Raw genomic sequence first — 115343 nt, forward strand, 5'->3', positions numbered from 1 at the left:
CGGGGAGGGGGGGGGGGGGGGGGGGATAGAAAGATTATCCCCAAATGAAACACACTGGGGATAATTAAGTACAGGAAACTGATTGAACTTGCACGCTTATTGCTCCAGCGCGCTCACCGCCTCGATTCGTTGATTCAGGTCCGGGTGGCTTTGTAGCCATTCCGGCAGTTCGCTGTCGCTGCCATGCTCCATAAAGCGATGAAACATCGCGGCCATCGGCTCGGTCGTGCCATATTGCTTGAGCATCTGCTCCGCAGCAAAACTGTCGGCTTCACGCTCAGCGTCCCGTGAATAACCAGAAGAAGCAATAAAGACCCCGGCACCGGTCAGGTTATCTGCCAGTCCGGAATTTTCACCGGTCAACAAAGCCACCGAAACGGATAACAGCGCCGACTGTACCACAGCCTCCATCACATGCTGGTGATAAAGATGGCCGACTTCATGCAGCAGCACACTCTCCAGCTCAGCCGGTGTTGTGGCCAGTGCCACCAGCGAGTCCGTCACCACGATAGTCCCGTCACTCAAAGCAAAAGCATTCGGCCCTTTTTGCCAGGAACGGAAAACAATTTTCGGTTCAAACGGCAGGGGGGGCCAATTATCCTGAAGCAAAGCAAACCTGTCCCGAATCTGCCATTGCTCCTGCTCGTCCAACTGCGACGGAGCGAACAGATACTCATCCAGCGTCTCCAGCACCGTTTCACCGATATACTCCGGAACCGCCTGGGGTAACATCCGAGCCAGTATGTGACTGGCCGCCGGAATACCATAACGATAAGTCCCTGCCCCCAGCACGATCAAAAAGACCAGACTGGCGACAATCGCCAGCCAATGACGTTCCAGTCGGTAGATCCATAAGCTTCGCTTCGTTCCGTGCGCCTGAATCCAATCCGCCAACATCTGATTTTCAGCGGCTTTAAATAACCAGCCATCCGGAAATGTGATCTGAGCCGGCAGGCTACCCAGCGGCTCCGAAAACGTCAGCGCATCCATGGCCCACTCGCCAGTATGCTCACCACAACGCAGCGTCACGCTGCCATCGGGTATCAATTCCAGCTCAGCCACCAGCCGCTCAGCGCTGAGCGGCGGATGACAGGTGCCCTGAATGATCATCCGAGACCCATTTCAACATCAAAGGCGGCCGCCACTTCATCGGCAATAGCAGCGCCATCATCGGCCACTTCCCCTTTGGCTTTCAGCAGCGCCAAATCACCAATCACGGCTGTATTGTCAGCCAGATAGCGTGACGTTCGCACCATGACCCAAGGGCGAGCCAGACCCAGCGTCACAACCTGAGCAAAAAAGTTCGTCACAATCAGCCAGACAAAGGCAGCGGTACGTAATGTGGAAGCAAAACCATATTCTAGTTCACCGTCTGTTTTCAGCTGCGCAAAAGTGTAATTTCGGACCCGGGCTTTCATAAAAGCAGAGACGATCACCATCATCAGAAACAGCCCCAGATACAAGATAATGACAGTAAAAAACGGCCACAGCGCACCATTGTGCCCATCGAGCTGACCTGTCGCAAAACTCGTCAGTGCCCCGGCACCGGCAACCACGACGACCAGCCCGACCATGGCAGCCAGGATGCCCAGACCTAACAACGAGGCCAGCAAGGTCGTTTTGATGAAAAACCGAGTGCGGATCTCAGCGCTCAACAGACGATCACCATACTGGTAGCCATTGGCGAAATAACGAGTAATTGTGGCGGTGACATTGGCAAACATGAAGAAATAACCCGCAACCGACAGCACGATAAAGACAATGCCGGCAGCCAGCGACTTATCAATCACTGAAGCCGCAGCAACCATCAGAATGACCAGTGGAATCATTGAGAAGAAACCACATCCCAGCATTGCCCAGTAAGCCCCTTTCAGGGAACCGTTGAAGTTAAAACGCACATTGCGGTAACTGGTCATCCGGGCATCAAAACGGGCATTGTTACGTGCCAGCAGTGGATAGATCGCCACAAATGCCAGCATCAGCAGCGAAGCAAAAGTTGGCATGAAGTTACTGGCAATCGCCCAAATCAGCACACAGACAAAGGCAATCAAGCGGCCAATCAGAATCTGTTTCGGCGTCGCATGGTAATCGAAGCGATCGCCAGCCAGTTCAAGGTTGCCGTAAAAATATTTTTTAGTCCGCACTTTCGCCCAGGCCGAGTAAATCCCCAGAGTCACGAAACTGAGCAAAATATTGACAATCCAGATGCCGAAGAACTCGCCACCCCTGCCATGAAAGATAACCTTATTATTCATTATGAGTTGTCCTAATGGTTTGCAAGCGTTGATAAAAATCAGTTGACCAAGTGCGTCGATACTGTGAAAAAATATCAGTCAATATACCTCAGCACCATGCACTCAGCAGCATAAAGTTTTCCCTGTATTTCTTTGAATAAGGCGACACTGGACGCTCATTCGTGTCGACGCGCAACAATGAATAGCTTTTAGCTATTGATAGGATAGAATCAAACGTTTTTACTGATTAATAATGGTATCCCATACTGTCCTTATCAACGAGGATCACAGTATGAAAAAAACGATCAGCTTTGCCATGATTCACTTTACCGTCGCGTTTACCGTCGCCTATCTGCTGACCGGCGACATAATTCTGGGGAGCCTGATTGCCCTCATCGAACCCTTGGTCAACACCGTGGCATTCTACTTTCATGAAAGAATCTGGCAATGGCCGTCACTGAAGCATTCACGTTTTGGCAAACCCGCCAACAAAACCATCAGCTTTGCGGCAGTCCATTTCAGTGTTGCTTTCACGGTCGCTTACCTGCTTAGCGGGAGCTGGATGGTCGGCGGTATCATGGCACTGATCGAGCCCGCCATAAATACGCTGGCCTATCTTGCACATGAAACAGTCTGGCAACGCAGAGAAAAACATCAGGCAAGCAGCCACTCTCATTGCCGGCATCATTCGATCACACCATCGATCACCCATTGACATTGTTGTGAACCGCAATTAAATTTGATTGCACACCACAACAACATGGAATCCGATGGATGGATGCTCAAACCTTGCGCCAGCGTTCCCGACAACTGGTTCGCCAGCTCGGGATGCTCGATAGCCAATGTGGCAACATGGCGCTGACCCCCGTTCAGGCGCATACTCTGATCGAACTCGAAGCCCAACCCTGCACGGTCAATGACATGGCCGCCCGGCTCAACGTAGACAAATCAAACGCCAGCCGTACTCTGGCTGTACTCAGTAACGCTGGGTTGGTCACCACTCATCCGCATCCGGATGACAAACGCAGCCAGATTGCCACGCTGACTCCCGAAGGCGCAGCCAGGCTGGCTGAACTGCATCAAAGACTGAACACCCAGGTGGATGGTTTTCTGGCCCAAATGGATCTGGATGAAATCGAGCAATTAGACCAAAGCCTGCAACGCTACCATAAAGCCATGGTGATGGCGGACAGACAGCAAGGCTATGCCATCCGGTCATTGACACCACTGGACAATGCGGCGATTGCTGCCGTCATTCGACGCGTTTCTGCAGAATATGATCTCACCGCAGACAAAGGGTATGGTGTCGCCGATCCAACCCTCGACAGCATGAGTGAGGTTTACCAGCCCGCACGCCATGCTTACTGGGTGATTGAACACCATCACCGGGTACTGGGTGGTGGTGGCATTGCAGCACTGGCCGGAGAAGAAAACGTGTGTGAGTTACAGAAAATGTATTTTCTGCCTGAGCTGCGAGGACGTGGCCTGGCACGAAAGCTGGCGGTAAAAGCGCTGCGATATGCCCGTGAACAAGACTATCGCGCCTGTTATCTGGAAACGACGGCCAACTTAGTTGAGGCCATTGCGCTGTATGAATCATTGGGATTTCAACATCTCGACGGCCCGATGGGGAACACTGGCCACGATGCCTGTGAGATTCGAATGGTGAAGTGGCTGTAAGCGAAAGAACATCATGAAAAAAGCTGGCGATGCCAGCTTTTTTCAGTCACGGATAGGATCAGTCTTCGTCGTCTTCGCCCGACTCGAAGTAAGTGCCCCAACCGTCGTAATCAATATTGTACTTCTGCGCCAGTTCCACCAGCTTCAGCACCTGCTCGTCGATCAGTTCAGCATCCAGTGCAGACTCCATCACGGCATCGAAACACACCACTTTACCGCCACCGTCTTCCGGGTCCAGTTCAAGCTCTTCAGCATCCATGACTTCGAAGCCCATTTTGAATGCTTCTGCAGCCGCACCTTCCAGTTGCGCAAAAGTATCCGCGGAGAAATGGTGCTCAATCGAATACAGCGCATCCGGATCACTGCCATCTTCCAGCAGGGACTCAATAATCTCGCGAGTCTCTTCCTTCTGCTCTTCAATCAATTCTGCGTAAGACATAGGGTCTCTCCAAATAGGGTCTGCCGACCAGAGTATGTACGAAATCGGCCGCCAATATGGCACGGATCCCTATGAATTTCCATCTTCTCCCCGCCCTTTTCTTTACCGGAAAGACTCCTCGTCACCAGCCCACGCATTTTTCATGTCAGCCGGCTGACTTTTACAATTGACACACGCATATATAATTTCATATTTTATGGGTAATTATTCACAAATAACGTATTTTCATACATAACGCAGCGATCAGTGTTCGCTGATGTCATGAACACGAGGACGAGATATGGCATTTAATCTGCGCAACCGGAACTTTCTCAAGCTGCTGGATTTCACCCCACGCGAAATCGGGCACCTGCTGACGCTTTCCGCAGAACTGAAAAAAGCCAAATATGCGGGGCACGAACAACCGCGTCTGAGCGGCAAAAACATTGCCCTGATTTTTGAAAAGTCCTCCACCCGTACCCGATGCGCCTTTGAAGTCGCCGCGTTTGATCAGGGTGCCCGCGTGTCCTATCTTGGCCCGTCCGGCAGCCAGATCGGCCATAAAGAATCGATGAAAGACACGGCACGCGTGCTGGGCCGGATGTATGACGGCATTCAGTACCGGGGGTTCGGTCAGGACATCGTGGAAGAACTGGGCAAATACGCGGGGGTTCCGGTCTGGAACGGCCTGACCGATGAATTCCACCCGACACAAATTCTGGCGGACTTTCTCACCATGCAAGAGCACAACCCGGATAAACCCTTGCAGGACATCAGGTTTGCCTATCTGGGCGATGCGCGCAATAACATGGGTAATTCTCTGATGGTGGGCGCTGCGAAAATGGGCATGGATATCCGTCTGGTTGCCCCTGAAGCGTACTGGCCGGAAGATACACTGGTGAAACAGTGCCTTGAAATTGCTCAGGAAACCGGTGCCCGGATCACGCTGACCGAATCGGTTGAAGAAGGCGTCCACGGATGTGACTATCTCTACACGGATGTGTGGGTCTCGATGGGAGAAGCACCGTCCGCCTGGGATGAGCGGGTGAAATCGCTGCTGCCTTATCAGGTCAATTCATCCACGCTCAAAGCGACCGGTAATCCCAGCGTCAAATTTATGCACTGCCTGCCTGCGTTTCATAATGATGAAACCACCGTGGGTAAGGAAGTGGCTGAAAAGTACGGCTTATCCGGCCTGGAAGTGACTGAATCCGTCTTTGAGTCGGAACATTCAATCGTCTTTGATCAGGCTGAAAACCGGATGCACACCATCAAAGCCGTGATGGTGGCAACGCTGGGTAGCTAACGAACATCCAACCGGGCAAACGCTTGCGCCCCAGAAAAATGGCGGTATAATCCTCCGCAATTTGTCTGGAGAGAGCAAAAAATGGCCCTGATCGCAATGCAAAATCTGCAGCGACGCCGCCGGTTCACGGCGAGCCGTGCCGTTTTTGTTTCTCCGAAACCGAATCCACAAGCCTCCTGATCTCAGGGGGCTTTTTTTTACCTGTAACTCCGGACCAGACAGAGCTGAAGCAACGTGTTCCAGACCAAAGAGGGAAGCGCCATGGCGAATTCGCTATACCATAAGCACATTATTTCTATCCCCGAGCTTAACCGCAGCGAACTTGAGCTGATCGTTGAAACCGCTGCACAGCTGAAGAAAGAGCCGAATCCTGAGCTGCTGAAGCATAAGGTGGTCGCCAGCTGTTTCTTCGAGCCATCCACCCGCACCCGCCTGTCTTTCGAAACTGCAATTCAGCGTCTGGGCGGCAGTGTGATTGGCTTTGACAGTGGCGGCAATACCTCACTGGCCAAGAAAGGCGAAACCCTGATTGACTCGGTGCAGGTGATTACCTCTTATGTCGATGCCTTCGTGATGCGCCATCCTCAGGAAGGTGCAGCGCGTCTGGCGTCGGAGTTTTCCGGCAAGGTTCCGGTGATTAACGCCGGTGACGGGGCGAACCAGCATCCAACCCAAACTTTGCTGGATCTGTTCAGCATTGCCGAAACTCAGGGCCGTCTGGACAACCTCAATGTCGCTTTCGTGGGCGATCTGAAATACGGCCGTACCGTGCATTCCCTGACGCAGGCCCTGTCGAAGTTCAACAACATCCGCTTCTTCTTTATCGCGCCGGAAGCGCTGGCAATGCCAGACTACATTTGCGAAGAACTGGATGAAGCCGGCATTCAGTACAGCCTGCACACCCAAATGGAAGAAGTGATCCCTGAGCTGGACATCCTCTACATGACCCGGGTACAAAAAGAGCGCTTCGATGAGTCGGAATATGCCCATATGAAAGCGGCTTATATCCTGAATGCCGACATGCTGACCAACGCGCGGGAAAACCTCAAAGTGCTGCACCCACTGCCACGCGTGGATGAGATCACCACGGATGTGGACACCACCCCGCACGCTTATTATTTCCAGCAGGCAGAAAATGGTGTCTATGCCCGCCAGGCACTGCTGGCACTGGTGCTAAACCCAAATCTTTAAGCAGGAGAGTCCATCATGACAAAAGACACCCAACTTCAGGTTGAAGCGATCAAAAACGGCACTGTCATCGACCATATTCCTGCCAACATCGGCATCAAGGTTTTGCGCCTGTTTCAACTGCATGAAGCGAAAGAAAAAGTCACCATTGGCCTGAATCTGCCATCTTCCGTTCAGGGCACCAAGGATCTGATCAAAATTGAAAATGTCTTCCTGAATGAAGAGCTGGCCAATCAGTTGGCGCTGTATGCCCCTAAAGCCACGGTCAACCAGATTGAAGACTATCAGGTCGTAAAGAAACTGACCCTGTCGCTGCCGGCGCAGATTAACGCAATCTTCAAATGCCCGAACTCGAACTGTATCACCCACAACGAGCCGGTCGACAGCAGTTTCAACGTTCTGACCAAGCATGAAGAAGTACGTCTGAAGTGCAAATACTGCGAAAAAGTCTTTGCCCGCGATATCGTCACCGATTACCACTGATACCGTGCCCTCAATGACAAAACTGAGAAAGCCGGCTCACCTCTGAGCCGGCTTTACTGTTTTTATACCTTTTCATACATCAACCCTCACCTGTCTCAGTTCAACAACATAGTCTCATCAGGCCGCTCCCTAGACTCAGGGAAAACGTCATCGCCCGATTCCCTGATTCACCCAGGTGATCGGCTGCGTTTCTTCAGGGGCATCATGCTTTCGCCCTGTGTCACAGGCGCTGAATCAGGGACATCAAATGAACAGAAATGGACAGTATTGTCATCTTTTACTGAAACAATGGGCTGAAAAACTGTTTACTGGATTGCTGGCTCTGGGATTGGTCAGCTGCATCATGACCAATGGAGACGTTTCTCAGGCCCCGGCACATGCAGCCAACCAACAAGTGGTCATCGGCGTCCCTATCCTGCTCGGCGGATTCGGCTCGGCAGTCCCCATCACGCCGCATCTGCAAGTCACCGCCAAACATGTCGCCCGTTACTCCTGGAACCGGGATGTGATTTATCATCCGCTCTGTGATCTGGCACTGATCCGGACCGACTCCACCACCGTACCAACCTGGGGACTGATTTATCCGGATCAGCCGGTCACCCATCTCGGACATTCCCTGCTGGGGAACAGCATTCAGGGTCAGGGCAAATACCTGCAAGATGTCATGGATACCAACAGTCAGTGTCTTTATTCACTCAGCGATGCCCCCGTCATGTCTGGCATGAGCGGTGGCCCAGTGCTCAATGACGCCGGTGAGATTGTGGGGATCACCGTCGCGATTGTGAATAATCCGGAAGATCTCAGAAACCTGCGTCCGGCACTCCGTTACAGCCAGTTTATTCCGGCAACCCTAATCTTCGACTGGCTGGCCGAACTTGGGATCACGCCAACATCAGCCAGTCATGACCTCGCCAGTATTGAGGTCTCTCCCTATGTCCGACGTCTCAACCGCAACACCGAGGTACCAGACTCACTGAATGCCCCTCACGACCCGGAAACCGCGGCAATTCGGCCGGCGTCCCCCCCTGTGTCCGAGTCCCGTCCGACGCCCTCGCCGCTCAGCAGTTTCCAGACGCAGGTAACAGGCACCTTCCCTGCGACCACAAATGACAGTAAAGATGTCGCCCTGAAAGCTGACTCACCGGCTATTTATCAGACGAACGATGCCGATGCTGGCAAATCTTCTCCCGAAACGATTCAGAACGCTGGTGAAGAGGCTGCGTTTCAGGAGTAAATCTTTTGACCTGCCAGACAAGGCGTTGCACACTAGTTCCTTTCCATTGAAGCAATAAGGAACAACGATGACTCAAGTACTGCACACAGACAAAGCGCCTGCGGCGATCGGCCCATATGTTCAGGGCGTGGATCTGGGCAACATGGTTCTGACTTCCGGCCAGATTCCAGTAAATCCAGCGACCGGTGAAGTACCAGAAGATATCGCAGCTCAAGCGCGTCAGTCACTGGAAAACGTCAAAGCTGTTGTTGAATCTTCAGGTCTGAAAGTGTCAGATATCGTGAAAATGACAGTGTTTGTGAAAGATCTGAACGACTTCGGCACCGTCAACGAAGTGTACGGGAACTTCTTCGATGAAAACCATGCCCCTTATCCGGCACGTTCTTGCGTTGAGGTTGCTCGTCTGCCAAAAGATGTGAAAATCGAAATCGAAGCGATTGCGGTGCGTAAAGCCTGATCCGGCAAATGTCTGCGATACGATGATGAAATAAAGACGAAATAAAAAGACGGGCGCACCAGCCCGTCTTTTTAATGTGTGTTTGAATGTGCGCTTTTAGGTATATAGCAGTTATCGCGAGAGGGACGCCAGTGTCTGACGGTAGACCTCACTGAACCAGGCCGTAAACGTTTCAGGAGATTGCGCCAGATGCGCCGAAAGTTCCGCTTCCGGCCACCAGCGATAGGCCATCACTTCTTCCGGATTCGGAGCAACCGCCAGTGCCGGCACTTCCGCCACCAGCACCGCATCCAGTTCATGCTCAACTAAATCGTTATCCAGCGCTGCGCGGTACACAAAACGGGCCACTTCATCGACATGTACCACGTCGTTGATCCCCATTTCTTCGCCCAAACGCCGGGTTGCTGCCTGTTGCAGGCTCTCGCCCTCACGGGGATGAGAACAACAGGTATTCGTCCACAAACCACCGCTGTGATACTTTTCCAGCGCCCGTTGCTGTAACAGGAATTCTCTGCCTGTCTGTGTTTCACGGTACAACAGCACCGAAAAAGCAAGGTGCAACAGCCCATCCCGGTGAGCCTGCATTTTTTCGGCCAGTCCCTGATGCTCACCGGCCTGATTCACCAATATCACGAATTCCTGGCGCATGACTTACCTTTTCTGACGACAAAAACAAAGACAGGCCCAAATGGCCTGTCTTCCTGACAATACAAAATGCGTGAAGCGATTATTTGGCGGAACGGGCCGCAGCTTCAGCATTCAGCTCATCCAGTTTCGCAACCATGAGATCACGGCAACGCCCTGACAGCTCACGAATGTCTTCTTTGGTCATGCCTTCGGTGGAGACCGGTGGCATCACTTCAACAATCACCACACCATTGTTCCAGCGGTTAAACTTAACATGGTCTGTGGTGCTGCACACAATCGGCACCACTGGCACACCCGCGCCGATCGCCGCATGGAAGGCACCGGTTTTAAATGGCAGCAGACCTCGGCCGCGAGAACGCGTACCTTCCGGGAACATCCAGACTGAGACATTCCGTTCTTTAATTTTTTCCACCACCTGACCGATCGTGCCCATCGCTTTGCTTCGGTTCGCACGGTCAATCAAAATGTTACCGGTCAGCCAGTACAACTGGCCAAACAAAGGCATCCACAGCAGGCTCTTTTTGCCGACCGTCACGGTACGCGGCAACACCGCACCGGCAATGGTAAACAAATCATAATTATTCTGGTGGTTACCGATATGCACGCTCGGGCCGACTTCTTTGGCTGCATCTGCCACACGTAATTCCAGCCGAATCCCAAGGATACGGGACATTTTAGCGAATAAACGGGCAAACGTGTGAACATGTTTCGGATTTCGTGGGCTGAGCAGGCAATAACCGCAGCCAAACACAAACATGACGATGGCAAACAGCGCAAGTGCCAACAGTCGAAATACAGCAATCATCAAATTCTCCTCAGCGTACAAGCGTGCGCTAGTATACCCAGTCAAAGGGAAATTACATCCATAAAACGGCTTTTTTGTCGGATTCTGACACCAGTTCAAATGCCTCCAGCGAAACAAAACAGGCCTCGGAATGAGGCCTGTTTCATACTATGTTATGCGCCAGAACGATCAGCTTTGCTCATCGCCCTGATCGGGTACAGCGATTTCATAACTGGTGACCCGCTGCAAGCCACGTGGCAACATCGCCCCGCGACGTCCGCGCTCACCGATAAAGTTCTCCAGATCAGCAGTTTTCAGTCCCAGCTTCCGCTTACCTGCGTACAGGGTCAGCTCGCTGCCTGCCGGCAGTACCAGCAGGTGAGACAAGAACTCTTCGCGGGCTTTGGCACGGGCCGCAGGAATATTGATGATTTTATTCCCTTTCCCTTTGCCCAGCTGCGGCAGATCCTGAAGCGGGAAGACCAGCATCCGGCCTTCGTTGGTGATCGCCAGCACCTGATCTGATTTCAGATCTGAAATTGGTTGCGGCGGCATCACCTCACACTCGGCAGGCACACTCAGCAACGCCTTACCATTCCGGTTCTTGGAGATCATGTCGCTGCCCTTACAGACAAAACCATAACCGGCATCAGACGCCATCAGCCAGTACTGCTCATCATCCGGCATCAAAACCTGACGCACGCTACTGCCTGCGGTAATGTTCAGACGGCCGGTAATCGGCTCACCCTGACTGCGCGCAGACGGCAGGGAATGAGACTCCAGCGCATAACTGCGGCCATCGCTGCCGATAAAGACCGCTGGCTGGTTGCTCTTGCCGCGGGCGTGGCTGAGATAGCTGTCACCCGACTTGTAATTCAGTGTGCTCGGATCAACCTCATGCCCCTTGGCATGACGGACCCAGCCCTTATCCGACAGCACCACCGTAATCGCTTCACTCGGCAGCAGATCGCGCTCGGTCATTGCTTTGGCTTCTGCCCGCTCGACCAGTGGAGAACGGCGGTCATCACCGTACTTCTCGGCATCGGCCAGCAACTCTTTTTTCAGCAGGGTATTCATACGGCGTTCAGAGCCCAGCAGCTGTTCCAGCTTCTCGCGCTCTTTATTCAGTTCATCCTGCTCGCCACGGATCTTGATCTCTTCCAGTTTGGCTAACTGGCGTAATTTAATCTCAAGAATCGCTTCTGCCTGCGTCGCACTCAGCCCAAAACGGCTCATCAGTTCTGCTTTCGGATCATCTTCGGTGCGGATGATCTCGATCACTTCATCGATGTTGAGATATGCAGCCAGCAAACCTTCCAGAATGTGCAGGCGGGCCAGCACTTTGTCCAGACGATATTGCAGACGGCGACGCACGGTTTCACGGCGGAAGGTCAGCCATTCAGACAGAATCGTGACCAGACCTTTCACCTGAGGACGTCCGTCCAGACCCAGCATGTTCAGGTTGACCCGGAAACTTTTCTCCAGATCCGTTGATGCAAACAAGTGTTCCATCAGTTGTTCGCTGTCCACACGGTTTGAGCGCGGTACGATCACAATCCGAGTCGGGTTCTCATGGTCTGACTCATCACGTAAGTCTTCCACCAGCGGCAACTTCTTCGCCCGCATCATTCCGGCAATCTGCTCCAGCAGTTTGGAGCCGGAGACCTGGTGTGGCAGTGCGGTAATGATGATTTCACCATTATCTTTGCTCCACACGGCACGCATTTTCACGCTGCCTTTCCCGGTGCGGTAAATCTTTTTCAGATCTTCTTTCGAAGACGTAATTTCTGCTTCCGTCGGATAATCCGGGCCTTTGACAAACGTCATCAGCTCGTCCAGATCCGCCTTCGGATTTTCGATCAGATGCACCACGGCATTGGCGACTTCACGGGCATTATGCGGCGGAATATCGGTTGCCATACCCACGGCAATCCCCGTGACACCATTGAGCAGGATGTGCGGCAGACGGGCCGGCAGCATCAAAGGTTCTTTCATGGTGCCGTCAAAGTTCGGGCCCCACTCGACCGTGCCCTGACCCAGTTCACTGAGCAGCACTTCAGAAAAACGTGACAGGCGCGATTCGGTATAACGCATGGCCGCGAACGATTTCGGGTCATCCGGAGCACCCCAGTTCCCCTGACCGTCAACCAGCGGATAACGATAAGAGAACGGCTGTGCCATCAGGACCATAGCTTCGTAGCAGGCTGAATCCCCATGCGGGTGATACTTACCCAGTACATCACCCACGGTCCGGGCAGATTTTTTGTATTTCGCTGTGGCACTCAGGCCCAGCTCAGACATTGCGTAAATAATCCGGCGCTGTACCGGTTTCAGGCCGTCACCGATAAACGGCAGGGCCCGGTCCATGATTACGTACATGGAGTAATTCAGATAGGCATCTTCAGTAAACTTTCGCAGCGGAAGCTGCTCGATACCTTCCATTGAGACATCAGTCATGGTGCTAAATCCGTGTTGTCCTCATTCCTGCCGGTCTGCCCGGCAGGAGGAAATCAGTCATGGGGTCGTCGGCTTACACGTCGACTTCGGCCAGATCGCCTTTGGTTTGCAGCCAGCTTCGGCGGTCTTCAGAACGCTTCTTACACAGCAGCATATCCATCATCTGGTTGGTCTGTTCATCGTCATCAATGGTCAGTTGCACCAGACGACGGGTATTTGGATCCATCGTGGTTTCACGCAGCTGCATTGGGTTCATTTCACCCAGACCTTTAAAGCGCTGGACATTGACCTTGCCGCGCTTGCCGCTCAAGCGGTCAAGAATGCCTTCTTTTTCGGCTTCATCCAGGGCGTAGTAAACCTCTTTGCCCAGATCGAGCCGGTACAGTGGCGGCATCGCAATATAAACGTGACCGGCACGCACCAGTGCCTCAAAGTGTTTCATAAACAGGGCGCACAACAGGGTTGCGATGTGCAGACCATCCGAGTCAGCATCCGCCAGAACGCAGATTTTACCGTAGCGCAGGCCGCTCAGATCGTCACTGTCGGGGTCGATTCCCAGTGCGACGGAAATATCATGAACTTCCTGAGAAGCCAGCACCTGATCGGCAGAAACTTCCCAGGTATTCAGAATCTTACCGCGCAGCGGCATGATGGCCTGATATTCACGGTCACGGGCCTGCTTGGCTGAACCGCCGGCCGAGTCACCCTCCACCAGGAACAGCTCAGTTCGGCTGAGATCCTGCTGGGAACAGTCGGCCAGTTTCCCCGGTAGCGCCGGACCACTGGTGACTTTCTTCCGCACCACCTTCTTGCTGGCACGCATCCGGCGGTGAGCGTTAGCAATACAGATTTCCGCTAACTGTTCTGCGATTTGCGGACGCTCGTTCAGCCACAGGCTGAAAGCATCTTTCACGACGCCAGAGACAAACGCCGCACACTGGCGGGAAGACAGGCGCTCTTTGGTCTGACCGGCAAACTGCGGATCCTGCATCTTCACCGAGAGGACGTAAGCACAGCGATCCCAGATATCTTCCGCAGTCAGCTTCACGCCACGCGGCAGCAGGTTACGGAATTCACAGAATTCACGCATCGCATCCAGCAAGCCCTGACGAAGCCCGTTCACATGGGTGCCCCCCTGAGCCGTCGGGATCAGGTTCACGTAGCTCTCCGTCAGCAATTCACCGCCTTCCGGCAACCAAACCACGGCCCAGTCGGCGGCCTCGTTCTGGCCGGAGAACACACCGGTAAACGGTGCTTCAGGCACTAGCGGATATTCTTTGACGGCTTCAATCAGATAATCGTTCAGACCATCTTCATAACACCAGCGCAGGGTTTCATTAGTGTTCTTGTCGGTAAAGACGATTTCAAGGCCAGGGCACAGCACAGCCTTGGCTTTCAGCACACTCTTGAGGCGGCTGACTGAGAATTTCGGGCTGTCGAAATATTTGGCATCCGGCCAGAAATGAACCCGGGTGCCTTTGGCGCGGCGGCCACAGGTATCAATCACTTCCAGTTCGCTGGCTTTGTCACCGTTCTCAAACGCGATCTGGTAGACCTGACCGTCACGTTTCACCGTGACTTCCACTCGCGTGGACAGGGCGTTCACCACAGAGATACCAACCCCGTGCAGGCCACCGGAGAACTGGTAGTTTTTATTGGAAAATTTACCACCGGCATGGAGTTTACACAGGATCAACTCGACCCCGGACACCCCTTCCTCAGGGTGAATATCCACCGGCATCCCACGACCGTCGTCAATGACTTCGAGCGACTGATCGTCGTGCAGGATCACTTCGACTTTCCTGGCATGGCCAGCCAGTGCCTCGTCGACACTGTTGTCGATTACTTCCTGACCCAGGTGGTTCGGCCGCGCCGTATCAGTGTACATGCCGGGACGGCGGCGAACCGGCTCTAGGCCGTTCAGAACCTCAATGGCTCCGGCGTTATAGCTTTGGTCTGTCATAGATTCGGAAAGTTACGAGAAAATGTTGCCACAATAGTCAGTAACCTCAGCCTTGATGTCAAGCTGAGGCTGGCTGAGACCAGATGAATCACGCATGCCCAGAGCACGCCGCGAAACAGTTATAAACCTAAAAAGCGGACGATATCGGCAGGATAGCGATTAAATCCGATGAAACTGTGATCCCCTTCCGGTTCTACCGTCTGACGACAGGCTGCGTATTTTTCCACCGCCTGACGGTAATCCAGCACTTCGTCCCCTTCCTGCTGCAATAACCACAACAGTTCGGGATGACTCAGTTGCCCGATCTCCAGCGCTTTCAGCTCATCCATATGCTGCGGCACCAGCGAATACACTTCGTCAGTATAAGGGTTCTTCTGCTCACCCAGGTAATCCATCAACAGTTCAAAAGGCTTCACCGCAGGATTGACCAGCACCGCCGGTAAACCATGTCGCTGGCTCAGCCAGGTGGCCAGATAGCCCCCCAGAGAACTGCCCACCAATCCAATCCGGTATGTCGGCTTCAAATGAGTAACTAATGTATCAATAAACTGGGCTGCCTGACTTGGGTAGCAGGGCAGTTGTGGGATCTCGACCCGGATGTCAGGGCGCTCAGCCCGGCAGTATGCCGCCATTTGCTGAGCTTTCATCGATTGAGGGGAGCTATTAAAACCGTGAAGATAAAGCAGCAATGTGTCCATCAGTAACCCGCCGCATCAAACTGTGGCGAGAAAGAACGCTTACGTACCCGCTCGACCTGCGTGTCGATTTCCCCGGTTGGCCTCAGTGCCAGCCAACGCCAGCCCGGATTCGACTGATCCAGCGCGAAATCATGAGAATCTGGCATGAACTGAATGCAGGTTGATGGCGTTGCCAGCACGCGGACGCCCTGATGCAGCACATCCAGTTCCTGATGAATATGCCCACACAGCACGGCCTTCACTTGCGGATATCGGGAAATCACCTGCCAGAAAGCATCATTGTTTTTCAACTGATGCTGATCCAGCCAGCGGCTGCCCGCAGGAAGTGGATGATGGTGCAGTAAAACCAGCGCATGCCGATCCGGTTCACCAGCCAGCGCTTTATCCAGCATTTCCAGCTGCACCGGACTCAGTTCACCATGCGGCACACCGACAACCTGACTGTCGAGCAAAATGACCTGCCAGTGCTCTCCCGCCAGTACCTGATCACAGGCTTTAATCTGCGGGGAAGGCAGCACACTCTTCATGCTCGGCTGATAATCATGATTACCGGGCAACCAAAAGCACGGCTGCGCCCAGCGTTCAATACCATGGGCAAAACGCTGGTAAGATTCCGGGGTATGATCCTGAGAGATATCGCCGGTCGCGATAATGGCATCAAACGGACGTGACTGTGCCGCCACTTCATCGAGCACGGCGTGAAAACTGTCTTTTGTTGCGACACCGAGCAGACTGCCGGCCTCATCCGCAAATAGGTGGGTATCGGTCAGTTGCAGCAACAGTACACTATCTGAATTTTTCTGCGGCAGAGAATAGGTCTGCAAAACGTCAAAACCTTGTTGAATAAAGTCGTTAATAAACCGATTGCTTACTCAGGCCATTCCTGAGGCAGTAAGCCAGCCAATCTCCCAAGAAGCGATTGACCTGATGTTTCTCATCTTTCTGGTGCATCCGCAAATTAGGGTAATCATACCTTGGCTTCAAACGCGAAATCTGCTGAATGGAACACACTTCTGCCACCCTGGCATCGTGGTATAAACGGACGGTAAAGGTCGGGATCAGGTAATCCGGCAAACCACTGTCAGTTTCCATTTTCAACTGGATCAGCGTCGTGTAGCGGGTTGATTCCAGAATACGCAGCTTATAATCATGACTGCCAACCTGATAGGCACACTCCTCCCCCACCACCTCACTTTTTGGCAGCAATGGAAGCAGCTTCGCATAATTGGTTTCATATAACCGCATGATGCCTGCAAGATCGACGGTGTACCTTTTGTGACTCACTGCCCTTCCTTCACCCATTCGGCCTGTAACTGCTGATAGTGTAGTTGCAACCATTGTAGCGCAATGATGCTGGCTGCATTTTCTATTTTACCAGACGAAACCCAGTCATAAGCTTGCTGGCGGCTCATCACGTGAACACGGATGTCCTCACCTTCATCTTCCAGCCCGTGGATTCCCTGAGCCAACCGACTATCAACACAACCTGCATACACACTCAGGGTTTCTGAGCAGCCACCAGAACTGGATAAATAGCGAGTGATATAGGCCATCTGGCTGACCGCCAGACCGGCTTCTTCAACCGCTTCACGGCGAACCACCGCTTCTTCGCTTTCACCCGGCTCAATCATGCCCGCGACAATTTCCAGTTGCCAGGGCTGACACTCACCGGCCAGGGCACCAATCCGAAACTGTTCAATCAGCACCACCTGATCGCGGATCGGATCATAAGGTAACAGCGCTGCGGCATGGCCCCGATCCAGCATTTCCCGAGTCAGGGGCTGGCTCCAGCCACCCGCAAACAGACGGTGACGAAAATGGAAAGCTTTTAACCGGAAAAAGCCCTGATAACGAACTTCTTCTTTCGTGATTTCCACATCCGTCTGGCCCAGCGTCCCTGGATCATCGGTCAATTGCTCCGGCATTGCATTCTCCTTCAGCGCTACGCGTTCACCGTTCGGTCACCAGACAGGTTCACATTCGGCCAAAACGCCATTTTTTCATTCATCCCCGTGATGAGGCAATGGGTAAACTCAACTTTTTTGATAATTGTTGCAGATTTTTTTAACCTGATGTGAAATTGAGCCATGCTCAAGGATGAGACGGAAGATGGTCTGCCATATGACCAATCGTGTCATACTGATGAAAACTGGCACATCCATCATAAAAATTTTCACTATCATTGCGACATCTAATCAAAAAGATTGCAATTACAATCAAGTAAAAGCGTGTTCTATGGTTAGAATTGCGCAAAAAAATCACAATTGATCAGTTTCAAGCAAGGTATCATCAGGTAAACTGAGCGTTGCACATAATTTGTCAGGACTTCAGGAAAAGCATTCATGAAAAAATTGCTTCCGCTTTATCTCGGCCTCGCACTGGGTGGACTCAGCCCTTTCGCAATGGCAGACGATCTTGCCGATATCTACGAACAAGCCAAACAGAACGACCCTCAGCTGCTCCGGGCCGCGGCTGATAAAGATACCGCTTTCGAAGCGATTAATTCATCCCGCAGTGCACTGTTGCCACAAATCAATCTGACGGCCGGGGTGCGAGTCACCCGTCTGGATTCCGAAGATGAAGGATTTAACGGCGGCCTGAGTCTGAGCCAAGCCCTGTATAACCGTGCAAGCTGGGTCAGCCTGGACATCAGCGAGAAACAGGCCCGTCAGAAAGATGCCAGCTATGCAGCAACCCAGCAAAGCCTCATTCTTCGTGTATCCACCGCTTATTTCTCTGTCCTGAGAGCCATGGATGATCTGGAATTCGTCCGTGCAGAAAAAGCAGCCGTCGGCCGCCAGCTGGAACAAACCAAACAACGCTTTGAAGTGGGGCTTTCAGCCATCACCGACGTGCACGATGCTCAGGCTCAATATGACAGCGTCCTGGCTGATGAAATCCTGAAAGAAAATGCGCTGACCAACAGTTATGAAGATCTGCGTGAAATCACAGGTCAGGCGCACAAAAACCTGCTGGTGCTGGATACACAGCGTTTTTCAGCCAGTCGCCCGAAAAATGCAGTCACCACTCTGCTGACCAATGCCGAGAGTCAAAACCTGAATCTGCTGAATGCCCGTATCGCACAGGATATTGCCCGGGATCAGATTTCGCTGGCAGAATCAGGTCACTTGCCGACCCTGAGCTTTGATGCGGGTTACAGCTACGACGAAATGCAGCAGGGCGGGAATATTGATCAGGGCATTCTGAGTGCCGGGATTAACCTGTCACTGCCGGTTTACACTGGCGGCCGGGTTACTTCTGAAGTGAAACAGGCGCAGTACACCTATGTTTCCTCCAGTGAATTTCTGGAAGAAACTTATCGTGGCGTCGTCAAAAACGTACGCGCTTTCTACAACAACATCAATGCATCCATTGGTGCCCTGAAAGCCTATGAACAGTCAGTTATTTCAGCCCGCTCAGCGCTGGAAGCAACAGAAGCCGGTTTTGACGTGGGTACACGGACCATTGTTGACGTGCTGGATGCCACCCGTCGTCTGTACGATGCCAATCGACAGCTCTCTAATGCCCGTTACGATTACATCCTCAGCCAGCTTCAACTGAAACAGGCAGTCGGCTCTCTGAACGAGCAGGATATTCTGGATGTCAACCAGGGCCTGATCCCAGCCAAGAAGAAATAAAACAGCAAGACCTGATCCATTCGAGAACGGGTCCAACACATACAAAAAAGCGCCTTCATGGCGCTTTTTTTATGCATTTCACAACGGGTTGGAACCGTTAGCCTTTGCCACCACGGATTGCTTCAATGATTTCCGTGGTCGAGCAGCCGTCCTCAAAATTGAGCACACGGACTTCACCACCATTGGCAATCACTTCTCTGCCACCGGCAATTTGCTCTGGCTGGTAGTCACCGCCTTTCACCAGCAGATCCGGCAGGACTTCACTGATCAGACGCTGCGGTGTTTCCTCGGTAAAAGGTACCACCCAGTCGACTGCCGCCAGACCCGCCAATACAGCCATCCGACGATCTTCCGGGTTGACCGGACGTCCCGGGCCTTTCAGCGCACGGACAGAACTGTCAGCATTCACCGCGACAATCAGCCGATCGCCCAGTTTGGCCGCTTCATTCAGATAAGCCACATGACCGGCATGGAGGATATCGAAACAGCCGTTCGTCATCACCACTTTTTCACCGCGTGCTTTCGCAGCATTCACCGCCAGCTTGAGCTGACTTTCGGTCATCACACCAAAACCACTATCCTGACTGCCATGAATCGCATTGGTCAGTTCAATGGTCGACAGTGTTGAAGTGCCCAGTTTACCCACCACGACACCCGCCGCTGCATTCGCCAGCTTACAGGCATCCGACAGAGATTTACCCGCCGCCAGTGAAGCCGCCAGCACCGAAATCACGGTATCACCGGCACCGGTCACATCGTACACTTCTTTTGCCTGTGTCGGCATGTGCAGCGGTTCCTGACCTTTTTGCAGCAAAGTCATACCATGCTCGCTGCGCGTCACCAGCAATGCCTCAAGCTCATACTGGTCGATCAGGGCAAAGCCTTTTTCCACCAGCGCTTCATCTGTACTTGCCTTACCGGCAACGGCTTCAAATTCAGACAGATTTGGCGTCAGCATGGTTGCACCACGGTAACGCTCAAAATCCGTGCCTTTCGGGTCAATCAGCACAGGCACACCACTGCGGCGACCTAATTCAATCATGGCACGGACATGCTCCAGTGCACCCTTGGCATAGTCAGACAGGATCATCGCTTTCACATTGGGGAGCGATTGTTCCAGACGCGGCAGGATCAGATCTGCATCTACATCGTGGAAACCTTCTTCAAAATCAAGACGAATCAGTTGCTGACCCCGGCTCATCACCCGCAGTTTTGTAATCGTCGGGTAATCCGGCAGGGAGACAAAATCACAACGGACTTTCAGCGAGGACAGCTTTTCGTTCAGCGCACGCGCAGCATCATCAATCCCGGTCAGACCCACCAGACGGGCTTTGCCACCCAGCGCCGCGATATTCATCGCCACGTTAGCTGCACCGCCCGGGCGTTCTTCTATCTGGTCAACTTTCACAACCGGCACAGGCGCTTCAGGCGAAATTCGTCCTGTTGGGCCAGTCCAGTAGCGATCGAGCATCACATCACCCACAACCAGCACACTGGCTTGGTCATAATCAGGCAGTGTCAGTTTCATTCTTCTCTCCGGAACGGTAAAAACGGCAAAATACTATCATAAAAGCCAGTCTGGCATACACTGGGGGGATACCGCTGGCATCAGGTTAACACTGCATTCAGACCTCAAAGATCTGTTGCCACATCCGGGTGACAACCTGGCGCTCTTCAATAAACTCGCTGTCATCGACATAAGCATCCTGGCCCAGCAGGTTCAGGCGATGGATTTCATCCCGCAATGTACAGTAAGCCTGAATCAGTAACTGCGCCTGTTCGGGTGCCATCACACCTTTGGCCGCCATGGTTTCAAACAGCCGGATATTGTCAGACCAGCGGGTCAGTGTGGGCTGATCGGCACAATGACACAGCACCAGATACTGCGTGATGAATTCAATGTCGGTGATCCCGCCCGGATCCTGTTTCAGACCAAACTGGCCCGCTTTCTTTTGCCCGAGATGCTGGCGCATTTTCTCACGCATTTCCACCACGGCCTGACGCAGCGTCGCAGCATCCCGCGGTTGAGAAAGGATCTCTGCCCGCACCTGATCAAAGCCGGGTCTGAGCACATCATCTCCGTACACCATTCGGGCACGCACCAGCGCCTGATGCTCCCAGGTCCAGGCTTCATTGGCCTGGTAATCGGCAAATGCATCCAGCGGGCTGACCAGCAGCCCGGAAGCACCGGACGGACGCAACCGGATATCCACCTCATACAACACACCAGAAGCTGTCCGGGTTGAAAACAGGTGAACGATCCGCTGGGTCAGGCGCAAATAGTACTGACGACCATCAATGGCTTTATCACCGGTGGTATACACATCCGCCGGGCAGTCATGCAGAAACACCAGATCCAGATCAGATCCATAACCCAGCTCAATGCCGCCGAGCTTGCCATAACCAATCACACCGAATCCCGTGCCGCGGCGCTCTGCCAGATGTGACGGCTCGCCATATTTCGCAACCATCTGTAACCAGGCCTGTTTCACCACAGCGCCGATGATCGCTTCAGCCAGATAAGTCAGGTGATCGCTCACTTTCATCAACGGCAGCACCCCGGCAATATCCGCCGCTGCAATGCGCAGCAACTGCGCCTGCTTGAACTGGCGGATCGCTTCCATCTGCTGCTCCATATCTTCTTCCGGGATCCGTGCCAGATATTCCTGAAGCTCCGCCTGATACTGATCCAACGGCACCGGATGATAGAGATGCTGCGGATCCAGCAGCTCATCCAGCAGGATCGGATATTGGGCAAGCTGCTCAGCAACCATCGAGCTGGCCGCACAGAGGCGAACCAGATGATCCAAGGCGCCCGGATGTTCGCTCAGCAGCTCCAGATAGGTGGTCCGGGTGGCGATCCGAACAATCAACTGGCTAATCCGTGACAAGACCAGCGCAGCATCGTCCCGGGTCACAATACGAGCGAAGACTTCCGGCATCAGGCGGGCGAGCACCTCTCGACCACGCGGCCCAATCGTCCGTTTCGCCAGTTCTTCTTTGAAACGGCTCAACACCGCAACCTGTTGTTCGGCATCCGGCGCTGTGACATCACTCAATACAGCAGCGAGCATTTCTTCATCTTCAATCAGGCTCCAAAGCTCGTGATAAGGCTGCGCTGCCGCATCATGACTGTCTTCCTCATCCGTCCCGACAATGTCTTCAAACACCTGATGAATCGCAGCCATATGCTGATGAATAGCCGCCGCCAGTGCTGTCCAGTCGGCATAACCCATCGCCGCTGCCAGCCGAGCCTGATCCAGTTCGGTATCCGGCAGCGTCTGGGTCTGCTTGTCGTGAATTGCCTGCAACAGGTTTTCCAGACGACGCAAAAACGCATACCCCTGCGTCAATTGCTCTACCTGCGTTTCAGGCAGTAGTGCCAGTGCATTCACCGCCGTCAGTGTTTCTCTCAGTCCACGCTGTCGCAGACTCGGCTCTCGTCCCCCTCGAATCAACTGAAACGACTGCGCGATAAACTCCACTTCCCGGATCCCGCCTGGCCCGAGCTTAATATTATTGTTTAGCCCGCGACGGCGGACTTCCGAACTGATCATGGATTTCATCCGCCGCAGCGACTGAATCGCGCTGAAATCAATATAGCGACGGAACACAAAAGGCCGCAGCATCTGGCGAAGCGTCTGATAATGTTCGGCACTTTCATCGCCCATCACTTTGGCTTTGATCATGGCGTAGCGTTCCCAGTCCCGCCCCTGTTCCTGATAGTAATCTTCCAGCGCGGCGTAGCTCATGACCAGAGGGCCGCTGTCGCCAAAAGGGCGCAGTCGCATGTCGACCCGGTAACAGAAACCGTCAACCGTCTGCTGATCCAACGCCTTGATCAATCGCTGCCCTAAACGGGTAAAGAACTGGGCATTCGCCAGACTGCGCCGTCCGCCCTGCGTTTCGCCGTTTTCCGGATAAGTGAAGATCAGATCGATATCAGACGAAAAATTCAGCTCACCACCACCTAATTTTCCCATCCCCAGAATCAACATAGGCTGCGGCACGCCCTCTGCATTACACGGCGTGCCGAATTCCCGGCAGCACTGGGCATAGAGCCAGTGATAAGCTTCCATGATCAGGGCTTCCGCCAGTCGGGAAAGATGCGCCAGACTCTGATCGAGTGTTGCCCGCTGCGTGAAATCCCGCCAGGCAATCCAGACCATTTCACGACGCCGGAAACCACGCAGCACCCGCAATAAAGCCGCTTCATCCGCCACAGACGACAACAGATCCCGCAACGTCTCGCGATAACCGTCGGCACGTTCCGCCTGCGCCAGCTGTTCAGCCAGCCAGGGCAGCAGCGTGGCATCCTGAATGAGCGACGCCTGAATGAAATCGCTCAGTCCCAGCACCTGATGCAATTCGTTCTGCCATTGCGAGGGCCATTGGGCCAGAGACTCAGGGTGCGCTTGCTGTAGCTTTTCCAGTGCCCGTTCGGCGGCATGTTGAAGGCGTGCGTGTGTCATATTCATTCCTTGGCAATTGATCTGGGCTGTCCACCCAATGGCGCAGTGTTTGAGGTAACACAACTAAGATAACGGATCAGGACAACGATGCCCATCAAAGCTATGCCTATCAAAAGAACGCCCACCAAATTGGCGGGCGCTGTCAGTTCAGTCAAAAAGAGGAAGCAAATCAGATCTGGAAGGCCTGAATTTTCTGCTCCAGATCTGCCGAGTGTCCTTTCATCGTCTCTGCAGTTTCCGACAATTCGGTAACGACAACCACAGAAGCTTCAACCAGCTCCCTGACATTATTCAGATTCTGGTTCATTTCTTCCGCGACCGCGCTCTGCTGTTCAGATGCAGATGCAATCTGGAAATTCATATCGTTAATGCGCTGAACCTGCTCGACAATCTTATCCAATTCACCGCCGGCACTGGTCACCAGATCGACTCCTTCTGCCGCCTCAACCACACTTTGCTCCATCAGGCCCACAGCCTGTTTGGCGCTGTCCTGCAACTGGCCAATCATCTCCTGAATTTCCACCGTCGCAGTTTGGGTTCGCTGTGCCAGGTTCCGGACTTCATCTGCCACGACAGCAAAGCCACGTCCGGCATCACCGGCACGGGCCGCCTCAATCGCAGCGTTGAGTGCCAGCAGGTTGGTCTGCTCTGAAATTCCCTGAATGGTGACAATCACAGTGCCAATTTGCTCAACCCGGGTTTCCACCTGGCTGACCGCTTCAGCCGAAGCCCGGATATCCGTCGATAGCTGGTCAATTGTGGTGATAGTTTTCGCGACAAACTGCTGTCCCTGATTGGCCTGAGTCGCCGTACCTTCCGTCGCCCCTGAAGCTTCCCGTGCATTTTCAGCAACCGTCTGGACTGTGGAAGTCATCTCACTCATCGCGGAAGCCAGTTGATCAATTTCATGGAACTCTTCCTGCGCAGACTCTTTGGTTTCCTGCATACTGAGTGACATGATATCGGCCAGCTCAGTCAACTCCGTGGACGCTGTACGCTGATTTCGGATCACCTCACGAAGCTGGTTCCGGGTCCGCTCCAGCTCACGGGCCAGATCGCCGTATTCATCCCGGCAGTCCATCACCACTGGCTGAGAAAAGTCCCGGTTTGCCATGCGTTTGATCGCGTCGGCCAGATAACCGGTCTGGCGCAGCATCAGGCTGGCTGCCCCCAGCAAGAGCACCATGAAAGCCACTATCATTGCAGCAGTCTGCCAGGCAATCTGTACCATGTAGGCGCTGTAATAACTGTCGGCTTCTGCACCGGATTGCGACGCCACAATCAGCCAGCGGGTGCCGGCCACAGGCACGGCGTATTCAAAACGCTGACCATCCCCGAGCGTGATTGCCTGCGCTGCTGTCAGTCGGGCCAGTTGCGTACCAAGTGCCTGCCCATCGTCCGTCTTCGCGGTTAAGCCGTTTAACTGTTTCGTTGCCGGATGCCCGCTCACCTGACCCTTTGTGGTATTGACCAAGTACGTATAAGCGCCGTCCTGCCCATTCTGCGCTTCGACCACAGACACCGCCTGTTGCTGGCCCGGTTCACCCTGAGCAAATAACACCGACAGCATCGCGGCCTGATTCAGAGCCTGCTCTCTGGCTTGTTCTTTCTGAATCTCAACAACCGACTGATAAAATGTCCGGGCATCCCACAATTGTTTCCCGATGAGTAAAACGGTACTGAACACCATGAGTAAAACTAATTTGGGGACGAGTCTGATATTGCTGATACCCTTTTCCCAGGGTTTGAAAACCATTTCAACCATAATGGATGGATCTCCTTTGTCTTAGCCAGCAGTTCGATCCTCGAACGCTTGATGCTTGCCTGGCTGCAAGGAGCCAGTGGTATTTTTAGTGAAGATGAGCCTGAATCTACTCAAAACAAACTTGCAATTCACTCGGCAACACCAGTAAATTCAACTTTCTAGCGGTACCGAATATCATAATATGCCTGCTATTAATATCTAAAATTGAATGATGAAAAAGATCGATGGCGTCAAACATGAACTGAATCCGATGAGTCTGGTTGCGCTCATCCTGTCTTTTGTGTCTCTGGCACTGGTCTCCAGTCTGTTTTTTATTCCGCGCAGTGACCGGATTTATACCCTGTTTGTCACGATTGATACCCTGATTTGTCTGTTTTTCTGGCTCCAGCTCACCGCTGATCTGGTCAGGAGCCAAAGTAAAGCCGATTACCTGAAAAAACACTGGCCAGATTACCTTGCCAGTATTCCGATTATCGAACCATTACGCTTTATGCGGGTCGTGCAGATTTTTCGGGTCCTCCGGCTGCTGCGCTCCGGACAGCAGATCCTTCAGCACATCATGACCTACCGTCGGGAAGCCACCATCGCAACCATATTTCTGTTGCTCACTCTACTGGTTACCATCGGCTCCTCTTTGATCCTCATCATTGAAAACAAAGATCCGAATGCCAATATTCTCAGTGCAGATGATGCGTTGTGGTGGGTGTTTGTGACGATTTCAACGGTGGGGTACGGAGACCACTATCCGGTCACCACACTGGGAAAACTACTGGCAACCGTGATTATTACCTGTGGGGTCGGTTTATTCGGTATGGTCGCCGGTCTCATCAGCTCTTTCGTATCAGAGCCGGGAAAACATACGCCTCCCAGACATCCGCATGATCAGATACGCTGGGACGCCGTGCTCCATAATCAGAAGCTGTTATTGGAACGCATCAGTTCCCTTGAAAACAGGCTCGCCGAAGCGACAAAACAGGCAGAAAACAGGCAACAAAAAACGCCTTCCCCCCTCACCGATACCCAGCTGCCAGATGAAAAGACAGAGATGGCGGATGAAAAGACAAGGCGTTCAACCCGCGACCCGGACTGAGCCGGGCCGGGAAAAGGGACTGGGCTACGGCCAGTAAGGCTGCTGTGTCAGCCCAATCTGACGGCTCTGATCCATGGCATGCAACAGGGAGTCTTCCTTACGGTGCAGCCATTTATCAATCTGCTTGCGATCCTCTTCTTCCTCAAACTCAGGTTGCAGTGTCCGAATCGGTTCAAGTTGACGCAAATCTTCCATGCCCTGAAGGACATCCAGCCACGGGCTGCGGAACCCTTCACGGCGCTCCGCATCATACAAAGACGCAAAGCACAAACCGCCAACCAGATTACGAAGCAGTCGAGCCTGCTGATCGAGATAGTCCGCACGGCTGAGGGTTCGCGGTGCACCGAATGCATCGCCCAATTCCTCCCAGGCTTTCGCCAAGGCCGAATCTGCAAACGCTTTCGCTGACGCCGCCAGTCGTTCTCTGGCTTTTTCATCCAGAAACGGCTGCCAGCCCCGGCTGAGTAGCCAGCTACTGAGGTTCAGGAGCAAATTACAGTAACGCGAGGCGTGCAACAAACGCAGGACATCTTCCGGTTCCGGTAATTCTTCCTGCCGCTCTTTCAGCTGTTTCACCAGTGCTTTCCGAGCATTCAGCTTTTTCAGGGCATGTCCTTTCTCCGCCAGCCAGCGATCCAGGGCACCGGCCTCTTCCAGCCAATCCAGCTCGCCTTCCAGCCAGCTCAATTCCTGACGCAACTGTGCGCTGGCGCGACGGGGGATCATACTGCCAAACACCACCAGTGTCTGACGGATCAATGAAATCGCCTGACTGATCTGAGTCAGTGCCGCCAATTCCTGACGCTCAACATAAATCTGTTCGTGGTAATGCCAGTGTTCCATGGCGTGTTCCAGCGAAGTCATCAGTGCCTGTTCCGCACTGGCATCCGCGTGCAGCGGGACATAGGATAACGGCTTCACCGCATCGCCCGGATAGTCTGCCGCCAGACGATAACCTCGTGCAGCTTTGCTCAGATTCCCCAGCCGGATCCCACCGACATCACAAAGCTCACGGGCCAGCGTAAACAGCGCATCGGTCTGACCGGATTTCAGCTCAAGCTCAACTTCACAAATCGGTTCGCTGCGTTCACCGGCACGCACTTCACCCTGATCGAACGCCAGCTCGATCTGGCTGCCGTCAGGCATCGCGATCAGCCACTGCTGCCGCTCGAAGTCGGTGGAGAATAAAGGAGCGATCTGATCTGAGATGGCGGCAATGTCAAAATGTGCCGGCCAGGCATCGGCAGGGTGTAAAGACAAATCCGGCTGCGGGCCGTTCAGTTCAGCATTATACTCAGGCCGCTGATGCAGTCCGGCAACAACACGTCCTGCTGTCTTGAGGGTCTGAATGAAGACATCATCAATCTGGCGAACCCGAAGGCCGATGTCATGCTGACGAAGAATTTGCTCAGGGGTATCAAAATAAATGTTACCCAGTCGCTTACTGCTCTGCTGCAAGATTTTAGCTTGGGCAATTTTTCGCAGTAGATGACTCGAAAATTCCGCTGAGACGAAAAACTTCAGTTCTATCTCGGTTTCCATAATTGTCCCTATAAACGGTAGCCAGCCAAGGATATTTGCTAATCATGCCGGGAGCAAGCAGGAAATCTCCCGAAATCGCAGCACAAAATGTGTTTCCCTGTACTAAGTTATACGTTACCATGCGCGCCACAGGGCCTGTTGACCTTTGGATTATTTGTTCTGTACAGTGCTGAAATAAGCGCTAATCAAGGCACGAATCATGGAGTTTAGTGCGCTAAATAAATGATGAGTAACGCAGTGAAGCGCTTGTTCAGCTCCCAAAGAGCTGAGACAACTATTCCGCTTCATTCCGTGAATCAGGTTTATCTGGCAGCACCTCATGTTCGTCCTTCCCGTTGCGGTCTCGGATCGCTTACAGAACGAAAGTCCAAACCTCAGCAGGCTCAGATTCATCGCTCAAGATTTCGCCTTTATCACAGGTATCTTTAGGTTGATCGGCTATGCCAGTAAATACAATCATGGGGCTCTTTGCTAAATCCCCAATCAAACCGTTGCAACGCCATATCACGCGTGTCAACGAATGTTGTGAATTGCTTGTTCCGTTTTTTGAAGCGTGCCACGCTAATGAATGGGAAAAAGCCGGACAGTACCGTGAGCAAATCTCGCAGCTTGAAAAAGATGCAGACGTGCTGAAACGTGAAATCCGCCTCAAGCTCCCACGCGGCCTCTTCATGCCAGTCGACCGGACTGACATGCTGGACCTGCTGACTCAGCAGGATAAACTCGCTAACCTCGCCAAGGATATCGCAGGGCGCGTCTACGGACGACAACTAGACTTCCCTGAGAACCTTTACGCAAACTTTCTCGCCTATGTTCAACGCTGCCTTGATGCCGCCAATCAGGCCAGCCGAGTCATCCATGAACTGGATGAACTGCTGGAAACCGGTTTCAAAGGCCGTGAAGTCACGCTGGTTGCTGAAATGATTAACCAGCTTGATGTCATCGAAGACGATACCGACAGTATGCAGGTCACCCTGCGTCAGCAATTACGCAAGGTTGAAGATCAGTACAACCCTGTCGACGTCATGTTCATGTACAAGATCCTCGAATGGGTCGGCGGCATTGCCGATCAGGCTCAGCGCGTCGGATCTCGTCTCGAAATTATGCTATCCCGCTCATAACGAGCAACGGTAATAAAAACAAGGTTTTACAATGGAAATCCTGGCTAATTATGGCACCGTGATTATCATGGTGGCGGCCCTTTTTGGCTTTCTTATGGCGATTGGTATTGGTGCCAATGACGTCGCAAACGCGATGGGAACCTCGGTTGGTTCCAAAGCGCTGACAGTCAAGCAGGCGATTATTATCGCGATGATCTTTGAGTTTGCCGGAGCCTATCTGGCTGGCGGCGAAGTGACAGACACCATCCGGAAAGGGGTCATTGAAACCTCTTACTATGCAGCTCAGCCTGAAATCCTGGTCTACGGGATGATGTCCGCGCTGCTGGCAGCCGGCTCCTGGCTGCTATTGGCATCCTATATGGGCTGGCCGGTCTCGACAACCCACTCTATCATCGGTGCCATCATCGGTTTTGCCTGCGTCTCTGTCGGCACTGAAGCCGTGGACTGGGGATCAGTTCAGGGGATCGTCGGCAGCTGGATCGTCACCCCACTGATCTCGGGTATTTTTGCATACGTGATTTTCATCAGTGCCCAGCGTCTGATCTTTGATACCGATAATCCGCTGATCAATGCCAAGCGTTTTGTGCCTGTCTATATGTTCATTACCGCGATGGTGATCGCGCTGGTGACCATCAAGAAAGGCCTGAAGCACGTGGGTCTGCACCTGAGCACCACAGAAGCCTGGCTGGCGTCTGTTGCTGTCTCTCTGATCGTGATGGCCTTTGGTTATCTGTACATCCGCAGTAACTATCAGGATGCAGAACAATCTTCCGGTTCAAACGGCTATGCGGGTGTTGAGCGCGTCTTCAGCCTGCTGATGGTCGTCACAGCCTGTGCCATGGCCTTTGCACACGGTTCAAACGACGTCGCAAACGCGATTGGTCCGCTGTCTGCTGTTGCTTCCACGGTTGAGCATATGGGCCAGTTGTCAGCAAAAAGTACCATCGCATGGTGGATTCTGCCGCTGGGTGGTTTTGGTATCGTTGTCGGTCTGGCAACCCTGGGTCACAAAGTCATGGCCACCGTGGGAACCGGGATTACCGAACTGACGCCAAGCCGTGGTTTCGCAGCACAGCTGGCAACCGCTTCAACGGTTGTTCTGGCATCGGGCACCGGCCTGCCGATTTCAACCACCCAGACACTGGTTGGTGCGGTACTGGGTGTTGGCTTTGCCCGAGGTATTGCTGCGCTGAATCTGGGCGTGGTCCGAAACATCGTGGCCTCCTGGATCATCACCCTGCCTGCGGGTGCGCTGCTGTCAGTCATTTTCTTCTACGTCATGCAAGCAGCTTTTGGCTGATTTTAGTCAACCTACGGTAAAATTTGCCAAAAAGTAGCACAAGGTCAAAAGAGGGAGGCAATGCCTCCCTCTTCGCTTGCGCCATTGGCGCAAAATTCTTAGTATCTGTGCTCCATCGATTAACCAAGCTCCTTCAAGGATCTCAGTGTGAAGCAACTTATCCGCTTAGTTTTTGCCGCTGTCGCCGTGCTGATGACAGCTCAGGTACACGCTCAGCAGGTGCGTTATATCTCCGATGACTTGTTTACTTACATGCATCGCGGACCCAGTACGCAATACAAAATTTTAGGCAGCGTGAACTCCGGTACAAAAGTGACTGTGCTGGAAACAAACCGGGAAACTGGGTTTGTCAAAGTGACCGATGACCGTGGCCGTACCGGCTGGGTCAACAGTGATTACATTTCCAATCAGGTTGGTTTGAAAGAGCGCTTGCCGAAGCTCGAAAAAGAGCTGAGTGAAGTGAAAAAAGCGCTGGCGAACGCCAGAAAATCCAGCGATGAACGCAATGCGACCCTTCAGTCATCTCTGGAAAGCCGCAATACGCAAATCTCTGAGCTGGAAGAACGCAATACCAGCCTCAATAAACAACTGTCTACCTCTCAGGCAGAAATCCGCGAACTGCGCGCCAAGCTGGATACTCAGGCAGATGACCTGCTGATGAAGTGGTTTACCTACGGCGGCATGGTTGCCGGGGGGGGTCTGCTGTTCGGTCTGATCCTGCCGCACCTGATCCCACGTCGTAAAAAGCGGAACAACGGCTGGGCATAATCTCCCAACCGTTTCTCTGATGCAAAATGGCAGCCTTGGCTGCCATTTTTCTGTCTGCTGTCTGTCTGCGACAAATCGCTGACTGTTTTAGCCCGCAGGCCACTGTGACAGTGCCGCCATCTCAAACCGGGTGTTCTCAAAGTTCAGCACCACTTTCCGCGACTCAATCCGCTCCAGCGTTACCCCGGGGGCAATTTCATCCCCTTCATAAGCCTCGTGGCCATTCACTTTAATCCAGCGGCTATTTGCACTCGAAGAGTAGATATGGGTTTGCAGATCAATCACTGGCAGGCGTTTCTGCACTTGTCGTGGCAGGTCTGCGACCGTCAACATGTCTTCATCACTCACGGAAGCCAGCTGAGCAGCCCTGTCGGCGACCGCCTGTGCATCAATCAGGGAAGGTGTCTGCGAAGACGGCCTGTCTTCCTGATCTGTCGCTTCGATGGCCTGATGCAGACGGCTGGCCAGCTCCGGAGACAGGCCGGAGAGATCCAGCTTATCCAGATCCCAGCTATCCGGTTGCCGGCCCACAATATCGCCAGCCGGAGAAACTTCGTGAACGACCGACTCCGGCGACATTGGTTCCGTGACCGTCGCGGCGACATATCCGGCAGGAGTCAAATCAGGCAAGGCTTCCGTTGCCAGTCTGGGCATCGGCAAAAACGTCACCGGATACGGACTGTCCTCCGATCCTGCATCGGTCCGGTATTGCTGATATAGCGTTGGGCCAGGCAGCGCCAGCGCGGTATCCAGCACCATCAGGGTCATCGGCCCGGCAATCCCATCCGGATACAGCCCCTGGGCACGCTGAAAGCGACGAAGCTTATCCAGCACATGTTGATCAAACTGACGACTGGCCGCTCCCGGCTCGCCCAGCAGGCGATTGAGCTGCTGATCCAGCCAGGCAACCCGTGTGCCCTGCTGCCCGTAGCGAATACTGCTGCTTTCCCCCATGGGCGGCCGCCACATCAGGGTGTAGTCCTGCTGCCAATGAGTCTGTAACCATTCCCGGCTGACCCGAATCCGCTCGCCGCCCAGCATCAGCTCGGCTTCCCCCGGCCACAGCGCATAAAGCACGGCATAAAAGGTCTCGCCGCTCTCAACAGTCAAAGGAAGAACAGCGGGTCGGTTAATCAGGCTCAGTTGCGCCAGATCGCCCTTATTTTGCTGACAGGTCAGGCCGATTCGCTGGCTGCTGAGGCAGTTGGCCTGATTCGGAACCACGTCATAGCCCCAGAGCTGATACAGCGTCTGCATCGCCTCTCTTTCATCCGGCTGAAGCGCCAGTAACTGCTGCCAGCGCTGTGCCAACTCCGACTGTGCATCAGCCGCCTGCATTTCAGCAGACACGGGCGCAGATGACGGTTTCACGGCGACCACTGCCGGATCCTGAGGCGCAATCCCCAATTGCTCCCGGGCCAGCCAGCCGCCGCCGAAATAACCCGCCGCCACCAGCGACGGTGCGAGGATCCCGGCAATGACCCAGCCCAGTTTCATCTTGCCTGTTCTGCTGCTGGTCACAGGCTGAGGAACTGCCCAGCCCAGTGCCAGTTCACTGGCCTGTCTGATCTGTTCCGGCGTAATCTGATACCGGCTGTCCCGGCAAGCCATCTGCATCGCCTTATCACACACCAGATTGATTTGGCGGGGGATCCCGTGACAAGCCTTCGCAACGGCTTTCAGCGCTTGAGGCGTAAACACCGGATGAGCACAGCCGACTTGATCCAGCCGGAACCGGACATATGCTGCGACCTCGGCTTCGGTAAGCGGCAGCAGGTGATACCGGGAAGTAATCCGCTGGGCAAGCTGCCGTAGCCCCGGCTGTTGCAGCAGTTGTTGCAGTTCAGGCTGCCCCACCAGCACAACCTTCAGCAACTTTCGCTGATCCGTTTCCAGATTGGTCAGCAGCCGCAACTGCTCCAGCACATCCGGCAACAAATGCTGTGCTTCATCTACCAGCAGCAAAGTCTGCTTTCCGGCCAAATCGTTGGATTTCAGATGATCATAAAGCCGGTCGGTTAATCTCTTATAGCTGTCTTCCGGTGATGCCGGCAGCCCCAGCTCATCACAGATGCTTTCGAGCAGTTCATGGGCCGACAAAGCCGGGTTGAGCACCACTGCAACCTGGGTGTCATCACCCAGCTTTGAGAGCAGAGCACGCAGAACCGTGGTTTTGCCGGTGCCGACTTCACCGGTCAGCAGGCCAAACCCACCGCCGTCGGCCAGTCCGGCCAGCAAATGGTTGAGCGCTTCACGATGGCGATCACTGAGATAGAGAAACCGCGCACTGGGTACGATAGAAAACGGGGCTTCTGTCAGGCCAAAAAATGCCGTGTACATGTCTTCGTCCGGGATGAAGTAAAATAACTGAGATACATTAGCGTTCGTGACATCGATTGTATACCCTTCGGGGGCAAGACTGACAAAAGACAAGGAGACAAACGTGGAGATTTATCTGGTTGGTGGCGCTGTACGGGACAGGCTGTTAGGGCTCCCCGTGAAAGACAAAGACTGGGTTGTTGTCGGCACCACCCCACAGCAAATGCTGGATCAGGGTTTCAGCCAGGTAGGTAGTGATTTTCCCGTCTTTCTGCACCCGAAGACCAAAGAAGAATATGCACTGGCCCGGACTGAGCGAAAAGCGGGCAGAGGCTATACCGGTTTTACATGCTATGCCGCGCCGGATGTCACGCTGGAGCAGGATCTGATGCGCCGGGATCTGACCATCAACGCCATCGCCGAAGCAGAAGACGGTACGCTGATCGATCCCTACAACGGTCAGCATGATCTGGAAAAACGCCAGCTCCGCCACGTTTCTCCCGCCTTTGTGGAAGATCCGTTGCGAGTCCTGCGGGTCGCCCGCTTTGCTGCCCGGTTTGCCCCGCAAGGCTTTACCGTTGCACCGGAAACTCTGGCACTGATGCAGGAAATGGTTGCAGAAGGCGAACTCGAAGCCCTGACCCCGGAGCGGGTCTGGCAGGAATGGGAACGTGCGCTATCGACGGAGCGTCCGGATATCTTCCTGACCGTCCTTCGCCAGTGCGGTGCACTCGGTGTGGTGATGCCAGAAATTGATGCCCTGTTCGGCGTGCCACAGCCGGCCAAATGGCATCCGGAGATTGATACCGGGATTCATACCCTGATGGTGTCCTATCAGGCGGCTCTGCTGAGCAACGATCCGGTGATCCGCTTCTGTGCTCAGGTCCATGATCTCGGCAAAGCCCTGTCACCTGCGGCAGAACTGCCCAGCCATAAGCTGCACTGCCAGCTCGGACTGGATGTGATCCGCAACCTGTGCCAGCGGCTGAGAATTCCGAATCATTATCGTGATGCCGCATTGATGGTCTGTGCCCAGCACACCAAAGTGCACAAGGCGAATGAACTGCGGCCAGCCACCTTCATCAAGATATTTGACCAAATCGATGCCTGGCGGAAACCAGAGCGGGTGGCACAGCTGGCACTGTGCTGTCGGGCGGATGTTCGTGGCCGAACAGGTTTTGAGGACGATCCTTATCCGCAGGCGGACATACTACTGAACGTCTTTGCCGCCGCACAGGCGGTCGAAGTCAAGCCGATTGTTGACGCAGGCTACAAAGGGGCTGCCATCAAGGAACAACTGGCGAAGCGCCGCGCTGAAGCCGCAGCTCAGGTACTGGAACGATAACCCCGCTGTCTATCGCTATGCTCTATCTGACAACGGACAAAAAAGCCGGACCTAAGGCCCGGCTTCGTTTCATTCTGAACGACTGACTACTGCTGACTCATCAGGAAAGCAATCAAACCCGCGCCCAGCAGCAGACGATAAATCACAAATGGGAACATCCCCAATCGCGTCACCAGCTTCAGGAAAACGTGGATACAGGCATAGGCGCTGATAAACGAGACCGCCAGACCAATCCCCAGCCCGCCGAAATCGACCGGCGCTGTACTATCTGCCAGTTTCGTGCCCAGATAAGTGCCCGCGAGCACAATAATCGGAATCGACATTAAAAATGAAAACCGCGCCGCCGCTTCACGGGTAAAGCCCAGATACAATGCAGCGGTCATGGTGGCACCAGAGCGGGATGTCCCCGGGATCATCGCGGCAGCCTGCGCCAGACCAATATAGAGCGAGCGCTTCGGATCAGCCGCATATTCATCGATATTCTGTGGTGCCCGGCGATCCACCCACCAAAGCAACAAACCAAATACGATGGTCGTCACAGCAATCACCCAGGCAGAGCGCAGATAGTGCGCAATGATATCTGCCATAAAGAAACCAAAAACACAGGCAGGAATCGTCGCCAGCACAATCATCCAGGCGAGCGTGGCTTCCCGGCAACATTTGCCCGTGATGATTGAGTTCACCCAGGCGGACAATAATGAAACCACTTCTTTCCGGAAATAAAGCACGACGGCAGCCAGTGTGCCCACATGCACTGCGACATCAAATGCCAGTCCCTGATCGGCCCAGCCAAAGACCTGAGATGGCAAAATCAAGTGGGCTGAACTGGAGATCGGTAAAAACTCCGTCAGCCCCTGAATCAATGCCAACATGAATGCTTCAAAATGACTCATTGTTTTCCTTTACTCTTTGCGGTCTGCCGACCTTGTTACTTGAATTCGCCAACAAGTTGACCGCAGGATTCAGCGTCAGTTCCTGCGTGTGCGGCAAAATCGGGGTCAAATATCCATGATGACCGGCCTGAGCACCTGTGGCTGATCAAACGCCTGCCACAACTCTGCGACGGTTCTGCCATCACCCGGTACAACCCGCTGTGGGCAAAGCTCCATTAACGGCTGTAACACGAAAGCAAACTTATAAATATCATCACGAGGAACCACAGGCGACTGTGCGCGGATCAAATCCCCAAAGAGCAGCAGATCCAAATCCAGCGTCCGGCTCTGGTTCTTCTGCGCATTCGGCGAACGACCATATTGCAGTTCCAGTGTTTTCAACTGGGTTTGCAAGGCAGACGGCGACAAGTCCGTTTCGAATGCCACCACACAGTTGAAAAAATTCGGCCCTTCAAAACCAACCGGCTCGGCTTCATAAATGCGCGACACACGAAAACCGGTTCCCAGTTGTCTGAGTTCAGACACCGCTGCACGCACAGAGCGCTCCCGGTCGATATTGCTGCCGACACTGATGTAAACCTCAGTCACGGCATCCCCGTTGAATCACCACACCCACACCATGCGCATTCGGAACAGCACCCGGCTTGGTCACTTTGACCCGAATCCAGGGCACGTGAAATCGCGTCATGATCAGGCTGGCGACTTCTTCTGCGACGCGCTCGACCAGCAGAAAACGTCCCTGCTCCACAAACTCGGTGACCGCCTGACTGACTGCGGCATAATCCAGTGCCAGGGAAACATCGTCAGCTTTGGCCGCAGGCTGGTTGTCATGGGCCATTTCCAGATCCAACACCAGCTTTTGCTTAATTTCCTGTTCCCAATCGTACACGCCAATGGAGGCGATTACGTCAAGATGTTCGATAAATACTGAATCCATGTTCCATCGCTACTTTGTTGAGAGATAATTTACCTTAGAGGTCGGATACCCAATGTGAGCAAAAGTGCGTATTATCGGGACTGAAATGTCACTTTTGATGACTGAACGCGGGTTTCCCGTCGCAATCATACAGCGGGACCTCGCAAGTGGGGGCACTATACCACAGCTATCAGGAAGAATGTCATCAGAGGTGGTACGAGGTAATCACCCAATTTATCCGAACGACGATGCCGTCACGAATCAACAGGAGTCGCTATGACGCCACTGGTGTTGCTGATCATCATTGCCGCTTATTTACTGGGCTCGATCTCCAGTGCGGTGCTGATCTGCCGCCTGTTTCGCCTGCCGGATCCGCGTGACAGCGGTTCAGGCAACCCGGGGGCGACGAACGTGCTTCGACTCGGCGGCCGAGGCGCCGCTGCACTGGTGTTGGTGTGCGATATCCTCAAAGGGATGCTCCCGGTTTGGCTCAGCTATTTTTTAGGGATCAACCCGTTTTTACTGGGGATCATCGGTATCGCCGCCTGTCTGGGGCATATCTACCCAATCTTCTTTCATTTTCGGGGGGGAAAAGGTGTTGCCACTGCGCTGGGTGCGCTGGCTCCGATTGGCTGGGATCTCAGCGGCATGCTGATTATCACTTGGGTGATCGTGGCTGTGGTCGGTGGCTATTCCTCTCTGGCATCCATGATCACAGCACTCCTGGCTCCCATGTTTACCTGGTGGGTCAAGCCCCAATACACCATGCCGGTCGCCATGTTGTCCTGCCTGATTATTCTGCGTCATCACGAGAATATCCGCCGCTTACTCGATGGCAAGGAATATAAAATCTGGCATAAATTTAACCGCCAGTCGAAATCCTGAGTTCTCCTGGCGGTTCATGGGGTGTTCACGGCTCCGGGTGGTGCCGGTCACGGGTTCAGCGCAATGGCTTGAGGGTATCAATCGGCCAGCGTGGATGGGCTTTCACACCGAGATCCATGATTTCCTGATTTTTCAGACGCTGCATCCCCGCATACGCAATCATGGCACCGTTATCCGTACAGAACTCCGTCCGTGGATAGAACACTTCCCCGCCCAGACTTTCCATCAGTTTCGCCAGTTCAGCACGTAGGTGTTTGTTGGCACTAACCCCCCCTGCAATCACCAGACGCTTAAAGCCGGTTTCTTTGAGGGCACGCTTACATTTAATCGCCAGCGTATCGACCACAGCTTCCTGGAAAGCACAGGCAATATCCGCACGGGTCTGATCATCATCGTCATTGGCGCGAATCGTGTTCGCCGCAAAGGTCTTCAGACCGGAAAAGCTGAAATCCATCCCCGGACGATCTGTCATCGGACGCGGAAACGTAAAGCGACCCGGCGTGCCCTGATCAGCCAGTCTCGACAGCAGCGGACCGCCCGGATAATCCAGCCCCATCAGTTTCGCCGTTTTATCAAACGCTTCACCGGCAGCATCATCAATCGATTCACCCAGAATACGATATTCACCGATGCCCTTCACTTCCACCATCATGGTGTGGCCGCCAGACACCAGTAGTGCCACAAACGGAAATTCAGGCGGGTTCTCTTCCAGCATCGGTGCCAGCAGGTGGCCTTCCATATGATGAACCGCAACGGCAGGCAAATTCCAGGCATAGGCCAGGCTGCGGCCAATGGTCGCACCAACCAACAGCGCGCCCACCAGACCCGGGCCGGCAGTATAAGCCACACCATCAAGATCAGACGGTGTCAGACCGGCATCCGCCAGCGCCTGTTTCACCAGCGGAATCGTCTTTTTGACATGGTCCCTTGAGGCCAGCTCAGGCACAACACCGCCATAATCGGCGTGCAGCTTGACTTGGCTGTACAACTCATGAGCCAGCAGGCCTTTCTCATCATCGTAAATCGCCACGCCTGTCTCATCACAGGACGTTTCGATGCCCAGGATACGCATATCAACCTCTATACTTATATATACTTACTAACGAAAGCCGTTAGCCGGTGCGGAACGTCGGAGGGGCATGTTACCGCTGTTGACAGAATTTCACCAGTTCTGACTCGCAGAATACTTTACAAATGGCCCCGGATCAGATTAGAATTTCGCACCATTTTTAATCAGCTGATAATTTAGATCATCAGCGTTAACCGAATCACTCTGAGGTGAGTATTACATGCCAGTAGTCAAAGTACGTGAAAACGAACCGTTCGACGTCGCTCTGCGTCGTTTCAAGCGCTCTTGCGAAAAAGCAGGTATCCTTTCTGAAGTTCGTCGTCGTGAGCACTTCGAAAAGCCAACAACTGTACGTAAGCGCGCGAAAGCAGCGGCAGTTAAGCGTCACCTGAAAAAATTGGCTCGCGAAAACGCACGTCGCGTTCGTCTGTACTAATTTACAGAGAACAAGGACAGCGTAATGACCCTGATCGAAAGTATTAAGAACGAACAGAAAGCCGCCATGAAGGCGAAGGATAAAGCCCGTTTGGGTGCTATCCGCCTGGTTCTGGCTGCTATCAAACAGCGTGAAGTCGACGAGAAGATCACTCTGACCGACGACGACATCGTCGCAGTACTGACGAAAATGGTAAAACAGCGTCGTGACTCTGTAGCTCAGTATGAGACTGCAGGCCGTCAAGATCTGGCTGATGTCGAACTTGCTGAAATTTCCGTGCTGGAAGAATTTATGCCTCAACCACTGAGCGATGACGAAGTTGCCGCCCTGTTGGATGAAGCCATTGCCAGCACCGGTGCCAGCAGTATGCAAGACATGGGCAAACTGATGGCTGTGCTCAAACCACAGCTTCAGGGTCGTGCCGATATGGGGAAAGTTAGCCAACTGGTGAAAGCCAAGCTCGGTTAATACTACCCCAGCTCTACAGCAAGCCGTGCTATCCTCCATGGAATGCGCGGCTTGTTTGTATCTCTCCCGAACAAATTTCAGGTAACACTCATTGTATGGCTGGCAAAATTCCCCGTTCGTTTATTGACGATCTCATCGCACGACATGACATTGTTGATGTCATTGATGCGCGAGTGAAACTCAAAAAACAGGGTAAAAACTACGGTGCCTGTTGTCCGTTCCACAATGAGAAAACCCCTTCTTTTTCTGTCAGCCCAGACAAACAGTTCTATTATTGCTTCGGTTGTGGTGCCAAAGGGAACGTCCTTGACTTCGTCATGGAGTTTGACCGTCTCGATTTTGTCGAAGCTATCGAAGATCTGGCGTCGCAGCTCGGCCTTGAAGTCCCCCGTGAACAGGGCAGTGGTCAGAGTCCGGCGAAACGACAGGAAAAACAAAGTCTTTATGACCTGATGGGTCAGGTCGCCCAATACTATCAGTCCCAGCTTCGTCAGCACGAAGCGCAGGTTGCCATTGACTACCTGAAAGGGCGTGGCCTGTCGGGCGAAATCGTCAAACAGTTTGGTATTGGCTATATTCCGGATCAGTGGGACCTGGTTCGCCAGCGCTTCGGGCGTACCGAGCAGGCCCAGAAAGATCTGGTCAACGCCGGCATGCTGATTGAAAACGATCAGGGCCGACGTTACGACCGCTTCCGCGGCCGGATCATGTTTCCGATCCACGATCGTCGTGGCCGGGTGATCGGTTTTGGTGGCCGGGTTCTGGGTGACGGGACACCCAAGTATCTGAACTCGCCAGAAACACCGATTTTCCATAAAGGGCGTGAGCTCTATGGTCTGTATCAGGTGATGCAGACTTACCGGGAACCGGAGCGAATTCTCGTCGTCGAGGGTTATATGGATGTGGTCGCACTGGCGCAGTATGGTGTCGACTATGCGGTGGCTTCACTGGGCACGTCAACCACAGGCGATCACATTCAGAATTTGTTCCGGCAAACCGGCACCGTGGTCTGTTGTTATGACGGTGACCGTGCCGGACGGGATGCCGCCTGGCGAGCGATGGAGCAGGCACTGCCCTATCTCTCTGACGGCCGCCAGCTGAAATTTATGTTCCTGCCCGATGGCGAAGATCCGGACAGCTACATTCGCCAATACGGAAAGGAAGCATTTGAGCAGCAAATCAGTGAAGCGATGACGCTGTCTGATTTCCTGTTCTCAACGCTGTTACAGCAGGTAGACACCAGCAGCCGGGAAGGCAAAGCCAAGCTCAGTACGCTGGCAGTACCTCTCATCGACAAGGTCCCGGGCGGTACCCTGCGGCTATACTTAAGGAAAGTTCTGGGTCAAAGACTCGGTCTTCCGGATGAGGAACAGCTCAGGCAACTCATCAGCGAACACGGCGAGAACAAACCGGTTCGCATCGCGCAGCCTGCAATCAAGCGAACCCCGATGCGGGTTGCGATTGCCCTGCTGCTGCAAAACCCGGGCTTTGCCTCTGAGCTGGAGCTGAATACCGGGGATTTTGTCGGCATTGAATTGGCCGGCCTAAAATTATTACTGACAATAGTTGATAAATGTCGACTTCGTCCCAATATCACTACTGGACAGTTACTTGAAGATTGGCGAGAGACGGAACAAGAAAACCTGATGGCGCGGCTCGCCACCTGGGACATTCCTCTCGGCAACGACGAAAGCAGTTTACATACTGTTTTTTTTGACGCGATGGATAAAGTTATCGATCAGTGCGTCACCCAACAAATTGAGAAGTTGCAGGCTAAATCGAACACCGTCGGCTTATCAGTCGAAGAGAAGCGGGAGCTACAGCTGTTGCTGTTGAATCGCCCCGACTAAAAAGTAGTCAACAATTCTGACATTTGTTATAATTACTGGTTTGCATTTCTGCATTCTTTTTTCTCACTCAGACCCTAAGTTGGATATCGTCTATGGAGCAAAATCCGCAGTCACAGCTAAAGTTGCTTGTTGCCAAGGGCAAAGAGCAAGGCTATCTGACCTATGCCGAAGTTAATGACCACCTGCCAGAAGACATTGTTGACTCTGATCAGGTTGAAGACATTATTCAGATGATCAACGACATGGGTATTAAGGTGGTGGAAACCGCCCCTGATGCCGATGAACTCATGATGACTGAAGATAATGCCGACGAAGACGCCATTGAAGCGGCGGCTCAGGCATTATCGAGCGTAGAAAGTGAAATTGGCCGTACCACCGACCCTGTTCGCATGTACATGCGCGAAATGGGGACAGTTGAGCTGCTGACCCGCGAAGGCGAAATTGACATCGCCAAGCGTATCGAAGATGGTATCAATCAGGTTCAGTGTTCTGTTGCTGAGTACCCGTCTGCCATCTCGCACCTGCTGGAGCAGTTTGATAAGGTCGAAGCAGAAGAACTGCGCCTGACTGATATCATTTCAGGCTTCGTGGATCCAAACGAAGAAGAGACGACCGCACCGACAGCGACGCACATCGGCTCTGAGCTCAGCGAATCCGATCTGGAAGATGAAGATAAAGATCTGGAAGACGACGATAGCGACGACTCCAGCGACGAAGACGACGGCAGCATCGATCCGGAAGTCGCACGCGAGAAGTTCATGGAACTGCGTGTCTCTTATGAGCGCATGGCTGCCGCCATCAACAAAAATGGCCGTCATCATGCAGATACCGAAGTCGCCATTGAAGAACTCTCTGAAATCTTCAAACAATTCCGTCTGATCCCAAAACAGTTTGACCGCCTGGTCAGCTCACTACGCGATTCTATGGATAAAGTGCGCACGAACGAGCGCCTGATCATGCGTATGTGTGTCGACAACAGTAAGATGCCGAAGAAAACCTTCGTTCAACTGTTCAGCGGTAATGAATCTTCTTCTGCGTGGATTGACGAGGCACTGAACTCCGGCAAGCCTTATGCTGATCGCCTGAAAAACTACGAAGAAGATCTTCGTCGCGCAACCACCAAACTGCGTATGCTGGAAGACGAAACCGGCCTGTCGATTGAGCGTATCAAAGACATCAGCCGTCGTATGTCGATTGGTGAAGCCAAGGCCCGTCGCGCCAAGAAAGAAATGGTTGAGGCGAACCTGCGTCTGGTGATTTCGATTGCCAAGAAATACACCAACCGTGGCCTGCAATTCCTGGATTTGATTCAGGAAGGGAACATCGGTCTGATGAAAGCAGTCGACAAGTTCGAATACCGCCGTGGTTATAAGTTCTCGACGTACGCCACCTGGTGGATCCGTCAGGCAATCACTCGTTCGATTGCAGACCAGGCACGGACCATCCGTATCCCGGTTCATATGATCGAAACCATCAACAAACTGAACCGCATCTCTCGTCAGATGCTGCAGGAGATGGGCCGTGAACCACTGCCGGAAGAACTGGCTGAACGCATGCAAATGCCGGAAGACAAGATCCGCAAAGTGCTGAAGATTGCCAAAGAGCCAATCTCGATGGAAACCCCAATCGGTGATGATGAAGATTCACATCTGGGCGACTTCATCGAAGATACCACGCTGCAACTGCCGATGGACTCTGCCACCGCAACTAACCTGCGTATGGCAACCAACGAAGTGCTGGCTGGCCTGACACCGCGTGAAGCGAAGGTTCTGCGGATGCGTTTTGGTATCGACATGAACACGGATCACACCCTGGAAGAAGTCGGCAAACAGTTCGACGTCACCCGAGAACGTATCCGTCAGATTGAAGCCAAAGCCCTGCGTAAACTGCGTCACCCAAGCCGTTCCGACGTGCTGCGCAGCTTCCTGGACGAGTAAGCCGAGTCTTTCCCCACCGGAAATTGACACCAAAAAGTAAGACGACAAAGCGGGCCCATTCAGCCCGCTTTTTCTTGGCTTACAGCACAGCGTGACCTGTCTCACAACCCTTGCCACACAAGGGCTGAGTGATGTTTTAACTGCCTAAGAAACAAGCGAAACCTCCAACAGCTCAGGTGGACATTACTCTACCCTTCCCATATAATCACCTGCACATTTGGCCCCTTAGCTCAGTGGTTAGAGCAGGCGACTCATAATCGCTTGGTCCCCAGTTCAAGTCTGGGAGGGGCCACCAGATACAGAGAAGCCGGAACAGTAAAAGCTGCTCCGGCTTTTTGCTTTTCTAAGTTCGGCAAGCACATTTCAATGGGTTTCGGCCAATCGTTGTTGCGTACACACGATTGAATCGACTGGGGCAACATCTGAATTTTTAGCCAATTACATTCACCACCTGCGCTCGCATCACAAATCTATCAAAGAGCTGAATTAAAATGAGTCAAGGGGTTTTATTCATTAAATAATTCATAAATAATCTTCTTTCATTTTTCAAAAAAGGATTTTATATGTTTGGTTTTTTCAAAAAAAGAAAGAAGAAAGAATCCCCTCAAAGTGAAGCTAAAAACAATAACTTTTTCGTGATCGCTCAGGCTATAAGAAAATCTGAACCTGCCGTTCAAATAGCTGTCGGTGATTCAATCAGATTAGCTCAATCAATGTTTAAAGTGTCCTTCCCGAGTCGATCTTTTTTTCAAGATTTACCTTTAAATGAGAAAGTAGATTATTTAGATAAATTAGTCAGCTTCGAAAACGCATTAAATGAGAAAGGTGACAAAATTTCTGCTTTTGGTTTTATTTTATTTCGATTATGGCTTGTCGCCCTGATTGATACAGATAGTGATGCGTTCAGTGCCATAAATGAAGAACTAGAATACCTCTGTAAAAAAAAGTGAAGCCGTTTCAGGCGTCATTGTATCGAGATGTGTCGCTTCAGTACGCATTCAATACGCACCTTTGCAGTCTAAAGTAATTCTTCGAGAACTGTTTTAGGCTGCCTGAACTCAGTCATTTTCTTCGCCTGAGCAATCTATTAAAATTTCCATTGCGTCCCGCGCCCAAGATAATTGAAGATGGGCACACGGCTAACTCTCGTTTTTCTAATCATCTGTTTATCTCGGCAGTAACGCTTGTGGCCCTATCACATGTATTTATATAGCCGAGCGCCTTACACTTAATATTGAGTGATATGTTGATATGTAAATCTATCCGTTTAATAGTGGTATCAGGCTTGTTCATAACTCCAGCCCAATACCATCGAATATATTCATGCTTAAAGACATGCTCCGTCATAGGTAACTTTTCCTGTGTCCTTAATCAGACCAGTCATCGACCTCGTCAGCGTTTCACTTCAACTCTCAGAGTGGATTAAACGGTGAACATTCACTCGCTCAGATATCACGATTGCGAATAACCTCCTGCAAGAATCGCTGAAACCTGAAATGTTTGACCTTTAGTCAGTTACAGAGAGCACACGGTAAATTTGTTAATCTCAGTTAGTTTACAGAAACCGAATATTTATCTCCGTCTTTTCTAAGGGTGACACTGACCATAATCTCGGGGTTGCTATTTCCTGAAGTGCCTTCAGCTGGCCCTAATACCTTTTTTTGGGTAATGATATTTGCGGTTGTTGCATTGGAAATCTGAATAACTGCTTCTCGACCTTCAGCTCTAGAGAAATTATTCACGCCAAAACGATATGTTCCTAACTGAAACTTAGTGTCCTCACAGTCTACATAGTAATGCTCTGGCCCATCCGCGGAGGTGTTATCCACATCCAAATTCCCAGAATTTCCTATTTTACTGTTGTAATAAACTTGTTGATTATCAGGTTCAAAAGTATGTAAATCAACATCACCGCTCCCATTCCATGTCAATGTTGCAGTAAAAAGCCCTTGAGTTGCAGTTGCTATTGGCGTTTGAAGTTCTCCCATAAGTTCATTGAATTGAGTCTCAATGATATTGTATGTGTCTAATCTTTTATTAAGATATGTTTTTGCAAACGTGTGTCCACTAGAATCCGATTTTAGATGGCTGGCAGGAAGTATTACATTATTTTCGGCAACATGGCCAGACGCCCTAAGTGAATTGATGACAATATCTATATCCGCCAGAACATAGGGGCCATTTAGCGTTACAGATGCTGGAGCTATATGTAAAACCTTTACATTACTAGAGTCATAATTTTCTTGAGATAACGTTGTTGAATAAGCTTGGTTTACGAAAAGGTTACCTTGGCTATGCGCAACGTAGAGTAGCTTTGCACCATGTGATGTTAATGTTGTAATGCGCGTATTGTGCTTTTCATAGTCACTCAACGTTGGGGGATGACTAAATAAATCTGTTACCAGAGCTAAGGTTTCACTAGCGATTTCATCATAAAGATTTTCTACTGCGATAAGTAATGCGTCCGTAGGAAAGCTCACAACAGACCTTACTTTCCCTAGAAAACCATCAGAACTTGACCAAACTGTAGACAAAAGTACATCGTACCTTTCGCCTAAGCTTGGATCGATTTCTTCAGCTCGTTGCGCAAATACTTCAGCTAAATCCTGAAATCTTGTCGCATTTACTTCACTACCTGTATTGTTATAAAAAAGTTCGTAATTAACCTTCTCACCATTAAAAGTACTACCAGCCATTTTTTGAAAAAGAGCGAGACTTGCAGTTGCTCCATCTGGAGTATTCCAAACACCATTGAAAAAACCGACAACGTACTCGTCAGTCGAACAAACATTTTCTGAAGATGCATTCATTGAACTTAGTAATGTGGTAGTCGCTAGACATATCGCGATTAATGGCTTTTTCATTGACAGTCTTCCTCTGATGGAAGACGATAAACAGAGCCACTATAAGCATCATCTAGTTTTTGACCTTGTTCGTATCGCTGCTTTGTATTTCGAGTGAATCCAACCATCTGATTAACAAATGCATAAGCTTCTTGACCATCTTCAAACTGGTAAATAACACATGAAACTTGGAATAGGCTTTTTTCTACCGAGTTCTTAACAGCCTGTTCATCGGATATATCAACACTCATGGTTTTTTGGACTGCTTTTGCATATTTTAAAAGTGCTTTTTTATTTTCTTGTGGCTGATCAAGGTTAGATATATAACGTTGAATATCATCTCTTACCCCATCTGCATCATCATCGATGCCTAGCATACTGTCTGTTTCATCCAGCGCAGGCATTTGGCCACTACTCTCCAGTTGTTTCATTACAGAGGCATAAGAGTTTTTTTTATCAATAACATCATGACTTGAATCACTGTCATTACATCCTGCAACGGCCAAAGCTGCCAAGGCAGTTACAAAATATCTTTTCATCATTTAAACCTCTTTCCTTTACGATTACGATTACGATTCAACTTGAACCAGAATATGAACTACGCTATATCAAGCACCAGCTGAACAAAAAATCACCTTGTCATATAAAACGCATAAATGCACCAAGGCGCATAACGGTGCGTTATCATACTTATCTCGCAGGTGATTAATATGTCGAAATTTTAAAAATTTGAACTAAGCCAAAAAATAAGGGCATCTCAGAGTAATACTAATAAAAATTTCAAATTATCAAGCATCGAATATAATCGTAAATCTACTGCAGATATTTAAAGCTCTGGTTAAAATTCAATCTATTGAAATATAGTTTTATTTTACGAATGACTATCTGGACGAGTTCATCATCCACGATACAAATATCATCATTAGCAGCGACTTCTTCATACACAAAAAGTCAGGCACCGATGACCATAGCTACCAATGCTGGATTTTTACTTCGTTTATAGGTCAAAATGCAAGTATCAATGTTCGTTTTTTGCTCATCGATTTAAACCAGCCAACAATATTTTCTCCAGCCACTTCATCTCCACAATAAATTGGTAGACCTCTTTATTCATGGAAGCAATCAAGTCTTCAATTCAATTGAAAAAAGCGCTGCAGGTTTCCCCGCAGCGCTGATTTGAATGGTTTGGTCGAATCGATTACAGGTAGTAACGCATCCCGAAAATCCACATATCGTCTTCAGGGACGTTAATGTCGTTGCCGAGGTCAAACTGATAACCGGCAAATCCGACAAAGCTTGGCGTAAAATTATATTCCGCCTGTAACGCCATCTGACTGAAGATGGTGTCGTTATTCTTGTCGTCTTCGACCGACTCATAGTTCACGCTCAGGTTGAGGCTGCTGGGTAATGCGTACGCCAACAAACCTTCAATTGCGATCGACTCTTCCAACCCATTGTTCATGTACTCGTTCATCGCGTACACCACAGCAACATACAAACCATCGCCGTAGGTGCCGTAATTGGCACTGAACATATGTGAGAGTGCTGTATCATCCAGAGTTGCCGTTTTCACATCACCGGTGTTGTACGCATAGTTCAGGCCAAAACCCATGATGGAATAGTTCAGCGCAATCTGAAAACGATCATCATACTCTGCTGGGATTTCATTCGTTGTCAGCGTTTCCCCGGTTGTTGTTCCCTGCCAGCCCAGACCAAACGAGAACGTACCGGCCTCATTCAGACTGTAAGTATTTCGGTAGGAGATCATTCTCTCAGCCCTGGCAGTCCCCAGCGGACCCTGATCGTCGTACAGGAAGTCGTTCGCAAAAGCGATAGGTAAATCAGCAATGCCGGCGCCATCATAGTAAGGCGACCATTGCGTTCCGACCACACCGCGGCCATATGATTTATGAGTCACCCCAATGTAACCCAGACGGGTGGTAAAGGTTTCTTCACCACCTTCCAGATAATTCAAGGCCCACTCACCTTTGGCATCAGCAACAAAACCATTTCCAATATCCTGTGCCGCACTCACGTTGATTCGTGGGGACACTTGTTTCACTTCAGTTTCACCTTCCTCAGAACCGCCAAGACCAACAGAAACATGACCACCGACGGAAAACGTGGTATCTCCCTCGTTGTATAAATCGACTGCGACTGCCTGAGATCCATAGAATGCAGCTGCCACTGCAATTGCCAAGTGCTTTTTATTCATATCATCTTTCCATCTTTTGTTGTGTTCTTATGCGCCGGTACACAGCGTTATGACAAAAATGTGAACATTCGAAGAGCATTGATAGCGTAGTTAAGGAATGACATAAACGCATAAAATAACGACAAAAAATTTATGCAAAATCCGTGTTATATCCCATTTAAAACCAAATCAGTCGAGGGAAATTCCCATGAGGTATTTTTTTGATTCATCCTGTCGCAAAAGATGACATCGTTACTTTGGACATGTTGTTAGGTGCACCGGAAGATGCGGATTGGAAAAAGTAAGTCTCCATGTGAAGTGTCTGGTGAGGTAACAAGTCAGGTACAAGGTAAGATGCGTAGAGCAAATCCTTACTTGAACTTGCTACGCTGGTGAGCTATCGCAGTCCGCGCCATCCCTTCCTTCAGCAGCCAATGCCGCATATTTCGCTTTCACAAGCGCAACATAATGACTGAGATTTTTCTGCGCATGGCAGGTAAAACGTTGACCGGCAGACTCAACATTCAAAATTCGATCTAAGCGGAACTCACGGTAATCATGGCGTAGCTGGCAAAAGGCAACCAGTGTCCACTTGCCTCCCCAGTAAACCAGCCCCAGTGGTTCGACGATGCGCTGTGTCTGTCGCAATTCAGCATCCTGATAATGCAGCAGCACAACATCCTTTGCCTCAATCGCAGTGCGTAATTGAGCGCTGAATGCCTGTTGTTGCGGGCCGTGATGGTAACTTGAAACCAGGAATGGGGAATGATCGTGCTGCTGTTTCAGATGATGCGGCAGCACGGCTTCAATTTTTGCAATTGCTGATTTTGCATTGGCACCGAGTTGCGTGTCAGTCCAGGCATCCACCATTTTACTGCCCAACAGAAGTGCCGTGAGTTCATCGTAAGTAAACATCATCGGCGGAAGCGGATAATCGGCAATCAGGTAACCGATACCCGCTTCTCCCTCAATTGGGACGCCCGAACTCTGAAGGTGCTGAATGTCGCGATAAATCGTTCGTTCTGAAACCCCAAGGCGCTCTGCCAATGCTTTGGCGGTGATCGCCAGACGCCGCCCTTTCAGCAAATTCACCAGTTGAAACAAACGCTCCGATTTACCCACGATTCCCACTCCTTCAATCCATAGTGTCAATTCACCCTGTACAGGCTGATTGTGACACAATTGTATGATGTGTGATGCCCACACTCGAACGATCAATCAACTGCGTGAGCTGCTGACAGACTTCCGTACTCGGAAAAGCATCCGAGACGGCTTTCGCATGGGCCATGGATTCCCAGTAAATGATATCGGTATATATCAGCGATTCACTGTCTTTTGCCAGTGAACGGTACAGCAAGCCCGGTTGTTGCTGCACCCAAGCTTGAAAGGCTTCGTTCGCCACCATCAGATCGGACTCTGAAACACCCGAAGTCAGTTTGAACTGAACGATTTCGACCACGTTTTGTTGTGTCATGTGATTTCTCCTTGGTTTGATTACAAACGCAGTAAATCACACGACAATGTCAGGGAGTGTCAGTAGCCTTTTTCGCCTGAAGCTAAAAACGCAGTCTGCATTTAGGCCAATTCCGGTGAGGCAGGAAAGCAATGGGGGTTTAGCGTTGTTTACCCAGAAGCGACAGGAATGATTTAACACCGCCCAGAAAAAAGGGCACAGCAATCAGGAAAGCGCCCAGAGCCATCCCCTGATAGGCATAACTTTCAGGCTGGGCATGATAGAAAGACGTTTTAAACATCTGATACGCGAGCATGCAGAAATAAAAGCAACCAATCGTTGCGATGGTCGTTCCCAGTAAGCTTTTGATTTTAGACCACAGAAACGCATTATTCGAAGCGTTATTTTCAAGCATCGGACATTCTCTTCACTAAGCCTCTAATATAAGGCACCAGATCATTTCATGCGGAATGTGCACAGAGAACATTAAATACGCAGTGCCCTGATGTGCACTTGCTCGCATCCGTCCCATACCGACTGATGATAATATCTTCAATGAAATCAGTCCTGAAACGACGCAGGAACATCACCTATGAACCTCACCACGCCCCATACTGCACTGTATAACATGCTCAACCTGCTCACGCCGATTGGCGAAAAAGACTGGGCACAACTTCAAACGCTGGCGCACGAGGTCAGATACCGGGCCGGCGAAGCCATTTTTCATCCGGGAGACCGAACGCCGGAACTGCGCTTTATCAGTCAGGGACTGGCGTGTCACTATTACATCAAACCAGACGGCACCCGGCGTAATAAGTCTTTTCTGCAAACAGCGGATGTCGCTTCAAGCCTGTCTTCCATGTATACCGGCGAACCGGCCCGTTTTGGCTGCGAAGCCTTGCAGGACACCCTGTGTCTGTCACTGCCATTTACGACTTTCCGGCAGCTTTGCACAGCACATCCGGTATGGCAGTCAGCCAGTCAGGCACTGCTCACCCGGCTGGCTCTGAAAAAAGAAGCCCGAGAAGCAGATCTGCTACTGTTGTCACCCACAGAGCTGTACCAGCAGTTCTGCGCTCAGTATCCGGCCCTCCATCAAACACTGCCCAATTACCATATCGCCTCGTATCTGGGCATTTCCGAAGTCTCGCTGTCGCGGATCCGCGCCCGGCTCGGTGTCCAGAATGCTTATCAGCGGCACATGTAAAACAAAACCCTGACCATTTTAACCTTTGTTAAAGTGTTTCCCGCCCGGCAGTCTTATTGTTGCCCCTGTACCCAAATGACCGCGAAGAAAAGGCTACAGGAGGACACATGAAACCACAAAAACTGATCGGCAAAACTATTGTAATTTCCGGCGGCAGCTCAGGTATCGGGCTTGAGCTGGTCAAGCGGCTGCAGCCGGAAAATACGGTGATCGTGCTGGGACGGGATAAAGAAAAACTGGCACAGCTGGAAGCGCGGGGCGTAGTGACATTCAGCCTGGATATTGCCGAGAAAAGTGAGCGCCACGCCTTGTTTCGCTGGCTGGATGATCATTACCCGAATTTTGATGTCCTGATCAACAACGCCGGCTGGAGCCGTTCGCACAAACTGGCAGCGCGGCAAACAGATACCGCTGTCTGTGAAGCGGACCATGACCATAAACAAGAGCAAGAGCAAGAGCAAGAACATGACCGAGACCACTGTGAAGATTACGAGCTGGAACTACGCCATAATCTGGAAGCCCATATCGGCATGACCCTCAGTGCTCTGCCCCGGCTGCTGCAACGACCCGGCGCGATGATCATCAATGTGACCACCGGGCTGGTGTACAACCCGAAAGCAGCCAATCCGTACTACTGCGCTGCCAAAGCCGGACTGCACAGTTTTACCCAAAGCCTGCGCGAACAGGTGAAAGGTTACGACCTGCGGGTGGTGGAAGTCCTGCCGCCGCTGGTCGACACGCCTTTTCACCAGAACGGATTACCGGCAACGGTTCGGGCGATGACACCGCAACGCGTGGCCCATGAAACCATCACCGGATTACAACACAACCGCGATGAGATCCGGGTCGGCCTCTCCAAGCTGGCTTACGTCCTTGGCCGTATCACGCCCTCTGTCGGCTTTCACCTCGTCAACCGGCAATAGCATCTGTTGCCGCCAAGACAGCCCTCCCTGCAACAGAGGGCTGTTTCGAACCAAAAGTTTTCAGAGAACGATCAGCCCATCCGGGATCAACGCAATTGGTCACCACGATACAGAATGCGTCCCTGAGATCCGACATCCACCTGATACGGCGTGGCATGAATACCGTACTGGGTGAAAACACTGTTATCGGTATCAAAGATCAGTGGTGCCGTCAGACCAAATTTTTCAGCAAAGGCTGACGCAATCGACGCATCAATATAATAACCGCTGATCACCCCGACCCACTGCCGCGAACTGTCTTTCGCCATCAGTTGTTTCCACTGTGCAATCTTCTGCTCACAATCCGGGAAATGCGGCATCGGACACAAGGCATCCAGAAACACTAAAGAAACCGGCTGCTGCGCCTGACCCTGCTGCAACAGTGCTGCCAGAGAGACCGGTTGATCCGACATCGTCTGGCGCTGAAATAATGGCGCTGTATCCCCCACATGAGGAACAACATAAGGCTTTGCTTTGACTGGCGTACTTGCGGCTGTTGTCGGTGGCTGCAGTGCATCCCAGGTTTGGGCTTTTGCTTCGGCCGTTTTTCTGCCCGGCTCAAGGTAGTCCAACAGGGCTTCATTGCTGCCACTGAACACGACCTTGCCTTTCTCAATCAGGACATGGGCCGGGGTCTGCCACAAACCGAAGCCTGTCAGTAAATGACGTCCGCGATCCAGCACAATGGGAGCCACTTGCGGATAGTATCCCTGAAATTCCAGCAGCTGGGCCCGGGTAACATTGATCTCCGGCTGAACCCAGATCCGATCCGTACGTTTCTGAAAAGATTCCGGCAGGCTCGCCACAAACGCTTCCGGGCCTGAACCAGCATAGCTGGCCCAGATTTCGATGAACACCAGATGCGTGATCCGGTTCTCGTTCAGCTGCACCGGTGTCCCGGCCAGTGTCTGTTGTTTTTCCAACAGCGATACGGCAGGTTCAGACTGAACCAACGCCGAAAAACACAGGCTGGCCAGTAAGGGTAAAGTGTATAAAATCGTCAATCGTTTCATGGTGTTGTCCTCCGAACACTCAGTGCTGTGCGACGTCTTGCTGAGCCCAGCGTGCAATGGTTTGATCCAGCTGATCCGTGGCTAAAAAAGTACGGTAGGCAACTTTGCCATCCTTATCGATTAGGATGTGCTGAGGAGTTCCGACGACCTGATACATCTGGGTGATTTCACCTTTTGCATCAAAAATGGTTGGAATGTCATAGCCTTCCTGACGGAAAAACTGCTGGATATTTGCCACCGAATCATTGAATCCCACATTAACCGACACCACCTTCACCTCGTCACCAAACTGCTTTTCAATAGCATTCAAATGCGGCATTTCGGCTTTGCAGTAACTGCACCAGGTCGCCCAGAACTTGAGATAGACCGGCTGCTTGCCCAGATAATCCGACAGTTTAAATTCCTGGCCCGACAAGGTTGTCGCTGTAAACAACGGTGCAGTTTGATCCGTCTCTGCGGCCTGCACGGCAGGCAGCGACAATGCCAGTGCCATGACCATGGCTTGCCAGCCTTTGTGAAACAAAACAGAAGTTTTCATATGATCTCCATTTACATGATCTGAAAGAAAAAGAAGGTCCCGGCACCGGCCATCAATGCGGCCATCCCCCATTTCACCCGGTTCATCCACTGGCCGGATCGCGGCAGTGACGTGAGCAAGCCACCGAAGGTGCCAGCCAGGACAAGCAGAGCACTCATCCCCAGCGCGAAGACAAACATCAGCAAAGCGGCCCAGTAGGCATTGCCGGATGATGCAACGTACATCAGCAGCATGCCGAGCACCGGGGAAGTACAGGGCGCCATGACCAGTCCGGAGCAGGCTCCGGCTACAAAAGTGCTCAGTACGGGACGCCGGCGGGATTCAGCCGCAGGCAGATTCAGCACCAGCCCGGGCAGTCTGAGCCAGCCAACCATCCAGGCTGCCATGGCGAAACAAAATACCCCCACCAGAAACAAGGTCACCGGATGGCTGGCCACAACGCCGAACAATTGTCCGGTTGTTGCCGCCAACATGCCCAGTAAGGCGTAAACCACCGCAAGGCCCAGCACATAGCTCACTGACAACCCCAGCGCCTGCCAGCGGCCGGTTGCCTGACTGCCAACCACTGAAACCGTGATCGGTAACATGGGATAAACGCAGGGGGTCAGACTGGTCAGCAGCCCGGTAAGAAATACCGCGCCGACAACCCACAGTCCGAATTGCTGATTGAACAGCGCGGTCTGAATGGCAGTTTCCATCGAAGGTCACATCCTTTGTCGAGAAAGATGCAACGTTTATATCGGACAATCGAAAATGAGTTCTCAAATCGATCTAAAATGATGGTGAAATCGACATGAAATCAATATAAAACAACTAAAAACAATAAGTTATACAAAACCTCTTTTCGCCTCATCTGATTGATTTCAGGCGGGTTGTCCGTAAAATGAAGCCTCAGAAATTCAGACTCAACCGGATACTTTATGGCCTGCTATCAGTTTGCTGCATTTACGTTTGACGCCGACACCGGACAGCTCCTTCACCAGACGCCGACGGGTCAGACCGAAACTTATCTGCGCCATAAAGTCTCTCTGTTACTGACCTATTTACTGACTCATCCGGATCAGGTCATCCATAAAGACGTCCTGTTGGATGCCTTGTGGGATCACAGTGAATACCGGGAAAATTCACTGACACAAAGCATTCGTGAACTGAGAAAAGCGCTGGGTGACAGCGCCCAGAATCCGCAATTTATCCGCACCTTTCCACAGCGGGGCTATCAATGGATCTGCCCGATCAGCGAACCGGATCATCAGGACGCCCCAAAAATTGCGAAGGCAGCGAACGTTGAGAAAGCAGAGCCACAGGAAGCCCCCCCGGCAACACAGACCCGCCGTTTTTCCAAACCTGTGATGTTCTCCGGCCTGCTTGCGGTGCTGATTCTCATCGCGGGATTTTGGCTGATGCAAAGCCCGGCCACAGTAAAATCACCCGGCATGCACCACAAGACCGGGTTAGTCGTCTTCCCCATGCTTAATGATACGGGCAAAGCCGAGTTTGACTGGGTTCAGCTCGGGCTGGCTGACATGCTGTCTGTGCAGTTAAATCAGAGCAATACCCTCACGGTGATACCGCCGGCACTCGCCAAAGCCTGGTTACTGGATGCTGAACTCAGCTGGCCTGCCCTTCCGGCCCAAATCCGTACGCTGCTCAAACAACGGGGCTATGAAGCGGCGCTGTTTGCCAGCGTCCGGCTGCACAACAAGCAACAAGTGCTGACCTTTCAAGTAATTTATGCCGACGGCCGGACCCAGCAAGGCAGCATGACCTATCCGCAACTGGCCTCGGCAATGCATTCCGTCAGCCACCAGCTCAAGCGATTACTCAGTCCTGACGACACGCATCCCTTACCGCAGAAATCTCCGGCCATTGCCGTGCAGACGCTGGCACAGGGACGGTCACTGTTGCAGACCCAGGGAGCTCAGGCGGCCCGAAAGTACTTTGAAGCGGCCCATATTCTGGAGCCAGACAATCTGTGGACCCAGATCCAGCTCGCTGGCACGGAAGTATTACTGGGACAATGGCAGCAGGCAGCACAACGCCTTCAGGCGCTTCCTGAAGCACAGGGACGTCACGAGCCTGCCTTGTATGCAGCACAGCGCTACTGGCTGGGTGAACTCAGTTACCGACGGGGCGAGCCGGATGCAACCGCTTTGACCCAAGCCGCTGTGCAGGCCGCAGAACAAAGTCAGGATCCACAGTTACTGATTCAGGCTTATCAGTTGCAGGCACAACTGGCCTGGAATGAGATGGACTGGGAGGGCCATCAACGGCTGACCGGGCAGCTCATTGCCATTCTGGGGAAAGGACAGGCATTGCGTCATGATGCTGATCAGCAGTTCTACCTCGGCCGTCCGGCCAGTGTCGGGCTGGAAAGAAGCCCCAGCAATGATTTAGCCGCGAATCAGGTCCGCCTGTTCAAGGCGCTGAATTTTTACCGCCAGCTTGGTGATCAACCACGTCAGGCCGCCACCTTGCTGGCGATCGCCCAGAATGATCAGATCGATCCGCCGATCCGTGAATCGTCCCTGAGCGATGCCATTGCGATGTACCGTCAGCTCGGCCAGCCTTATGAATTAGCCCTCGCGTTGATTTATCAGGGGTTTTATCTGATGCAGTCCCATCAGGGCGGCATGGCGGAAGACTATTTCGCAGAAGCCAGAGCCTTAGCCGAACAGCTCGGTGCACGCCGTCTGCTCCTCGACAGTGAGTTCTATCTGGCCTTTGCGGCCATGGATCAGGGCCTCGATCTGCAATGGCTGGGGAAACATCCTCAGCAAGCACAACATCTGGCGCGTGCAGACCAAGCATTTACTGAACTGCTGAAGAAGAAAGATATTTCGCCGCTGCTACAGGCCAATATTGCTTTGTTTCAGGGCTGGATCGCTGCAGATCAACACAATATGCAGCGGGCGTTACAACATCTCGACCGGGCTGATTCTCTGGCAAATACCCTGAACCTTCCCCTGACACAGGGATATATCCGCTACAGCAAGATGCGGATTCATCTGTCTCAGCACGATTACACGGCAGTGACTGAACTGGCAAAATTCCCGATGGTTACCCGGCTGGAAGCCGTCTATGCGGCACGCGCGTATTTTGAACTCGGTCATCCCGAGGAAGCCACCCGTGTTCTGACTCACTTCAGACAATCGCTGCCGAAACAGTGGCAATCCGAAGATGAACAGCGCCTGCAGGACTACCGACGGACCATACAGGGTCAGGCGATCACCCTGCCGCCAGAACCCAAAGCCCACCTGGTGTATTGTGAAAGTGACTGGCTCTGACGTTCCAAAAGGCGCAAGAAGACTCAGCCAGACGAGTTAAAATTGATCGGGATGGTGAATGTCAGGCGCACGCCATCAATACTGACCGGAGGCTTGGGCAAAGGCTCAGCCCGCTTGACCATCGCTTGCGCTTCCTCATCCAATGAACGGGTGCCGCTGGATTTCACCAGTTTCACCGCCAGCACATGACCACTTCGGTCCATAGTGAATGCAATCACTGGCACCCCCTGATGGCCAAAACGTCTGGCCTGACGCGGATATTTTTTATGTCGCTCCAGATGCGCATGCAACAGGCGCTGCCAGGTCTGTTTCTGCCGGGCACCCTGCGGATTCAATTGCCCCTGCATGGGCGCTGAAACCGCCTCAGCTTTTTCAGGCGCTTTCACGCCTTTCGGTGCGCTGGCCGCTTTTGCGGCAGAAGCGAGTTGAGCGTGCTCTGCCGGTTCTGCCGTCTCAACAGGTTTCGGAGGCGGTGGCTCTACCGCTTGTTGCTCGGTGGGTTGTTCAGTAAGCGGACTTCGCGCGACTTCGGCCGCAACGGGCTTCGGCTCAGGGGTGACCTCTGGTGTGAGTACAGGTTCTGGAACCTGTTCAGGAAACTGTTCAGAGACCTGTTCAGGGACAGGCTCAGTCAGCGCGGTTTGAGAAGCGTTTTCCTGACGGTACAAAGGCGATGACTTCTGCGCAACGGGAAGTGCCACATTGTCTTTACTGGCGGGTTTAATGGGCCGTTCATGTTGTGTCGCTTCCTGCGGCGGTTTCACTTCAGCCGTTTCAACCGGCTTCGTCGGTGTGCGCTGCACCTGCGACTCTGCCGGGGGCTGTTCGCTCTGATTCTCATCCGGTGAGGCCAGCGGCATCACCAGAGACACCGCCATTGGCGCAGCGGCCGGTGCCGCAGGCAAGGAATGAACCGATGGCTGCCACCAGTGTGCGGCAACCACACCGCCATGCAGGAACAGGCTGGCAAGAAAGCCCGCCAGCAACCAGCAACGGCTGGCATCCAACCCGCGACAGCCGCTGTCGTATCCGGCCAGTTCACTCATGAAGATTGCCCTGCTCCGTGCGCCAGCTCTTTCTGAACCAGTTCTTTCTGATCCAGCTCTGTCTGATCCAGTCCTGTCAGCTCCAGTCCTATCAGTGCAATTTGCAGATAGCCCGCCTGTCCCAGCTGATTCATCACCTGCATCAACTGCGCATAGGTCAGCGACTGATCCGCACGCAGATAAACCCGCTGTTGTTTATCCGGCAGGGCCGCGGCCATCGCTTGCGCCAGTGCCGCCAGCGGTACGGTTTGATCCTCACCCAGCGTCAGGGTCATATCTTTCTGAACCGTCAGATAGAAAGGCTTGTCTGGCATGGGCTGTGGCTCAGCGGAAGCGCTGGGCAGATCAACCGGCACGCTCACTGTCGACAAGGGTGCCGCCACCATGAAAATGATCAGCAGCACCAGCATGACATCAATGAAAGGCGTGACATTGATGTCATGATTTTCAACCAGTTCGTCACTGTCAGTGTGGGTTTGAAACGCCATGAGTCACCCCGCTTTCTGCATCGGCTGAGGTTCAGCAAACTGTGTCTCCCCGGTCGATTGCCGATCCAGATCCCGGCTGATCAGCACCAGTAAGGCCACTGAAATATCCGCCAGCAGTGCTTTATAGCCCTGAATCGCCCGGGTGAAATGGTTATAGATGACCACCGCAGGAATCGCAGCGACCAGACCGATGGCCGTCGCAAGTAACGCTTCAGCAATCCCGGGCGCTACCACGGCCAGATTCGTGGTCTGGGTTTCAGCAATGCCGATAAAAGCATTCATAATGCCCCACACCGTGCCGAACAGACCAACGAAAGGGGCCACGGAGCCGACCGTTGCCAGCACGCCGGTGCCTTGGCTCATCCGGCGACCGGCGGAGACCTGCACCCGATCCAGCCTCGCCTGTACCCTTTCTTTGATCCCGCCTTCGCTGGCTGCCCCAAGCGCTGACAGGCGCAGCTCGTGCCGGGCAGCGTGGATCAGCGCCATACCCATCCCTTTGCCCGTCTGTGTATTGTCGGCCCCGTCTTCCAGCGTGTCAGCCACCACCAGTGTCTGCAAAATCCGCCGCGCATGGCGGTTCGCCGTGTAAATCTGTAACTGCTTGGCCACACCAATCGCCCAGGTCAGCAGGGAAGCCGACAGCAGCAGGATCATCACCGACTTCACCACCCAGTCAGCCGCCAGATACATCCCCAATGGAGATAAATCCATGCCGGCATGGGTTTTCGCCTGATGCGCCACCGCTAATTGCACAGCTTCTGATTGCGTAACATCTGGCTGCACGCCTTCTGGTGGTGCAGCTTGGTTCACCGACAGGCCCGACTGCGGATCCAACGTCTGAACGTCAGCAGGCACAGGCACAGAAACAGCACCTGCGCTGATTTCAGAAGTCGGCGCAGTTTCCGCCTGTGCGAAGCTCTGGCAAGACAGCCATATTCCCGCCAGAAACATGGCTGCCATCCTGACGCGCGCTCGCCCGGATCGCCACCCAAACATTTGATTCATATCCCTTTCCATTCTGGTATTTCCCTGTTCATCAGACGTGACCCGACACGCCCGGCAAATCGTGCGTGTCTGTCATGAGCGCCTATCGTGCGTGTCTATGTAGAGATACCGAACGAGCAGAGCAAATCCGTAATCGGATACCGAATTTTTTTCAGAATTTTTGATCGGGTCAGAAACGCTTTTCGATTTTCAGACTCACCTCGCTTTGGTCATGGCTGTACAGCCAGTCCACATTACTGCTGACCCGGTTGTGCGCTAGCGTCAGCACTGGTGTCAGATCCCAAAAACGTAATCCGGTGAAACGGGTTTCCAGCGTGTAGCTTTGCTCATCGTCTTTTCGGGTCGCTTCCAGCAAAGGACTGTAGGCCTGATATTCCCGCTGCCGGAACGACGTGAAGAGTGAGGTTTCAATCCCCACCTCCCAAGAACGCTGAACACCAAGCCGGACGCCTTTCATCTGATAGGCATGCACAGCTTGTTGCGCGTGTTTATCCGTCCAGTCCAGTCCGCCAAACAGCAGCCACTGTCCCGGCAACTGGTGCCAGAGCGTGGCATACCCGGCGTATTGCCAGCCGGATTGAACATCCAGCCCGTCAGGCAGAAATTGCAGATCTTTCGCCTCAGCTTCCAGCTTAAAGGCCGTGGCTGCCGAGAAGAGATACAGCCCGCTCAGCTTGCCGCCCCAGGCCTGATAGAGCGCATCGTTTCCTTGCGTGCGGTATTCAAACAAAGGTGCTGCGAACAACTGATAGTTGGCGGTGTGATAGCTGTAACCCAGATAGCTCAACAGGGTATGTTCATTGTACGGACTGTGGTGAATATAGTTCTCGCCATAAGCCAGACCAAGAAAGCTGATGCCATGATGGCCGCTCAGGGAAATGCGTTTATTCAGACTGGCTTCAAAGGTCGTGCCGTATGCCGATTCGGCTGTCGGTGTTTTCCGCTCCACCAGGCACTCGCCATTCGGCATCAGGAGTAAGCAGGTATAACTTTCTGAAGAGAGATTCAGATTATTGTTGAAGCCGGGCCCGAAAGAAAGCGCGCCCTGCCAGCTATCCCGGTATGCCAGCGCCTGAGAAAAAGCATCGACCGTTTTCATGACTCCCTGCGCTTTGGGGTCATGAATGGGCAGAGCGACGCGAATGTCTTCAAACAGCCTCAGGGCATCGCGGTTTTTCTGGTTTTCGAACAACACACGCGCCAGTTCAAGCTGACCCGGCAGAAAATCCGGCTGTAACTGCAACAGCGCCCGGTATGACTGTTCTGCCTGTGCGAATTCACCGTCTGAGCGGGCTAACGCCCCCTGTGCATAGTGCACCAGCATCATGTCATGGCCGGGCAGTGCCAGATAGCGGGTCAGAAAGCCGCGAACCGCCACCCAACGCCGGGATTTGACCGACAGATAAATCGCCTGTCCCAGTGCGTTCAGGTTGTCCTCAACCTGATATATCTGGCCGTCAATGACCAGTGCTTCGGCCTGTTCACGGGCCTGTTCTTCTTCCAGCAGGCTTTGTTCTTTCTCCCGGGCTTGCAGGCTGGTGTTCTGTTCCAGACGGAGATTGGTATCCGGATCGGCGTGGGCCATCTGCGCCACAAATAAAAATGAAAGCAAAGCCAGACCGACGACTGAGGACAGGCGGCTCAAATACGGTATCAACACGATTTCACCTGATGGTATACAACTTGATGACAGAACAAAAAAACAGGCGCAGCGAACACCCGCTGCCCCCGTGTCATTCAGCAGGGTCTGCACACAGACCCCAGCATCCATCGCTTACTGCTTGGTTCCGCCGAAAGCGGTGTCGAAGATTTTTGCATCCCCTGAAAATTGTGCAATCCCCGCCAATGCCGCTGCATGATTGCCAAAGAAATGACCTTTTGCTGTGCCGCTGGCTGGGCCGACCGTGGCTGTCCCGTTAAAGGCAGCGGTGGCACTGTTGATGGTCGCATTCACCCCCAGCGTATACTGGCTGTTGGCAATCGAACCTTGCAACGTATTGTTGGTGAAGTTCGCTGTGAAAGTCCCATTCAGGTCATTGCTGCCAGAGAACTTGTTCACCCCTTTCACCGCATAGGTCGCCGTGCCGCTGGTCGGTAGTGTGGTACCCGTGGTATCGCCCACGTAATAAACCGTCCGATCGGCATCACTGCTGATATCACTCGCCCACTCCCCGAACCAGACATCACCAGCCCCGACTTTGGCAAAGTTGAAGTTGCCCATCCTTGAGTGGCCGCCACCCAGCACATAAACGCCGTTTTGCACGCGGCCATAATTTTTCAGGGCCTGAAAATCAACTTTTTGCGCGGTGGAACCCATCGATGCAGCCCCAATACCTGCACGACCTGCGACATGCGGCCCGGCATTCAGATTCGATTCTCCCACCAGAATCTGAGTGTTGTCACTTTGGGTGCCGACAATATTGGCCTGGGCAGCGCCGCTGATGCAGGCAGAAAGAACAGCAAGAGTGATGACAGCTTTTTTCATGTTACATATCCTTATTGATGTTTGAGATGGCTCATGAAGGCCGCATGTTGCGGTCTTCAATGGGTATACCGAACCACGACTTCAAACCCGTAAAACCATTTGCAATTTTTTCTGTCCGTCAGAAATTCACCTGCAGTTTCACTTTCACCGTCCGCCCCGGAGCCGGCACGCTGGAGCGTACCAATGGGTCGATGTAATAGAGATCGGTCAGGTTGGTGCCGATCACTTCCAGCGCCAGCGCATCATTGAAACGGTACTGGGCATAAGCATCGAAGGTTAAAGCGTCATCCCGCGCTAATGCTTCTTCATGTTGACTGCCCGGTATGTAGACCGTACGCAATCCGGTTTCCATCCGGCGGTTGAAGAAACGTCCACCGATATTCAGATTCACCGAGTATTCCGGGATCGCCTGATCCGTCAGATATCCCCCTTCAAACCCGGCATGGACACAATCCGGCGTCGAACCGTTGAAATCAGACAAAATCGCCAGACTTTCATCACAGACTTCATTTTTCAGCAGATAAGAGAGACTGAGATCGGAGAAGAAACCACCGTTGTCATACCGACTCTGGAATTCCAGTCCTTCCAGCGTTTGCTGATCGATGTTGTAAAAACGCATCATATTGCCCGACCGCTCAATCACATCTTTGGTTCTGTGATGGAAGTAAGTCAGTTTAAGATCGGCCTCATCAAAGTTCTGAATGAAAGCAACCTCATGGTTATAAGCATGCTCCGGCTCTAAGCCTGTATAGGGGTTATTGTTGGCGGAAAAGCCCAGTGTGCTTTCAAACATACTCGGAAAACGAACGGCCTCGGTATAGCGGTAATACATCCGACTGGTCTCTGTAAACATCAAGGTTGCCGACAATGCCGGCACCCAGGCATCTCCTTTCTTCTTTCCACCCGTGATTTGCTTGTCATAAGCCCCGACCGGCGCTCCGCTTTGAATACATGAACCTTCGATGTAATTCGCCTGTGCCTGCTGGGCTATCAGGCAAGGATTGTTTTCCCGGCTGTAGCGGCCTTCCCCATCGTGAAGCCACTCATTCCCTTCATGTTTGACCTCATAAGTCGTAGTGCTGCGGGCTTTCTCATACATCGCCGCTTCTTCTTCCGGCGTCACCGGTGGTTTCCCCAGCATCTGATTAATGAAATTCTTCAACACAATGTCTTCTGCAACAGCCGCAATATTCTGCGCAATCTCTTCCGGGGTATATTTTTCAAGGGTTTTATAAGACAGTAACATCCCCTTATCTGCGGCATGCTCTTTGGTGAACCGGCTGTCTCCGGCGGCCATCCGATCCGACAGAAAATCATCAATAGCCCAATAATTTTTGTAACTCGCGCCTGCCGTGAAACGCAGATAATCGACCGGCTGCCACTGGAAATTGAACTGCCCTTCATACTCCTGACGACGCCCTTCCCGCGGCCAGTGACGCCAGCCATCGACCGCCCCGCGGTATTCATCATCAGAGCGCAGTTTATGGTACTGATATCGCCCGGACAGCGTCAGACCCAGTGTATCGGTCAGCCACATCTGATTACTGAGATCAAAACCGATCCGACTGTCTTTGGCATTGGTCGCCGCCGTATTACGCAGCAGCGGGCTGGCTCCCGGGGTTGGATCGGCGATGTCGACCCGATTGGCAAAATTTGGAAAACCACCCGCGGTGTTGGTATCGCTGACGGTATACGTGGTCCAGAGATTGGATGTCAGATTGATATAAGGGTTGTCCGGCTGCCAGGCATAGCGGAGATTGTAAGCCTGTGTTTCGACATGACTGAGCGGCCACTGCGCCATTTCACCCTTTGCGCCGATATTCCCGGAGCGGCTGGCCATAATTTCGCCATAAGTGGCATCGGTATACCGGGCGCCCATTTCCAGCGTTTGCTGATCCACCAGATTGAATTTGGCTTTCAGCAGATAAGATTCCAGCTCACTCGAGGTATTGGGCACTTCATAACCGGGTCGCTGCCGCTTGGCAAGCGAGCGCGGGTCAATCCGGGTCATGAACTGTTCATCTTGAGCGGAATGATCGTAAAAATCCGCCCCCCGGGTGCCGCTATAGTAGTTCCCTTTGTTGCGGTATGCATAAGCTGCCAGGAACTCATAACCTTCGTTTTTCGCAGCCAGGGCCAGCCGGTAGGCATAATCTTCACCGGCGAAAGGATTGTGTTCCTTATCGTTGCTCATCACTTTCCAGAGCGATGGATCACCATAGGCATACTCCGGGCTCTCCTGCGGGAACCCCGGCACAGTGCGGTAATCCTGACCGGTCAGCAGAACCGGCTCTCTGGGCGCGATGGCATTGTTGCTGCCTTCCATCACGATTTCACCACCGAAGGTTTCACCGTCCTTCAGAATATCTGAGGCAGAAATCGTATTGACCACCACTGCACCGCCGACTGAGGAATGCACATTCGGCGTGAGGGATGGCCCTTTGATCACCTGAATCCCGCCCACCAGATTGGGATCGATATAATTTCGGTTCGAGACACCGCGATAGCCGCGCCAGACCGTCAGATCCTGTTCGGTTCCGTCAATCGACAAGGGCACCCGACCCGGGCCCTGAACACCACGAATACTGGGATCGACCCCGCCACCATTGCGGGCATCACCGCTGTAGACGTTGAGCATGCCTTTGAACAGATCTGCGGCATCTTTACCTTTATATCGCTCAATCTCATTTTTCCCGGTGTACACGGTCGACAGATCGTCGTCATAGACTGCGAACTCACCCGCTTCATCACGGGTCAGCCCGCCGGACTCGCCATAAGAGACATTGATGATGTCCAGAGTCATCTCATTCTCATTGGCTGCGAGCGGAGACGAACCGTCCGCCGGCAACGAAAACGAATTGCGATCAACGTCGGGCTCCCCGGTGGACAAATCTGTAGGTTGTTCCGCAGACTCAGCCCAGACCATGCCGGGCAGTATGGCCACTGCCAGACCCAGATGTGCCTTCAGCAGCAGCGCGATATGATTGGGCTTAACCTTATGATGCACTGTGATTTCCTTCTCATTATTTTTAGTCATTGCCTCCGTACACCGTGCGAGAAGGAAAAAGCCGTAACCGGTGCTCAGTATAAAGAGTGATTATGATACTTAGCTCACACTATCCGGCCATGGGACCAGCGTGATGGACTGCCTGTGCCGAGAGGTGCCACGCCGGGTCATCAGAATCCGACGGCTGGCAGCATGTTGAGGCACGGCCGAAAACTGGGCCTGGATCTGAGTGAGCTGCTGCCAGGCAGACTCATTGTCAGGATGATCCAGCCGCCAGGCATGAAAGGCTTGCCTGTCTTCATCGCTGACATCATCAGCCCAGAGCCGGGCCATCCAGCCAGATGCCTGCCGAATGGTATCTACAGAAAGGCGATGCTGCGTCAAAAACTCGTCTCCATCGTGGCCAGCAGACACGCCTGCAGGGCTTTCGCAATATACTTTTCAACCGATGAAACCGAAACGTCCAGTGCTGCTGCAATTTGCTTGTAGCTCATGTTCTCAATCTGGCGCATCAGCAACGCCTGCCGAACCTTATCGGGCAAGTGACGCAGCAAACGATCCACCTCAGTCAGGGCTTCGATCATCTGCATGCGTTCTTCCGGCGATACACCAACCTCCTGCGGTTGCTGTTGCAGGTATTCCAGATAAGCCGCTTCCACACGACGGCGGCGGTAGAGATCAATCACCAGACCTTTGGCAATATGGGTCAGGTATCGACGGGACTCGCCGGGTTCCGGCAACCGGCCACTGCTGAGCAACCGAAGATAAGTATCATGCACCAAATCCGCCGAGGTATACGGACAACCGAGACGACGCTGAATAAAGACCGATAACCAGCTTTGATGTTGCTGATAGAGTTGACCCACCTGCTTCATATTCGTCTGGTCTGCCGCTGTCATCGTCTGGCGCTCCTGCTACTTGTGAACTGCGAATTGAATAAACTTAAACCTTAATGATAATGATTATCAATATAGAGAAATATTATTCAACTGTTAGAATAAAGAAGCCGGAGGTTTTCAACAGAATTTTGCGCAGGGACAAGGCAAAAACAGATCCAATGGCGCAAAATTCGGCGCCTGTCATCAAATAGCAACCTGCTTTCAACAAAATTGGTTATTTGATAAAAAACTTTTTTGTACAGGGGACACCAGCCTTGGGTGCCCGTCCTGTCCGAAATGCCTTGAACTTGTGGGTTTCACTCATGATTCAAATGCATAGCGTGCGGGTCGGCGTAAAAGGTTGACCCAACTCACACACTGGTAAGGGAAAGAAACTCTGCTATACTTACGACCTTGTTTCATCAGCCACTTTGTGGCACTGGCAGCGGATCTCCATCCGGCGATGTTGACGATTCAGCCAGCCTGTGAATTCATTTCGCCTGCTTTATCAAAGCAAAGCAACTGCTTTCATAAAGCAAGTAATGTTGCCCAACAATTTGAATGGCTGACGGATACCTTGCAGAACTTAATTGATAAAAACACGATCATGATCTCACTTTGTAGCCGTGATTCAACATTATTGATTCAGTTCTTTGAGGTATAAAGCGCCTAAAGTTTCCTTCAAGTTCTCCGGAGAATTTTCTCGATGAAAAAAACCAAAATCGTCTGCACGATCGGTCCTAAGACTGAATCTGTTGAAATGCTGACCAAGCTGGTCAACGCTGGCATGAACGTGATGCGTCTGAACTTCTCGCACGGCGACTTCGCCGAGCACGGTCAGCGTATCCAGAACGTTCGTGAAGTGATGGCGCAAACCGGCAAGCCTGTTGCGATTCTGCTGGACACCAAAGGTCCGGAAATCCGCACCATTAAGCTGGAAGGCGGTGCAGACGTCACCCTGACTGCAGGTCAGGAATTTACGTTCACGACTGATACATCTGTGGTTGGTAACAAAGACCGCGTGGCTGTGACCTACCCTGGTTTTGCCAAAGACCTGACTGTGGGCAACACCATTCTGGTAGACGATGGTCTGATCGAAATGGAAGTGCTGGCCACCACAGACACCGAAGTAAAATGCCGCGTGCTGAACAACGGCGACCTGGGCGAGAACAAAGGTGTGAACCTGCCAGGCGTTTCTGTCAACCTGCCTGCACTGGCTGAAAAAGACAAAGCCGACCTGAAATTCGGTTGTGAGCAAGGCGTTGATTTCGTTGCTGCATCCTTCATCCGTAAGGCTGAAGACGTGAAAGAAATCCGTGAACTGCTGACCGCAAACGGCGGCGAGAAAATTCAGATCATCTCTAAAATCGAAAACCAGGAAGGTGTCGACAACTTCGACGCAATTCTGGAAGCGTCTGACGGCATCATGGTTGCCCGTGGCGATCTGGGTGTAGAAATCCCGGTTGAAGAAGTGATCTTCGCGCAGAAGATGATGATCGAGAAATGTAACCGCGCTCGTAAAGTAGTCATTACTGCGACTCAGATGCTGGATTCGATGATCAAGAACCCACGTCCGACCCGTGCAGAAGCTGGTGACGTTGCGAACGCCATCATGGACGGTACTGATGCTGTCATGCTGTCTGGTGAATCTGCGAAGGGTAAATACCCAATCGAAGCCGTGACCATCATGGCGCAGATCTGTGACCGCACAGATGCTGCAATGCGTGCCTCACTGAGCGCACGTCTGGACAGCCCTCGCCTGCGCATCACTGAAGCCGTTTGTAAAGGTGCCGTTGACACCTCAGAAAAACTGAATGCACCGCTGATCGTGGTCGCAACTGAAGCCGGTAAGTCTGCACGTTCTGTGCGTAAATACTTCCCGACTGCAAACATTCTGGCAGTGACCACCAACCCGAAAACAGCCGCTCAGCTGTGCCTGACCAAAGGTGTGACCCCAGTGGTTGTTGATGCGATTGAAAGCACCGATGCTTTCTACGCGCGCGGCAAAGCACTGGCGCTGGAAACTGGTCTGGGCGCAAAAGGCGATATCGTGGTGATGGTTTCTGGTGCACTGGTTCCTTCAGGCACAACCAACACAGCTTCTGTACACGTTCTGTAAGCCAGCAGGACAACAAAGCGAATCAAAAACGGGAGCCTCAGCTCCCGTTTCTTTTTGCCGAACCTCACACGTCATGCATCTGGTTTAAGCCAGACCCTCACCAGCCAAAAATTTCCTTATGGTGCGTATTGAGCAGCAGAACGGCCAACAGGAAATACAAGGCACTGACATGAAACCCCAGCCAGCACAGCAACACTGTGGTTATACGAACCAACACAGTATTCAGCATCGTCTGACTCCTCCGGATCGGCGACTTATCCGACTTTCGTCTAAGATTCAGAGGCATCGCTATGGCCTGATTCTCTCACAGGCTGGGCTACCGACACCTTACTCATTAGACTTTAGTCGAATATCCGGCAAACGACGACCAGACGTCAAAAAGCCCGCCAGACAAGTCGGGCAGGCTTAGACAGGAAGGAAAGAAACGCTGGAAAGTGTCAGGCTTTCAGGGCGCGTTCACCCCGGGCAATCCCCACAACACCACTGCGTGCAACTTCAATGATTTCTGTCGCTTCACTCACGGCATCCAGAAACGCATCCAGTTTCTCACTGGTTCCGGCCAGCTGCACGGTATAAATCTGACTGGTGACATCGACAATCTGACCCCGGAAAATATCAGACGTCCGCTTCACTTCGGCACGGGCATAACCGCTGGCTTTGACTTTCACCAGCATCAGCTCGCGCTCGACGTGTTCAGAATCCGTCACATTGCTGACCTTCAGAATATCGATCAGCTTATGCAGCTGTTTCTCAATCTGCTCCAGCGCCGCATCTTCAACGCTGGTGGTGATATTCAGACGCGACAAGGTGGGATCATCCGTGGGTGCCACCGTCAGCGATTCAATGTTATACCCACGCTGGGAGAATAATCCCACCACGCGTGAAAGTGCACCCGGTTCATTTTCTAATAATACTGATACAATCCTGCGCATTAGGTTCTCTCCGTTTTACTCAGCCACATTTCACTCATGGATCCGCCGCGGATCAGCATCGGGTAAACGTGTTCTGTCTCATCCACGCTGATATCAACAAAGACTAACTTATCTTTCATCGCTAAAGCGCGCTCCAGCTCACTTTCCAGCTTCGCCGGATCAGAAATGCGGATGCCAACATGGCCATAAGCTTCTGCAATCGCAGCAAAATCAGGCACAGAATCCATATAAGAATGAGAATGGCGGCCCTGATAAATCATATCCTGCCACTGTTTTACCATCCCCAGGAATCGGTTGTTCAGGTTAATGATTTTCACCGGAATATCGTACTGAAGTGCCGTCGACAATTCCTGAATGTTCATCTGAATACTGCCGTCACCCGTGACACAGAGGACTTCCGCATCCGGAAGGGCGAATTTCGCGCCCATTGCAGCCGGTAAACCAAAGCCCATCGTGCCCAGACCACCGGAATTGAGCCAGCGACGTGGCTTATCGAAGGGATAATACAGGGCAGCAAACATCTGGTGCTGGCCGACATCCGAAGCCACATAGGCATCGCCGTTGGTCAGTTTGTGCAGCAGTTCAATGACTTGCTGCGGCTTAATGCGTTCACTATCGGTGGCATAACTCAGGCATTTCCGGGCACGCCAGGATTCAATCTCACTCCACCACTCATCCAGAGCCGCTTTGTCATTGCTTCCTTGCTGTTCGTCGAGCAGTTTCAGCATGCTGTTCAGAACTGCATCGGCAGAACCGACAATCGGGATATCCGCTTTCACGGTTTTGGAAATCGACGACGGGTCGATATCAATATGCATGATCGTGGCATTCGGACAGTATTTTTCCAGATTATTGGTCGTCCGGTCATCAAAACGTACGCCAATCCCGAAGATCAAATCGGCATTGTGCATCGTCATATTGGCTTCATAGGTGCCATGCATCCCCAGCATGCCCAGGCTGTTGTGGTGTGTCCCGGGGAAAGCGCCCAGTCCCATCAGGGTACTGACCACAGGAATATTCAGGCTTTCAGCCAGTTTCAGCAGCTGTTGCTCACAACCGGACATAATGGCACCGCCGCCGACGTACAGGACGGGCTTCTTCGCAGCCAGCAGGGCTTTCAGACCACGCTTGATCTGACCTTTGTGTCCTTGCAGGGTGGGATTATAGGAGCGCATACTGATCGCTTCCGGATACTTGTACGGATAGGTATTGGCCGGATTCAGCATGTCTTTAGGAATATCAACAACCACAGGGCCAGGACGTCCGCTGGATGCAATGTAGAACGCTTTTTTGATAATTGCCGGGATATCTTCCGTGCGCTGCACCAGAAAACTGTGCTTCACGACCGGGCGGGAGATCCCCACCATGTCGCATTCCTGAAAGGCATCGTTTCCGATCAGATCACTCATGACCTGACCCGACAGGACCACCATCGGAATGGAATCCATGTATGCGGTCGCGATACCGGTGATCGCGTTGGTTGCCCCTGGGCCAGAAGTGACCAACACCACGCCCACCTCGCCGGTGGCACGGGCATAACCATCTGCCATGTGCACGGCTGCCTGTTCATGGCGCACCAGAACGTGCTCGATGTCGCTTTTCTCATGCAGCGCATCGTAAATATCCAGAACAGAACCGCCAGGGTAACCGAAGATATGCTTTACGCCTTGATCGATCATCGAACGAACGATCATATCGGCGCCGGACAACATTTCCATATTCTTGCCTCCAGGTCGTGTATACCTGCGCCTGTATCGTGGTTCTGACCTGAGGTTATCCGGTGTTCATGGGCGAGCTGGGGCCGTCTTTCCATGCCGGAGCAGCAGGGAAGACAGTCATACCGGGTTACGCCAGATTACCGGGCGGCACTGTCGTCAGATAATGCCGCCAATTCAGGTTGCGGCAAACATGACAGGCCAACACATGCCAGTGATACAGACGGGTATAACATAGTTAGGGCTTATCTTTAGCCTAAAGAAATCCAGTGTGTTTTTCGTGCTATGCGGCTGCCAAAGGATGTTCCCCCCCAGCAGTACCCGTGAACCAACATAACGTTTTTCCACCACTGACGTCTATTCCCCATAGCCATTTCGTGGTTATTTTCTGTACTGAATAAAAATCACATGATTAATAGCCATCGTGTGTTCTATCAACAGAACAATCGACCAAAATCACCCCCTAAAGTCAGTAGATGTCAACCGAGAAGGGCAAAGGGGAACTGAAAATCTGAAAGAAAATGAGGCAAAAGAGAGGCGGACATTTCAGGGGGAAGACAGCAGCCTGCGTGTCAGGCTGCTGATTGATTCAAAGAAAGCGGTACAGAAAACAGAAGCTTTAGTGCTGCGGCGGCTCTTTACGGTGACTGTCTTTGTACATGGCTTCAATTTGTTTGTGGTAACGCTCAAGAATCACTTTACGGCGCAGCTTCTGCGTTGGCGTGAGTTCACCCTCATCCATCGAGAAAGCTTTCGGCAACAGGGTGAACTTTTTCACCTGCTCAAACTTGGCCAGATCCTTTTGCAGCTCGGCAATCCGTTTTTCAACCACCGCCAGGATCTGGCTGTTTTTCAACAACTCCAGTCGGTTATGGTACTTGATGTTCAGTTCCCGGGCGTAACCTTCCAGGGTCTCAAAACAAGGCACCACCAGCGCAGACACAAACTTGCGGGCATCGGCAACCACGGCGATCTGTTCGATCAGATTATCCTTACCAATCGCGCCTTCAATCACCTGTGGCGCAATGTATTTCCCGCCCGAGGTTTTCATCAGCTCTTTAATCCGATCGGTGATAAACAGATTGCCCTGCGCATCGAACGCGCCGGCATCCCCGGTTTTCAGGAAACCGTCCTCAGTAAAGTTGGCAGCCGTTTCTTCCGGCAGTTTGTAATAACCCCGCATGACCATCGGGCCACGCACCAAGATCTCGTTTTTCTCGCCAATGATCACTTCGGCACCCGGCATTAACGTCCCGATAGAATCGGCGTGAAACGCCCCGTCATCCCAGCAGGAGATGGTTGCCGTCGTTTCCGTCATACCGTAACCCAGCTTGACGTTAATCCCGATGGCATGAAAGAAACGGCCAATCCCGGCATCCAGCTTGGCACCACCGCATGGCATAAACTTAATTTGCCCGCCCAGGACATCCCGCAGTTTCGACAGCACCAGCTTGTCGGCCGCTTTGTGTGCCACATTCAGCAGTGCAGACGGACTTCGCTTCTGCTGCCGGCACGCTGCCATCCGGCTGCCAATCGCAATGGCAGCATGAAATAATGCCCGCCGGTGGATCGGGGCTTTCGCAACTTTGGTCTGCACCGCGCCATAAATTTTTTCATAAACGCGGGGCACCGCCGACATCACATTCGGCCGCACTTCGACCAGCGCTTCACGCACGGCATTGGTATCGGTCAGGTAGCAGTTCACGCCGCCCCGGTGCAGAACGTAGAACGTCCACGCCCGTTCAAACACATGAGACAACGGCAGGAAGCACAGAGACACATCACCCTCACTGAGCGCCAGACGCTGGTCATGACCTTCTAGCTGAGCGGCAAAGTTTGCGTAATCCAGCATCACGCCTTTTGGCGTTCCGGTGGTTCCCGAGGTATAAATCAGGGTCAGCAGGTCGTCCATCCGGCAATCATCCAGCCGGGCTGCGAGTTCATCCGGATCAGCCTGCTTCGACATCGCTTCAAATGCAGCATAGTCGCACACCCTTGGGTCTTCCGTGTCGCAATGCCCTTCCATCAGCACAATGCGTTCAAGCAGCGGACATTCTGCAGCAACGGCCAGTGCAGCCTCAAGCTGTGCCTTCTCCCCGACAAACAGCACTCGGATATCGGCATTGTTGATGATGTAAGCCGCCTGCTGAGGTGTGCTGGTCGGGTAAATTGGCACTGTCACCCCGCGCAGATACAGGGTTGCCAGATCAGCAATGGTCCAGCGCACCATATTCGGGGAGAAAATGCCGATTTTGTCCTGAACTCCCACCCCCTGGGCCAGCAGTGCCAGCGCCAGCTGATGCACCTGTTCCCCCAGCGCGTGCCAGCTGATATCCCGCCACTGGCCATCCTGCGGATAACGAAGTGCGGTGTGCTGTCCCAGACGCTTAATCTGCTGCCGGATACGATGAACGATGTGATACTCGAGTTGTGACATATACTGCTCTGCCATGTAGTAAGCTTACAGCTGTTCGCTGAAGGAGCAGAAAGTCTACTGATCGGACGTCAAAAGGCAACTGCCCCGTCCAGAGTTTAGAGCAGAATGCTGCATGGCTCTCACTCTGGTGCCCGGCAGCCGGCCTCAGGCACCAACCCGATGATGAAATGAGAAAAAACGGCCACTTCCCGGCAAGGAGAAGGACCGTTTTGTTCAACAACAACATCAAATCACAAGACGATACGAAGTCGGATCAGGGTGAATTCGGCCCTTGCCTCAACAGCTTTCCGTTTCACAGATCGTCATCAGCTGTTCACGCATCCACTGATGGCCTTTATCTTTTTGCGATGAATCATGCCAGCTCAGGTATCCACTGATCCGTTTCCCTTCGAACGGCAGCGTCAGTAATTGCAGCGACAGGGTTTCTGCCATAGAAACCGCCAGCCATTTGGGCACCACGGCAATCAGCTCTGACTGACCCACGACATAAAGCATATTACTCAGACTGCCGCCCTGATACGCCACCTGACAGCCCGGAGACATCTGATAGACAGACTCCGCAAAGCCTCTCACCCCCTGAACCGACTTCAGCACGGCATGCTTTTCCGCAACAAAGGCTTCCGCGCAGAGATTGCCCTGCAGGCGTGGGTGATTCCCGGCCGCCACAACCACCAGCTCATCTTTGAACAGCTCCGTGGAGGTGAAGCCCTGCTCGTCAAAACGCAGGTAATCAATCACAAAGTCCAGTTCCTGATAACGTAATTTCTGGACCATGTCGCTTTCAATCCCGGCTTCCAGTGCGAGCTGCACTTTCGGAGCAACATCCGTCAGCTGACGCAGGATATGGGGCGCAAAGCGGATATCCAGTGGGCTACAAACCGCAACCCGGAACAACCGGCTTGAGGTTTCCGGCAGGAAGGCGGCAGATGGCAGTTCATTCTTGATCAATTGCAATGCCTGACGCACCGGGCCGAATAATTGCTTCGCCCGAACCGTCGGCTGTATTCCCCTTCCATGGCGAACAAACAGCTCATCATCGAAGGTTGTTTTCAGTCGTGCGACCGCATTACTCACCGCTGGCTGAGACATTCCCAGATGATGTGCTGCACGGGTGATATTCTGCTCCTGCATCACCGCATCGAATACTGTCAGCAGATTCAAATCAATATGCCGCAGACCCGAGCCTGGGGTCATATGATCTGCTGCTTGGAAAGACATACCTCTACGCGCCATTTCTGACCTCTTCTTCGAATCATTCAGAGAACCATGCTCCAGTGAACCATGCTCCAGAAAACCATGCACACAACATCTGGCAGCACAGTCCCTCACATACCCATTAGAAAATGAGGAGGAATCAGTATGATTCAAAAGATTGATGCCACCAATACAGCAGAAGGCTCCAACCTGGCTCTAAGGGTATGAAAGCAACCAATATTGAACGATTGTCCAAAGAAAAACAAGCGGATATCCCCACTCTAAAAATATCTAAAAAGATATAAAACAAGATGAACAAATATAAAATTCAATCAGTTATGTCATTCAGGTACACCGGGGCCAGCAAGCACCCGGTGAAAATGGCGGGATCAATAAATACCAGTAATGAATGATTTCAGTCCGACGGTATCGGCTGACGGGCCCAGATCTCTGACGGTTTCGAGCACAGGTTCCGGAAAACTGATCGGCTCCCACAACGACCGACACAATGCCTGCGCCGTTTGGGGTTCCCCCGCCAGTAACCAGCGGGCGACAGCCAGTGCGACATCCGGCCAGACAACCTGCCCCGGCGAATGGCTCGCAAGCCAGTTCCGCAACGCACCGGCATCCAATGCATGCATGCAAGATGCCAGCCCCATCAGTTCCAGCGTGGCCACATTGCTCATCTGTTCGTATTGTCCCTGCAACGGTTTCAGCAACAGTTTCTTGCCCAGCGCAATGGCTTCAGACGGCAATTCAAAGCCACCATTGGCGATCACGCCATCGCAAAGGGCCAGTCGCTGATGGAATCCGGTACGGCTGAGCGCGCAGACATGGACGTTGCCGTGACGCTCATCCTGTTTCACGGCAGGGTGATAACAATGAAAGGTAACCTCTGAGAAACGATGCAGCAGCGCCAGCACTTGCGACAGATCTTCAAACGGCAGGTAAACCAGCACTGATCCGTCTGTTTCGGGTGACGCACCATGCGATCGGGGAACAATCGGGGGCAGAATCGGTGCACCAAAATGATACCAATGCAGGCCAAGCTGCTGATCTGTAGGCGCAAAATAACGAATCAGCTGCCGGTCCAGCCACCCTTCCCCTTCTTTGGGCACATCAAAAAGAAATGCGCTCTGGTGACTGAGCCCAAGTGTCCGGATGCCCTGTTGACGTGCCGCCCAGGCAGACACAGGTTCAAAATCGTTCAGCACCAGATCATAACCCCTGAGATCCAGTGCTTTCACCTCCCGCCAGAAGTTCACCAGCGAGTTCTGACAGAAGGTTTTCCACTGATTGACCTTGCCCTGTTCCGTGACAAAGGTCAGCCCTGTGGCTGTGCGGTAATCCCCAAAACAATCCATGTCGAAGTACTGATCCACCGCCCGGCCTGAGAAATGGAAGTCGACCGCCACACCCAGTTCTGAAAATGCCCTCGCCATTTCCCTCGCACGGGAAATATGACCATTTCCTGTCCCCTGAACGCCGTAAAGTATCTTCATATCGCCCCCTTGACGACATCAAAACACATCATGCCAAGCAACGCGCCTGCCACAATGTCGGTAATAAAGTGCACACCCAACAGCACACGGGAGAACCCAATGAGCATCGCCCAAGGCCAGACGATCCAGGCTGCCGCCGGGTAAAACGTTGAAATAAGGGAGGCCATCAGAAAAGCTGCCGCCGTATGGCCGGAAGGCAGACTGTATTTGTCAGAAGGTTGAATAAAACTGGGGAGCCGGGCCGGCCGGTTTCGCTTGAAGGTATTTTTCAAAACCAGATAAATAGGTAATTCCAGCAAAAAGGCCAGCAGACCAATGGCCAGCACCTGTCCGCCCTGCTGGCGGTCCAGCGCCCAGGCCAGCAGACCAAAGATGACATAAAGCGGACCATCACCAGAACGGGAAACCAGTCGGCTCAGGGTCGCCACCGGCTGATTAAAGCGATGGCACAGACATAAACTGGAAAAGGCATAGTCAAAGCGCTGGATGGGTGCGAATACGGTCACGGTCATAGCACTATTCTCCTCATAATCCATAAAGCCAGACTAGGAAGCCCAGATGACATCTGGGTGACGATTTCGAGGAGGGATAATGACAATGAACACCAATGTGGGACTGTGCGCGTTTCTTTTTATTCGTCCCGCGCACCACAAAAACAACCGAATCTGCAAATAAAGATGCAATTAAGGCTTGACGCTTGTCTGCACAATCTGATATTCCTTTGGTCAACAACACAGCGGAAAAATAAAATGCAAACACAATTCACCCTCCTCCTCAGCCTACTCCTTATCGTGAACAATCGCGTGGGTAGCTGATGGGTGAAATTCACCGCTAAAGTTTCAGAAAAACCCGCGCCCTAGCGCGGGTTTTTCGTATCTGGGCCCGGCGTAAAGGACGCGAACAAGCCATCATTAAGACAGGCAGGCCAACAAAAGGAAGCAATCATGAACAACGATCAGGTCATCATCTTCGACACCACCTTGCGCGACGGCGAACAGGCGTTGTCCGCCAGCTTAACCGTCAAAGAAAAATTGCAGATCGCTTACGCACTGGAGCGTCTGGGCATTGATGTGATTGAAGCCGGCTTTCCGGTTTCCTCACCGGGCGATTTTGAATCGGTCCAGACCATCGCAAGGCACATCAAAAACAGCCGGGTCTGCGCCTTATCCCGAGCCGTCGCCCATGACATTGATGTCGCCGCCGAGTCGTTAAAAGTTGCCGAAGCCTTCCGAATCCACACTTTCATCTCCACCTCCACCATCCATGTTCAGGACAAACTGCGCCGCAGCTACGATGATGTCATCGAGATGGGTGTTGCCGCCGTCAAACGCGCCCGACAGTACACCGATGATGTGGAATTCTCCTGTGAAGATGCAGGCCGGACCCCAATTGATAACCTGTGCCGTATGGTCGAAGCCGCCATCAACGCCGGAGCGACCACCGTCAACATCCCGGACACCGTGGGCTACACCCTGCCGAGCGAGTTCGGTGGGATTATCACCCAGCTGTTCAACCGAGTGCCAAACATCGACAAGGCCGTGATTTCGGTCCACTGCCACGATGACTTAGGCATGTCGGTCGCCAACTCGATGGCTGCGGTTCAGGCGGGTGCCCGTCAGGTTGAAGGGACGATCAACGGCATTGGTGAGCGCGCCGGCAACTGTGCGCTGGAAGAAATCGCCATGATCATCAAAACCCGTGCTGAATTGCTGGGTGTCACCACGAATATCAGGCATGAAGAGATTTCCCGCACCAGCCGTCTGGTCAGCCAGCTGTGCAACATGCCTATTCAGTCCAACAAAGCCATTGTCGGTGCCAATGCCTTCAGTCATTCCTCGGGTATTCATCAGGACGGCGTCCTGAAGAACAAAAACACATACGAAATCATGACCCCGGAATCCATCGGTCTGAAGAATCAGGCGCTGAACCTGACCAGCCGCTCCGGTCGTGCCGCAGTGAAGAGCCACATGGACACCATGGGATACAACGAAAACGAATACGATCTGGATACCCTGTATGCCGACTTCCTGAAACTGGCCGACCGCAAGGGTCAGGTCTTCGACTACGACTTAGAAGCCCTGATGTATTTCGCCAACCTGCGCGAAGAAGACGATTTCTACAAACTGAACTACCTGAGCGTCCAGTCTGGCAGCGTGATGGCCACCACCAGCATCAAACTGCAATGCGGCGATGAAGAGAAATGCGAAGCCGCTGTCGGGAACGGCCCGGTCGATGCCCTGTATCAATGTATCTACCGTCTGACCGGCTATGAAATTGTGCTGGAAAAATTCGAGCTGACAGCCAAAGGTGAAGGGGAAGATGGTCTGGGACAGGCCGATATCATCGCCAACTACAAAGGCCGTAAGTACCACGGTACCGGTCTGGCAACCGACATTGTTGAAGCCTCAGGTCAGGCGTTGCTGCATGTGATTAACAGCATCCACCGCGCCGAACAAATCGAACAAATTAAGCAAATTAAACAAAAATCGAAAATGGAGACTGTATAACCATGGCAGGTCAAAGCTATCAAATTGCTGTGTTACCCGGCGACGGGATTGGCCCGGAAGTGATGCGTCAGGCGCACAAAGTGCTGGATGCCATCGAAGAAAAGTTCGGCTTCACCCTGGCCCGTGAAGAGTTCGATGTCGGTGGCATTGCCATCGACAATCACGGCTCGCCATTGCCTGAGCAGACCCTCAAAGGCTGTGAGGCTGCCGACGCCGTGCTGTTCGGCTCGGTCGGCGGCCCGAAATGGGAACACCTGCCTGCTAATGATCAGCCGGAACGCGGTGCGCTGTTACCCCTGCGTAAACACTTCCAGCTGTTCTGCAACCTGCGTCCGGCGCAAATCCACAGTGGTCTGGAAGCGTTTTCTCCGCTGCGTGCTGACATCTCAGCCCGTGGTTTCGACATCGTGGTGGTGCGCGAGCTGACCGGCGGGATCTACTTCGGTCAGCCAAAGGGCCGCGAAGGGGAAGGCGCGATGGAAAAGGCCTACGATACCGAAATCTATCACCGTTACGAGATTGAGCGCATCGCACGCATTGCCTTTGAATCCGCGCGCCTGCGCCGTCAAAAAGTCTGCTCGATCGACAAAGCCAACGTGCTGCAAAGCTCGATCCTGTGGCGCGAAGTGGTCGAAGGCATTGCCAAAGATTATCCGGATGTCGAACTGAGCCATATGTACATCGACAACGCCACCATGCAGTTGATCAAAGATCCGTCTCAGTTCGACGTCATGCTGTGCTCCAACATCTTCGGCGACATCATCTCAGATGAATGCGCCATGATCACCGGCTCCATGGGCATGCTGCCGTCTGCGAGCCTGAATCAGGACAAGTTTGGCATGTATGAACCTGCGGGCGGTTCCGCGCCGGATATCGCAGGCAAAAATATTGCCAACCCGGTGGCACAAATCCTGTCGGCAGCCCTAATGCTGCGCTACAGCCTGGGTGAAGAAGAAGCGGCACGCGCCATTGAGCAAGCCGTCTCTCAGGCACTGGAAGCCGGGGAACTGACTGCCGATCTGGCCGGAGACCGTCCGGCACTGTCGACCGATGCGATGGGCGACAAGATCGCCGCCTACATTCGTCAGGCGTAAGCTGAACCACGAGGAGCAAACGAGCAATGTCAAACACAACAACAGGCAAAACGCTGTACGAAAAAGTTTATGATGCCCACATCGTGGTCGAGGCAGAAGGCGAGAACCCGATCCTGTATATCGACCGCCATCTGGTCCATGAAGTGACTTCTCCGCAGGCGTTTGACGGCCTGCGCGAAAAAGGCCGTCAGGTCCGTCAGACCGGCAAAACCTTTGCGACCATGGACCACAACGTGTCCACCCAGACCAAAGACATCAAGGCATCGGGCGAAATGGCCCGCATCCAGATGGAAACACTGGCGAAAAACTGCAAAGAATTTGGCGTCACCCTGTATGACCTGAACCACAAATATCAGGGCATCGTTCACGTCATGGGCCCGGAGCTGGGGATCACCCTGCCGGGCATGACGATCGTCTGCGGTGACTCTCACACCGCGACCCACGGTGCTTTCGGCTCGCTGGCTTTCGGTATCGGCACCTCAGAAGTTGAGCATGTACTGGCGACCCAGACCCTGAAACAAGCCCGCGCCAAGACCATGAAAATTGAGGTCAAAGGCAAAGTTGCACCGGGGATCACCGCCAAAGACATCATTCTGGCCATCATCGGGGAAACCACGGCAGCCGGTGGTACAGGCCACGTGGTGGAATTCTGTGGCGAAGCCATTACTGACCTGACCATGGAAGGCCGGATGACGGTCTGTAACATGGCGATCGAACTGGGCGCCAAAGCGGGTCTGATTGCTCCGGACCAGACAACCTTCGACTACATCCAGGGCCGTCACTTTGCGCCAACGGATGCAAACTTCGAAGCTGCCATCGCATACTGGAAAACCCTGAAATCTGATCCGGATGCGCAGTTCGACAAAGTCGTGACTCTGAATGCCGCCGACATCAAACCTCAGGTCACCTGGGGCACGAACCCGGGTCAGGTGATTGCGGTGGACGAGCTGATCCCGGCGCCGGAACACTTCAGCGATCCGGTCGAGCGTGCCTCTGCCGAGAAAGCGCTGGCCTATATGGGCCTGCAAGCCGGTAAAAAACTGTCTGACTTCCCGGTTGATAAAGTTTTCATTGGTTCCTGCACCAACTCCCGCATCGAAGATATGCGTGCCGCCGCAGCCGTTGCCAAAGGCCGTAAGGTGGCACCAAACGTTCAGGCGCTGGTCGTTCCCGGCTCTGAGCAGGTGAAAGCACAGGCAGAACAGGAAGGTCTGGACAAAATCTTTATTGAAGCCGGTTTTGAATGGCGTCTGCCGGGCTGCTCCATGTGTCTGGCGATGAACAACGACCGCTTAGGTCCGGGAGAGCGCTGCGCATCCACCAGTAACCGAAACTTCGAAGGCCGTCAGGGCCGCGATGGCCGCACCCATCTGGTGAGCCCGGCGATGGCTGCTGCCGCTGCCTGTGCCGGTCACTTTGTGGATATCCGCGCGCTGGACCAAGAAACCCTTGCGACCGCCTAACAGAGCCACCGCCTAACAGAGAAGGAAAAAATCATGGCAGGAATCAAACAACATACCGGACTGGTGGTGCCGCTGGATGCCGCAAACGTCGACACCGACGCCATCATTCCGAAGCAGTTTTTACAGAAAGTAAACCGCATTGGCTTTGGCAAGCACCTGTTCCACGACTGGCGCTTTCTGGACGATGCAGGCGAGCAGCCAAACCCGAAATTCGTCCTGAACTATCCGCGTTATCAGGGTGCCAGCATCCTGCTGGCCCGGGAAAATTTCGGCTGCGGTTCGTCACGTGAACACGCCCCCTGGGCGCTGGCGGATTACGGCATCAAAGTGATGATTGCGCCGAGCTTCGCTGACATCTTCTATGGCAACTCAATCAACAACCAGATGGTGCCGGTGCGCCTGACCGAAGCGGAAGTCGATGAAATCTTCCAGTATGTTGAAGCCAATGAAGGTGCTGAAGTCACAGTTGATCTGGAAACCATGACGGTCAGTGCCAACGGCAAGTCGTATTCGTTTGAGATCGACGAATTCCGCCGCCACTGCCTGCTGAATGGTCTGGATAACATCGGCCTGACGCTGCAACATGAAGATAAAATCTCGGCATATGAAAGGAAGATCCCGGCATTTTTAGCCTGATCTATACTCAAAAGTCAGTGTCAGACACCCTGCTAAGGCCTGTCTCTTGATCAAATTTTAAAGGTCAAGAGACTTGGCAAGAGGGTAACCGCTCCTTCCTGTTATCCCGCTTCCTTCTGCCATCCTCGCGAAGGCGGGGATCCAGTGACTTTAGGGAAGAACTACATAGAAAATAAGGGGCAAAATGATTCTGGCAGATTACTTTCATCTCGTGCCCAGTGGATTCCCGCCTGCGCGGGAATGACGGTAATCAATTGATTCTGAATGATAGTTTATCGATTCTCATCGGGGGTTTTATGTCGGAAAGGCAGGGTGTTTTGCTCGGGTCTGCGAACAATAATCCGATCTGACCAGAAAGAAATGTACCTCCTTGCGGTCTCTTAGATATCAACCATCTACAGAGGTGTTCCCATGTTTTCGTTCCGCCAAGCGCTGTCCGTTTTCGCGCTCTTGTTTTTACTCAGCCTGTCTTCTGCCGTAACGGCCGCCCCGAAAGCCGACCTCTGGCCGTACTGGCAGACCAGCAACCCAAATAGCGCGACTCAAGTGGATCACAGCGCCTGGCAAAACCTGCTCAACACATACCTGCTCGTCGCCCCGGAACAAACCCGCTTTCGCTACGCAGCGGTCAGCGCGAAAGATAAAACCAGCCTGAATCAGTATATCGCCGGGCTGACCTCACGCGATCCCCGTCGTTTAAACCGCAATGAGCAGTTTGCCTATTGGGTCAATCTCTACAACGCCCTGACGGTGAAAGTGATTCTGGATCACTATCCGGTCAGTTCCATTACCAAGCTGGGTGGCCTGTTCAGTTTCGGCCCCTGGGATGACAAGCTGGTCACCATTGATGGTAAAAAACTGTCTCTGAACGATATCGAGCACCGTATTCTCCGCCCGATCTGGCAGGACAAACGCATTCACTATGTAGTGAACTGTGCCAGTCTGGGCTGCCCGGACCTGCTCCCCGAGGTCATGCATGCCGATCGGCTCAATGCGCAGCTTGACGGCGCTGCACGCCGCTTCATCAACAGTCCAAAAGGCGTCGATGACCAAGGCGGAAAAGTCCGTCTGTCGTCTATTTACGACTGGTATCAGTCTGATTTCGGTTCACTGACGGATCTGCAAAAACACCTCAACAATTACCGCAAACAACCGGTCACTCTGACAAAACCCAGTTATGACTATGACTGGCGGCTGAATGAGTTCCGCTAATTTCCGGCCATTTCAGTCCCAGACTGACACCGGCGGAGAATTCCGGCTGGCAACCCATGCCCGCCGCGTTTACAATGAGAGCCGTTCTCATGGGGAGTCTCCGGACTGAGATCGTGTCTGCACATGCAGCACACGGGACCCATTGAACCTGAACCAGGTCATGCTGGCGTAGGAATTGAGAAACTGAAAGCACATCATTACTTTCCCTTTTCGTGACTTTCCCGGGACGCCCTCCCGCTCACTCAACGCCGCGCCTTGAAGAAATCGGAATTCCCTGCCAAGCAGGAACTCAGGAGCGCTTTGTGAAACACGTACTGACAGCTTTACCCTTACTGGTTGCCGCCTCATCTGCCGCAGCCGCTCAACCGACTCTGACGGTGTACACCTACAGTTCATTTACTGCAGACTGGGGGCCGGGGCCGGCGATTGAGAAAACTTTCGAACAGGAATGTGGCTGTGATTTACAGTTCGTCGCACTGGACGATGGCGTGTCCATCCTCAACCGTGTCCGTCTGGAAGGCAAAAACACCAAGGCTGATGTCCTGCTGGGTCTGGACAACAATCTGATGACGGAAGCGAAGAAAACCGGACTGCTAGCGAAAAGCGGTGTCGACACCTCCGCAGTCACTATGCCGGGCGGCTGGACAGACAAGACATTCGTGCCTTTCGATTACGGCTACTTCGCCTTTATTTACGACAGCCAGAAGCTCAAGAACCCACCAGCCAGCATGAAAGCATTGGTCGAGCGTGACGATCTGAACCTGATCTATCAGGATCCGCGGACCTCGACCCCGGGTCAGGGCCTGATGCTCTGGGTAAAATCTGTCTATGGTGACAAGTCATCCGAAGCATGGCAGCAACTGGCGAAGAAAACCGTCACCGTGACCAAAGGCTGGTCAGAAGCCTACAATATGTTCCTGAGTGGCGAGACCGATCTGGTGCTCTCTTACACCACTTCGCCGGCCTATCACATGATTGCCGAGAAAGAAGACAAATACAAAGCAGCCAACTTCATTGAAGGCCACTACATGCAGGTCGAAGTGGCCGCGAAACTGAAAAACAGCCCGAACAGCGCACTGGCAGACCAGTTCCTGAAGTTCATTCTGACACCGGGCTTCCAGTCTCAGATCCCGACCGGAAACTGGATGTATCCGGTGACGGACCAGCCGCTGCCTGAAGCCTTCAAATCGCTGCCGCGTCCGGTTAAGTCGCTGGAATTCAGTGCTGACGAAGTCGCAAAAGAACGCAAAGCCTGGGTCCGCGAATGGCAAACAGCCCTGACGCAATAATGTTATAGGACTGACGTTGTTACTTTCCCGTTCCAGTCTGCCCGGCCTGTTCAGCGCCGGGCTGATCCTGCTCCTTGTCGGCGGGGCACTCAGTGCCCTGCTGATGCAGGCAACCGACATCCGGCCGCTGGCACTCTGGCAGGATCCTTACCTGCGCCATGTCACCGGCTTCAGCTTTCAGCAAGCCATCTTATCCACCCTGCTGAGCGTGATCCCGGCGATCCCTGTTGCTTATGCTCTGTCCCGCAGACGCTTTCCCGGCCGGGCGCTGTTGCTGCGCCTGTTCGCCATGACCGTCGTGCTGCCGGTGCTGGTAGCTGTGTTCGGTCTGCTGGCAATTTATGGTAACAGCGGGCTGCTGGCCCAATGGCTGGCGACGCTGGAGATGAAGCTGCCGTTCAGTATTTATGGCCTGAACGGCATTCTGCTGGCCCATGTATTTCTCAATCTGCCGCTGGCCAGCCGGTTACTGCTGCAAAGTCTGGAAGGCATTCCCGCCGAACAACATCAGCTCGCCGCACACTTAGGCATGCGCGGCTGGCCGCTGTTCCGGCTGGTCGCCTGGCCGCGGCTGCGTCAACAGTTGCCGCAGGTGGCCGGTCTGGTCTTCATGCTGTGTTTCACCAGTTTTGCCGTCATCATGTCGCTGGGCGGTGGCCCAAAAGCGACGACCATCGAACTGGCGATCTATCAGGCGCTGCGATACGACTTTGATTTAGCGGCCGGTGCCATGCTGGCATTGTGGCAAATGCTATTGTGCTGCTCGCTGGTACTCATCAGTCAGCGCTTTGCCAAGCCACTGGCGACCCTGAGCGGTCGGGTACAGCAGGGCCACCCGAACTATCTCGACAGCCGTGCGGCCCGCTGGTGGGACGGATGCTGGATCGGTGCCGTATTGCTGCTGGTGTTACCGCCGATGCTGGCCGTGCTGAGTGCCGGGCTCAACAGCAAGCTTTTCGGGTTACTCGGAACACCTGCACTCTGGCAGGCTGTCAGCCACTCGCTGCAAATTGCGTTCCTGGCCTGCCTGTTAGCCCTGATCGGCGGCATTGCCATTCTCTGTGCCAGCCGTTTCTGGCGATTACAGCATTACAAGGCCTCGGCCGATGGCCTTGAGCTGATTGGCACCATCATTCTGGTCACGCCGGGACTGGTGATCAGCACCGGGTTGTTTCTGCTGCTGCGTGAGTTCACCGATGTGTTTGCTTCGGCGTTCTGGGTGGTGGTGGCGGTCAATGCCCTGATGGCCCTGCCTTATGTCATCAAAACCCTGAGCCAGCCGATGCTGCATCTGGCCCAGCAGTACAACCCGCTCTGTCAGAGTCTGGGCATGCGCGGACTGTCCCGATTATCTCTGGTGGAATGGCGGGCGCTGCGCAAACCGGTTGCTCAGGCGATGGCAATCAGCTTTGTTCTGTCACTGGGCGATCTCGGCGCGATTGCCCTGTTCGGCAGTCAGGATTTTCAGACCCTGCCGCTTTACCTGTTCCAACTGATGGATAGCTATCAGATGGATGCTGCAGCCGTTGCGGCCCTGTTTCTGCTCTTGCTCAGTCTGGGCATTTTTACCGCGGTGGAGCGCCTGCTCATATCCCGCACCGCTTCCTCCGATCACGCTTCACATGGATAACGTATGACTGCTCCCATGCTGCACCTGTCCCAACTTTGCCATTGCTACCGTCATGGACATCAGGCATCCATGACACTGAGCTTCGACCTCAGCGTCAACAAAGGCGATATTCTGGCCGTGATCGGCCCCAGCGGTGCCGGTAAAAGTACCCTGCTGGCCATGATTGCCGGTTTCCTCAAACCTGACAGTGGAACGCTTACCATCAACGGCGAAAAAGTTGACCGGCAATCCCCGGCAGATCGGCCACTGTCGATCCTGTTTCAGGATCACAACCTGTTCCCGCACCTGAGCGTATTCGACAATATTGCGCTGGGGATCCATCCCGGCCTCAAGCTCAGCGACGCTGAAAAAGCACAGGTTCGATCCGCTGCCCATCGAGTCGGCATCGAATCCTATCTGGATCGCCTGCCTGAACAGTTGTCCGGCGGCCAGAAACAACGGGTCGCACTGGCGCGCTGTCTGGTACGTCACCGGCCGCTGCTGTTACTGGATGAACCTTTTTCTGCTTTGGATCCGGCGCTGCGGCAGGAAATGCTGGATCTGGTGGCTGGTCTGGCGAAAGAAGCCGGGATCACCGTGCTGATGATCACTCATAGCCCGGATGATGCGCTGAAGATCGCCGATCGCTGTGCTTTTGTCGATCAGGGGCGGATTCAGGTGTGTGGCCCCACCCAGCAAGTGCTGAGTGAGGCTCTGGATGATGGGTTAAGAAAATATCTGGGTCGCTGAGTGATCCAAAGGATACATAACCCAAGGGACACTCAGCGCCAGAAGATCACAGGTTTTCTTCCGCAAATTCCGCCAGACGGCTGCGAACGACGCCATTGAGATAAATATTGGCGCTGCCTTCAAAATTCTTAAATCGTTCAACGATATAGGTCAAACCTGATGTCACAGGTGACAGATAGGTGGAATCGATCTGCGCCAGGTTCCCGGAACAGACCAGCTTGGTGCCTTCACCACAGCGGGTGATGATGGTCTTGATTTGCGATGCGGTCAGGTTCTGACACTCATCCAGCAACACGAAGGCGTTCTGGATCGAGCGGCCGCGCATAAAGTTGATGGATTTGAACTGAATGTTGGCTTTCTCGAAAATATATTTCATTGAGCCGTCGGTACAGACATCGTGCTTATGCAATGCCTCCATCGTGTCTGTGACTGCGGCCAGCCAAGGCATCATTTTCTCTTCTTCCGTCCCCGGCAGGAAACCGATGGACTCGGCAATATCCGGCGTATTCCGGGTCACAAGTATCTTGTCGTACATCCCTTTTTCGATGACCTGCTCCAGCGCAGCCGCCATCGCCAGGATCGTCTTACCACAACCCGCCGGACCGGTCAGGATCACCAGATCAATGTCCGGATCGAGCAGCGCATCCAGCGCCATCCCCTGATAAATATTCTTCGGATGAATTCCCCAGGCCTGACGGTGCATCAACCGCTCATGTCCCAGATCTTTCAGTGTCACGTTTTCCCCGTCGAGATCCTGGATCCGCGCAGCGAAATCCGTATCCTCGTCAATCAGATACTGGTTGACAAAGGGAGAGTCAAACAGTTCCTGCGGCAGCTTATGCAATGTTGAGCGGCCGCGTTTTTCAGAATGGCATTCTCCAACACGCTCCCAGAAGCTACCGGGATAGCGGTGGAACCCTTTGGTCAGCAGACTGACATCGTCAATCAACTGGTCGGAACGATAGTCATCGACATAAAACACCCCGGCCCCTTTGGCCCGCAGACGCATATTGATGTCTTTGGTAATCAGCACCACTTCACGGGGAGCGTAGTGATGCTGCAAGTAGAGCACCCCATTCAGAATCCGGTTATCTCCGGCCTTATCCGCAAACGCATGCACCGTTTCGTGAATTTCATAGTCGGCAAAAATCGCGATCCGACCCTGATGTTCACCGTCGCGCGTTAAGGGAATTCCGGCAGAGATCTCTTCTGGTGTGGCATCGTGAAAAATATCTTCCAGCGCGCGAATCGCAACCCGGGCATCCCGGGCAACATCCCGCTTGCTGTCTTTGATCCGGTCCAGTTCTTCCAGAACCGTCATGGGAATCACAACGTCGTGCTCTTTGAAGGAGTAGATGGCGAGGGGTTCATGTAACAGGATGTTGGTATCAAGTACAAAGACTTTCCTATCAGCATCGTCCATAGACGTCTCCTTGTTCATCTGAGATAGCCATTGGTCTCGGCTATCATTATTAAGCGTAAACCCGCATCCCATTAATGACCGCAAAAAATGAAAATATTGTGACAATTTTCTCACTCAATCAGACTCTCACTTAGGTCGTGACCTCGCTCCCATCATGCAGTACCATTAGCCCCCTTTTTTCTGGTGCGATTTCTGGCTTACACTTATTTTCAGTGCTGTCAGTTAAAATACCGCGACTGGAATGAAACTCCCCCAGTATTTCAAATAATGAGAAGGTTTTTTCCACTATGCCATTTGCTTTGGGTCAACGCTGGATCAGTGACACGGAAAGTGATTTAGGGTTAGGAACTGTGGTCGCGCTGGATGCACGTACCGTCACCCTGATGTTTGCCGCCAGTGAAGAGAATCGCGTTTACGCCCGTCACGATGCCCCTGTCACCCGTGTGATGTTTAACACCGGCGATCTGGCTGAAAGCCAGGAGGGCTGGTCACTCAAAGTAGTGAAGGTGGAAGAACAACAGGGCATGCTGACCTATATCGGCACCCGTACGGACACCGGAGAAGAAAATGTCACGCTGCGTGAGATTTTCCTCAGTAACCAGATCCGCTTTAACAAGCCCCAGGACAAACTGTTTGCCGGTCAGATTGACCGCATGGACCGTTTCGCACTGCGCTACCGGGCGCTGAAAAACCAGCACGAGCAACACAAGAGCCCGTTGCGTGGCCTGTGCGGTATGCGTGCCGGGCTGATCCCGCATCAGCTGTTCATTGCCCATGAAGTTGGCCGCCGTTTTGCGCCGCGCGTGCTGCTGGCCGATGAAGTCGGTCTGGGCAAAACCATCGAGGCCGGCATGATCATCCACCAGCAGGTGCTGGCTGGTCGTGCCGAACGGATTCTGATTCTGGTTCCCGAGACGCTGCAGCATCAGTGGCTGGTCGAGATGATGCGACGCTTCAACCTGCATTTCTCAATTTTTGACGAAGAGCGCTGCGTCGAATCCTTTGCCGATGCACACAACCCATTTGATACCGCCCAGTATGTGCTGTGCTCGCTGGATTTTCTGCGTAAGAGCAAACGCCGTTTTGAACAGGCGCTGGAGGCCGACTGGGATCTGCTGGTGGTCGATGAAGCCCACCACCTGGTGTGGAGCGAAGACAAACCGAGCCGTGAATATCAGGTCGTTGAAGCGCTGGCTGAGAAAACACCGGGCTGTCTGCTGCTGACGGCAACCCCGGATCAACTGGGTCACCAGAGCCACTTTGCCCGTCTGCGCCTGCTCGATCCGGATCGCTTCTACGATTACGACGCGTTTCTGGAAGAAGAACGCCAGTATGCCCCGGTTGCTGACGCGGTCTCCGAACTGCTGGCCGGAAAAGCACTGGATGACCACGCCCGCCAGACACTAGTCAGCCTGCTGCCGGAACAGGATATCGCCCCGCTGCTGGACACACTGACCTCAGACAGCGATGAAACCGCACAGGCCGCCGCCCGTCAGGAACTGATTGACAGCCTGATGGATCGCCACGGGACCGGTCGTGTGCTGTTCCGGAATACCCGTGCCGCCGTGCAGGGCTTCCCGCAGCGTCACCTGAACCTGTATCCGCTGGCGATGCCGTCTCAGTACAGCACGGCGATGCGCGTCGCCGGGATGATGATGGGCAAGATCAGCGAAGAGGAAAAAGTCCTCAAGCTGCTGTATCCGGAAGATATTTATCAGGAATTTGAAGGCGAAGCAGCCACCTGGTGGAACTTCGATCCCCGCGTCACCTGGCTGCTGGACTTCCTCAAAGCCAACCGCAATGAAAAAGTGCTGGTGATCTGCTCCCGCGCACAGACCGCGCTGAACCTGGAGCAAGCGCTGCGGGAAAAAGAAGGCATCCGTGCCACCGTGTTCCACGAAGGCATGTCGATTCTGGAGCGCGACAAGGCAGCCGCCTATTTCGCTCAGGCCGAAGACGGCGCTCAGGTGCTGCTGTGTTCTGAAATCGGCTCTGAGGGCCGCAACTTCCAGTTCGCCAACCAGCTGGTGATGTTCGATCTGCCGAACAACCCGGATTTGCTGGAGCAACGGATCGGCCGTCTGGACCGTATTGGTCAGCAGCGCGATATCGAAATTCATGTGCCGCACCTGCAAGGGACATCGCAGGCCCTGCTGGCGCATTGGTATAACGAAGGTCTGAACGCCTTTGAAGAAACCTGTCCGACCGGCCGTGCCGTGTACGAAGCCGTGCAGCCACAGCTGATCAGTCTGCTGGCCAGCGATAATCACAGTCCGGAAGCACTGGAAGCGCTGATCACCGACAGTGCCCGCCTGCACAGTGAACTGAAAAGCAAGATGGAACAGGGGCGTGACCGCCTGCTGGAAATTCATTCCAACGGGGGCGAAGCTGCCCGCGAGCTGGTCAGCAAGATTGCCGCCAAAGACGGCGACACGAATCTGGTGACGTTCGCGCTGGGTCTGTTTGACACCATCGGTCTGAATCAAGATGACCGCGGGGAAAATGCTCTGGTGATCACCCCGTCTGAGCACATGCTGGTGTCCAGCTTCCCGGGCCTGCCTCAGGACGGCTGCACCATCACCTTCGAACGCGATACTGCGCTGTCGCGCGAAGACTTGCACTTTATCAGCTGGGAGCACCCGATGATTCAGGGCGGGATCGATCTGCTGCTGTCTGAAGGTGTAGGCACCACCGCCGTTTCCCTGCTGAAGAACAAAGCGCTGCCGGCTGGAACATTGCTGCTTGAACTGGTGTATGTTGTGGATGCTCAGGCGCCGAAACAATCCGGAATCGGCCGCTTCCTGCCACACACACCGATTCGCATTCTGCTGGATGCCAAAGGCAACAACCTGTCTGAGAAGGTGGAATTTGAAGGTTTCAACCGCCAGCTGAGTCCGGTCAACCGCCACCTTGGCAGCAAGCTGGTGAACTCGGTCCAGAAGGAAGTTCACACCCTGATTGCGGCGGGTGACCAACTGGTCGCCCCTGAACTGGACAAAGTCCGTCAGGCGGCTCAGCGAGAGATGGAAACGACGCTCGGCGCTGAGCTGGCCCGTTTGCAGGCACTGAAGGCAGTGAACCCGAACATCCGTGATGACGAACTGGACCTGCTGCAAAGCCAGATCCAGGATCTGACCGCATACATCAGCAAAGCCCAGATCCAGCTGGATTCGCTGCGCCTGATCGCCGTCAGCCACAACTGATCCACCGGCTGAACTCAGCCACAACTCAGGGCGGTAGGCAGTGTCCGCCGCCCTGTGATACCATCCCGCCGCAACGACGATAACCCTGAGATGACCCGAGCATGAAACCCTTACCGCCGATGGCCTATCACCCGCCAACTGATCCCTGGCTGGACGTTCTCTACATCGATCGCGACATCATTGCTGTGAATAAGCCATCTGGCCTGCTGTCCAATCCGGGCCGCGATCCGGCCCATGCTGACAGCGTGTTCAGCCGTGTGCTGGCAGACCACCCGAAGGCGCAGATTGTGCACCGTCTGGACATGGCAACGTCAGGGCTGATTGTGCTGGCGCTGAATAAAGATGCCGAACGCCATCTCAAGGCCCAGTTCCGCGAGCGTCAGACCGAGAAAGTCTATTACGCCCGGGTCTGGGGCACACCGGAACCGCAGAGCGGCACCGTCGATTTACCGCTGATCTGCGACTGGCCGAATCGTCCGAGACAGAAAGTGTGCTTTGACGATGGGAAACCATCCGTGACCCACTACGAGGTGCTGGAAAGCGACGGCCAGACCAGTCTGGTGAAACTCCGTCCGATCACTGGCCGCTCCCACCAGCTGCGCGTACACATGCAGGCATTGGGTCATCCGATTCTGGGAGATGAATTTTACGCCCATGAAGCTGCTGAAGCGGCGGCACCCCGTTTGCAACTCCATGCAGCGGAGCTGAGCTTTTTCCACCCGTACACCGGTGAGCCGCAACACCAGTTTGCGCCATGCGATTTCTTCCCGAACGCCCCGGCACGAACCCTCTGAAGCATCAAACCGTCTTCATTCAGGCGCTGAACTCAGCGCCTGCTTCATCTTAAAATCCTGAAATTAAAATCCTGACATCCCCAAAAGACAACTTCGCCTGAGTCTACGGTCAGCCACCGGTCACAACAGGGCCAGCATCAGAGTTGCCACAACGCGGACATTCCAATCCTTAGCCACATTGCCGTTACCTCCGTCACATTCATTGCAACACCTCGCAATATCGAAGCAAAACCCTAATCAAATCAATTCCTCCCTCCATTGGCTCTTCTACACTGTCGGTACAGTTTCGGACTCTGCTTCGAAGTCAGCCTACTCAATCACCAGCGGATACCCGCATTATTTACTGGAGGATAACTGTGCAGACCATCACCACAGATATCGCAGTCATCGGCGCCGGTGGCGCCGGTCTCAGAACCGCTATTGCTGCAGCCGAGAACAACCCGGATATGGAGATCACCCTGATCTCCAAAGTCTATCCGATGCGTTCACATACCGTGGCAGCAGAAGGCGGATCAGCCGCAGTGATCAAGGAAGAAGACAGCCTGGACAACCACTTCAACGATACCGTGAGTGGGGGCGACTGGCTGTGTGAACAGGATGTCGTTGAATATTTTGTCAAAAACGCAACGCGCGAAATGATCCAGATGGAACTGTGGGGCTGCCCGTGGAGCCGGAAAGATAATGGTGAAGTGAACGTGCGCCGATTTGGTGGCATGAAGGTCGAACGTACCTGGTTTGCAGCCGACAAAACCGGTTTCCACATGCTGCACACCCTGTTCCAGACCTCCATGAAATACACCAATATTCAGCGCTTTGATGAGTTCTTCGTGCTCGATTTACTGGTCGACGAAGGTCAGATTCAGGGGCTGGTGGCCATTCATATGGCAGAAGGCGAACTGGTCACCATCAAAGCGAAATCTGTCGTGCTGGCGACAGGCGGTGCTGGCCGGGTGTATCACTGCAACACCAATGGTGGCATCGTCACCGGTGACGGCATGGCGATGGCTTACCGCCACGGCATTCCACTGCGGGATATGGAATTTGTTCAGTATCACCCGACCGGCCTGCCGGGTACCGGCATTCTGATGACCGAAGGCTGTCGCGGTGAGGGTGGCATTATCGTCAACAAGCACGGTTACCGTTACTTACAGGACTACGGCATGGGGCCGGAAACCCCGGTCGGTCAGCCGAAAAACAAATACATGGAGCTTGGCCCGCGAGACAAAGTCTCGCAGGCCTTCTGGCATGAGCAGCAAAAAGGCAACACCATCGACCATCCGCTGGGTGATGTGGTGCATCTGGATCTGCGCCATCTGGGAGAAGACTACCTGAAAGAGCGTCTGCCCTTTATCTGCGAGCTGGCGAAAGCCTACGTCAATGTCGACCCGGCCAAAGCGCCAATCCCGATCCGCCCGACCGTCCATTACACCATGGGTGGCATCGAAACCGATGGCCACTGTGAAACCCGCATCAAAGGGCTGTTTGCCGTGGGAGAATGTGCCTCGGTCGGCCTGCACGGCGCCAACCGATTAGGCTCCAACTCTCTGGCAGAGTTCGTGGTCTTTGGTCGCGTTGCCGGGGAGCAGGCAGCCAAACATGCCGCCGGATTCCAGGGCTGGAATGACGCTGCGATTGAAACGCAGGCCGAAGCGGCAGCCGCGCGAATTGATGCCCTGATGAATCAGGAAGGCGACGAAAACTGGGCCGAGATCCGCACCGAGATGGGGCATGCGATGGAAGCCGGTTGCGGTATCTATCGTCAGGCTGATCTGATGCAGCAAACCATGAATAAGCTGGCTGAGCTGAAAGCACGCTACCAGCGCATCAGTATTCAGGACAAGGGCAAGGTGTTTAACACCGATCTGCTGTATGCCATTGAAATCGGATACGGGCTGGATGTCGCAGAAGCCATGGTGCACTCAGCGATGCTGCGCCGGGAATCCCGCGGTGCCCACCAGCGCCTCGACGACGGTTGCACTGAACGGGATGATGTGAACTTCCTGAAGCACTCACTGGCCTTCTACAACGAAGGCGGTGCCCCCGTCATTGATTACAGTGATGTCACGATTACCAAGTCTCAGCCCACAGCCCGGCTGTACGGCGAAGCCGCTGAAAAAGCTGCCGCAGACGCGGCAAAAGCACAGGAGCAACCCGAATGACAGCCAACCGTATCCAAAACGTCGCCATTCTGCGATACGACCCGGAGCAGGACACTGAGCCACACATGCAGTCTTTCAGCGTCCCCTTTGACGAGACCATGTCCGTGCTGGATGCACTCAATCATGTGAAGGATCATCTCGACAAACACCTGACCTACCGCTGCTCCTGTCGGATGGCAATCTGCGGTTCATGCGGTGTGATGGTTAATGGCGTCCCGAAACTGGCCTGTAAGAGCTTCCTGAGGGATTATCCGGACGGCGTGACCATCGAACCGCTGGCAAATTTCCCGATCGAGAAAGATCTGGTCGTCGACATGACGCCTTTCATTGAACGTCTGGAAGCCATCAAACCCTATCTGATCGGCAACGACCGGAAACCGAAGGACGGGACGAACCTTCAGACCCCGGCACAAATGGATATCTATAAGCAGTTCGCCGGGTGCATCAACTGCGGCCTGTGTTATGCGGCCTGCCCGCAGTTTGGCCTCAACCCGCAATTTCTCGGCCCGGCAGCACTGACCCTGGCCCATCGCTACAACCTCGACACCCGCGACCGGGGCAAAGCCGAACGGATGCCACTGATCAACGGCGATAACGGGGCCTGGGGCTGTACTTTTGTCGGCTATTGCTCCGAAGTCTGCCCGAAAAACGTCGATCCGGCCGCCGCAGTCAATCAGAGCAAGATTGAGTCCTCAAAAGACTTTGTGATTGCCATGCTCAAACCCGATGGTTCCCCGAAAAAAGTGGAGGCCTCAAGATGAGTCACCGTCAGCCTTATGTACGTCCCATGACACGGAACTGGTGGCAAGGTCACCCGTTCTACCGTTTTTACATGCTGCGTGAAGCGACCGTCCTGCCGCTGGTGCTGTTTACCCTGTTTCTGACCTACGGACTGGGCGCGCTGGTCGCAGGACCTGAAGCCTGGCAGGGCTGGATGCATTTCATGGCCCATCCTGTCGTCATCGCCATCAACCTCGTCGCACTGGCAGGCAGCCTGCTGCACGCCAGCACCTTTTTCAGCATGATGCCGCAGGTGATGCCGATTCGCCTGAAAGGCAAAGTGATTGAGAAAAAAGTGATTGTCGCAGCACAGTGGGCAGCGGTTGCTGTGATTTCCCTGATTGTCCTGCTTGTGGTCTAAGGAGCCGATGATGAACAACGCTGATAAAGTCAATCTCAATCCCAGACGTTCTGATGAGCCGATCTGGTGGGGACTGTTTGGCGCAGGCGGCACCTGGTTTGCCATGGTCACACCGGTCACCATCCTGGTGCTGGGAATTCTGATGCCACTGGGGATTCTGGATGCGGAGCATTTCAGCTATGAGCGTGTCAAAGCGTTTGCCTCCAGCCTGATTGGAGCCGCCTTTCTGATCCTGACGCTGGCCCTGCCAATGTGGCATGCCATGCACCGGGTACACCACGGATTGCACGATCTGAAAATTCATGCCGGCCGCGCCGGGAAGATCGCGTGTTACAGTTTCGCGGCGTTGATTTCTATTCTTGCGATTGTGCTGATCGTCCTGCTGTAGCCGAAAAGCGGTCTGCCCCTCGAGCTGTCCGAGGGGCTTTCCTTCCCCAGATGCCAGCACAAACTTGCCGTGATCGGCTGGCTGGTGTTTACTGTCTGACACTGACACACTCGCTCACCCCCCTCGTCATAGCCATCACCACAAGGACCCCGTGCGATGCAACAGATTGTTTTTCTTGACCGCGACACCATTCCCAGCCAGATCACCTTGCCCCGCCCCGCCTTTGCACACCAGTGGCAGGAATACCCGGCAACCCGCCCGGCGCAAGTTGTCGAGCGCTTACAACAAGCCACCATTGCCATTACAAATAAAGTGGTCCTGAATGCCGACACCCTTCGTCAATTGCCGCAGCTCAGGATGGTCGCCATCGCCGCGACCGGTACCAACAATGTGGATCTGGACTACTGCCGCGAACACGGCATCGTGGTCAGCAACATTCGAGGCTATGCTACCGGCTCTGTGCCAGAGCATGTCATCGCGATGCTGTTTGCGCTTCGGCGGAGTTTGTTCGCTTATCATCAGGATATTCAGGCGGGCGTCTGGCAGGAAAAACAACAATTTTGCTTCTTCACCCATCCGATTGGGGATGTCGCAGGCAGTACACTGGGGATCATTGGCAGTGGCAGCCTGGGACAGGCGGTTGCCCGGCTGGCATCAGCGATTGGCATGAACGTCATCTTTGCCGAACGGAAAGCCGCCAGCGAATGTCGTGAGGGGTATCTGCCCTTTGCACAGGTGCTGAAAGAAGCAGACGCGATCACCCTGCATTGTCCGCTCAGTGAAGAAACGACCGACCTGATCGCCGCACCGGAGCTGGCGCAGATGAAACCCGGCAGCCTGCTGATCAATACCGGGCGTGGCGGGCTGGTGAACGAAGCCGATTTAGTCGCCGCACTGCAATCCGGTCACCTGGGTGGTGCCGGCTGTGATGTATTTACCGCCGAGCCAGCCGAACCGTCGAATCCGCTGCTGGCTCATGCAGACTTACCAAATCTGCTGCTGACGCCCCATGTGGCCTGGGGCGCAGATTCTGCCATTCAGGCACTGGCAAATCAGCTCACAGAAAATCTCGAAGCGTTTGTTGCAGGACATCCGAGAAACCGCGTCTGAGACGCGGTCGATCACTTAAAGCCTTTTTCTTTTTTGATCAGCTCATAAGCCGCCGTCAGTTCCTGTGCTTTCTGCTTCGCCAGTTCCATCATCTCCGGCGGCAGACCTTTGGCCGCCAGTTTATCCGGGTGATGCTCATTCATCAGCTTCCGATAGGCACGCTTGAGATCTTTGGCACCTGCATCTTTTTCCACCCCCAGCAATTCATAGGCATCCGCCAGTTGATCCCGGGTTGGCGCCTGACGGAATCCGCCCTGTTGCTGCTGTGACTGCTGGCGATTGAATCCACCACCCTGCTGAAAGCGAAACGCAGCTTCCTGCATGTGCAGACGGCGCTCCAGTTGCTGATCGGAAAAGCCCAGCCCGCGACCAATGACAAACAGCAGCTGACGCTCTTTGGGGTGCAGACTGCCGTCGGCAAACGCGGCCTGAATCTGTAACTCCAAAAAGAACTGCAACAGGTCCAGCCGACCTTGGGTACTTTGCCGAACCCGGGCCAGCACTTCCTGCAATGGAAAATCTTCGGCCTTACCCTCGCGGAATGCCTCCTGCGCCAGACGGCGGGCATTTCCGTGCAATTGCATGCGATCCATAATGGCGCTGGCAACCCGAATTTCCTCCTGCGTCACCCGGCCTTTCGCTTTAGCGACATGGCCCATAACGGCAAAGCCGGCATGAAAGAATTCAGCCTGACGTTCCTGCTGATCGGCCTGCCCACCGGAAAAACGACCAAATCCCCCGCCTGAATATACGCCGGCGCGAGCCTGATCGAACTTATGGCCTAAAAAGATGCCCAATAACAAACCGATAGGTCCACCAAGGAGAAAACCGAAAAATGCACCTAAAATCTTGCCCAACACCTGCATGTTATACTCTCTGGTAATTTGCTAAATTGTGCCCGCGAATGCCGTCTAATCTTATGAAAAGAGTGGCTTGTCAGCTTGACCTGCATGCCATAAAGCAAGGGTCTGACCGCCAAAAGACTCGCGGCATCATAGCAGAAAAAACAATAATGATTTTATCCGGTCCAATGATTACCGCTGTCCTTTCAGATGCTGTAGAGACGAATTTGCTTTATCATAACCACCTTCTATTGGAGGGGACAGCTGGTCCGGTCTGGATGCCTGGGGATGTTGACCTTTTCTGTTTGTTTTCGAGAAAATCCAAACAAAAAAGTTCAGCCCTCCAGGTATCACTTTGCGCTAAATCATGAACACAGGAAATTAAATCTCAATGTCATTCACTTCCCGCAGCTTATTGGCGACCATGATCAGCTTTGCTTTATATGGCCCGTCAGCTTTCGCCAATGATGCCCTCATTGAGAGTGATGTCAGCCCCTCAGCCGAAGAAGAACTGGCACTGGTCAAAGGCATGTGTCTGACGCCAGATCCGAGTGCGGGTGATCCGAATAATGCGCCCATCCGAATTTCTGCAGAGCAGGCCGTGGCCGAAAGCGGCGACAGCGTGACATACTCTGGTGATGTGGTGATTCGTCAGTCCAATCGTACTGTGGCTGCAGATGTTGCCACCATGAACCAGCGCAAGAATACGGTCAGTGCGGAAGGCAATGTCTACTTTCACGACGGCTCCCTTGAAGTCTACGCCGACAGTATGCATAACAATCTGGAGACAGATGACGCCGAAATCAATCACGCCGTCTACAACCTGACCTGCGAGCCTGGCCGGGGGGAAGCCACCAAGATTGAAAAAGAAGGGATGACCTACTACAGGCTGCGCAACGGCACCTACACGACCTGCCCGCCGGGCGATAAAAGCTGGCAGTTTACCGCCACCAGCATTGAACGAGAGGCGGATTCGCCGTTTGCCGATCTGTATAACGCCCGGTTTGAAGTGCTGGATGTACCGGTTTTTTACATGCCTTATCTTCGTGTGCCTGTCGGAAAAGAACGCCTGACCGGCTTTCTCTATCCGACGGTCAGTTATGGCTCCCGGGACGGATTTGAACTGGAAACGCCGTTCTACTGGAATATCGCACCCAACTACGATCTGACGCTGACGCCGAAGTACATGAGTAACCGCGGTGTCCAGCTGAACAGCCACTTCCGTTATCTTACCGATTTCGGTGAGGGAAGCCTCAAGGGCGAATACCTGCCGGACGACAGCGCTGCAAAAGATAATGATGCACGCTGGGCCTTCAACTGGTCTCACAATGGCCGTTATGGTGACCACTGGCGTTTTGATGCGGATTACAGCAAGGTCAGTGATGTCACTTACTTTTCTGATGTCGACTCTGATATCGGCAACCGGGAAGACAACAACCTGCTGCAAACCGGTGAGGTGACCTACCAGGACTACAACTGGAACTCAACCCTGCGAGTGCGGAACTTCCAGCCGCTGACGCCCGGGGTCTCTTCCAACTATCGCCTGATGCCGCAGCTGACCTTTAATTACTACGAACCGGATCTGAGCTATGGTCTGGATTTCGGTTTGCTGAGCCATATCAGCCGCTTTGAAAATGACGATGCCAAAAAGCCATCGGCTGACCGGGTTCATCTTGAGCCATCGCTGACTCTGCCGTACGCCACGCCCTGGTGGTCGATGACGACCGAGGCCAAGCTGATGTACACCTATTACAATCAGGAATTCGATCCGAGCATCGACGGTCTTGAAGATCTGGATGAAACCGCCACCCGGACGGTGCCCAGCCTTCGGATGCTGACCGGGCTCTACTTTGAGCGGGACGCGGATCTGTTCGGCAGTGCCTATACGCAGAGCCTTGAGCCTCAGTTGCAGTATCTGTACGTGAAAGATGTGGAACAGAGCAATATTTACGGTGCTTACGATACCACCATTTTACAAACCGACTATTACGGCCTGTTCCGTGATCGCCGTTACTCGAGTGTAGACCGGATTGCCGCAGCCAATCAGTTTACCGTCGGTGCAACCACCCGTTTCTTCGACGATGACTACAAAGAACGCTTCAACCTGTCTTTCGGCCAGATTTTCTACCTCAATGATTCCGGCCGCAACCTGCAGGAAGAAGGGGAATCGCAACCGAACTACTCTGCATCTGCATTCGAGTCGGACTTCAACTATAACGACTGGCTGTTCTTCCACGGCAGTCTGCAATATGACGCCAGTGAAAAAGACATGCAGTTTGCCAACGCCGCGATCGAATACCGGGAAGGCGATCTGTTCAGCCAGCTGAACTATCGCTATGTTTCGAAGCAATACATTCAGCAGAGCCTGCCGGATAACAATCAGATTGATAACTACACCGAAGAAGGGATCTCACAGGTTGGTTTCTCAACCGGTTTCCCGATCCATGCCGGTCTGAGTATCCGGGGGGACTACTACCACGATGTGACCGAGAACCAGATGGTAGAAGGGCAGATCTCGCTCAACTATCGTTCCGATTGCTGGATGATCACTTTGGGTTATAACGAGTACATGGTCGCGCGCAGCAACGTCAACACTCAGCCAGTAGAATATGAGCAGAACTTCAGTATCTCGTTCTCACTGCTCGGTCTGGCCGGTGTTTCCCCCGTGGGTGCTGCGTCTGCCAGCGGCAATGCGATTGCCTATGGCCGTCCTTTCTACCTGAATAATTAACAGGCCGGGCCTCGGCCCGTCCATACCAACTGCGCATTGAAGCGCCCTGGATACAGATATGAAAATGTGGAAGTCTCTTATTCTTGGCCTGTCTCTTCTGGGCCTGACGACCAGCTCACTGGCCGCCCTGCAACCGCTGGATAAGGTGGTCACCATTGTCAACGACAGCGTGATTCTGCAAAGCGATGTCGATGCCATGCTGAAAACCGTCCATCTGAACGCTGCCCGCCAGGGACAGTCGCTGCCGGATGACAGCATTCTGATCAACCAGGTGCTGGAAAAACTCATCATGGAAACCCTGCAACTGCAGCAGGCCGATCAGTTCGGAATCCGCATTGATGACAATCGTCTCGACAGCGCTATCGCCCAGCTTGCGGCTGAACGTAATCTGTCGGTTGCGCAGCTCCAGCAGGAACTGGCAGGAGCCGGGATCAGCTATGCCATCTTCCGCGAACAGATCCGCCGTGATCTGACGGCCAGTGAAGCCCGCACCATAATGGTCCGCCGCCGGATCAATATTCTGCCGCAGGAAGTCGATAACCTGGCCACTCAACTCAACCAGCAACAGCAGGAAGGCGTCCAGTATAATGTCAGCCACATCCTGATCCGTCTGGATGAAGGTGCCACTCAGGCTGACCGCCAGGCCGCAGAACGGAAAGCGAACGATCTGGTGGGTCAACTGAACAAAGGCGCCAATTTCACCAGCTTAGCCTATAGTGCCTCCAACGGCCCGAAAGCCCTTCAGGGTGGTGCCTGGGGCTGGATGAGTCCGGAAGAAATGCCGACAATCTTTGCCGATCAGATCCATGCACAGGGGAAAGGTGCTATCATAGGGCCATTCCGCAGTGGTGTGGGTTACCACATTCTCAAAATCAATGATGTGAAAGGTCTGGAGACGATTTCGGTCACCGAAGTAAATGCCCGCCACATCCTGCTGAAAACCTCTGTCATTCTGAGCGATGACGGAGCGAAAAAAGAGCTGGAGCAGGTTCGCAAGGATATTCAGTCCGGTCAGCGCAGCTTTGCTGATGCGGCTCAGGCCCTGAGTGCCGACCCAGGTTCTGCCGTGAATGGTGGTGAACTGGGCTGGCAAACGCCTGACATTTACGTCCCTGAATTCAAGGCACAGATTGAAACACTGCCCAAAGGCACCATCAGTGAACCGTTCAAGACGGTACACGGCTGGCATATTGTGGAAGTGCTGGATCGCCGTCAGGTCGACCGGACCGATGCCGCGGTGAAGAACCGTGCCTACCGGATCCTCTTCAGCCGGAAATTTAATGAGGAAGCACAGGCGTGGCTGCAGGAACTGCGGGCTGGCGCCTATATTGAAGAACCAGGATATGATGATGAACAAGGTTAAACGTATTGCCATCACGCCGGGAGAACCGGCGGGTATTGGCCCGGATCTCGTGATCGCGCTGGCGCAACAGCCCTGGCCGCACGAGCTGGTGATTTGTGCCAACACCGGGCTGATGGCAGAACGTGCAGCCCTGCTGGGTTTACCCTTGGAAATCATCCCTTATGATGCCAGCCGCCCGGCACAACCTCACCGTCCGGGCACCCTGATCGTTGCGGATCATCCGCTGAAAGCCAAAGCCATCCCGGGTGAGCTGGATGAACACAACGGCCACTATGTGCTGGATACCCTGCGTCGTGCCGCCGAGGGGAATATGGACGGCGAATTTGCCGCGCTGGTCACCGGACCGGTTCATAAAGGCATCATCAATCGGGCAGGTGTGTCCTTCAGCGGCCACACGGAATTTTTCGCCCAGCAGGCTCAGTCCAATCAGGTCGTCATGATGCTGGCAACCGAAGGTTTGCGGGTTGCGCTGGTCACGACCCATATTCCGCTGGCCTATGTCGCGAAAGCCATCACTCAGGATCGTATTCATCAGGTGATCCGTGTGCTGCATGCTGATCTGATCAGCAAATTTGGCATCCGGCAGCCCAAGATTTATGTGTGTGGCCTCAACCCACATGCCGGGGAAGGCGGCCACCTTGGCCGGGAAGAGATCGAAGTGATCACCCCGGCACTGGATATCCTCAGAGAAGAAGACGGGATGGATCTGGTTGGCCCGCTGCCAGCCGACACCATCTTTCAGGATAAATATCTGGCAGAAGCTGACGCTGTACTGGCGATGTATCACGATCAGGGCCTGCCAGTCCTGAAATTCAAAGGTTTTGGCAATGCCGTCAACATCACGTTGGGGCTGCCTTTTATCAGAACATCAGTTGATCATGGTACCGCACTGGAACTTGCGGGTACCGGACAGGCGGATATCGGGAGCCTCAGGACAGCGCTTTCCCACGCCATCGAAATGGTAGACAAACAACAATGAGCAGTGATCAGGTCCATTTAGGCCACCGCGCCCGTAAGCGCTTTGGCCAGAACTTCTTGCACGACGAATACATCATCGACAATATCGTCGCCGCCATTAATCCGAGACCCGGCCAGAATCTGGTGGAAATCGGTCCGGGTCTGGGCGCCCTGACAGAGCCTGTCGGCAAACAGGTCGACAAATTCACCGTGATTGAACTGGACCGCGATCTGGCCGAACGTCTGCGTAATCATCCGGATCTGGCCAGCAAGCTGACGATTCATGAAGGCGATGCCATGCGTTTCGACTTCACACAGCTGATCAAAGAAAATAATCAGCTGCGGATCTTCGGTAACCTGCCCTACAACATTTCGACCCCGCTGATGTTCCACCTGTTCAGTTTTCATGAGCATATCCAGGATATGCACTTCATGTTGCAGAAAGAAGTGGTCAACCGTCTGGCAGCAGGTCCCGGCAGTAAAGCCTACGGCCGCCTGACCGTAATGGCGCAGTATTACTGCAAAGTCATGCCGGTACTGGAAGTACCGCCTAGTGCATTCAAACCGGCACCGAAGGTTGATTCAGCAGTGGTTCGCCTGTCACCATACGACACTTTGCCGCATCCGTGTACTAACCTGAAATGGCTGGATCGCGTTACACGCGAAGGCTTTAACCAGCGTCGCAAAACTGTGCGGAACTGCTATAAAGCACTGATGGACAGTGAGACTCTGGAAAGCCTGGGCATTAACCCGGCCGCTCGTCCTGAAAACCTGACCCTTGAGCAGTTCGTTACCATGGCGAACTGGCTGGATACCCATCACAGCCAATAAGCACAAAGCCGGGCGAACAGCCCGGCAATGCAGTATCACAGTACACCGCCGGAATCGAAAGGAAGCAGCAAGGTGAACAACAAAGCGAACCCAACCATCAAATGCCGCGTCATCACCCACTATATTGATGAACAGTCGGAACCGGAACAGGACCGCTACGTCTTTTCCTATACCATTACCATTTGCAACCTCGGCCAGGGTTCAGCTCAGTTGCTGCGCCGCCGTTGGCTAATCACCGACGCCAATGGCAAAAAACTGGTGGTCGAAGGGGAAGGTGTCGTCGGTGAACAACCGACGATTGCGGCCAATGATGAATACACTTATACCAGTGGCACCATCATCGAAACACCACTGGGGGTCATGGAAGGTCACTACATCATGATCGACGAATCAGGGAATGAGTTTACGGCAGAAATCCTGCCATTCCGCCTTGCCATCCCGAACATTCTTCACTGAGCAGGACTGACATGGCAACCTATCTGGTCGGTGATATTCAAGGCTGTTACCGTGAACTCTGTGCACTGCTGACACAAGTCGGCTTCAGTGAGAAAGAAGATGAACTCTGGCTGGCAGGAGATCTTGTCGCCCGTGGGCCGGATTCCCTCTCAACACTGCGTCTGGTGAAATCGCTGGGCAACAGTGCCACCACCGTTCTGGGAAATCATGATCTGCACTTACTGGCCATTGCCCGCGGGATTGGCAAAGCGAAACCCAAAGACCGGATCGATCCGATTCTGACCGCCAGTGACAGCGAAGCACTCCTGGACTGGCTCAGCCACCAACCCTTGTTTGCTGAACATGCTGTCCATCCGATTGTCATGGCGCACGCCGGTATCCCGCCACAGTGGCAGCTCGAAGATGCCCGTCGCTGTGCCCGCGAAGTGGAAACGATGTTGCAGAGCGAACAGCAGCAATGGTTGCTCACCCATATGTACGGAAATGAACCCGATTTATGGGATCCACAACTCTCCGGGCTGGACCGGATGCGCTATAGCATTAATGCCTTGACCCGAATGCGCTTTTTACGCCCGGACGGACGTCTGGAGATGCACTGTAAACTGCCACCGGGTGAACCGGGAACAGAACAGTTCATTTCGTGGTTTGACTTCCCTCGCGCCCAACCGCTGGGGAAAACGGTCATTTTCGGACACTGGGCTTCATTGATGGGGCACTGGGACGACCATGCGATCGGACTGGATACCGGATGCGTCTGGGGAAACCAGCTGACCATGCTCCGTTGGGATGATCAGCAGCAATTTCAACAAAACCGGCTGGATCCTTAGTCAGCCTCGCTGACAGACGCCAGCACTGCCTCGCGGGTTGCAGCAAACGCTTCTCTTAACCAGTTCAGAAAGATGCCCACTCTTTCATCCGCCTCAATCGCATGGGGCGAAAGCAGATAGTAAAAAGAGTCATCCGGTATGAAACCACAAGGGGCAGCCAACTGCCCATTCCGGATATCACTGCCGACCATATAAATTGAACTCAGCCCGTAGCCTGACCCCGCGTGCACGGCTTCCAGCATAATGTAGAAATGTTCAAACCAAATATCATCGCTGCTAATGACGGGTTGATTGGTTCGTTGCTGCCACTCCGCCCAGGCATCTGGCCGGGTTTTGGTATGCAGTGTAGTGACAGAGCCTGAAAGTACTTCCCCGTTGGCATACTTTTCAGCCAGAATGACAGGCCCCATCAGTTCAGGGCCAATCGGCTCAGCATGATAATCTGCTTTCCAGTTGAAATCGTTCCGACGAATCGCAATATCCGCCTGACTTTTCACGAAATCAATTGGCCCACCAGAAGCACTCAGGTGCAGCTCGATCTCAGGGTGTGCCGCCTTAAAGTCAGCCAGTCGGGGGATCAGCCACTTCATCATGATGGTCGGCTCACAGGAAACAACCAGAGGGGCCTGATTTCCTTCCGTGTTCAGCTCTTTCAGTGCATTTTTCAGAATCGCCAACATCTCATGACAAGCCGTTCTTAATTTCACGCCGTCTTTTGTCAGGAAAATACCACGATTCCGCCGCTCGAATAAGGTCACACCCAGCACACTCTCTAATTGCTTGATCTGACGACTGACAGCCGATTGCGTCACACACAGCTCGTCTGCCGCTTTCACCAGACTCTGATGCCGGGCGGCAGCCTCAAAAAAACGCAAAGCATTTAAGGAAGGTAAATTCATATCCGTGATTTTTTCTCAAGTATTTTGATTACAACAAATCAATATTCATTTTACGAGAAATCATCAACAATATGAACCAGATGACTTAACAAATATAACGACGTAAGTTGGTGACTGAAGTGTCAATTAAAGAGATTTGCAGTAGTCTAAGCGAAAAAAGCTATTGTTTCATTGATGGTGAAACCATGTCGTCCATCATTCTAAAACGGGATCCCTACGGATTAGATGACTGGGAACAATTTAAAAATAGCTGGAATCATTTACAAATTGATACATACATGGCGGATGGTGGAACTTACAGAAAACGCAAATATGCGACCTTGAGTTCTCCGGCCTCTAGTGGCGAATGGGTGCTTGAACCGCATCAACCTCATTATCAAGGGCTATATTATAATAACCTCAATGGCGGTGTTGAACGGCATTATGAACCAATTGACGATGATGTCGTCTATAGTAATGCTTTCAATCAAATCCTGAAATTAGGTTGTAATATTTTCAGCCAGCAATCACCTGAGGCTGATTGGCATATTGAAACACATCAGTTCCGTATTGAAGCCAATGGGGAAATCAGTGGAAAACCAACACCTGAAGGCATTCATCGTGACGGCGTTGATTTCATTTTAATGATGATGATCAATCACCAAAATTTATCTGGTGGTGTCACTACGATTTATGATTTAGATAAAAAACCACTCACGAGATTTTCTTTAAACCAAGCGATGGATACTGCTGTGCTCAATGACCACAACCTGTTCCATGGTGTCAGTGAAATATTACAGGACAACCCAGAACAAAATACCATCAGGGATGTACTTGTCGCGACATATCGTAAAAAAACATAATATAACAACTGAGGGAATCTACTCATGACAGAACTTATTGCGGTTGCCATTATAACGATTCTGGCCGTCATCAGCCCGGGGGCTGATTTCGCCATGGTCACACGAAACAGTTATCTTTATGGCAGAAAAGCAGGCATGCTGGCCGCCATTGGGATAGCACTCGGGGTACTGATTCACGTCAGTTATACCATTCTGGGCGTTGGTCTGGTCATTTCAAAATCGCCCATCCTCTTCTCTGTGATTAAAATCGTCGGTGCGGTTTATCTGGTCTACCTTGGCTTCAATACCTTTAGTACCAAGGTGAAGCTCGCAATCGATTTAAGTGGCACGAACGCCATGACCAATTTTCAATCACTACGTCAGGGCTTTTTTACCAATGCGCTCAACCCGAAAACAACCCTGTTTGTCCTGAGTACTTACACTCAGGTTGTGAACCCGGAAACCCCGCTGACACTCCAGATTGCGTATGGTCTCTTCATGTCTTTCGCCCATTGGTTCTGGTTCAGCCTGGTCGCACTGTTCTTTTCTCAGGAAAAATTACGTGCTGCGATGCTGAATAAACAAATTGTTTTAAACCGGGCAATTGGCAGCATCTTAATGTTCTTAGGTATCTCTCTGGCCCTTTCACCTATGGTAGGTTAATCCAATGAATATTGCTTGCATCGACATGGAAGGTGTTTTAATTCCTGAACTTTGGCCTTTACTGGCGGAAAAATACGATATTCCTGATCTGACTAAAACAACCCGAGAGGAACCAGATTATGAAAAACTGGTTTCAGAAAGAATTAACATTCTGAATCAGGAAAAAATTACCCTGTTGGACGTCATCAAAACCGTGGATGACATTGAGCCTTTGGATGGGGCAAAAGCATTTATCGATAAACTATCGAAGAAATATAAAGTCGTTCTGGTGTCCGATGCTTTTTATCAAATGCTTTATCCGCTCTGGTTGAAAATAGGCCAACCCAAACTTTACTGTCATTATTTTCAGTTAAATAAGAATGGGTTTATCGAAAAAGCCGACTATACCCGGAAAAAAGGAAAGATTGAAATCATTGAAAAATATAACCGAAATAACAATAATATTATTTCGGTTGGGGATGCATTCAATGATCTGGAAATGTTGTCGGCTTCTAACACTGGCTATTTATTTCAACCATCCGACACGGTTCGGAAAATGGCTCCGCCGGTCAATATTGTTGATTCCTACGATCAAATTCTGACCATGGAACAACTCAATTAAAACATGACATTATTTTAGTTTTGGCTTGGTTCCATTCAAACAGCTCCCACCTAATCGGCGGGAGCTGAATCGATCAGACTCATCATTCAGAAGACGTGTTTCGCTCCAACACGACAAATGCCATGTCATGGGCATTTTTGTCATCCGCACTGTAAGTCTCCTGATAAGTCTGTTGCCAGCCCTCTCCCCAGTCAGGGAAACAGGTATCGCCGTCAACACTGAGTTCGATAAAAGTCAGGTACAAACGATCTGCGATCGGCAGACACTCAGCATACACACTGCCACCACCAATGATCATCAATTCATCAACGTCTCCTGCCGCAGCTTTTGCCGCGTCAAGACTGCCGACCACAGTCACACCTTCCGCAGAAAACTCAGGACTGCGACTGATCACAATGTTATGACGTCCCGGCAACGGCCGGCCAATGGATTCAAACGTTTTGCGCCCCATGACCACAGGTTTTCCCAAGGTGACTTTCTTAAACCAGGCAAAGTCTGCGGGCAGGTGCCAGGGCATCGCATTATCCTTACCTATCACTCTGTTCTTTGCCATGGCGGCAACCATACTGATGATCACGCATCTTACTCCTTTTAAATCACGGGCCGGCGACGATAAAACATTAAGCCGGGCATTGCCAGTCCAATTGCCAGTGCAGCAATCGTAAAGGCAGCCGTAATTCCATTCGTCACCATCGACTGCCACAATGCCTGACTATAACCTTGCTGATTCATTTCAACCAATGCAATCATCGTTTTAAAGGCATACACACCGGGAACCATCGGAATCACCGCAGCAACGGTAAAGACATGCGGCGGGGCCACTAAACGCCTTGACCAGAAAATACCGGTCATGCCAACCAGCATCGCCGCAAAAAAGCTGGCCCATTCAATGGGCATCGCATTGTGCATGAGCACAAACCGACAACCATGCCCGATTGCGCCCGCCAGCGCACAGTACTTCAATGCCCGGACCGGCACATTGAACACCATCGCAAAGCCAACTGCGGGGATCGCCGCCAGTACCATATCTGCAGATAATGCATACATCCATTGCCAGATCGTCATGCCAGCCACCCCCAAACATTGAACAAATTCATGGCGGCAACGATGCCTAAACTGGTTGCCATCGTCAGCAAACTGGCCATCACCCAACGGGAAATTCCCAGGTTTACAAACCCCGAGACCATATCCGCCACGGCATTGATCAGCGGGAACCCGGGCACCAGTAACAGTACCGATGAAGCCATGGCCAGAAACGGCTGATTTCCCCAGCCGAATAGCGGGGCAATCGCCGACACAGACGTCGCGACAAACGCCGCAGCGGCAAAAGTAAGCAATGGGTTAAAATGATGCTGTGCCATCATGAGCCGCAGCGCCATGGCTGCAGCCGCCGCCAAGGCTGTGATCGCCGCGATCTTCCCGTCCCCGCCAGCCAGAATACTGAATGCGCCACAGGAGAGTCCGATCATCACCGTGACCAGTACTGGCGGATAACGCTGAGGCTGAATTCTGTCCAGCCGCTTCGCCAGTGTCCGGTGATCCAGCAGACCTTTTTCAGCCATGATACACACATGATGGATCCGTGTGATCACCGCCATGTTGATCCCATGATCCCGGCACCGGCGGGTCGTGGTCATACAATGGCCCTGACGCCGGATAGTGACGACAATCGCATTCGCCGTCAGGGCAATATCCACTTCCTCCGCACCCATTGCTAAACCGACGCGCTGACTGACATTCACGACCACAGCCGATTCCGCACCATGCTGAAGCAACTTTTGTCCGACCTGCGCCACGATTCGGGCAATGTCGCGTAACACACTCACTGATACTTTCTCCATGCCTGCCTTCCTGAGGCTTCCCCATTTAAGATTATCTCCGTTGAGGAGAATATCAGTTTGATGAAGCACAAAAAAACCGCTCCTGAGAGCGGTTTTTTGCAACAAAGATTGCTGGATTAAGGTTTGTAAATGATTTCGACATCATAGTCGTCTTCATTCCAATCATCCCAGTCATCATCATCGTCGTCATCTTTATCAGCAGCACTTTTCTTCAGCTGCTGCTCATGGTAATCATCCCACTTAAAGTCGACTTTGGTTTCTTCAGCTTCGTCCTCTTCCACAATCACTTGCGGAATCGATTCGATCAGCGTCATCAGTTCATAAGTCAGTGGTTTCGTACCGGTACGGTTCAGTGCCGAGATGCAGAAGTACTTCTCTTCCCAGGCCAGCGCTTCCAGAACTTCCTGGATCTTTTCCTGAGCTTCTTCTTCCGGCAGCAGATCCACCTTGTTGAAGAGGATCCAGCGTGGCTTGTTCGCCAGCTTCTCGCTGTACTGCTCTAACTCATTAATGATGGTAAAAGCATTCTCGACCGGATCAGAGCCATCCGCAGGCAGCAGATCGATCATGTGCAGCAGCACACGACAGCGCTCCAGGTGTTTCAGGAATCGGATCCCCAGCCCAGCACCGTCAGCAGCCCCTTCAATCAGCCCCGGGATATCCGCTACAACGAAACTTCGCTCGTTATCAACACGAACGACACCCAGGCTCGGTACCAATGTGGTAAACGGATAATCCGCTACTTTTGGTTTCGCCGCAGAGACTGCACGAATGAAAGTCGATTTACCGGCATTCGGCAGACCCAGCATACCCACGTCAGCAAGCAATAGCAGCTCCAGACGCAGATGACGTATCTCACCCTTAGTTCCCATGGTTTTCTGGCGTGGAGCACGATTCACGGATGATTTGAAGCGTGTATTGCCCAAACCGTGGAATCCGCCCTTCGCCGCCATGATTTTCATGCCGTGCTTCGTCAGATCAGCAATGACTTCACCGGTTTCTTCATCAATCGCACGTGTTCCGACTGGAACAGACAGGACGCAGTCATTCCCGCGTTTACCGGTACAGTTGCCACCGCGGCCATTTTCACCACGCTCCGCAGCATGAAAACGTTCGAAACGGTAATCGATCAGGGTATTGAGGTTTTCGTCAGCCAGCAGGTAAACATCGCCACCATCGCCACCATCGCCACCGTCAGGACCGCCTTTCGGGACATATTTCTCACGACGGAAGCTGACAGTACCGTTACCGCCGTCACCAGCATCGACCCGAATTACCGCTTCATCTACAAATTTCATCTTATTCTCCGCACTCTGGCGTTCACTCAATCAGGCAGCTATCGCTACTCTGCTTATTGTAATACCAATCGGAATAATTCTCAGGCAAGGCTTTGCCCATAGGCAGCAGAACGGTAGCGCTCTGCGTCATAACAAAAAGCCCCGCCAGTAGGCAGGGCTTTCATGTTCTTGGCGAACCCGAGATTATTCAGCTTCGATAGAAACGAATTTACGGTTCTTAGGACCTTTCACTTCGAATTTCACTTTGCCGTCAGACAGAGCGAACAGAGTGTGGTCTTTACCGCAACCTACGTTGTTACCAGCGTGGAACTTGGTACCACGTTGACGAACGATGATGTTGCCTGCCAGTACAGATTCACCACCGAAGCGCTTAACACCCAGGCGTTTACTTTCTGAGTCACGGCCGTTACGCGTAGAACCGCCAGCTTTTTTGTGTGCCATCTCTAAACTCTCCTAATTCTTCTTAAGCGCTGATGCCAGTGATCTTGACTTCAGTGAACCACTGACGGTGGCCCATTTGCTTACGAGAATGCTTACGACGACGGAACTTAACGATTTTCACTTTATCGCCACGACCGTGTGTAATTACTTCTGCAGTCACTTTGCCACCAGCTACGAATGGCGCACCAACTTTAACGTCTTCGCCGTTAGCAACCAGCAGAACGCTGTCAAATTCAACGTTCGCACCAGTTTCAACGTCCAGTTTTTCCAAGCGTAAGGTCTGGCCTTCGCTTACTCGGTGTTGCTTACCACCACTTTGGAAAACAGCGTACATGTCTTACTCCGCTCTTCCGCATAGGCCATCTGCCACGTAAAAAATGGGCAATGGGTATGCGCTTAATCTTGTCATCAATAGGGCGCGAATATTACTGGAAAACGCAGGTCTTGGCAAGCCGTTGGCTAAAGAAAATTGGTGAAAAGCTGCTCAGCAGGAAAAGTCATTCAAATTGCCTTACCAGAGGTTAGGAAGCTGACAAGTTTTTAGTGTAGTATGCGTGCATATTTCTTAATTTGATTGCGCCGATACGGCTTACAATTTTGCTGGATGTATCATGGATTTCAAAGCTATCCAAGCACTCACCGCCAATGACATGGCGGCGGTTGACGCAAAGATTCAAGCACAACTGACCTCAGAAGTCGCCCTGATCAACCAACTGGGATATTACATTGTCAGCAGTGGCGGCAAACGACTCCGTCCAATGCTGGCCGTGCTGGCAGCCCGGGCCTTAGGCTACGAAGGGGATCAGCATACCACTGCCGCTGCCTTCATTGAATTTACCCATACGGCGACCCTGCTCCATGACGATGTCGTGGACGAGTCAGACATGCGTCGGGGGAAGGCGACCGCAAACGCTGCTTTCGGGAATGCAGCCAGTGTGCTGGTCGGCGATTATATCTACACCCGGTCCTTTCAAATGATGACCAGCCTGCGATCGTTGCGGATCCTGGATATCATGAGTGAAGCGGTGAATGTCATTGCCGAGGGCGAAGTACAGCAGTTAATGAACTGCAACGATCCCGATACAACCGAAGCCAGCTACATGCAGGTCATTTATTCAAAAACAGCCCGCCTGTTCGAAGCTGCAACCCAGGTCGCCGCCATACTGGCCAAAGCACCAGAAACAGTTGAGACAGCCATGCAGGACTATGGCCGCTATCTGGGCACGGCTTTCCAGCTCATTGATGATGTTCTGGACTACAGCGCCGACGGTGAAGAAATGGGTAAAAATGTTGGTGATGATCTGGCGGAAGGCAAACCCACACTACCACTGCTGCATGCCATGCACCACGGTAATGCTGAACAGTCAGCCATGATTCGCGAAGCGATCGAACAAGGTAACGGACTGGATAAACTACAGCCGATCCTAGCCTGTATGGAAGAACAGGGCTCACTGCGCTATACACAGCGACGTGCTGAGGAAGAAGCCGAAAAAGCAGTTGCCGCGCTGTCTGTATTGCCTGACAGTGAATATAAAACAGCGCTGATCGCGTTGGCACGCCTGTCGGTCAATCGCACCAAATAACCCCTTGCTCTTCCCCTTCTCAATGGCCTGAGCTTCTCTCAGGCCATATTCTTGTCGTTCGTCAGCCCGTTCGTTCAATTCTCTGGATATTCCATTTGCTATAGTTAAACAGACCCTGGGTAGATTACTTCCGGAGCGGGAGGTCAGTATGCAAGCCAAAGATCTGAAACGGGGCATGTGGGTCGAATATCCGCAAGGGATCGCAGAAGTGATCGAAATTGATCCGGATCATGACACTGCGCTGATCGAAAACCTCAAAGATCATAAAAGGATCCACATCCAATGCAGCGAGTTAATTGACGAACCTCAGCTACATGGTAACTGCAGAGATTATTACTAATCCGTCAATCTCAATGGTGGCTCTCATAAACAACAAAGCGGCCAATAGGCCGCTTTGTGTCATGTGATCCAGTGCAAACTGGAACAGGTCTGTCGCTTACTTCGCAGCGAACTCTTCGCCCAGCTTGATATCACCTTTCAGTGTATCCAGCATGCTGTCCAATGCGTTTTGTTCAAATGCACTCAGTGGGCCGTAATCCAGAATTTCTTCAATCCCGTTTTTACCCAGACGAACTGGCTGTGCGAAGAAACGGGCATGTTTACCATTTCCTTCAACATAAGCACATTCAACCACGTTCTGTTCACCTTGCAGGGCGCGAACCAGTGACAGACCAAAACGGCAAGCCGCCTGACCCATAGACAACGTCGCAGAACCGCCGCCGGCTTTTGCTTCAACAACTTCAGTACCCGCATTCTGGATACGAGGCGTCAGGGATTTCACTTCTTCTTCTGTGAACGTTACACCTTCAACCTGAGACAGCAGCGGCAAAATGGTGACACCAGAGTGACCGCCAATTACCGGCACACTCACTTCACGTGGGTTCAGACCTTTCAGCTCACCGACGAAAGTTTCAGAACGAATGATGTCCAGCGTCGTCACACCAAACAGTTTACGCTCGTCGTAGACACCGGCTTTTTTCAGAACGTCTGCAGCAATCGCAACTGTCGTGTTTACTGGGTTCGTGATGATACCCACGCAAGCCTGAGGGCACACAACAGCAATTTTCTCAGCCAGAGATTTCACAATCCCTGCGTTCACATTGAACAGATCCGCACGATCCATACCTGGTTTACGCGCGACGCCCGCAGAAATCAGAACCACATCTGCACCTTCCAGTGCCGGCGTTGGATCTTCACCCGCATAGCCTTTGATCGAAACAGGCGTAGGGATGTGGCTCAGGTCAGCCGCGACACCTGGAGTTACAGGGGCAATATCATAAAGTGCCAGGTCAGAGCCGGCAGGCAGTTCATTTTTCAGTAGCAGAGCCAGAGCCTGGCCAATACCACCAGCCGCGCCAATAACAGCAACTTTCATTTTCGTTCTCCTTTACGATAGATGTGAGGGTTCATGAGGCAGACCCTTCGCACTGACATCAGGTGTAGGCCCAATGTTTCAAACCCTTACTTATATATCTCAGTTTCTCGGGCACCAAGACGGTATAGCAAGCCTAAAAGAAATACAATCATACCCCCTCAGCTTTGCGATGTTACGCAAGCTGTCATCACATTTTTTATTCAACAGAAAAGGTAAACACCAGTCTCAATTGCAGCTATTTTCAATAATTATGCAGTCAGCTACACTCATAACAATAACTTAGTCCCAAGATTGCATGAACACTGATTGCTACAGCCTACGAGGTTGTGACAAAATATGACCCCTCTCCCTGTACATGAAATTTACTTATGCGTAGCTCCGATAAACAAGAACGCTTAATCAAAGCATTCAAAGCCATACTCAAGGAAGAAAAATTCAGCTCTCAAGGTGAGATTGTCGACGCCTTGAAAGCGCAGGGTTTCGATAATATCAACCAATCGAAAGTGTCACGGATGCTGACAAAATTCGGTGCGGTACGTACCCGAAATGCCAAAATGGAAATGGTGTACTGCCTGCCGGTCGAACTGGGTGTACCGACTATCAGCAGCCCGCTCAAAGAGCTGGTGATGGAAGTCGGCTATAACCATGCCATGGTGGTGATCCACACGGGTCCGGGGGCTGCTCAGGTGATTGCCCGCCTGCTGGACTCTCTGGGCCGCGCCGAGGGTATCCTGGGTGTTGTCGCGGGTGACGATACAATCTTTATTACTCCGACCCTGACGACGACCGCCGAGCAACTGTTCGACTCTGTCTGCTCACTGTTTGATTACAGCAAGTAAGTCAATCATCGCACAACGCTCTCTCTGAGAAATAGAGAGGGCGTGCATCACCTCCCCTGCCGAAAAATCTCTTCTGTCTGAGCCTCGCTCCCGAAAATAAATGGATAGTTATGCTATTTATTCAGGTGTGATGTCTCAATCTCATTACTTTTTTACAAAAAATTGTTTACATAATTTTAAATACGCGTAAATCGTTTGCTATTATCTCCTTGATTTGTTTACAGCATTGCGAACTCAAAACCAGAAACACAGTTCGCGGCTGATAAGAATTAACACAACAGGAAGGGATCACAATGGCCTTTACAAAACTACTCAAAGTCGGCGCATTTTCTGCGACAGTGCTGGCCTCAGGGCTGGCACAAGCTCAAGATTTTATCACCATCGGTACCGGCTCAGTGACCGGTGTTTACTATCCGACGGGTGGCGCGATCTGTAAGCTGGTCAATAACGAACGCAAAACCAATGGCATTCGTTGCTCGGTCGAATCAACCGGTGGCTCCATTTATAACGTCAATACCATGCGTAGCG

Annotated in this window: 106 protein-coding genes, 1 tRNA gene and 1 riboswitch (1 of these 108 running past the window's edge); of the genes, 53 read left to right on the forward strand and 54 right to left on the reverse strand. The window is 52.8% G+C overall.

Features of this window, described 5'->3' with window-relative positions:
- Window positions 1-96: 96 nt before the first annotated feature.
- The gene (locus EA58_RS05375) at window positions 97-1110 is read right to left on the reverse strand and encodes a M48 family metallopeptidase (protein ID WP_051641908.1); all 1014 of its coding nucleotides are present in this window, start codon (window positions 1108-1110) and stop codon (window positions 97-99) included.
- A complete protein-coding gene (locus EA58_RS05380) occupies window positions 1107-2255 on the reverse strand; it encodes a YjgN family protein (RefSeq protein ID WP_036749974.1) in 1149 nt (382 codons plus the stop codon). The genes EA58_RS05375 and EA58_RS05380 overlap by 4 nt, the downstream gene beginning before the upstream one ends.
- 271 nt (window positions 2256-2526) lie before the next feature.
- On the opposite strand from EA58_RS05380, the gene EA58_RS05385 reads away from it, so the two are divergent.
- Together EA58_RS05385 and EA58_RS21280 are read left to right on the forward strand one after the other, a co-directional pair.
- On the forward strand, window positions 2527-2949 hold the full coding sequence (locus EA58_RS05385; protein ID WP_036749977.1) for a DUF2061 domain-containing protein: 423 nt from the start codon (window positions 2527-2529) through the stop codon (window positions 2947-2949).
- A gap of 59 nt (window positions 2950-3008) precedes the next feature.
- Window positions 3009-3914, forward strand: coding sequence for a bifunctional helix-turn-helix transcriptional regulator/GNAT family N-acetyltransferase (locus EA58_RS21280; protein ID WP_036749980.1), 906 nt, complete (start codon window positions 3009-3011; stop codon window positions 3912-3914).
- A gap of 58 nt (window positions 3915-3972) precedes the next feature.
- Here EA58_RS21280 and rraB read toward each other — a convergent pair whose 3' ends face one another.
- Window positions 3973-4353 (reverse strand): ribonuclease E inhibitor RraB, encoded by a 381-nt coding sequence (gene rraB, locus EA58_RS05395; RefSeq protein ID WP_036749983.1) that lies wholly within the window; start codon window positions 4351-4353, stop codon window positions 3973-3975.
- Between the two features lie 280 nt (window positions 4354-4633).
- On the opposite strand from rraB, the gene argF reads away from it, so the two are divergent.
- The 5 genes from argF (at window position 4634) to EA58_RS05420 (ending at window position 9000) form a co-directional block, all read left to right on the forward strand.
- Window positions 4634-5638, forward strand: a complete 1005-nt coding sequence (gene argF / locus EA58_RS05400; protein WP_036749986.1) for an ornithine carbamoyltransferase — start codon at window positions 4634-4636, stop codon at window positions 5636-5638.
- 261 nt (window positions 5639-5899) lie between these two features.
- Window positions 5900-6829, forward strand: a complete 930-nt coding sequence (gene pyrB / locus EA58_RS05405; protein ID WP_036749989.1) for an aspartate carbamoyltransferase — start codon at window positions 5900-5902, stop codon at window positions 6827-6829.
- Window positions 6830-6844: 15 nt separating this feature from the next.
- On the forward strand, window positions 6845-7309 hold the full coding sequence (gene pyrI, locus EA58_RS05410) for an aspartate carbamoyltransferase regulatory subunit (protein WP_036749992.1): 465 nt from the start codon (window positions 6845-6847) through the stop codon (window positions 7307-7309).
- Between the two features lie 247 nt (window positions 7310-7556).
- Window positions 7557-8543: a trypsin-like peptidase domain-containing protein gene (locus EA58_RS20825; RefSeq protein WP_152547941.1), complete on the forward strand. Its 987-nt coding sequence runs from the start codon at window positions 7557-7559 to the stop codon at window positions 8541-8543.
- A 67-nt stretch (window positions 8544-8610) separates the two neighbouring features.
- A complete protein-coding gene (locus EA58_RS05420; protein WP_036749993.1) occupies window positions 8611-9000 on the forward strand; it encodes a RidA family protein in 390 nt (129 codons plus the stop codon).
- A gap of 111 nt (window positions 9001-9111) precedes the next feature.
- On the opposite strand, the gene idi is transcribed toward EA58_RS05420, so the two are convergent.
- From idi to nudF, 8 genes are all read right to left on the reverse strand, one after another.
- Window positions 9112-9648 (reverse strand): isopentenyl-diphosphate Delta-isomerase, encoded by a 537-nt coding sequence (gene idi, locus EA58_RS05425; RefSeq protein ID WP_036749996.1) that lies wholly within the window; start codon window positions 9646-9648, stop codon window positions 9112-9114.
- Window positions 9649-9727: 79 nt separating this feature from the next.
- On the reverse strand, window positions 9728-10453 hold the full coding sequence (locus EA58_RS05430; protein WP_036749999.1) for a 1-acylglycerol-3-phosphate O-acyltransferase: 726 nt from the start codon (window positions 10451-10453) through the stop codon (window positions 9728-9730).
- Between the two features lie 168 nt (window positions 10454-10621).
- Window positions 10622-12889, reverse strand: a complete 2268-nt coding sequence (parC, locus tag EA58_RS05435; protein ID WP_036750002.1) for a DNA topoisomerase IV subunit A — start codon at window positions 12887-12889, stop codon at window positions 10622-10624.
- 73 nt (window positions 12890-12962) lie between these two features.
- On the reverse strand, window positions 12963-14852 hold the full coding sequence (parE, locus tag EA58_RS05440; RefSeq protein ID WP_036750004.1) for a DNA topoisomerase IV subunit B: 1890 nt from the start codon (window positions 14850-14852) through the stop codon (window positions 12963-12965).
- 119 nt (window positions 14853-14971) lie between these two features.
- Window positions 14972-15550 (reverse strand): esterase YqiA, encoded by a 579-nt coding sequence (gene yqiA, locus EA58_RS05445; protein ID WP_036750007.1) that lies wholly within the window; start codon window positions 15548-15550, stop codon window positions 14972-14974.
- A complete protein-coding gene (gene cpdA, locus EA58_RS05450) occupies window positions 15550-16374 on the reverse strand; it encodes a 3',5'-cyclic-AMP phosphodiesterase (protein WP_036750009.1) in 825 nt (274 codons plus the stop codon). Before cpdA ends, yqiA begins: the two co-directional genes overlap by 1 nt.
- Before the next feature lie 28 nt (window positions 16375-16402).
- The gene (locus tag EA58_RS05455) at window positions 16403-16852 is read right to left on the reverse strand and encodes a DUF1249 family protein (RefSeq protein WP_200872158.1); all 450 of its coding nucleotides are present in this window, start codon (window positions 16850-16852) and stop codon (window positions 16403-16405) included.
- A complete protein-coding gene (gene nudF, locus EA58_RS05460) occupies window positions 16831-17475 on the reverse strand; it encodes an ADP-ribose diphosphatase (RefSeq protein ID WP_051641910.1) in 645 nt (214 codons plus the stop codon). The genes EA58_RS05455 and nudF overlap by 22 nt, the downstream gene beginning before the upstream one ends.
- A 417-nt stretch (window positions 17476-17892) precedes the next feature.
- On the opposite strand from nudF, the gene tolC reads away from it, so the two are divergent.
- The gene (gene tolC, locus EA58_RS05465) at window positions 17893-19188 is read left to right on the forward strand and encodes an outer membrane channel protein TolC (protein ID WP_036750012.1); all 1296 of its coding nucleotides are present in this window, start codon (window positions 17893-17895) and stop codon (window positions 19186-19188) included.
- Between the two features lie 97 nt (window positions 19189-19285).
- Here the strand turns inward: tolC and hldE are convergent, their stop codons facing one another.
- From hldE to EA58_RS05480, 3 genes are all read right to left on the reverse strand, one after another.
- Window positions 19286-20716 (reverse strand): bifunctional D-glycero-beta-D-manno-heptose-7-phosphate kinase/D-glycero-beta-D-manno-heptose 1-phosphate adenylyltransferase HldE, encoded by a 1431-nt coding sequence (hldE, locus tag EA58_RS05470; protein ID WP_036750014.1) that lies wholly within the window; start codon window positions 20714-20716, stop codon window positions 19286-19288.
- A gap of 97 nt (window positions 20717-20813) precedes the next feature.
- Entirely contained in the window at window positions 20814-23660 is a 2847-nt protein-coding gene (glnE, locus tag EA58_RS05475; RefSeq protein WP_459542889.1) for a bifunctional [glutamate--ammonia ligase]-adenylyl-L-tyrosine phosphorylase/[glutamate--ammonia-ligase] adenylyltransferase, read from the reverse strand.
- Window positions 23661-23829: 169 nt separating this feature from the next.
- On the reverse strand, window positions 23830-25425 hold the full coding sequence (locus EA58_RS05480) for a methyl-accepting chemotaxis protein (protein WP_036750019.1): 1596 nt from the start codon (window positions 25423-25425) through the stop codon (window positions 23830-23832).
- Between the two features lie 211 nt (window positions 25426-25636).
- Here EA58_RS05480 and EA58_RS05485 point away from each other — a divergent pair, with 211 nt between their 5' ends.
- Window positions 25637-26515: a potassium channel family protein gene (locus EA58_RS05485; RefSeq protein ID WP_081819561.1), complete on the forward strand. Its 879-nt coding sequence runs from the start codon at window positions 25637-25639 to the stop codon at window positions 26513-26515.
- A 24-nt stretch (window positions 26516-26539) separates the two neighbouring features.
- On the opposite strand, the gene EA58_RS05490 is transcribed toward EA58_RS05485, so the two are convergent.
- Window positions 26540-28057, reverse strand: a complete 1518-nt coding sequence (locus tag EA58_RS05490) for a CYTH and CHAD domain-containing protein (protein WP_036750022.1) — start codon at window positions 28055-28057, stop codon at window positions 26540-26542.
- Window positions 28058-28497: 440 nt separating this feature from the next.
- Here EA58_RS05490 and EA58_RS05495 point away from each other — a divergent pair, with 440 nt between their 5' ends.
- The 3 genes from EA58_RS05495 to EA58_RS05505 all read left to right on the forward strand — a co-directional run bounded on the left by EA58_RS05495 (window position 28498) and on the right by EA58_RS05505 (window position 31246).
- Window positions 28498-29178, forward strand: coding sequence for a TIGR00153 family protein (locus EA58_RS05495; protein ID WP_036750025.1), 681 nt, complete (start codon window positions 28498-28500; stop codon window positions 29176-29178).
- Window positions 29179-29209: 31 nt separating this feature from the next.
- Window positions 29210-30478: an inorganic phosphate transporter gene (locus EA58_RS05500; RefSeq protein WP_036750028.1), complete on the forward strand. Its 1269-nt coding sequence runs from the start codon at window positions 29210-29212 to the stop codon at window positions 30476-30478.
- A gap of 192 nt (window positions 30479-30670) precedes the next feature.
- Window positions 30671-31246, forward strand: a complete 576-nt coding sequence (locus EA58_RS05505; RefSeq protein ID WP_284694859.1) for a TIGR04211 family SH3 domain-containing protein — start codon at window positions 30671-30673, stop codon at window positions 31244-31246.
- A gap of 87 nt (window positions 31247-31333) precedes the next feature.
- Here EA58_RS05505 and EA58_RS05510 read toward each other — a convergent pair whose 3' ends face one another.
- On the reverse strand, window positions 31334-33586 hold the full coding sequence (locus EA58_RS05510) for an AAA family ATPase (protein ID WP_036750033.1): 2253 nt from the start codon (window positions 33584-33586) through the stop codon (window positions 31334-31336).
- 103 nt (window positions 33587-33689) lie between these two features.
- Here EA58_RS05510 and EA58_RS05515 point away from each other — a divergent pair, with 103 nt between their 5' ends.
- Entirely contained in the window at window positions 33690-34910 is a 1221-nt protein-coding gene (locus tag EA58_RS05515; RefSeq protein WP_036750035.1) for a multifunctional CCA addition/repair protein, read from the forward strand.
- Between the two features lie 86 nt (window positions 34911-34996).
- Here EA58_RS05515 and EA58_RS05520 read toward each other — a convergent pair whose 3' ends face one another.
- The 3 genes from EA58_RS05520 to folB all read right to left on the reverse strand — a co-directional run bounded on the left by EA58_RS05520 (window position 34997) and on the right by folB (window position 36740).
- A complete protein-coding gene (locus EA58_RS05520; protein ID WP_036750038.1) occupies window positions 34997-35803 on the reverse strand; it encodes an undecaprenyl-diphosphate phosphatase in 807 nt (268 codons plus the stop codon).
- A 105-nt stretch (window positions 35804-35908) separates the two neighbouring features.
- Window positions 35909-36391: a 2-amino-4-hydroxy-6-hydroxymethyldihydropteridine diphosphokinase gene (gene folK / locus EA58_RS05525; protein WP_036750040.1), complete on the reverse strand. Its 483-nt coding sequence runs from the start codon at window positions 36389-36391 to the stop codon at window positions 35909-35911.
- Window positions 36384-36740 (reverse strand): dihydroneopterin aldolase, encoded by a 357-nt coding sequence (gene folB, locus EA58_RS05530; RefSeq protein WP_036750043.1) that lies wholly within the window; start codon window positions 36738-36740, stop codon window positions 36384-36386. The genes folK and folB overlap by 8 nt, the downstream gene beginning before the upstream one ends.
- A gap of 255 nt (window positions 36741-36995) precedes the next feature.
- Between folB and plsY the strand changes: the two genes are divergently transcribed.
- Complete coding sequence (plsY, locus tag EA58_RS05535; RefSeq protein WP_036750046.1) at window positions 36996-37604, forward strand: glycerol-3-phosphate 1-O-acyltransferase PlsY; 609 nt, start codon at window positions 36996-36998, stop codon at window positions 37602-37604.
- A 55-nt stretch (window positions 37605-37659) separates the two neighbouring features.
- On the opposite strand, the gene tsaD is transcribed toward plsY, so the two are convergent.
- Window positions 37660-38676, reverse strand: coding sequence for a tRNA (adenosine(37)-N6)-threonylcarbamoyltransferase complex transferase subunit TsaD (gene tsaD / locus EA58_RS05540; protein ID WP_036750049.1), 1017 nt, complete (start codon window positions 38674-38676; stop codon window positions 37660-37662).
- A 217-nt stretch (window positions 38677-38893) separates the two neighbouring features.
- Here tsaD and rpsU point away from each other — a divergent pair, with 217 nt between their 5' ends.
- From rpsU to EA58_RS05570, 6 genes are all read left to right on the forward strand, one after another.
- Window positions 38894-39109, forward strand: a complete 216-nt coding sequence (gene rpsU / locus EA58_RS05545) for a 30S ribosomal protein S21 (protein ID WP_002537656.1) — start codon at window positions 38894-38896, stop codon at window positions 39107-39109.
- A 24-nt stretch (window positions 39110-39133) separates the two neighbouring features.
- Complete coding sequence (locus EA58_RS05550) at window positions 39134-39577, forward strand: GatB/YqeY domain-containing protein (protein ID WP_036750057.1); 444 nt, start codon at window positions 39134-39136, stop codon at window positions 39575-39577.
- Between the two features lie 95 nt (window positions 39578-39672).
- Window positions 39673-41427 (forward strand): DNA primase, encoded by a 1755-nt coding sequence (gene dnaG, locus EA58_RS05555; RefSeq protein ID WP_036750059.1) that lies wholly within the window; start codon window positions 39673-39675, stop codon window positions 41425-41427.
- Between the two features lie 92 nt (window positions 41428-41519).
- Window positions 41520-43364: an RNA polymerase sigma factor RpoD gene (gene rpoD / locus EA58_RS05560; protein WP_036750061.1), complete on the forward strand. Its 1845-nt coding sequence runs from the start codon at window positions 41520-41522 to the stop codon at window positions 43362-43364.
- 219 nt (window positions 43365-43583) lie between these two features.
- Window positions 43584-43659: transfer RNA gene (locus tag EA58_RS05565), tRNA-Ile, on the forward strand.
- A gap of 268 nt (window positions 43660-43927) precedes the next feature.
- A complete protein-coding gene (locus EA58_RS05570) occupies window positions 43928-44314 on the forward strand; it encodes a hypothetical protein (protein ID WP_036750063.1) in 387 nt (128 codons plus the stop codon).
- Between the two features lie 600 nt (window positions 44315-44914).
- Here EA58_RS05570 and EA58_RS21965 read toward each other — a convergent pair.
- The 6 genes from EA58_RS21965 to EA58_RS05605 all read right to left on the reverse strand — a co-directional run bounded on the left by EA58_RS21965 (window position 44915) and on the right by EA58_RS05605 (window position 50269).
- Entirely contained in the window at window positions 44915-46228 is a 1314-nt protein-coding gene (locus EA58_RS21965; RefSeq protein WP_235199563.1) for a hypothetical protein, read from the reverse strand.
- Window positions 46225-46749: a lipoprotein gene (locus tag EA58_RS05585; RefSeq protein ID WP_036750068.1), complete on the reverse strand. Its 525-nt coding sequence runs from the start codon at window positions 46747-46749 to the stop codon at window positions 46225-46227. The genes EA58_RS21965 and EA58_RS05585 overlap by 4 nt, the downstream gene beginning before the upstream one ends.
- Before the next feature lie 656 nt (window positions 46750-47405).
- Window positions 47406-48422 (reverse strand): porin, encoded by a 1017-nt coding sequence (locus tag EA58_RS05590; protein ID WP_036750070.1) that lies wholly within the window; start codon window positions 48420-48422, stop codon window positions 47406-47408.
- 363 nt (window positions 48423-48785) lie between these two features.
- Window positions 48786-49523 carry a helix-turn-helix transcriptional regulator gene (locus EA58_RS05595; RefSeq protein WP_036750073.1) on the reverse strand — a complete coding sequence of 246 codons (738 nt, stop codon included), beginning with the start codon at window positions 49521-49523 and terminating at the stop codon, window positions 48786-48788.
- A 31-nt stretch (window positions 49524-49554) separates the two neighbouring features.
- On the reverse strand, window positions 49555-49875 hold the full coding sequence (locus tag EA58_RS05600) for a hypothetical protein (RefSeq protein WP_036750076.1): 321 nt from the start codon (window positions 49873-49875) through the stop codon (window positions 49555-49557).
- A 139-nt stretch (window positions 49876-50014) separates the two neighbouring features.
- On the reverse strand, window positions 50015-50269 hold the full coding sequence (locus EA58_RS05605) for a hypothetical protein (protein WP_036750079.1): 255 nt from the start codon (window positions 50267-50269) through the stop codon (window positions 50015-50017).
- A gap of 177 nt (window positions 50270-50446) precedes the next feature.
- On the opposite strand from EA58_RS05605, the gene EA58_RS05610 reads away from it, so the two are divergent.
- Together EA58_RS05610 and EA58_RS05615 are read left to right on the forward strand one after the other, a co-directional pair.
- Window positions 50447-51061, forward strand: coding sequence for a Crp/Fnr family transcriptional regulator (locus EA58_RS05610; RefSeq protein ID WP_036750082.1), 615 nt, complete (start codon window positions 50447-50449; stop codon window positions 51059-51061).
- Between the two features lie 107 nt (window positions 51062-51168).
- Entirely contained in the window at window positions 51169-51984 is an 816-nt protein-coding gene (locus EA58_RS05615; RefSeq protein WP_036750085.1) for an SDR family oxidoreductase, read from the forward strand.
- An 86-nt stretch (window positions 51985-52070) separates the two neighbouring features.
- Here EA58_RS05615 and EA58_RS05620 read toward each other — a convergent pair whose 3' ends face one another.
- From EA58_RS05620 to EA58_RS05630, 3 genes are read right to left on the reverse strand one after another with little or no spacing between them, the layout of a single operon-like run.
- Entirely contained in the window at window positions 52071-53036 is a 966-nt protein-coding gene (locus tag EA58_RS05620) for a peroxiredoxin family protein (RefSeq protein ID WP_036750086.1), read from the reverse strand.
- Window positions 53037-53055: 19 nt separating this feature from the next.
- Window positions 53056-53574: a TlpA family protein disulfide reductase gene (locus EA58_RS05625; protein WP_051641911.1), complete on the reverse strand. Its 519-nt coding sequence runs from the start codon at window positions 53572-53574 to the stop codon at window positions 53056-53058.
- 11 nt (window positions 53575-53585) lie between these two features.
- A complete protein-coding gene (locus EA58_RS05630; RefSeq protein ID WP_036750088.1) occupies window positions 53586-54272 on the reverse strand; it encodes a cytochrome c biogenesis protein CcdA in 687 nt (228 codons plus the stop codon).
- A gap of 222 nt (window positions 54273-54494) precedes the next feature.
- Between EA58_RS05630 and EA58_RS20830 the strand changes: the two genes are divergently transcribed.
- Window positions 54495-56858, forward strand: a complete 2364-nt coding sequence (locus tag EA58_RS20830) for a winged helix-turn-helix domain-containing protein (RefSeq protein ID WP_051641912.1) — start codon at window positions 54495-54497, stop codon at window positions 56856-56858.
- A 23-nt stretch (window positions 56859-56881) separates the two neighbouring features.
- Here EA58_RS20830 and EA58_RS20835 read toward each other — a convergent pair whose 3' ends face one another.
- The 8 genes from EA58_RS20835 to EA58_RS05675 all read right to left on the reverse strand — a co-directional run bounded on the left by EA58_RS20835 (window position 56882) and on the right by EA58_RS05675 (window position 65791).
- Entirely contained in the window at window positions 56882-57904 is a 1023-nt protein-coding gene (locus EA58_RS20835) for an energy transducer TonB (protein WP_051641913.1), read from the reverse strand.
- Entirely contained in the window at window positions 57901-58392 is a 492-nt protein-coding gene (gene exbD / locus EA58_RS05645) for a TonB system transport protein ExbD (RefSeq protein WP_081819563.1), read from the reverse strand. The genes EA58_RS20835 and exbD overlap by 4 nt, the downstream gene beginning before the upstream one ends.
- A 3-nt stretch (window positions 58393-58395) precedes the next feature.
- On the reverse strand, window positions 58396-59106 hold the full coding sequence (gene exbB / locus EA58_RS05650) for a tonB-system energizer ExbB (protein WP_200872161.1): 711 nt from the start codon (window positions 59104-59106) through the stop codon (window positions 58396-58398).
- Between the two features lie 463 nt (window positions 59107-59569).
- A complete protein-coding gene (locus EA58_RS05655; protein WP_200872159.1) occupies window positions 59570-61060 on the reverse strand; it encodes a surface lipoprotein assembly modifier in 1491 nt (496 codons plus the stop codon).
- Window positions 61061-61174: 114 nt separating this feature from the next.
- Window positions 61175-61885, reverse strand: a complete 711-nt coding sequence (locus EA58_RS05660) for a Slam-dependent surface lipoprotein (protein ID WP_036750091.1) — start codon at window positions 61883-61885, stop codon at window positions 61175-61177.
- Between the two features lie 118 nt (window positions 61886-62003).
- Window positions 62004-64892, reverse strand: a complete 2889-nt coding sequence (locus EA58_RS05665) for a TonB-dependent receptor domain-containing protein (RefSeq protein ID WP_161781017.1) — start codon at window positions 64890-64892, stop codon at window positions 62004-62006.
- A 99-nt stretch (window positions 64893-64991) separates the two neighbouring features.
- Window positions 64992-65276: a DUF4880 domain-containing protein gene (locus EA58_RS05670; protein ID WP_036750093.1), complete on the reverse strand. Its 285-nt coding sequence runs from the start codon at window positions 65274-65276 to the stop codon at window positions 64992-64994.
- Complete coding sequence (locus EA58_RS05675; RefSeq protein WP_036750095.1) at window positions 65273-65791, reverse strand: sigma-70 family RNA polymerase sigma factor; 519 nt, start codon at window positions 65789-65791, stop codon at window positions 65273-65275. Before EA58_RS05675 ends, EA58_RS05670 begins: the two co-directional genes overlap by 4 nt.
- A gap of 412 nt (window positions 65792-66203) precedes the next feature.
- Between EA58_RS05675 and EA58_RS05680 the strand changes: the two genes are divergently transcribed.
- Both EA58_RS05680 and pykF read left to right on the forward strand, forming a co-directional pair.
- A complete protein-coding gene (locus tag EA58_RS05680; protein ID WP_036750096.1) occupies window positions 66204-66434 on the forward strand; it encodes a hypothetical protein in 231 nt (76 codons plus the stop codon).
- Between the two features lie 42 nt (window positions 66435-66476).
- Window positions 66477-67889: a pyruvate kinase PykF gene (gene pykF / locus EA58_RS05685; protein WP_036750097.1), complete on the forward strand. Its 1413-nt coding sequence runs from the start codon at window positions 66477-66479 to the stop codon at window positions 67887-67889.
- A 97-nt stretch (window positions 67890-67986) separates the two neighbouring features.
- On the opposite strand, the gene EA58_RS22110 is transcribed toward pykF, so the two are convergent.
- The 7 genes from EA58_RS22110 to EA58_RS05720 all read right to left on the reverse strand — a co-directional run bounded on the left by EA58_RS22110 (window position 67987) and on the right by EA58_RS05720 (window position 76181).
- Window positions 67987-68118 (reverse strand): hypothetical protein, encoded by a 132-nt coding sequence (locus EA58_RS22110; RefSeq protein ID WP_036750098.1) that lies wholly within the window; start codon window positions 68116-68118, stop codon window positions 67987-67989.
- Window positions 68119-68326: 208 nt separating this feature from the next.
- Window positions 68327-68821, reverse strand: a complete 495-nt coding sequence (gene ilvN / locus EA58_RS05695) for an acetolactate synthase small subunit (RefSeq protein WP_036750099.1) — start codon at window positions 68819-68821, stop codon at window positions 68327-68329.
- The gene (locus EA58_RS05700) at window positions 68821-70539 is read right to left on the reverse strand and encodes an acetolactate synthase 3 large subunit (protein ID WP_036750102.1); all 1719 of its coding nucleotides are present in this window, start codon (window positions 70537-70539) and stop codon (window positions 68821-68823) included. The genes ilvN and EA58_RS05700 overlap by 1 nt, the downstream gene beginning before the upstream one ends.
- A 616-nt stretch (window positions 70540-71155) precedes the next feature.
- On the reverse strand, window positions 71156-72973 hold the full coding sequence (locus EA58_RS05705; protein WP_036750286.1) for an AMP-dependent synthetase/ligase: 1818 nt from the start codon (window positions 72971-72973) through the stop codon (window positions 71156-71158).
- A 276-nt stretch (window positions 72974-73249) separates the two neighbouring features.
- A complete protein-coding gene (gene leuO, locus EA58_RS05710; RefSeq protein ID WP_036750103.1) occupies window positions 73250-74206 on the reverse strand; it encodes a transcriptional regulator LeuO in 957 nt (318 codons plus the stop codon).
- 350 nt (window positions 74207-74556) lie between these two features.
- The gene (locus EA58_RS05715; protein WP_051641916.1) at window positions 74557-75669 is read right to left on the reverse strand and encodes an MJ1255/VC2487 family glycosyltransferase; all 1113 of its coding nucleotides are present in this window, start codon (window positions 75667-75669) and stop codon (window positions 74557-74559) included.
- Window positions 75666-76181: a phosphatase PAP2 family protein gene (locus EA58_RS05720; RefSeq protein ID WP_036750105.1), complete on the reverse strand. Its 516-nt coding sequence runs from the start codon at window positions 76179-76181 to the stop codon at window positions 75666-75668. Before EA58_RS05720 ends, EA58_RS05715 begins: the two co-directional genes overlap by 4 nt.
- Window positions 76182-76613: 432 nt before the next feature.
- Here EA58_RS05720 and leuA point away from each other — a divergent pair, with 432 nt between their 5' ends.
- The 8 genes from leuA to thiQ all read left to right on the forward strand — a co-directional run bounded on the left by leuA (window position 76614) and on the right by thiQ (window position 86229).
- Window positions 76614-78176, forward strand: a complete 1563-nt coding sequence (gene leuA, locus EA58_RS05725) for a 2-isopropylmalate synthase (protein WP_036750108.1) — start codon at window positions 76614-76616, stop codon at window positions 78174-78176.
- 2 nt (window positions 78177-78178) lie between these two features.
- Window positions 78179-79270: a 3-isopropylmalate dehydrogenase gene (gene leuB / locus EA58_RS05730; protein ID WP_036750111.1), complete on the forward strand. Its 1092-nt coding sequence runs from the start codon at window positions 78179-78181 to the stop codon at window positions 79268-79270.
- Between the two features lie 26 nt (window positions 79271-79296).
- On the forward strand, window positions 79297-80733 hold the full coding sequence (gene leuC / locus EA58_RS05735) for a 3-isopropylmalate dehydratase large subunit (RefSeq protein WP_036750113.1): 1437 nt from the start codon (window positions 79297-79299) through the stop codon (window positions 80731-80733).
- A gap of 33 nt (window positions 80734-80766) precedes the next feature.
- Window positions 80767-81369 carry a 3-isopropylmalate dehydratase small subunit gene (gene leuD / locus EA58_RS05740; RefSeq protein WP_036750116.1) on the forward strand — a complete coding sequence of 201 codons (603 nt, stop codon included), beginning with the start codon at window positions 80767-80769 and terminating at the stop codon, window positions 81367-81369.
- Window positions 81370-81780: 411 nt separating this feature from the next.
- On the forward strand, window positions 81781-82581 hold the full coding sequence (locus EA58_RS05745) for a DUF547 domain-containing protein (protein ID WP_036750119.1): 801 nt from the start codon (window positions 81781-81783) through the stop codon (window positions 82579-82581).
- Between the two features lie 80 nt (window positions 82582-82661).
- Window positions 82662-82774, forward strand: a riboswitch (TPP riboswitch).
- A 109-nt stretch (window positions 82775-82883) separates the two neighbouring features.
- The gene (gene thiB / locus EA58_RS05750; RefSeq protein WP_036750122.1) at window positions 82884-83870 is read left to right on the forward strand and encodes a thiamine ABC transporter substrate binding subunit; all 987 of its coding nucleotides are present in this window, start codon (window positions 82884-82886) and stop codon (window positions 83868-83870) included.
- Window positions 83871-83886: 16 nt separating this feature from the next.
- Window positions 83887-85500 carry a thiamine/thiamine pyrophosphate ABC transporter permease ThiP gene (thiP, locus tag EA58_RS05755; protein WP_036750124.1) on the forward strand — a complete coding sequence of 538 codons (1614 nt, stop codon included), beginning with the start codon at window positions 83887-83889 and terminating at the stop codon, window positions 85498-85500.
- A 15-nt stretch (window positions 85501-85515) separates the two neighbouring features.
- Window positions 85516-86229, forward strand: coding sequence for a thiamine ABC transporter ATP-binding protein ThiQ (gene thiQ / locus EA58_RS05760; protein WP_152547947.1), 714 nt, complete (start codon window positions 85516-85518; stop codon window positions 86227-86229).
- A gap of 46 nt (window positions 86230-86275) precedes the next feature.
- On the opposite strand, the gene EA58_RS05765 is transcribed toward thiQ, so the two are convergent.
- Window positions 86276-87652: a PhoH family protein gene (locus EA58_RS05765; RefSeq protein ID WP_036750130.1), complete on the reverse strand. Its 1377-nt coding sequence runs from the start codon at window positions 87650-87652 to the stop codon at window positions 86276-86278.
- Between the two features lie 287 nt (window positions 87653-87939).
- Here EA58_RS05765 and rapA point away from each other — a divergent pair, with 287 nt between their 5' ends.
- The 7 genes from rapA to EA58_RS05800 all read left to right on the forward strand — a co-directional run bounded on the left by rapA (window position 87940) and on the right by EA58_RS05800 (window position 96447).
- The gene (gene rapA / locus EA58_RS05770) at window positions 87940-90855 is read left to right on the forward strand and encodes an RNA polymerase-associated protein RapA (protein WP_036750133.1); all 2916 of its coding nucleotides are present in this window, start codon (window positions 87940-87942) and stop codon (window positions 90853-90855) included.
- Window positions 90856-90956: 101 nt separating this feature from the next.
- A complete protein-coding gene (rluA, locus tag EA58_RS05775; protein ID WP_051641917.1) occupies window positions 90957-91649 on the forward strand; it encodes a bifunctional tRNA pseudouridine(32) synthase/23S rRNA pseudouridine(746) synthase RluA in 693 nt (230 codons plus the stop codon).
- 356 nt (window positions 91650-92005) lie between these two features.
- Window positions 92006-93808 carry a fumarate reductase (quinol) flavoprotein subunit gene (gene frdA / locus EA58_RS05780; RefSeq protein WP_036750135.1) on the forward strand — a complete coding sequence of 601 codons (1803 nt, stop codon included), beginning with the start codon at window positions 92006-92008 and terminating at the stop codon, window positions 93806-93808.
- A complete protein-coding gene (locus tag EA58_RS05785) occupies window positions 93805-94569 on the forward strand; it encodes a succinate dehydrogenase/fumarate reductase iron-sulfur subunit (protein ID WP_036750137.1) in 765 nt (254 codons plus the stop codon). Before frdA ends, EA58_RS05785 begins: the two co-directional genes overlap by 4 nt.
- Window positions 94566-94949, forward strand: a complete 384-nt coding sequence (gene frdC, locus EA58_RS05790) for a fumarate reductase subunit FrdC (RefSeq protein ID WP_036750139.1) — start codon at window positions 94566-94568, stop codon at window positions 94947-94949. Before EA58_RS05785 ends, frdC begins: the two co-directional genes overlap by 4 nt.
- 10 nt (window positions 94950-94959) lie before the next feature.
- On the forward strand, window positions 94960-95337 hold the full coding sequence (frdD, locus tag EA58_RS05795; RefSeq protein ID WP_036750142.1) for a fumarate reductase subunit FrdD: 378 nt from the start codon (window positions 94960-94962) through the stop codon (window positions 95335-95337).
- 156 nt (window positions 95338-95493) lie between these two features.
- The gene (locus EA58_RS05800) at window positions 95494-96447 is read left to right on the forward strand and encodes a D-2-hydroxyacid dehydrogenase (protein WP_036750145.1); all 954 of its coding nucleotides are present in this window, start codon (window positions 95494-95496) and stop codon (window positions 96445-96447) included.
- Window positions 96448-96458: 11 nt separating this feature from the next.
- Here the strand turns inward: EA58_RS05800 and djlA are convergent, their stop codons facing one another.
- Complete coding sequence (djlA, locus tag EA58_RS05805) at window positions 96459-97313, reverse strand: co-chaperone DjlA (protein WP_036750148.1); 855 nt, start codon at window positions 97311-97313, stop codon at window positions 96459-96461.
- Window positions 97314-97680: 367 nt separating this feature from the next.
- Here djlA and lptD point away from each other — a divergent pair, with 367 nt between their 5' ends.
- Genes lptD through EA58_RS05840 form a run of 6 tightly spaced genes read left to right on the forward strand, consistent with a single transcriptional unit; the run spans window position 97681 to window position 104454 of the window.
- Complete coding sequence (gene lptD / locus EA58_RS05815) at window positions 97681-100020, forward strand: LPS assembly protein LptD (RefSeq protein WP_036750153.1); 2340 nt, start codon at window positions 97681-97683, stop codon at window positions 100018-100020.
- Window positions 100021-100078: 58 nt separating this feature from the next.
- Complete coding sequence (gene surA, locus EA58_RS05820) at window positions 100079-101383, forward strand: peptidylprolyl isomerase SurA (RefSeq protein WP_036750156.1); 1305 nt, start codon at window positions 100079-100081, stop codon at window positions 101381-101383.
- On the forward strand, window positions 101370-102362 hold the full coding sequence (pdxA, locus tag EA58_RS05825) for a 4-hydroxythreonine-4-phosphate dehydrogenase PdxA (RefSeq protein WP_036750159.1): 993 nt from the start codon (window positions 101370-101372) through the stop codon (window positions 102360-102362). Before surA ends, pdxA begins: the two co-directional genes overlap by 14 nt.
- Window positions 102359-103171: a 16S rRNA (adenine(1518)-N(6)/adenine(1519)-N(6))-dimethyltransferase RsmA gene (gene rsmA / locus EA58_RS05830; RefSeq protein ID WP_036750162.1), complete on the forward strand. Its 813-nt coding sequence runs from the start codon at window positions 102359-102361 to the stop codon at window positions 103169-103171. Before pdxA ends, rsmA begins: the two co-directional genes overlap by 4 nt.
- Window positions 103172-103198: 27 nt before the next feature.
- Window positions 103199-103627 carry a Co2+/Mg2+ efflux protein ApaG gene (gene apaG, locus EA58_RS05835; RefSeq protein ID WP_200872160.1) on the forward strand — a complete coding sequence of 143 codons (429 nt, stop codon included), beginning with the start codon at window positions 103199-103201 and terminating at the stop codon, window positions 103625-103627.
- An 11-nt stretch (window positions 103628-103638) separates the two neighbouring features.
- The gene (locus EA58_RS05840) at window positions 103639-104454 is read left to right on the forward strand and encodes a symmetrical bis(5'-nucleosyl)-tetraphosphatase (protein ID WP_036750165.1); all 816 of its coding nucleotides are present in this window, start codon (window positions 103639-103641) and stop codon (window positions 104452-104454) included.
- Here the strand turns inward: EA58_RS05840 and EA58_RS05845 are convergent.
- Window positions 104451-105353 (reverse strand): LysR family transcriptional regulator, encoded by a 903-nt coding sequence (locus tag EA58_RS05845; RefSeq protein ID WP_036750167.1) that lies wholly within the window; start codon window positions 105351-105353, stop codon window positions 104451-104453. The two genes, EA58_RS05840 and EA58_RS05845, sit on opposite strands and share 4 nt — an antisense overlap.
- Window positions 105354-105538: 185 nt before the next feature.
- On the opposite strand from EA58_RS05845, the gene EA58_RS05850 reads away from it, so the two are divergent.
- Genes EA58_RS05850 through thrH form a run of 3 tightly spaced genes read left to right on the forward strand, consistent with a single transcriptional unit; the run spans window position 105539 to window position 107438 of the window.
- The gene (locus EA58_RS05850; RefSeq protein ID WP_081819564.1) at window positions 105539-106195 is read left to right on the forward strand and encodes a 2OG-Fe dioxygenase family protein; all 657 of its coding nucleotides are present in this window, start codon (window positions 105539-105541) and stop codon (window positions 106193-106195) included.
- A gap of 24 nt (window positions 106196-106219) precedes the next feature.
- Entirely contained in the window at window positions 106220-106837 is a 618-nt protein-coding gene (locus EA58_RS05855; protein ID WP_036750170.1) for a LysE family translocator, read from the forward strand.
- 4 nt (window positions 106838-106841) lie between these two features.
- Entirely contained in the window at window positions 106842-107438 is a 597-nt protein-coding gene (thrH, locus tag EA58_RS05860; protein ID WP_081819565.1) for a bifunctional phosphoserine phosphatase/homoserine phosphotransferase ThrH, read from the forward strand.
- Between the two features lie 82 nt (window positions 107439-107520).
- Here thrH and folA read toward each other — a convergent pair whose 3' ends face one another.
- From folA to rplU, 6 genes are all read right to left on the reverse strand, one after another.
- Entirely contained in the window at window positions 107521-108015 is a 495-nt protein-coding gene (folA, locus tag EA58_RS05865; protein ID WP_036750173.1) for a type 3 dihydrofolate reductase, read from the reverse strand.
- A 14-nt stretch (window positions 108016-108029) separates the two neighbouring features.
- The gene (locus tag EA58_RS05870) at window positions 108030-108503 is read right to left on the reverse strand and encodes a threonine/serine exporter family protein (RefSeq protein WP_036750176.1); all 474 of its coding nucleotides are present in this window, start codon (window positions 108501-108503) and stop codon (window positions 108030-108032) included.
- Complete coding sequence (locus tag EA58_RS05875) at window positions 108500-109279, reverse strand: threonine/serine exporter family protein (RefSeq protein WP_036750179.1); 780 nt, start codon at window positions 109277-109279, stop codon at window positions 108500-108502. The genes EA58_RS05870 and EA58_RS05875 overlap by 4 nt, the downstream gene beginning before the upstream one ends.
- Before the next feature lie 116 nt (window positions 109280-109395).
- Window positions 109396-110577 (reverse strand): Obg family GTPase CgtA, encoded by a 1182-nt coding sequence (gene cgtA / locus EA58_RS05880; protein WP_036750182.1) that lies wholly within the window; start codon window positions 110575-110577, stop codon window positions 109396-109398.
- 183 nt (window positions 110578-110760) lie between these two features.
- Window positions 110761-111018 (reverse strand): 50S ribosomal protein L27, encoded by a 258-nt coding sequence (rpmA, locus tag EA58_RS05885; RefSeq protein WP_036750185.1) that lies wholly within the window; start codon window positions 111016-111018, stop codon window positions 110761-110763.
- Between the two features lie 22 nt (window positions 111019-111040).
- Window positions 111041-111352 (reverse strand): 50S ribosomal protein L21, encoded by a 312-nt coding sequence (gene rplU / locus EA58_RS05890; RefSeq protein ID WP_036750187.1) that lies wholly within the window; start codon window positions 111350-111352, stop codon window positions 111041-111043.
- A gap of 277 nt (window positions 111353-111629) precedes the next feature.
- Between rplU and ispB the strand changes: the two genes are divergently transcribed.
- Together ispB and EA58_RS05900 are read left to right on the forward strand one after the other, a co-directional pair.
- On the forward strand, window positions 111630-112601 hold the full coding sequence (gene ispB / locus EA58_RS05895; RefSeq protein WP_036750190.1) for an octaprenyl diphosphate synthase: 972 nt from the start codon (window positions 111630-111632) through the stop codon (window positions 112599-112601).
- A gap of 148 nt (window positions 112602-112749) precedes the next feature.
- Window positions 112750-112941: a hypothetical protein gene (locus tag EA58_RS05900; protein ID WP_036750193.1), complete on the forward strand. Its 192-nt coding sequence runs from the start codon at window positions 112750-112752 to the stop codon at window positions 112939-112941.
- 96 nt (window positions 112942-113037) lie between these two features.
- Here EA58_RS05900 and mdh read toward each other — a convergent pair whose 3' ends face one another.
- Window positions 113038-113976 (reverse strand): malate dehydrogenase, encoded by a 939-nt coding sequence (mdh, locus tag EA58_RS05905; protein ID WP_036750196.1) that lies wholly within the window; start codon window positions 113974-113976, stop codon window positions 113038-113040.
- Between the two features lie 368 nt (window positions 113977-114344).
- Here mdh and argR point away from each other — a divergent pair, with 368 nt between their 5' ends.
- Window positions 114345-114815, forward strand: coding sequence for a transcriptional regulator ArgR (gene argR, locus EA58_RS05910; RefSeq protein ID WP_036750199.1), 471 nt, complete (start codon window positions 114345-114347; stop codon window positions 114813-114815).
- Between the two features lie 293 nt (window positions 114816-115108).
- Window positions 115109-115343 carry the start of a TAXI family TRAP transporter solute-binding subunit gene (locus EA58_RS05915; RefSeq protein WP_036750202.1) on the forward strand. The gene runs 734 nt beyond the window's last position, so only the first 235 of its 969 coding nucleotides appear in the window; its start codon is at window positions 115109-115111; its stop codon lies off the right edge, out of view.

It is taken from the genome of Photobacterium galatheae (assembly GCF_000695255.1).
Classification (GTDB): Bacteria; Pseudomonadota; Gammaproteobacteria; order Enterobacterales; family Vibrionaceae; genus Photobacterium; species Photobacterium galatheae.

Excerpts from the sequence above, each read along its gene's own strand:
- EA58_RS05375 (WP_051641908.1), bottom strand. The coding sequence starts at position 1,110 with ATGATCATTCAGGGCACCTGTCATCCGCCGCTCAGCGCTGAGCGGCTG.
- EA58_RS05380 (WP_036749974.1), bottom strand. The coding sequence starts at position 2,255 with ATGAATAATAAGGTTATCTTTCATGGCAGGGGTGGCGAGTTCTTCGGC.
- EA58_RS05385 (WP_036749977.1), top strand. The coding sequence starts at position 2,527 with ATGAAAAAAACGATCAGCTTTGCCATGATTCACTTTACCGTCGCGTTT.
- EA58_RS21280 (WP_036749980.1), top strand. The coding sequence starts at position 3,009 with ATGGATGCTCAAACCTTGCGCCAGCGTTCCCGACAACTGGTTCGCCAG.
- rraB (WP_036749983.1), bottom strand. The coding sequence starts at position 4,353 with ATGTCTTACGCAGAATTGATTGAAGAGCAGAAGGAAGAGACTCGCGAG.
- argF (WP_036749986.1), top strand. The coding sequence starts at position 4,634 with ATGGCATTTAATCTGCGCAACCGGAACTTTCTCAAGCTGCTGGATTTC.
- pyrB (WP_036749989.1), top strand. The coding sequence starts at position 5,900 with ATGGCGAATTCGCTATACCATAAGCACATTATTTCTATCCCCGAGCTT.
- pyrI (WP_036749992.1), top strand. The coding sequence starts at position 6,845 with ATGACAAAAGACACCCAACTTCAGGTTGAAGCGATCAAAAACGGCACT.
- EA58_RS20825 (WP_152547941.1), top strand. The coding sequence starts at position 7,557 with ATGAACAGAAATGGACAGTATTGTCATCTTTTACTGAAACAATGGGCT.
- EA58_RS05420 (WP_036749993.1), top strand. The coding sequence starts at position 8,611 with ATGACTCAAGTACTGCACACAGACAAAGCGCCTGCGGCGATCGGCCCA.
- idi (WP_036749996.1), bottom strand. The coding sequence starts at position 9,648 with ATGCGCCAGGAATTCGTGATATTGGTGAATCAGGCCGGTGAGCATCAG.
- EA58_RS05430 (WP_036749999.1), bottom strand. The coding sequence starts at position 10,453 with ATGATTGCTGTATTTCGACTGTTGGCACTTGCGCTGTTTGCCATCGTC.
- parC (WP_036750002.1), bottom strand. The coding sequence starts at position 12,889 with ATGACTGATGTCTCAATGGAAGGTATCGAGCAGCTTCCGCTGCGAAAG.
- parE (WP_036750004.1), bottom strand. The coding sequence starts at position 14,852 with ATGACAGACCAAAGCTATAACGCCGGAGCCATTGAGGTTCTGAACGGC.
- yqiA (WP_036750007.1), bottom strand. The coding sequence starts at position 15,550 with ATGGACACATTGCTGCTTTATCTTCACGGTTTTAATAGCTCCCCTCAA.
- EA58_RS05455 (WP_200872158.1), bottom strand. The coding sequence starts at position 16,852 with ATGGGTGAAGGAAGGGCAGTGAGTCACAAAAGGTACACCGTCGATCTT.
- nudF (WP_051641910.1), bottom strand. The coding sequence starts at position 17,475 with ATGCCGGAGCAATTGACCGATGATCCAGGGACGCTGGGCCAGACGGAT.
- tolC (WP_036750012.1), top strand. The coding sequence starts at position 17,893 with ATGAAAAAATTGCTTCCGCTTTATCTCGGCCTCGCACTGGGTGGACTC.
- hldE (WP_036750014.1), bottom strand. The coding sequence starts at position 20,716 with ATGAAACTGACACTGCCTGATTATGACCAAGCCAGTGTGCTGGTTGTG.
- glnE (WP_459542889.1), bottom strand. The coding sequence starts at position 23,660 with ATGACACACGCACGCCTTCAACATGCCGCCGAACGGGCACTGGAAAAG.
- EA58_RS05480 (WP_036750019.1), bottom strand. The coding sequence starts at position 25,425 with ATGGTTGAAATGGTTTTCAAACCCTGGGAAAAGGGTATCAGCAATATC.
- EA58_RS05485 (WP_081819561.1), top strand. The coding sequence starts at position 25,637 with ATGAAAAAGATCGATGGCGTCAAACATGAACTGAATCCGATGAGTCTG.
- EA58_RS05490 (WP_036750022.1), bottom strand. The coding sequence starts at position 28,057 with ATGGAAACCGAGATAGAACTGAAGTTTTTCGTCTCAGCGGAATTTTCG.
- EA58_RS05495 (WP_036750025.1), top strand. The coding sequence starts at position 28,498 with ATGCCAGTAAATACAATCATGGGGCTCTTTGCTAAATCCCCAATCAAA.
- EA58_RS05500 (WP_036750028.1), top strand. The coding sequence starts at position 29,210 with ATGGAAATCCTGGCTAATTATGGCACCGTGATTATCATGGTGGCGGCC.
- EA58_RS05505 (WP_284694859.1), top strand. The coding sequence starts at position 30,671 with ATGACAGCTCAGGTACACGCTCAGCAGGTGCGTTATATCTCCGATGAC.
- EA58_RS05510 (WP_036750033.1), bottom strand. The coding sequence starts at position 33,586 with ATGTACACGGCATTTTTTGGCCTGACAGAAGCCCCGTTTTCTATCGTA.
- EA58_RS05520 (WP_036750038.1), bottom strand. The coding sequence starts at position 35,803 with ATGAGTCATTTTGAAGCATTCATGTTGGCATTGATTCAGGGGCTGACG.
- folB (WP_036750043.1), bottom strand. The coding sequence starts at position 36,740 with ATGGATTCAGTATTTATCGAACATCTTGACGTAATCGCCTCCATTGGC.
- plsY (WP_036750046.1), top strand. The coding sequence starts at position 36,996 with ATGACGCCACTGGTGTTGCTGATCATCATTGCCGCTTATTTACTGGGC.
- tsaD (WP_036750049.1), bottom strand. The coding sequence starts at position 38,676 with ATGCGTATCCTGGGCATCGAAACGTCCTGTGATGAGACAGGCGTGGCG.
- rpsU (WP_002537656.1), top strand. The coding sequence starts at position 38,894 with ATGCCAGTAGTCAAAGTACGTGAAAACGAACCGTTCGACGTCGCTCTG.
- EA58_RS05550 (WP_036750057.1), top strand. The coding sequence starts at position 39,134 with ATGACCCTGATCGAAAGTATTAAGAACGAACAGAAAGCCGCCATGAAG.
- dnaG (WP_036750059.1), top strand. The coding sequence starts at position 39,673 with ATGGCTGGCAAAATTCCCCGTTCGTTTATTGACGATCTCATCGCACGA.
- rpoD (WP_036750061.1), top strand. The coding sequence starts at position 41,520 with ATGGAGCAAAATCCGCAGTCACAGCTAAAGTTGCTTGTTGCCAAGGGC.
- EA58_RS05570 (WP_036750063.1), top strand. The coding sequence starts at position 43,928 with ATGTTTGGTTTTTTCAAAAAAAGAAAGAAGAAAGAATCCCCTCAAAGT.
- EA58_RS21965 (WP_235199563.1), bottom strand. The coding sequence starts at position 46,228 with ATGAAAAAGCCATTAATCGCGATATGTCTAGCGACTACCACATTACTA.
- EA58_RS05585 (WP_036750068.1), bottom strand. The coding sequence starts at position 46,749 with ATGATGAAAAGATATTTTGTAACTGCCTTGGCAGCTTTGGCCGTTGCA.
- EA58_RS05590 (WP_036750070.1), bottom strand. The coding sequence starts at position 48,422 with ATGAATAAAAAGCACTTGGCAATTGCAGTGGCAGCTGCATTCTATGGA.
- EA58_RS05600 (WP_036750076.1), bottom strand. The coding sequence starts at position 49,875 with ATGACACAACAAAACGTGGTCGAAATCGTTCAGTTCAAACTGACTTCG.
- EA58_RS05605 (WP_036750079.1), bottom strand. The coding sequence starts at position 50,269 with ATGCTTGAAAATAACGCTTCGAATAATGCGTTTCTGTGGTCTAAAATC.
- EA58_RS05610 (WP_036750082.1), top strand. The coding sequence starts at position 50,447 with ATGAACCTCACCACGCCCCATACTGCACTGTATAACATGCTCAACCTG.
- EA58_RS05615 (WP_036750085.1), top strand. The coding sequence starts at position 51,169 with ATGAAACCACAAAAACTGATCGGCAAAACTATTGTAATTTCCGGCGGC.
- EA58_RS05620 (WP_036750086.1), bottom strand. The coding sequence starts at position 53,036 with ATGAAACGATTGACGATTTTATACACTTTACCCTTACTGGCCAGCCTG.
- EA58_RS05625 (WP_051641911.1), bottom strand. The coding sequence starts at position 53,574 with ATGAAAACTTCTGTTTTGTTTCACAAAGGCTGGCAAGCCATGGTCATG.
- EA58_RS05630 (WP_036750088.1), bottom strand. The coding sequence starts at position 54,272 with ATGGAAACTGCCATTCAGACCGCGCTGTTCAATCAGCAATTCGGACTG.
- EA58_RS20830 (WP_051641912.1), top strand. The coding sequence starts at position 54,495 with ATGGCCTGCTATCAGTTTGCTGCATTTACGTTTGACGCCGACACCGGA.
- EA58_RS20835 (WP_051641913.1), bottom strand. The coding sequence starts at position 57,904 with ATGAGTGAACTGGCCGGATACGACAGCGGCTGTCGCGGGTTGGATGCC.
- exbD (WP_081819563.1), bottom strand. The coding sequence starts at position 58,392 with ATGGCGTTTCAAACCCACACTGACAGTGACGAACTGGTTGAAAATCAT.
- exbB (WP_200872161.1), bottom strand. The coding sequence starts at position 59,106 with ATGGATTTATCTCCATTGGGGATGTATCTGGCGGCTGACTGGGTGGTG.
- EA58_RS05660 (WP_036750091.1), bottom strand. The coding sequence starts at position 61,885 with ATGAAAAAAGCTGTCATCACTCTTGCTGTTCTTTCTGCCTGCATCAGC.
- EA58_RS05675 (WP_036750095.1), bottom strand. The coding sequence starts at position 65,791 with ATGACAGCGGCAGACCAGACGAATATGAAGCAGGTGGGTCAACTCTAT.
- pykF (WP_036750097.1), top strand. The coding sequence starts at position 66,477 with ATGAAAAAAACCAAAATCGTCTGCACGATCGGTCCTAAGACTGAATCT.
- EA58_RS22110 (WP_036750098.1), bottom strand. The coding sequence starts at position 68,118 with ATGCTGAATACTGTGTTGGTTCGTATAACCACAGTGTTGCTGTGCTGG.
- ilvN (WP_036750099.1), bottom strand. The coding sequence starts at position 68,821 with ATGCGCAGGATTGTATCAGTATTATTAGAAAATGAACCGGGTGCACTT.
- EA58_RS05700 (WP_036750102.1), bottom strand. The coding sequence starts at position 70,539 with ATGGAAATGTTGTCCGGCGCCGATATGATCGTTCGTTCGATGATCGAT.
- EA58_RS05705 (WP_036750286.1), bottom strand. The coding sequence starts at position 72,973 with ATGTCACAACTCGAGTATCACATCGTTCATCGTATCCGGCAGCAGATT.
- leuO (WP_036750103.1), bottom strand. The coding sequence starts at position 74,206 with ATGGCGCGTAGAGGTATGTCTTTCCAAGCAGCAGATCATATGACCCCA.
- EA58_RS05715 (WP_051641916.1), bottom strand. The coding sequence starts at position 75,669 with ATGAAGATACTTTACGGCGTTCAGGGGACAGGAAATGGTCATATTTCC.
- EA58_RS05720 (WP_036750105.1), bottom strand. The coding sequence starts at position 76,181 with ATGACCGTGACCGTATTCGCACCCATCCAGCGCTTTGACTATGCCTTT.
- leuA (WP_036750108.1), top strand. The coding sequence starts at position 76,614 with ATGAACAACGATCAGGTCATCATCTTCGACACCACCTTGCGCGACGGC.
- leuB (WP_036750111.1), top strand. The coding sequence starts at position 78,179 with ATGGCAGGTCAAAGCTATCAAATTGCTGTGTTACCCGGCGACGGGATT.
- leuC (WP_036750113.1), top strand. The coding sequence starts at position 79,297 with ATGTCAAACACAACAACAGGCAAAACGCTGTACGAAAAAGTTTATGAT.
- leuD (WP_036750116.1), top strand. The coding sequence starts at position 80,767 with ATGGCAGGAATCAAACAACATACCGGACTGGTGGTGCCGCTGGATGCC.
- EA58_RS05745 (WP_036750119.1), top strand. The coding sequence starts at position 81,781 with ATGTTTTCGTTCCGCCAAGCGCTGTCCGTTTTCGCGCTCTTGTTTTTA.
- thiQ (WP_152547947.1), top strand. The coding sequence starts at position 85,516 with ATGCTGCACCTGTCCCAACTTTGCCATTGCTACCGTCATGGACATCAG.
- EA58_RS05765 (WP_036750130.1), bottom strand. The coding sequence starts at position 87,652 with ATGGACGATGCTGATAGGAAAGTCTTTGTACTTGATACCAACATCCTG.
- rapA (WP_036750133.1), top strand. The coding sequence starts at position 87,940 with ATGCCATTTGCTTTGGGTCAACGCTGGATCAGTGACACGGAAAGTGAT.
- rluA (WP_051641917.1), top strand. The coding sequence starts at position 90,957 with ATGAAACCCTTACCGCCGATGGCCTATCACCCGCCAACTGATCCCTGG.
- EA58_RS05785 (WP_036750137.1), top strand. The coding sequence starts at position 93,805 with ATGACAGCCAACCGTATCCAAAACGTCGCCATTCTGCGATACGACCCG.
- frdC (WP_036750139.1), top strand. The coding sequence starts at position 94,566 with ATGAGTCACCGTCAGCCTTATGTACGTCCCATGACACGGAACTGGTGG.
- frdD (WP_036750142.1), top strand. The coding sequence starts at position 94,960 with ATGAACAACGCTGATAAAGTCAATCTCAATCCCAGACGTTCTGATGAG.
- EA58_RS05800 (WP_036750145.1), top strand. The coding sequence starts at position 95,494 with ATGCAACAGATTGTTTTTCTTGACCGCGACACCATTCCCAGCCAGATC.
- djlA (WP_036750148.1), bottom strand. The coding sequence starts at position 97,313 with ATGCAGGTGTTGGGCAAGATTTTAGGTGCATTTTTCGGTTTTCTCCTT.
- lptD (WP_036750153.1), top strand. The coding sequence starts at position 97,681 with ATGTCATTCACTTCCCGCAGCTTATTGGCGACCATGATCAGCTTTGCT.
- surA (WP_036750156.1), top strand. The coding sequence starts at position 100,079 with ATGAAAATGTGGAAGTCTCTTATTCTTGGCCTGTCTCTTCTGGGCCTG.
- pdxA (WP_036750159.1), top strand. The coding sequence starts at position 101,370 with ATGAACAAGGTTAAACGTATTGCCATCACGCCGGGAGAACCGGCGGGT.
- rsmA (WP_036750162.1), top strand. The coding sequence starts at position 102,359 with ATGAGCAGTGATCAGGTCCATTTAGGCCACCGCGCCCGTAAGCGCTTT.
- apaG (WP_200872160.1), top strand. The coding sequence starts at position 103,199 with ATGCAGTATCACAGTACACCGCCGGAATCGAAAGGAAGCAGCAAGGTG.
- EA58_RS05840 (WP_036750165.1), top strand. The coding sequence starts at position 103,639 with ATGGCAACCTATCTGGTCGGTGATATTCAAGGCTGTTACCGTGAACTC.
- EA58_RS05845 (WP_036750167.1), bottom strand. The coding sequence starts at position 105,353 with ATGAATTTACCTTCCTTAAATGCTTTGCGTTTTTTTGAGGCTGCCGCC.
- EA58_RS05850 (WP_081819564.1), top strand. The coding sequence starts at position 105,539 with ATGTCGTCCATCATTCTAAAACGGGATCCCTACGGATTAGATGACTGG.
- EA58_RS05855 (WP_036750170.1), top strand. The coding sequence starts at position 106,220 with ATGACAGAACTTATTGCGGTTGCCATTATAACGATTCTGGCCGTCATC.
- thrH (WP_081819565.1), top strand. The coding sequence starts at position 106,842 with ATGAATATTGCTTGCATCGACATGGAAGGTGTTTTAATTCCTGAACTT.
- EA58_RS05870 (WP_036750176.1), bottom strand. The coding sequence starts at position 108,503 with ATGACGATCTGGCAATGGATGTATGCATTATCTGCAGATATGGTACTG.
- EA58_RS05875 (WP_036750179.1), bottom strand. The coding sequence starts at position 109,279 with ATGGAGAAAGTATCAGTGAGTGTGTTACGCGACATTGCCCGAATCGTG.
- cgtA (WP_036750182.1), bottom strand. The coding sequence starts at position 110,577 with ATGAAATTTGTAGATGAAGCGGTAATTCGGGTCGATGCTGGTGACGGC.
- rpmA (WP_036750185.1), bottom strand. The coding sequence starts at position 111,018 with ATGGCACACAAAAAAGCTGGCGGTTCTACGCGTAACGGCCGTGACTCA.
- rplU (WP_036750187.1), bottom strand. The coding sequence starts at position 111,352 with ATGTACGCTGTTTTCCAAAGTGGTGGTAAGCAACACCGAGTAAGCGAA.
- ispB (WP_036750190.1), top strand. The coding sequence starts at position 111,630 with ATGGATTTCAAAGCTATCCAAGCACTCACCGCCAATGACATGGCGGCG.
- EA58_RS05900 (WP_036750193.1), top strand. The coding sequence starts at position 112,750 with ATGCAAGCCAAAGATCTGAAACGGGGCATGTGGGTCGAATATCCGCAA.
- mdh (WP_036750196.1), bottom strand. The coding sequence starts at position 113,976 with ATGAAAGTTGCTGTTATTGGCGCGGCTGGTGGTATTGGCCAGGCTCTG.
- argR (WP_036750199.1), top strand. The coding sequence starts at position 114,345 with ATGCGTAGCTCCGATAAACAAGAACGCTTAATCAAAGCATTCAAAGCC.